Here is a 115,343-nt window from a genome sequence, read left to right as displayed (position 1 = left end):
GTTTCAGATACAGATAATCTGACCTGACAAATCCAATAACAAGGTTTCAGACCGTGAACGATTTCTCCGCCGCCCAGCGCAGCCGCGTGACCATGCTCGACGTTGCCGAACACGCCGGCGTCTCCAAGGCCAGCGTCTCGCGCTTCATCGGCGACGACCGCGCCTTGCTCTCCGACGCCATTGCCCAACGCATCGAGCAGGCGATTGCCGAACTCGGTTATCGTCCGAACCAGATGGCCCGAGGTTTGAAACGCGGCCGCACCCGCCTGATCGGCATGCTGGTGGCCGATATCCGCAACCCTTATTCGATCGCCGTGATGCACGGGGTGGAAACCGCCTGCCGCCGGCACGGCTACAGCCTCGTGGTGTGCAACACCGACCGCGATGACGAGCAGGAACGCCAGCACCTGGCGCTGTTGCGCTCGTACAACATCGAAGGGTTGATCGTGAACACCCTCGGTCATCACCGGGATGAGCTGGATGAGTTGAAACGGGAAATGCCGCTGGTGCTGGTAGACCGCAAGGTCGAGGGGCTCGACAGCGACATGGTCGGACTGAACAACCCGCAAGCCATCGAAATGGCACTCACGCATCTTGAGCAGCGCGGCTATCGCCATGTGCTGCTGGTGACCGAACCTCATGACGGCACCAGTTCGCGGATCGAGCGGGTCAGCAGTTTTCAGCAACAGATTGCCCAGCGCCAAGGCATAAATGGCTCGGTGCTGGAAACCGGCTCGAGCCTTGCGAACGACCTTCAAGCCTTTTTGAACACACCTGCTTCGGAACCTAAAGTCCTGTTCTGCGCCAATGGCGTGGCGGCGCTCGCCTGCACCCTGGCTCTGCGCGAGATTGGCTGCCGGTTGTTTGAGGATGTCGGGCTGATCGCGCTGGATGATCTGGATTGGTATCCGTTGGTGGGCAGCGGGATCACCGCCCTCGCCCAGCCGACACAAGAGATGGGTGCGCGGGCGTTTGAGTGTTTGCTCAAGCGGTTGCGTGGGGATGATGAAGCGGCACGGACACTGGATTTTGCGCCAGTACTGGTCGAGCGCGGCTCAACCCGTGGTTTATGTAGCGATTGATGTGGCCCCATCGCTGGCTTGCCAGCAATGGGGCCGAAAGAGCACTGCACAACCTGCTGATTTTTTTTGAACGAAAATGAAACCGGTTTCAGAGGTAGATAACAATGAATAAACCCGCCGTTTCCAGCGATTTCCCCAACCAAGGCTCGACCCATGTGTCATGCACGGATCAGGACTCTTTTACCCAAATGAATAAACCCGCCGTTGCCATCAGCCTTTCCAGCTACGGCGCCGACCTCGTTCGCCGTCGTGGTCAGGCTTCTTTCATCGAAGTGCTGGCCGCTTCGAGCGCCAACCGCATCGAATGGCGCGAAGAGCTGCTGACCAACGAAGTCGCCGAACAACTCGCCGCTGCCACGCAAGCCGAAGGCCTGCAGAGCATCTATTCCTCGCCCACCGAACTGTGGCTCGCCGGTCAATCGCGGCCCAATCCCGAACTCATCACCGCGCTGCGAAACGCCGAAGCATTTGGCTCGAAGTGGCTGAAGGTTTCCCTTGGTTTTTTCACCGACAACAACGACCTGCAGACATTGGCGCAAATCCTTGCGCAAAGCCCTGCGCAACTGCTGGTAGAGAATGACCAGACCCTGCACGGCGGGCGGATCGAGCCTTTCCAGCGTTTCTTCGCCGCCGTCGAGCAGCACAACCTGCCGATCAAGATGACCTTCGACATCGGCAACTGGCAGTGGCAAGACCAGTCCGCCACCAGCGCCGCTCGGCTGTTGGGCCGTCACGTCGGCTACGTGCATTGCAAAGCCGTGGCCCGCCGTACCGACGGCAAACTGGTGGCCGTGCCGCCCGCCGCCACTGACCTGCATCTGTGGGAACAACTGCTGCGGCACATGGCCCAAGGGGTCATGCGCGCCGCCGAATACCCGCTGCAGGGCGATGACCTGGTGCAACTCACCACCGAACACGTCGCCGCCCTCGCCCAGCTCGGCCAGTCCCGCCTGGAGCCTGCCCATGTCTGAGATCGATATCCTGTCGTTCGGCGAAACCATGGCCATGTTTGTTGCCGAACAGAGCGGTGATCTGGCCTGCGTCGAGCAGTTTCACAAACGGATTGCCGGGGCCGACAGCAACGTCGCCATCGGCTTGTCGCGGCTGGGCTTCAAGGTCGCGTGGCTGAGCCGGGTCGGTGCCGACTCGCTGGGACGATTTGTTGTCGAAACCCTGGCCCGCGAGGGGCTCGATTGCAGTCACGTTGAAGTCGACAACGCGCACCCGACCGGTTTCCAGCTCAAATCCCGCAACGATGACGGCAGCGATCCGACGGTCGAGTATTTCCGCCGTGGCTCGGCAGCCAGTCATCTGTCGCCGCTGTCGATTACCCCGATGCTGTTGAGTGCCCGGCACCTGCACGCCACCGGTATTCCTCCGGCGCTGTCCACGTCGGCGCGGGAAATGTCCCATGAACTGATGACCCGCATGCGCAACGCCGGGCGCAGCGTGTCGTTCGACCCCAACCTGCGCCCGAGCCTGTGGGCCAGCGAACGGGAGATGATCAGCGAGATCAACCGCCTCGCCGCCCTCGCCCACTGGGTGCTACCGGGGTTGAGCGAAGGTCGCTTGCTGACAGGGTTTGAAGATCCGGCGGACATCGCGGCGTTTTATCTCGATCAGGGTGCCGAAGCCGTGGCGATCAAGCTCGGGCCGCAAGGTGCGTATTACCGCACCCATCTGGATCAGGGATTTGTCGCCGGGGTGCCGGTCCAGACCGTGGTCGATACGGTGGGTGCCGGCGATGGTTTTGCGGTCGGGATGATCAGCGCCCTGCTGGAACACCAGAGTTTTGCCGAGGCCGTCAGACGCGCCAACTGGATTGGCAGTCGCGCGGTGCAGAGCCGCGGCGACATGGAGGGGTTGCCGACCCGATCCGAACTCATGACTGATCGTTCCCATGCTCCTGCGTGGGAATGCAGCCCGTGACGCTCTGCGTCATATGCAACGCGGAGCGTCCCCGGAGGCGCTCCCACGCAGAGCGTGGGTACGAGCAACAACCGATTCATTGAACCTGCTGCGACAAAAACAACAAGCTCAGGAGCAAGACCATGAAAACCGCAACCCTCGCCACCCGCCGCTGGTGGTACATCATGCCGATCGTGTTCATCACCTATAGCCTGGCGTATCTGGACCGCGCCAACTACGGGTTCGCCGCTGCTTCCGGGATGGCCGCCGACCTGATGATCACGCCGGGCCTGTCCTCGCTGCTCGGCGCACTGTTCTTCCTCGGTTACTTTTTCTTCCAGGTGCCCGGGGCGATCTACGCGCAAAAACACAGCGTGAAGAAGCTGATCTTCGTCAGCCTGATTCTCTGGGGCGGGCTCGCGACGCTGACCGGCGTGGTTTCCAACGCCTATTGGCTGATCGTCATTCGCTTCATGCTCGGTGTGGTCGAAGCGGCGGTGATGCCGGCGATGCTGGTCTATCTCTGCCACTGGTTCACCCGCGCCGAACGCTCGCGGGCCAACACCTTCCTGATCCTCGGCAACCCGGTGACCATGCTCTGGATGTCGGTGGTCTCGGGGTACTTGGTGGAGCACTTCAGCTGGCGCTGGATGTTCATCATTGAAGGCTTGCCGGCGGTGTTCTGGGCGTTTATCTGGTGGAGGCTGGCCGATGATCGTCCGGCTCAGGCCACGTGGCTCAACGATCAGGAAAAGCACGATCTGCAAAGCGCTCTTGCCGCCGAACAGGTCGGGATCAAAGCGGTAAAGAACTACGCCGAAGCCTTCCGTTCGCCGAAGGTGATCATCCTGGCGTTGCAGTTTTTCTGCTGGAGCATCGGCGTCTACGGCTTCGTGTTGTGGCTGCCGTCGATCCTCAAGGCCGGCGCGCAGATGGACATGATCGAGGCCGGCTGGCTGTCGGCGTTGCCTTATCTGGCGGCGGTGATCGGCATGTTGCTGGTGTCGTGGGGCTCGGACAAACTGCAAAAGCGCAAACGCTTCGTCTGGCCGCCACTGCTGATTGCGTCGGTGGCGTTCTACGGTTCCTACGCATTGGGCGCGGAACATTTCTGGTGGTCGTACACGCTGCTGGTGATTGCCGGCGCCTGCATGTACGCGCCTTATGGGCCGTTCTTCGCCATCGTCCCGGAGATCCTGCCGGCCAACGTTGCCGGCGGCGCCATGGCGCTGATCAACAGCATGGGCGCCCTCGGTTCGTTCGGCGGCTCGTATCTGGTCGGCTACCTGAACAGCTCCACCGGGTCGCCCGGCGCGTCTTACCTGCTGATGAGCGGCGCGCTGATGCTCTCGGTGGTGCTGACGATTTTTCTCAAGCCCGGCGCGAGCGACCGGGTGACGGCCAAGCGTGTCGCTCCGCGTCCGCAGCCGGCCCACTCCTGAATTGATAGAGAGATGACTGCGATGAAAAAGCAGGTTGTGTTGTACAAAAAACTGTCGCCGGCGCTGATGGCGCGCCTTGAAGAACAGGTCGATGTGACGCTGATCGACAGCCTTGATGCCGATGGCTTGATGAAACTGCGTGACGCCCTGCCCGGCGCTCACGGGTTGCTCGGCGCGAGCCTGAAACTGGACGCGGCGCTGCTCGATCTGGCGCCCAAGCTCGAAGCGATTTCCAGCGTCTCGGTGGGCGTCGACAACTACGACATCGACTACCTGACCCGGCGCAAAATCCTGCTGACCAACACCCCGGACGTGCTGACCGAAACCACCGCCGACACCGGTTTCGCGCTGATCCTCGCCACCGCCCGGCGCGTGGTGGAACTGGCGAACATGGTGCGCGGTGGTCACTGGCACCGCAGCATTGGCCCGGCGCATTTCGGCACCGATGTGCACGGCAAGACCCTGGGCATCATCGGCATGGGGCGCATTGGCGAGGCATTGGCGCAGCGCGGGCATTTCGGATTCGGGATGCCGGTGATCTATCACAGCCAGTCGCGCAAACCGGCGGTCGAGGCGCGCTTCGATGCGCAGTACCGCAGCCTGGAGGATCTGCTGCAGCAGGCGGATTTCATCTGCCTGACTTTGCCGCTGACGGCGCAGACTGAAGGTTTGATTGGCGCCGAACAATTTGCGTTGATGCGGCCGGACAGCATCTTCATCAACATTTCACGGGGCAAGGTGGTGGATGAGGCGGCGATGATCGACACCTTGCGCCATAACCGGATTCGCGCGGCGGGGCTGGATGTGTTCGAACGTGAGCCGCTGAATCATGATTCGCCGTTGTTGCAGCTCAATAATGTGGTGGCAACGCCGCACATGGGATCGGCGACCCACGAAACGCGCGAAGCCATGGCGCGGTGCGCGGTGGAGAATCTGTTGGCGGCCTTGGCCGGTGAAAAACCCGCCAACCTGGTGAATCCCTTCCCTTGATTGATCGCTCCCATGCTCCGCGTGGGAACGATCAGGCGTAACAGTCAGGCGCTGCGCACTTGCAGAAGCTGCGCAGCGCACAGGGCAATCCTTGAACAGGCATCCGCCAGCTTCACCCGATCCACCACCAACCCGATGCGAATATGCCCCGCTGCACTGGGCCCGAACGCTTCCCCTGCCAGCACCGAAACCCCATAGCCCTCCAACAGCCGCTCGGCAAAGTCCTGCGCCCCGATCCCGGTCTGGCGCACATCGACCATCACGAACATCCCGCCATCCGGTCTGATCGGGTACAACCCTGGACAGCCGCACAACCGCTCGCACACCAGATCCCGGCGCAAGCGGTATTCCTCGCGCATCTGCGTCACTTCCGGCAGGTCTTTCTCCAGCGCGATCTGCGCCGCTTTCTGCACGAAATCCGGCAGACCGAACAGCATGCTCAACGACAGATTCACCAGATGCTCGGCCAAGGGTTTCGGCCCGATCATCCAGCCGATCCGCCACCCGGTCATCGCATGGGATTTGGACAGGCTGTTGATCGTCGCGGTGCGCTCGGCCATGCCCGGCAGGCTCGCCGGGCTGATGTGCTCGCCTTCGTACAACAATTCGCTGTAGACCTCGTCGCTGATCAACCACAGGTCATGCCGAATGCACAGCGCCGCCAGCGCCTGCCAGATCAGCAGTGACAGGCTCGCACCGGAAGGATTGTTGGGACTGTTGAGCAACATGACCCGAGTCTTCTGAGTAATCCGCGCCGCGACATCCGCCGGATCGACGCGAAAACCGTTTTCCGGACGCACCGGCACGGGCACCACGGTTGCGCCGCAGGCACCGAACACGCCTTCATAAGTCACGTACATCGGTTCGGCGACGATCACTTCATCGCCCGGATCCAGCAGACATTGCGCCACCGAATACACCGCGCATTGCGCGCCGGGCAGCACGATCACATGTCCGGCATCGACATCCTGCCCGCTGCGCCGCCGATGGCGCTCGGCGATCAGCCTGCGCAGCTCCAGCCGGCCGCGCACGTCGGAATAATGCGTATCGCCTGCCAGCAGGCTGTCGATGGCGCCGTGGATGATCGGCAGCGGCGTATCGAAATCCGGATCACCCACCGACAGCAGCAACACATCAATCCCTTCGGCGCGCAGCTCCAGCGCTCGGTCGTGAATTCGCCAGGCCGCTGCTCCCTCCCCGGCGATTCGTTGGGTCAAGGCTGAATAGCGCATGTACGTCTCCTGATTGCGCGGTCTCCAGCCTTCACCCTAGGTCAAATCACGAAGCGCGCCACCATCGCATTCAAATCCACCGCCAGGCGCGACAGTTCGTGGGTCGCGGCGCTGGTCTGGTTGGCACCGGCGGCCGATTGCGTGGCCAGGTCTCGGATGTTGACCAGGTTGCGGTCGACCTCGCGGGACACCTGCGCCTGTTCTTCCGAGGCGCTGGCGATCACCAGGTTGCGCTCGTTGATCTGGTGAATCGATTGGGTGATCTGCTCCAGTGCAACGCCAGCGGCGCGGGCCATTTCCAGGGTGGTCTGGGTGCGCTGGTTGCTTTGCTGCATCGACGAAACCGCTTCGCCGGTGCCGTTCTGGATGCCGGCGACCATTTTTTCGATTTCCTGGGTCGATTGCGCGGTGCGATGGGCCAGGGCGCGAACCTCGTCCGCGACCACGGCGAAGCCACGCCCGGCTTCACCGGCACGCGCCGCTTCGATGGCAGCGTTGAGCGCCAGCAGGTTGGTCTGTTCGGCGATGGCGCGGATCACGTCCAGCACCTTGCCGATGTCGCGCCCCTGTTCGGCCAGGCCTTCGATCATCTGTGCGGTGTTCTGCACGTCGTGGGTCATGGTCTGGATCGCGTCGACGGTTTTCACCACCTGATCGCGACCTTCGCGGGCGGCGTGGGTCGACTGGTTCGAGGCTTCGGAGGTCGACACCGCGTTGCGCGCCACCTCTTCCACCGCCGCGGTCATTTCGTTGACGGCGGTGGCCGCCTGTTCGATTTCGTCGTTCTGCTGTTGCAGGCCACGGGACGCTTCTTCGGTCACGGCGCTCAGCTCTTCGGCGGCGGCGCCCAGTTGGGTGGCGGAGCCGGCGATCTGCTCGATGGTCTTGCGCAGGTTGGTCTGCATCGCGGCCAGGGCTTCAAGCAGGCGCGCCGGTTCGTCCTTGCCGTCGATTTCGATGACGCTGGTCAGGTTGCCGCCGGCGATGGTTTGCGCGGCCGCCACGGCACGGTTCAACGGCGTGACGATGCTGCGGGTCAGCAGCCAGGCCAACAGCACGGTCAACAACGCGGCAATCACCGCCACGGCGATGATGCCGCTGATAGCGCTGCTGTAATACTCGTCCGCGTGGGTCGAGGCGGTCTTTGCGTCAGCGGCATTGATCGCAATCAGCTGGTTGAGCTGCTCGCCCATCTTGTCGGTGCCGTCCTTGATTTTCGTGTTGATCAGGGTGCGCATCTCGTCGAGCCTGTCCTGGCGCGAAAGCTCCATCATCTGATTCTGTGCTTGCAGATAATTGTCGAGCGTCGTCGAGAACGTCTGGTACAGAGCGCGCTCTTGTTCGCCGGCCGGCAGTGCCGCATAGCCGGCCTGGGCAGCACGCACCTTGTCCACCAGCACGCCGATACGGGTCTGCGCTTCCTGCAACCCCGCCGGTTCGCGATTGACCAGAATGCGGAACGAGAGGATCCGCAGACGCAAAACGTTTTCCGTGACCACGGCGAGTTGGGTGACGCTCGGCAACTGCGTCGATTCCATCTCCAGCGACGCCTGACGGATGATCGACATGCGGTTGACGGCGAACACACCGAGCACGATCACCAGCAAGGCAATGAAGGCAAAACCGAGGAAAGCACGGGGCGCGATATTCAGATTACGCAAGGACATAGGAGGACTCTCGGATAATTGAAACTACGAGCGTCCCTGCCGTGATCACTGGCCCCTGGGCGGGCTTCAGTCCGGCGTCACTTTTTTGGAAAGTCTTGTGTGCGCCTGATTTCTATATCGGCCAGGCTTGAGGAAGTTTGCGCGCAAAGATGAAATATTTTTCACGGTGCTGCGGGTGTTTCAGCGATGAAACACCCGTTGTTTCAGATGATGACTGACAGGTCAGGCCGGAGTTGCCATACGCCATACGCGAGCAATATCCGCGGCACGTTCGCGCAGCAGGCGGGGGGCTTCGGCGCAGGCTTGTTCGAGGGACATCGGACCGCTGGTGACCGCGAATGCGGCGTCGATGCCGTGATCGTAGAGTGCCTGATAGCCCTCGCCCAAGGTGCCGGCGATGACGATCACCGGCACGCCATGTTGCTTGGCGATGCGCGCGACGCCGAACGGGGTTTTGCCGCGCAGGGTCTGGGCATCGAAGCGCCCTTCTCCGGTAATCACCAGATCCGCGCCCTTCACAGCGTCGGCCAGGCCGACCAGTTCCGCGACCACTTCGACACCGGCCTGGAACCGTGCACCGAGAAATGCCTTGGCGGCAAAGCCCAATCCGCCCGCAGCACCGCTGCCCGGCTCATCCCGCACATCCTTGCCCAGCGCTTGCGCGCAGCATTCGGCGAAATGAGCGAGGGCCTGATCCAGTTGTTGTACTTGCGCAGGGGATGCGCCCTTCTGCGGGCCGAAGATCGCCGAGGCGCCGTGGGGGCCGCACAGCGGATTGTTGACGTCGGCGGCGATGTCGAAACGCACTTGCGCCAGACGCGGGTCGAGTCCGCTTGGATCGAGTTGGGCGAGTTGCGCCAGCGCCAGACCGCCCGGCACCAGAGCTTGCCCTTGGGCATCCAGCAGTCTCACGCCCAACGCTTGCATGGCGCCGGCGCCGCCGTCGTTGGTGGCGCTGCCGCCAATGGCCAGAATCACCCGTTGCGCGCCGGCATCCAGCGCGGCGCGGATCAGCTCACCGGTGCCGAACGTGCTGCTGATACAGGCGTCACGCTGCCCCGGCGGCACCCGTTGCAAGCCGCTGGCTTCAGCCATTTCGATGATTGCGGTGTGGTTGTGCGGCAGCCAGCCCCACGCGGCTTCAACCGCTGCGCCCAACGGACCGCGCACGCGGGTGCGGCGCAGTTCGCCTTCGCACGCGGCGAGAATCGACTCCACCGTGCCTTCGCCACCGTCGGCCATCGGGCATTTGACCAAAGTCGCTTGCGGCCAGACTTGAGCCAGACCCAGCGCGATAGCTTCTGCAACGCCTTGGGCACTCAGGCTGTCCTTGAACGAATCGGGGGCGATGACGATTTTCATGCGAATTCTCCAGTTCCAATGCCCCTCATGCTGCCAGTCGCCTTGCCCGTTGACGCCTGTCCGCTGCACAAGTGGCGCAGGCGTTTATTGTTCATTTCGACAAATCGTCAATCTGCGGCAGCAATTGCACACCCAGATACAACGCCAGCATCCCGTCGAGCTTCAGCGGATCGACCCCGCTCAACTCGGCAATCCGCTCCATCCGGTAGCGCAGGCTGTTGCGGTGAATCCCCAAGGCATCGGCACAAGCCTGGCTCTGCCCGTCGTGATCGCACCAGCTGCGCAGGGTCGCGAGCAACTGGCCGTTGTTGTCCTTGGCGATCACCTTGCGCAACGGTTTGAGCAGTTCATCCAGCGCATCGTCGTTGCGATGGCGCCAGAGCATCACCGGCAAGCGGTAGCGATTAAGGGTCAGCAGCCGTGAATGCGGCAGTACTTCACGGCCATAAGCGAGCAGATCGCCGACCCGCCGGTAGCAACGGCGCAATCCAGTCAGCCCATCGGCCTGCCCGCCGACCGCAATGCGCAGGATGTTCCAGCCCAGACCATCGAGTTTTTCCAGCAGCCGATCATGCTCGACGTTCTGACTCGCCGGACGGCACCACAGCAGCGACGATTTTGCCGAGCTCACGCACCAACTGTCGGGATAGCGCGACATCAGCCAGGCACTCAGCGCCTCGGCGGTTTGCCCGGGCCCGTGCTCCAGGCCCAGCTCGAACAGATACGGTACCCGCGTCAGTTGCGGTTTGAGGCCGAGTTGCTGGGCCTCGTCGATCAACCTTGGCGAATCCCCCGCCTCGCTCAACAACAGCGCGAGCAAGTCATCGCAGCGCTGTCGCCGCCATTGCTGTTCGGATTGCTGGTTGCGCTGGCCGACCAGCATTTCAGCCGTCATGCGCACCAGCTCGGCGTAAGTGCGCAGTTGCTCCGGCTCACCGGTGATGCCAAGCACGCCGATCAAGCGCTGATCGAGCAGCAGGGGCAGATTGATCCCCGGCTGCACGCCCTTCAAATGCACCGCGGTCTGCGCGTCAATCTCCACCACTCGCCCGTTGGCCAGCACCAGTTGCGCGCCTTCGTGGCGGGTGTTGATCCGCTCCGGCTCGCCGCTGCCGAGGATCAGTCCCTGGCTGTCCATGACGTTGACGTTGTACGGCAAAATGGCCATGGCCCGGTCGACGATGTCCTGGGCGAGGTCGTGATCGAGTTCGAACATAGGGGCTGGAATCCTTGAAAACAGGCGCGGACGGTTGTTCACCCGCACAGGGTCTGGCAGCAAACCCTGTGCTCAGGCACAAAGACAATCCGGCCAAAGGTGGCCGAGACTCTCAGGGCGATCAACGTTACCCTTTGCATCGCAAAAAATCATAATAAAGAGAGAGCCGCCATGTCGCAGAGCGCCGCTGCCGCCCAGACCATCGCTGACGATAAAAATGCCGTCTACAAACGCATCACCCTGCGTTTGATCCCCTTCATCTTCATCTGCTACCTGTTCAACTACCTCGACCGGGTCAACGTTGGATTTGCCAAATTGCAGATGCTCGACGCGCTGAAATTCAGCGAAACCGTGTACGGCCTCGGTGCCGGTATCTTCTTCATCGGCTACGTACTGTGCGGCGTGCCGAGTAACCTGGCGCTGACCAAGTTCGGCCCCCGGCGCTGGATTGCGCTGATGATGATCACCTGGGGCACGCTGTCGACCTGCCTGCTGTTCGTCACCACGCCGACCCAGTTTTACACCCTGCGCCTGTTCACCGGCGCGGCCGAAGCCGGGTTCTTCCCCGGCGTTGTGCTCTACCTCTCACAGTGGTTCCCGACCTTTCGCCGTGGCCGGATCATGGCACTGTTCATGTCGGCGATCCCGGTGTCCGGCCTGCTCGGCAGCCCGTTTTCCGGCTGGATCCTCAATCACTTCGCCGCCGGCCAGGGTGGCCTCGCGGGCTGGCAGTGGATGTTTTTGCTGCAAGGCATTCCGACGGTTGTGTTGGGCGCACTCGCCTACTTCCTGCTCAGCGACAACTTCGCCAACGCCAAATGGCTGACCCCGTACGAGCGTTCGGTGCTGGAAGCCGACCAGGCCGAAGACCTGGCGAACAAACCGAAAACCACCTCCGATTCGCTGATCGCCGTGTTCAAGAACCCGGCCATCTGGGCCTTCGGCCTGATCTACTTCTGCATCCAGAGTGGTGTGTACGCGATCAACTTCTGGCTGCCGTCGATCATCAAGAACCTCGGCTTCAGCGACAACCTGGTGATTGGCTGGTTGAGTGCGATTCCTTACTTGCTGGCGGCGGTGTTTATGCTGATGGTCGGGCGTTCGGCAGACTTGCGTAAAGAACGTCGTTGGCATTTGGTGGTGCCGATGTTGATGGGCGCTGTCGGCCTGTTGATTGCGGTGAACTTCGCGGCGAATCCGGCGATTGCAATTCTCGGCCTGACCATCGCGACCATGGGGGCTTTGACCGGTCTGCCGATGTTCTGGCCGGTGCCGACTGCCATGTTGAGCGCGGGTGCTGCAGCGGGTGGGTTGGCGTTGATCAACTCGATGGGGCAGATGGCCGGGTTCCTCAGTCCTTATCTGGTGGGTTGGGTCAAGGACAGCACGGGCTCTACCGATGCGGCGCTTTATCTGCTGGCGGGTGTGATTGTTGGCGGGAGTCTGCTGGCGTTGCGGATGACGCGGACGTTGCGGGCTTAAGCATTAGGCGAGATACAGAAACGGCCCTTTTCGGGCCGTTTTTCGTTTGATCGTTCCCACGCTCTGCGTGGGAACGATCAGGCTACACAGGCGCTTCAGTCTTGAGTTCCAGATTATCCAGCGCCCGGTTCACCGCCAGTTCACCCAGCATGATCAGTTGCGCAATGCCCAGCAGTACATGCCGCTGCGAGCCGTCCACCAGCCCGGCGAAGTCGGTGGCCATCGTTTTGGCCGAGGTCAGGGTCTCGCACGCATCGGCCAGCAGTTCTTCGCTGTCGATGCCGGGGGCAATGAGGTAGCGGGCGTTGGGTTTGAGCAGCGGTTTTCTGGGGAGCAGCGGATTGAGGTAGTGATCGAGGGCGCGTTCGGCGGCTTCGTGGAATTTCTTGGAATCGAGGGTTTCGTAGGGCGAGGTGGTATCGGCTTCGGGTGGGTTGGGTGTTGGTTTGATCATGGTGAAACTCCTAAGGCACTTATTGGCGCCACCACACTCGCTACCAAACGATGGTGGTGGCCAGACGCAGGTTGGTAGACCGGGCCTTAGGAGAAACGGCGCACCCGAAGGTGCCCTGCGAATGACCACCATAAAACAGAGACAAAAGACTCTACAAAATGGAGCACTCTGCACTTAAAGACCCGGGCTACCAAACCCGATCGCTGTTATTCAGCGACGGGACAACGATAAAACCCGGCCCATAAGCGCACAAGCCGGCGGATTCTGGCGCAGTCGTAGGCAACGGCGCAAGGTTGTGTAGCCTGGGGTGCGTGTCTGGAAGTGTCCTTTAAACGCCACACTTAAACACCCCACTCCAGATCGTTCCCACGCTCCGCGTGGGAACGAGCATCACGCACTGCTTTTCGCATCCAGTTCCAAAACCACTCCCCCCGGCATCTGCACAAAAATCTGCCAGATCCCATCCTCCGGCACCTGCGCCACCTGATACGGCAACCCACTGCCCTGCACCCGCTGCAACACCACCGCTGCATCTTCATCGGTTCGAAACGCGATGTGGCTCAAAACAGCCTCTTCCAAAACGGGTTGCTCGATCACATGCACCAACGCCTCCTCACTCTGATACAACCAGCGCCCGGGAAACGGAAACGGCGGCCGGCGCCCCGGCGTCAATCCCAGCAAGGCATTGAAGGCCTCTTGAATCCGTTGCCCGTCCGGCGCATTGAATGCCATGTGATCGAAGTGCCAGGTCATAACAATCCACCTCCGTCGACGTCGATGATGCTGCCACTGATAAAGCCGTTCTCCATGACCAGCATAAACGCGGCGGCCAGGTCCTGCGGCGTGCCGACCCGGCCCACCGGCAGCGCCGCCGAGGTGCGGGCGAACATCGCGCGGCGCTGGCTTTCGTCCATGCCGGCGTAGGCTTCGGTGTCGGTCACGCCGGGGCTGATGACGTTGACCCGACGCGGCGCCAGCTCCTTGGCCAGTTGTTTGGCCAGTGATTCAAGCGCCGCATTCATCGTGGTCTTGATGAATTGCCCCGCGACGAATTTGCGCGACAACAAACCCGACGTCAGGGTGATGCTGCCCCGCTCGCTCAGGTACGGCAGCGCCGATTGAATCGCGCGCAAGGTGCCCCAGAATTTCACGTCGAACGCCTGCTGCGCCTGGAGCAGATCGCTGTCGGCCAGCGGCTTGGCGCTGACGCTCGGCCCGGCGGTGATCACCAGATGATCGAAGGCGCCAATGCGCTTGAACAGTTGAAGCAGCGAGGCCTCATCGGTGACATCGGCTGACTCGTGGCGGATACCTTCGTGAGTTTCGGACGTTTCAGCACGGCGCCCAACCGAATAAACGCGGGCGCCACGTTCCGCGGCGTTCGACGCCACAGCAGCGCCAATGCCGCTGCTGCCGCCGATGACCACTACAGTCTGGTTGTCGAATGGTTTCATGGGAGTGCTCCGGTGGGCTTGAGGAGATTGCATCTTCCCCCGTTGCCAATCGCAGAAAAATCCCGGTAAATCGGAAGGATCTTTAAAGGATTTTTACCAATGAGCTCGATTCTGGATCTTGAGATCTTCGTCCGCACCGCCGATTCCGGCAGCATTTCCGCCGCCGCCCGGGCGCTGGAGCTGACACCGGCCGCCGCCAGCATCGCGCTGAAACGTCTGGAAACCCGTCTCGGCATCCGACTCTTCGCCCGCTCGACCCGCAGCATGCGCCTGACCGAAGAAGGCCGGCGCTATCTGGAAAGCGTGCGTCTGGCATTGGCGACCCTGGCCGAGGGCGAACAGGCGCTGAAACAGCAGACCGAAGGCTTGAGCGGCGTGCTGCAACTGGCAGCGCCGTCGGACTTCGGGCGCAATGTGCTGCTGCCGTGGCTGGACGACTTCAAGCGCCAGCACCCGCACATTCAACTGCAATTGCTGCTCAACGACCGGCATGCGGATCTGTTTCGCGAGACGGTCGATGTGGCGCTGCGCTTCGGTGTGCCGAGTGATTCAACGCTGGTGGCGTTGCCGATTCTGCCGGACCATCGCCGCGTGGCCTGCGCCAGCCCCGACTATCTGGCGCGTCACGGCACACCGCAAAACCCTGCCGAATTGAGCGAGCACAGCGCCCTGCTCTACCTGCGCAACGGCAGGCCTTACAACACCTGGCGTTTCCATCGCGACGACGAAACGGTCGAGGTCGAAGTCCGCGGCGACTACCTCAGCGACGACGGCGAAGTGGCCCGCCGCTGGGCGCTCGCCGGGCACGGCATCGCCTACAAGGCCTGGCTCGACGTGGCCGAAGACGTGCGTGCCGGGCGGCTGGTGACGCTGTTCGATGACTGGCTGGGCGAGAGCGTGCCGTTCAATCTGCTGTGCCCGCATCGAGTGCAGGTGTCGGAACGGGTGAAGGTGTTGCAGGCTTTTCTGCGCGAACGCTGCGAAAGACTTTGTGACTGAAAAAGTTAAAAAGCACTGACAAAGCTGATGATGGTCCGGGATTATCAGGTTGACCGTTCAATCCATGGATTTCCAAGGATTGAACGGATACCAATAAAAATCGTACCGATTCACACATCCTTCGCGTGGCAGGTGTTAGATTTGCTTCAAGCACCATGACTCAAACGAAGCACTTGTTATAACTACTATCAAACGATTATCTGGATAGATTGCAGCACCAAACCTTCCATCAAAGTAGCAAGTCCAAACAAGACTGCTTCGAGCCGGGACCCGATAGACACGAAGTATGTCTCTTATAAAATCATAATTATACGTTGTCGCCCCCCCAAAAGAGTTCATCCAGTCAACCGATGCTTCGACACGAAGTGGCGTGGGACTTATATGCAGTTCATGCACGTTGGTGACAGCCGCCCGATAATTCACTGTCGTGCCTTCTGCATCCTCAACATAGATTGTGGCTGTATCGCTCTTGAGTCCTGTAACTTTACCATCCTGGGTCACGGGTACTGTGAGCGGGTGAGATGAGGCATATTTGTACGGTGGAACACCACCGCTCGGAACCCGAACACCCGTATTGCCAATCGAGTCCAACCCGGTTTTCGGCCATCCCGGAATCTTCACCGAAAACCCGTCCAGCATCATCATGGTCGGAACAATATAGAGCGCCAACCGCTCAATATCCCAAGGATCGGACTCAAGTCGATCCCCGGCTTTTTCCTTCACAGTAAAACGGTGTGATCCTACCGCTATCGATATGAACTTGCTTTGCCACTTGTAATTCGTTCCGACTGTGACTTCATCTTTGACCGCGCCCCCAACAAGAATTTGCAACACCAGCCCCTTCAAAGCAGACCCCGACAGCATGACTTTATTATCGGAAACAGTCCCGCCACTCGCCAATTCCTTGTTGAACGAGTTCTTTATCGAAGTAATTACGGGTTTCTGAATGACCAATGCCCGGGCATTTTTTGAGGTTGCAGTAACAATGCCTCCCCGGACCTGCTCATAAAGCACTTTGACCTTGCTATCGGCAATGACCTTGGCATTGGGAATCATCAAAAGTTGGGTAAAAGGAAGTCTTGTGACCGTAACCTCAGTATCATGTTCGACCACGCTCCCGGTACTTGGCGTCGCTGTGTACTTCACCTTTACTTTGTCGTTGATTTTCCAGACCGGATCAAAAACATGCACCTCGACCGTCAGATCCCGAGCGCCAAGCTTATTCCAGTCGATGGTGTCCGGATCGTCGTGGGGATCGTTCGGATCTTCGGCAAGGTTGGGGGCGGCCAAACGGGTGCCCTTCAGGTCAATCACCACACGGATCGGTTTCGACCAGGGCGAGGTCGGGTCCGCCCCGTTGGTGAGTTCGTCCTCGACCGTAAAGTAAAAGACGGATTGCAGACTGTCGCCAGCGGCTTCAAAAAAAGCTTGATCGAGCCGTATCCCGATGGCGGTCGGCTCGTCGGTGGGCGTGGGGGGCGCCTCATCCGGATGGACCACATGAGTTATTACATGGCCGTTGCAGTGCAGCGAGATTTTGTCGAATGGCCGGCAATACGGGTACTGGCAGTAAGCCTGAACACCCTGCGCCGCGCGGTCGGCATCGATGCCGTCGTCAATCACGTCTTGCGGCAGGATGAGTCGAAGCTCGGAATGCCCTTCATCCCCTTTGATCTTGTCTTCGATGCCTGGACGAATCTCGTTGTATTTGATGGTAATGGGCGGTTCATAAGTCTCCTCGCTACTGTCAAGGCGCCGGGCCGTGTAGTTCAGGGTATTCAGCCGATCGGGAAGCAGCAGATTGTGGGCAATGTACAGCGTGGTCGCAGACGTAGCGGACTCGGTCCGTTCACTGGTGATTTTGTCCACACCGTTCAGATTCAGAAACACCGTCATGTTGGGCTCCTGGCCCAGCAAGGCTGGAACAATCACCGTGGCCCCCAGAGGTTTCTCCTCATAAAAACGAATGGCAAGACCATAATCCGCACCCGCCACATTTTCCTTGCCGTCGGGCAACCGAGGCGCGTAGAGATTGACTTCGTCACCCGCAGTCAACCCTTGAACAATCGGTACAGTGGCCATGAGAACGCTCCTGATTTCACGAAAGGCGCCGGTATTTTTTGCTCGCACCGTCAGAGCAGATCAGGCGCTATTCACACGGAAATTGCCTACTGTCAGATCTGACAGTGGCGATGAGCGGTAGACGTTGCGCCAGATACTGCGGGGTTTCTGCTGGATAAATTCACTTTGCCGCGCCCGGCGCTTCTGGTATTTGATGAAGGCTTTCCCACCGACAAAAGGATTTCGGCATGAGCTATCGCACACTGGGTCACTCGGGGTTGCAGGTGTCCACCCTCACCCTCGGCACGATGATGTTCGGCGAGCAGACCAGCGCAGAGGATTCGCTGCGCATCATCGACAAGGCCTGGGATCAGGGCATCAATTTCATCGACACGGCTGACGTCTACACCAATGGCCGCTCGGAAGAGATCGTCGGCGAGGCCATCGCCCGTCATCGACATGAATGGGTGCTGGCGACCAAGGTCGGTTTCGGCCCGGTGGACGGCATGCCGAACCGCAGCGGCCTGAGCCGCAAGCACCTCTTCAATGGTCTGGAAGCCAGCCTGACCCGGCTCGGCACCGACTACCTCGACATCTATTACCTGCACCGCGAAGACCACAACACCCCGCTGGAGGTGACGATCTCGGCGATTGGCGATCTGATTCGCCAAGGCAAGATCCGCTATTGGGGCCTGTCGAACTATCGCGGCTGGCGGATTGCCGAGGTGATTCGCGTGGCGGACAAGCTCGGGGTCGATCGCCCGGTCATCAGCCAGCCGCTGTACAACATCGTCAACCGTCAGGCTGAAACCGAACAGATCACAGCTGCCCAGACTTACGGCCTCGGCGTGGTGCCTTACAGCCCGCTGGCCCGTGGCGTGCTCAGCGGCAAGTACGCACCGGACGTAACCCCGGACGCCAACAGCCGCGCCGGGCGTCAGGACAAGCGGATTCTGGAAACCGAATGGCGCGTGGAGTCGCTGCGCATTGCCCAGCAGATTCAGCAATACACGAAAGAGCGTGGGGTCGGAATTGTCGAGTTTGCGATTGCCTGGGTGCTGAACAATGGCGCGGTGACCTCGGCGATTGTCGGGCCGCGCACGGAAGAGCAGTGGGATGCTTACACCAAGGCGCAGACGGTGAAGATTACCGCGGAGGATGAAGCGTTTATCGATTCGCTGGTGACGCCGGGGCATGCGTCTACGCCGGGGTTTAATGACGTGAGCCATTTTGTGTCGGGGCGCAAGCTGCATCAGGCTTAAGCACCTATGCTTCGACCCAGGTCTCCGCTCTCACGGGACCTGGGTCGAATGTTGGAAATATTGATCACTCGGCCAATATTCAGCACAAAAACCACGTATCCTGCGCGCCTCGTTTGCCCATCACCCCCGCGAGGACAGTTTGTCTAAAGGCATTGCTCTATCGGTGACAGCATCGACGCTGTTTGCCGTCATGTATTACTACACCTCGTTGCTCACCCCATTGAGCGGCGTGGAGATATTCGGTTGGCGGATGTTGCTGACCGTGCCCTGCATGACCGTGTTCATGTTGTTGTCCGGCGAATGGCGGCGGGTGCTGGAGCTGCTGCGTCGGGTTCCTGCGCTCCCGAAGCTGATCGGTGGCCTGGTCCTCTCGTCAGCGTTGCTGGGTGTGCAGTTGTGGCTGTTCATGTGGGCGCCGCTCAACGGCTACAGCCTCGATGTGTCGCTGGGCTACTTCCTGTTGCCGCTGGCGATGGTGCTGACCGGACGCATCGCTTATGGCGAAAGCCTGTCGTACCTGCAAAAAGTCGCGGTGTTCTTTGCCAGCCTCGGCGTGTTGAACGAGTTGTATCAGGTTGGCGGATTTTCCTGGGCGACGCTGGTGGTCGTCGTCGGTTACCCGCTGTACTTTGTGCTGCGCAAATACCTGAAGTCGGACAACCTTGGCGGTTTGTGGGTCGACATGACGCTGATGCTGCCGGTGGCGTACTGGTTTGTGCGCGGCGGCGAACAGGGTTTCGGCGTGTTCGATCAATACCCGGCGCTGACGTGGCTGATTCCGCTGCTCGGCCTGATCAGTGCGTCGGCGCTGGTGGTGTACATCATTGCCAGTCGCCTGCTGCCGTTCAGCCTGTTCGGTTTGCTCAGTTACGTCGAGCCAGTATTGCTGCTCGGAGTGGCGCTGCTGCTCGGCGAGAGCATCAAACCCGGTGAGTGGCTGACCTACATCCCGATCTGGCTGGCAGTGGTGGTGCTGATGTTTGAAGGGTTCAAGCATCTGACGCGCCATCGGCGCCCGTAAGACGCCCAACAAAAAGCCCGGCCTGCAACGTTGCAGGCCGGGCTTTTTTACATCTGCAGATTACTCGGTAGCGAGCACGCCACGACGCACCTGATCACGCTCGATCGATTCGAACAGCGCCTTGAAGTTGCCTTCGCCGAAACCATCGTCACCCTTGCGCTGGATGAATTCGAAGAACACCGGACCCATCAGGGTTTCCGAGAAGATCTGCAGCAGCAGACGCTTGTCTTCTTTATCCGAAGCACCGTCGAGCAGGATGCCGCGCGACTGCAGTTGATCGACCGGCTCGCCGTGGTTCGGCAGACGGCCTTCGAGCATTTCGTAGTAGGTGTCCGGCGGCGCGGTCATGAAGCGCATGCCGATCTTTTTCAACTGATCCCAGGTCTTGACCAGGTCGTCGGTGAGGAAGGCTACGTGCTGGATACCCTCGCCGTTGAACTGCATCAGGAACTCTTCGATCTGCCCGGCGCCCTTCGACGATTCTTCGTTGAGCGGGATGCGGATCATGCCGTCCGGCGCGGTCATCGCTTTCGAGGTCAGGCCGGTGTATTCGCCCTTGATGTCGAAGTAACGGATCTCGCGGAAGTTGAACAGCTTCTCGTAGAAGTTCGCCCAGTAGGCCATGCGACCGCGATACACGTTGTGGGTCAGGTGGTCGATGATCTTCAGGCCGGCACCGACCGGATTGCGGTCAACGCCTTCAAGGAATACGAAGTCGATGTCATAGATCGAGCTGCCTTCGCCGAAACGGTCGATCAGGTACAGCGGCGCGCCGCCAATGCCTTTGATCGCCGGCAGGTTCAGTTCCATCGGGCCGGTTTCGATGTGGATCGGCTGGGCGCCGAGTTCCAGCGCGCGGTTGTAGGCCTTCTGCGAATCCTTGACCCGGAATGCCATGCCACACACCGACGGGCCGTGTTCGGCCGCGAAGTACGAGGCCACACTGTGCGGTTCGTTGTTGAGGATCAGGTTGATTGCGCCCTGGCGATACAGGTGCACGTTCTTGGAGCGGTGGGTCGCGACCTTGGTGAAGCCCATGATCTCGAAGATCGGCTCCAGGGTGCCGGGGGTCGGCGATGCGAACTCGATGAACTCGAAGCCCATCAGGCCCATAGGGTTTTCGTATAAATCTGCCATGGTAGGCGCCTCATCATTCTTATCAATTAACCAGAGTTATTTGTCAGTAATGCTGAGACCGGCGGGCGGCGCACAGGAGATGCCACGCACACTGCGGGCGAGGAAGTCACCGTAGATCAGTTGAAACCCGAATATCTTCATTGTCGACCCAAGGCTCTTGCGGGCGAGGCTTCTGCTGCCAGAAGACGATTATTATTGTATGCGTAACCGGATTCTACACAGCGTAAAACGGGTTGTCTGCCCTCTCTATAAAATCCGCTTTTTTCGGCCCGGTGCAAGGGCTTTGTTACACCGCCAGATGCCCCCGGAGTCAGCACACCGCCCAGGCACATGGCCAGCGTTCTTTCAGTTGGCGACACGGCTGAATTACCACCGAGCGGCGCAGGCGTCATTGGCCATCTATCATGGGCTCAGACCTTGGGCTCTGCGCGCACGCTTGGCCTGCAATCGAGAGCCCCACTCCATCGCGACAGGATGCGCTCATGCCACTGACCGTCAGGCCCCGCCGCAAGCGCAGTACCCGGATTATCGTGACACTGCTGTGTGGCATGCTGCCGATCGTACTCGGCAGCGTCATTCTCTATATGCAGGCCGGACGCGCCCTTCAACAGAGTTCGCAGCACACCGCCGATGAAGCCCTGCGCCAGTTCGAACTGATGCTCGACAACACTGCCCAGGCCGCCCGCGAATTGTTGCCTTTGGCCGGCCAGACCTGCGAGACCGTCAAACTGGCCTTGCGCGAACAAGTCACCCGGCGTCCGTTCGTACGCTCGACCAATCTGGTGTGGGACGACAATCTCTATTGCAGTTCGCTGTTCGGCGACTTCAAGGAAACCGTGAATCCGGGCGACTACGCAAAGGGCAAGTTGTGGCTCATGAACGGCAACCCGGTCACGCCCGAGAGCGCGCTGCTGGTGTATCGCCTGAGCGAGGGCCGCGGTGGTGCGCTGACCACACTGGACGGCTATCACCTGAGCAACATCCTGCGCCTGATCGGCCGGCACACGCTGTTGTTTCTGCAAGTCGGCAACAACTGGCTCAGCGCCGACGGCAAAGTGCATCAAGGCGCCCTGCCCGCGCTGCCGGTTGCACAAAGTACCTTGCACTCATCGCGCTATGCGTTCTCGGTAACAGCCGCTTTTCCGGCAGGAGAAACCTGGCGCTACATGAAAGAGGAGTATCCGCCGCTGTTCAGCCTGCTGATGTTCTTTGGTGCCGTATCGGGCGCGATCGGCTACACCTTGCAGAAGCGCTCGACGTCGCCCAGTCAGGAAATGCTTCGGGCATTGGAAGCCGGAGAGTTCATTCCGTACTTTCAACCGGTGGTGCACGGCGACAGCAAACGGTGGTCGGGCGCAGAAGTGCTGATGCGCTGGAACCATCCCAAGGAAGGGCTGGTGCGTCCGGACCTGTTCATACCGTTTGCCGAACATTCCGGGCTGATCGTGCCGATGACCCGCACCTTGATGCAGCAGACCGCTGCCATACTCGGGCCGCTGTCATCGACCTTCGAGGCGCCTTTCCACATTGGCATCAACATCACCGCCAGTCACTGCCGCGATTTTGAGCTGCTTGAGGATTGCCGTGAGTTTTTGTCAGCTTTTCAGCCTGGCAGCATCACTCTGGTCCTGGAGCTGACCGAACGCGAGCTGATCGAGCCGACCGCCATTACCCATCAACTGTTCGCACAGCTGCGCGCAATGGGCGTGAAGATCGCGATTGACGACTTTGGGACTGGCCATTCAAGCCTTGGCTACTTGAGAACCTTCAATGTGGACTTCCTCAAGATCGACCAGACATTCGTGGCCATGATCGATACAGACGCCCTGTCCCGGCACATTCTGGACACCATCATCGAACTCTCCACCAAACTGGATTTGGGCATTGTGGCCGAAGGTGTGGAAACGCAGGCCCAGTGTGATTATCTGGCCGCCCACCATGTCAACTTTCTGCAGGGCTACCTTTTCGGCAAGCCGATGCCGGCTGCAGACTTCATCGAAGCATTAACTCATCATTAACTTGGCGGGATAAATCCTGCGTCGCCGACAGCCCGCACCAAATTGATACAAAACAGCATTGTTGTTACATGAAGAAAAAGTCAGGATTTACTCTTGTCGAATTAACTACTACAATTTTTCTTACCTGTTGCAAGATGGGCAGGTGAGCCATTATCACCGAGTCGCTTCAAGGCTCTTGGCTTATAGCTTTGTTTGCGGTTGGTATCAGCCAAATACATTATTGGAGTAAAGATATTGTCCAGACTCGCTGAATTTCGTGCAGCTGAAAAGGCCCTTCAGGAACAGCTCAAGCAGCTGGAATCGCTGAAGAACGATGCCGGGCTCAAGAAAGAAATCGAATTCGAAGAAAAGCTCCAGGGGCTGATGAAAACCTACGGCAAAGGCCTGAAAGACATCATCGCCATTCTCGATCCGAACCCGGCGAAATCCGGTCTGCAACTGACCGCCGCACCTAAAACCCGCCGCGCTCGCGTGGTCAAGGTCTATCAGAACCCGCACACCGGTGAGCTGATCGAGACCAAGGGTGGCAACCACCGCGGCCTGAAGGCCTGGAAGGAACAATACGGTGCAGCCACCGTTGATTCCTGGTTGCGCGGTTAATCGCCCTCGCAAACATGAAAGCCCTGCATATGCAGGGCTTTTTTTTGGACAATATTTAACAAATGCAACGATTTTTCTGTCGATCAAGTTGAGTTTCAAAACCCTCTCGCACTGAAACTATGCTTCCGAATGTTGCCCCGTTACCCGGCGATTAACTTTATGCTTAATCAGTTCAGGTATCTAACGCCACGCCGGCCACGAACAGACGACTAAAATTTCAAGCTGTTTCGCACAGCCAATATGTCGTCGCCGCTGGCCTTATAAACCTTCGCCTGCCCGGCATACGAAAGTACGTACGCCTTATCCGCCTCTACCGCCGCAACCAATGTTTGTGACAACACATGACGGCCGTTTTCAGTCACCGTACAAGTGGTCTCAAGCGCGGCCAGCGAACCCAGCGTACTCGCATGAACCCTGTTGCAGACACTCTGATAACCGCTCTGGAAAAAGTCTTTCTGCACCGACTTGCGCATCTCCAGCAACACGCCTTGCAAGTTGACCTGATGACCACTTTCCACGTGGGTCATCATCAACTCCATCACCATCACCTGATTGCCATCGGCATCAGTCTTCACTGCGCGCTGACGGGAGACTTCAGGGGAGGTTTCGGGCAACGCCTCGACTTCCCAGCCGGCGGGCCAAGTGATGCTTGGCGCCTCGGCAAAGGCCGGCAAGGCCAGCAGGGAAAAACCCAGGAAAACGAACAGCGATTTGAACGGTCGGATCATTACCAGAGGCACTCGCGGATTAAGCCGTAAAGTCTGAGGCCGGCCCGCCCGCAGGGCAAGCCCGCGCTTTCGGTTTGGCGATGCCGCAAGGCATGCGTATCATTGCGCGCATTCACTCGCCCCAATTTGTTACGGAGGGCCCATGAGCCTGCAAGAACTGAACACCTTTCCTGGCGTCACTGCCACCCCGGACAGCGCAACCCGCAACTTCGTGTTCAACCACACCATGCTGCGCGTCAAAGACATCACCAAGTCGCTGGATTTCTACACCCGCGTACTGGGTTTCTCGCTGGTCGAGAAGCGTGATTTTCCGGAAGCGGAATTCAGCCTGTATTTCCTCGCCCTGGTCGACAAATCGCAGATCCCGGCCGACGCCGCTGCGCGCACCGAGTGGATGAAATCGATTCCCGGCATTCTGGAACTGACCCACAACCACGGCACCGAAAACGACGCGGACTTCGCCTACCACAACGGCAACACCGACCCGCGCGGTTTTGGTCATATCTGCATTTCGGTACCGGACATCGTTGCGGCGTGCGCACGCTTCGAAGAGCTGGGCTGCGACTTCCAGAAGCGCCTGACCGATGGCCGCATGAAGAGCCTGGCGTTCATCAAGGACCCGGATGGCTACTGGGTTGAAATCATCCAGCCGGCGCCGCTGTAAAGCTGAACCTGGGTAGAAAACACCCCGCAAAGAAAAAACCCCATCATTGCTGATGGGGTTTTTCTTTTTCAGGCCTTTGGCTTACGCCGGAGCCGAAGTGCGGATCAGATGATCGAAAGCGCTGAGGGAAGCCTTGGCACCCTCGCCCACCGCAATCACGATCTGCTTGTACGGCACGGTGGTCACGTCACCAGCGGCAAAGATGCCGGGGATCGAGGTTTCACCACGGTTGTCGACGATGATCTCGCCGCGCGGCGACAGCTCGATGGTGCCTTTGAGCCAATCGGTGTTGGGCAGCAGACCGATCTGCACGAAAATCCCTTCCAGCTCGACCGTGCGCAGCTCGTCAGTATTGCGATCCTTGTAGCGAAGGCCGTTGACCTTCTGTCCGTCGCCAGTGACTTCGGTGGTCAGCGCACTGGTGATCACAGTGACATTCGGCAGGCTGTGCAGCTTGCGTTGCAGTACGGCGTCGGCGCGCAACTGAACGTCGAACTCCAGCAGCGTTACGTGCGACACGATACCGGCCAGGTCGATGGCCGCTTCGACGCCGGAGTTCCCCCCGCCAATCACCGCCACACGCTTGCCTTTGAACAGCGGGCCGTCGCAGTGCGGGCAGTACGCCACGCCCTTGTTGCGGTATTCCTGTTCGCCCGGCACGTTCATTTCGCGCCAGCGCGCGCCGGTCGCCAGAATCACGCTCTTGGCCTTGAGGGTCGCGCCGCTGGCGAAGCGGACTTCATGCAGCTCGCCATTCTTGCCCGGGATCAGCTTGTCGGCGCGCTGCAGGTTCATGATGTCGACGTCGTACTGCTTGACGTGCTCTTCCAGCGCGGTCGCCAGTTTCGGGCCTTCGGTTTCCTGTACGGAAATGAAGTTCTCGATGGCCATGGTGTCCAGCACCTGACCGCCAAAGCGCTCGGCTGCAACACCGGTGCGAATGCCTTTACGTGCGGCGTAAATCGCCGCCGAAGCTCCGGCCGGGCCACCGCCGACCACCAGCACATCAAAGGCTTGCTTGGCGCTGATTTTCTCGGCCTGACGCTCGATGGCGCCGGTGTCGAGTTTGGCGAGGATTTCTTCCAGGCCCATGCGGCCCTGACCGAAGTTTTCGCCATTCAGGTAAATGCTTGGCACGGCCATGATCTTGCGATCGTTGACTTCGTCCTGGAACAGCGCGCCGTCGATGGCGACGTGGCGGATCTTCGGGTTCAGCACGGCCATCAGGTTCAGTGCCTGAACAACGTCCGGGCAATTCTGGCAGGACAGCGAGAAGTAAGTCTCGAAGTTGAACTCACCCTTGAGCGAGCGAATCTGTTCGATCACTTCGACACTGGCCTTCGAAGGGTGGCCGCCGACTTGCAGCAGGGCCAGCACCAGCGAGGTGAATTCATGGCCCATCGGGATGCCGGCGAAACGCAGGTTGATGTCGGCACCGGGGCGGTTGATCGAGAACGACGGTTTGCGCGCATCGTCGCCGCTGTCGATCAAGGTAATCTGATGCGAAAGACTGGCAACGTCTTTCAACAGGTCGAGCATTTCACGGGATTTCGCACCGTCGTCGAGTGAAGCAACGATCTCGATCGGCTGGGTGACCCGTTCCAGGTACGATTTCAACTGGGCTTTAAGATTGGCGTCCAACATACGGGCGATCTCCTGACTTTATTTGAGGCGAAAAAAAGCCCGAGCGAATCTCGCCCGGGCTTTTCTATTGGGCGGTGCAGCTTACTTAAGTAGGTGCGGAGTCCCGCCCTGCATTGCGTGTGTCACAGAGACTCAGATCTTGCCGACCAGGTCCAGGGACGGAGCCAGCGTGGCCTCGCCTTCTTTCCACTTGGCCGGGCAAACTTCGCCTGGGTGAGCAGCGACGTACTGAGCAGCCTTGATTTTGCGCAGCAGCTCGGAAGCGTCACGGCCAACGCCGCCATCGTTCAGTTCAACGATTTTGATCTGGCCTTCAGGGTTGATCACGAAGGTGCCACGATCCGCCAGGCCAGCTTCTTCGATCAGCACGTCGAAGTTGCGGGAGATGACGTGGGTCGGGTCGCCGATCATGGTGTATTCGATTTTGCCGATGGCTGGCGAAGTGTTGTGCCAGGCAGCGTGGGCAAAGTGAGTGTCGGTCGAAACGCTGTAGATCTCTACGCCCAGCTTCTGGAAGGCGGCGTAGTTGTCAGCCAGGTCTTCGAGCTCGGTTGGGCAAACGAAAGTGAAGTCGGCCGGGTAGAAGAACACTACGGACCATTTGCCTTTCAGGTCAGCGTCCGAGACTTGTACGAAGTCGCCGTTTTTGAATGCGGTAGCTTTGAACGGTTTTACTTGGCTGTTGATGATAGGCATTGATGACTCTCCGTCAGGGTTGTGAATTCGATGGGTGAATCCTACCCAGTCACTCGACGGATGGCTCATTGGCAAACCTGATGCTGCTGATTTGTTTTCGCTATTAGCTGAGAGTATTAATAGAAGAAAACGATCTCTACGGCGACAGCGGCTTATCCGTAATCCGGGCCATCCCGTGAAAGGGGCTCGCTTCAACATAGCGCATGGCGGACTTCATGTCCTTCCAGCCCACATAACTCATCAACGATTTGAGATCCCAGCCGCTTTGGTGGGCCCATGTTGCGAAACCGCGACGCAGGGAGTGGCTGGTGTAACGATCGGCGGAGATTCCTGCGCGCTCCAGGGCCTGGCGCAACAACGGGATCACACTGTTGGCGTGCAAGCCCTCCTCGCCGAGATTGCCCCAGCGATCGACGGCGCGAAACACCGGGCCCCGTACCAGCGCCGCTTCGGTGATCCATTCGATGTAAGCCTGCACCGGGCACAACTTCAGCAGCGCCGGGGCCTGATAGGTCTGCCCGAGGTTTTCCCGATCGCCCTTGCTGCGCGGCAGGTACAGGGTAATGCCGCTGCCGGCGTGCGCCTGCACATGCTCGATCTGCACCCGACACAGTTCATCGCTGCGAAAGCCACGCCAGAAGCCCAGCAGGATCAACGCGCGGTCGCGGCAGGCACGTAGCAGCAGCGGACGATCCAGTTTCTCCCGGGCGTCCTTCATTTCCTGTTCAAGCCAGGCAACGGTCTGCTCAAGATCGCGCAGCTGTAAAGGCTCGGCCTGTTTTTCCTGCGCGGGATGCAGGGCGCGGATGCCCTTGAACACTTTGCGCACCATTGGCGACTTGGTGGGATCGGCGAAGCCCTGACTGTTATGCCACTGCGCCAACGCCGACAGGCGCAACTTCAGCGTGTTGACCGACAGCACGCCGGCATGCGCCACCAGATACCGCGCGATGCTGTCCCCTGTCGCCGGCAGAAAACCGCCCCACACGGATTCGAAGTGCTCGATGGCCGCGCGATAACTGCGGCGGGTGTTGTCGCGGGTGGCGGCTTGCAGATAGCGATCGATGTCGCTCATGGGCTGATTCTCTCGTGGCGTACTGAAGGCTTGTCAGGTGAACGATTTTATGGGTTTCACATGGGGTAATACCAGTATATCCCGCCCGTTTATCGGTGCTTGTTTTACTTTATTTTCAACGTGGTACACTGCGTACTTTAGTGGCATGTACCACAGTACGAAATGGTAGGAGCAGATATGGCCCGTGGCGGCGTTAACAAAGCAGTCGTCCAGATCGCGCGCGCAGCGATCCTCGCCCGTGGCGAACACCCCAGCATCGACGCAGTACGCATCGAGCTGGGTAATACCGGTTCAAAAACCACGATTCATCGCTATCTGAAGGAACTCGATGACGGCAGCGAACCGGCCGATCTCTCGGCAGAACCCATCGATGACGAGCTGCTGGCGCTCGTCACGCGCCTTGCCCAACGCCTGAAAGAACAGGCGCAGGAGCCGATCGACCAGGCACGCGAGCAGTACGAACAACAGCGTCAGGCACTGGAAAGCGAGCTGAATCTGCTTCGTCAGGATCATGCGCAACTGGAGAAGAAACACGACATTCAGGGCGCCGCGCTGGCCAAGGAATCCGAAGCCCTGAGCGATACCCGCTCAATGCTGCAGACCGAACAGACCCGCAACGCCGGGCTGAATCAGGCACTGGCGGATTTTGAGCTGCGCCTGCAGGACAAGGACGAGCAGATCCGCTCACTGGAAGAGAAACACCTGCACGCCCGCGACGCGCTTGAGCACTACCGCAACGCCATCAAGGAACAGCGCGAGCAGGAGCAAAGCCGCCACGAAACTCAGATTCAGCAGTTGCAGATGGAGTTACGCCAGGCGCAGCAAAGCGCCCTGGTACGTCAGGACGAGATCACCCAGCTGCACCGCGACAACGAGCGCCTGCTGACTGAAAATCGCGGCACCGTACGCGAATTGAGCCTGATGCAGGATCAACTCAAACAAAGCAATCAGCGTCAGGATCAACTGCTGGAGCAAGCGTCTCGCGTCGACAGCGAACGCACCCTCCTTCAGGAACGTTTGCGTGTGGCACTGCTGGAAAGCCAGACGCTCAAGCAGAACGTCGACGAGCAGTCGCAACTCAATCAGTCACTGGAAAAGGAATTGACCACGGTTCAAGCCAGCTTGCGCCTGGCCACGGCCGTTGCGGCAGCGCCAGACGCAGCAGAACCGAAAAAGACTTAAGCGCCGACCGGCGTACGCATGGTGACAAACTCTTCGGCCGCCGTCGGGTGCACCCCGATGGTGTCGTCGAAGTCACGCTTGGTGGCGCCGGCCTTCAATGCGATTGCCAGGCCCTGCACGATCTCGCCGGCATCCGGCCCGACCATGTGACAGCCCAGGACCTTGTCGGTCTTGCCATCGACCACCAGCTTCATCAGCGTGCGCTCCTGGCAGTCAGTCAGGGTCAACTTCATCGGCCTGAAGCGGCTTTCGTAAATCACGACTTCGTGGCCCGCTTCCCGAGCCTCTTCTTCGGTCAGGCCGACGGTGCCGATATTCGGCAGACTGAACACGGCCGTCGGGATCATCTTGTAATCCACCGGACGATATTGCTCAGGCTTGAACAGACGCCGCGCCACCGCCATGCCTTCGGCCAGCGCCACCGGCGTCAACTGTACGCGACCGATGACATCGCCCAGCGCCAGGATTGATGGCTCGGTGGTTTGATATTCCTCGTCGACCTTGATGAAGCCTTTGTCGTCGAGCTGCACATCAGTGTTCTCCAGCCCCAGGTTGTCCAGCATCGGACGTCGGCCGGTGGCGTAGAACACACAATCCGCCTCCAGCACGCGACCATCCTTGAGTGTCGCTTTCAGGCTGCCATCGGGTTGCTTGTCGATACGGGCAATGTCGGCATTGAATTGCAGATCCAGACCGCGCTTGGTCAGTTCTTCTTTCAAATGGTTACGCACCGAACCGTCGAAACCACGGAGGAACAGATCCCCGCGATACAACAATGTCGTGTTGGCGCCCAGGCCATGGAAAATCCCGGCAAATTCAACAGCGATGTAGCCGCCACCGACGACCAGTACACGCTTGGGCAGTTCTTTGAGGAAGAACGCCTGGTTCGAGCTGATCGCATGCTCATGCCCCGGAATCTCAGGGATCTGTGGCCAGCCACCGGTGGCGATCAGAATATTCTTCGCGGTGTATCGCTCGCCATTGACCTCAACTTCGTGCGGGCCGACGATTTTCGCGTGGGCTTCATGCAGGGTCACGCCGCTGTTGACCAGCAGATTGCGATAAATGCCGTTCAGGCGATTGATCTCGCGATCCTTGTTGGCAATCAGCGTGGCCCAGTCGAAATCCGCCTCGCCCAAGCTCCAGCCAAAACCCGAGGACTGCTCGAAGTCTTCGGCGAAATGCGCCCCATACACCAACAGTTTTTTCGGTACGCAACCGACGTTCACGCAGGTCCCACCCAGATAACGGCTCTCGGCCACCGCCACTTTCGCACCGAACCCGGCAGCAAAACGCGCAGCCCGCACACCGCCGGAACCGGCACCAATCACATAAAGGTCAAAATCGTAGGCCATTTCTATCTCCTCGGCAGGCGATCAGCATACCCGTCGTCGTCCGTTGGGCAAGCGCTCCTGGCGATATGGGGGCGGAAAATGAAAAAGCCACCCGGAGGTGGCTTTTTCGTACAGGCAGGTCAGGCGCTATCAGTAAGCCTTGCCAGTCTTGTAGAAGTTCTCGAAGCAGAAGTTGGTTGCTTCGATGTAGCCTTCCGCACCACCGCAGTCGAAACGCTTGCCCTTGAACTTGTAGGCCATCACGCAGCCGTTCTGGGCTTGTTTCATCAGGGCGTCGGTGATCTGGATTTCACCACCTTTGCCTGGTTCGGTCTGTTCGATCAGATCGAAGATGTCCGGGGTCAGGATGTAACGGCCGATGATCGCCAGGTTCGATGGCGCGTCTTCCGGTTTTGGCTTCTCGACCATGCTGTGTACACGGTAGATGTCGTCGCGGATCATTTCGCCAGCGATCACGCCGTACTTGCTGGTTTCCTGCGGATCGACTTCCTGAATGGCAATGATCGAGCAGCGGAACTGCTTGTACAGCTTGACCATCTGGGTCAGTACGCCGTCACCTTCGAGGTTCACGCACAGGTCGTCTGCCAGCACCACAGCGAACGGTTCGTCACCGATCAATGGGCGACCGGTCAGGATCGCGTGACCCAGGCCTTTCATTTCGGTCTGACGGGTGTAGGAGAACGAGCACTCGTCCAACAGCTTGCGGATACCGACCAGGTATTTTTCCTTGTCGGTGCCCTTGATCTGGTTTTCCAGCTCATAGCTGATGTCGAAGTGGTCTTCCAGAGCGCGTTTGCCACGGCCGGTCACGATGGAGATTTCGTTCAGACCGGCATCCAGAGCTTCTTCGACGCCGTACTGGATCAGTGGCTTGTTTACCACCGGCAGCATTTCTTTGGGCATGGCCTTCGTCGCTGGGAGGAAGCGAGTACCGTAACCGGCTGCTGGGAACAAGCATTTCTTGATCATATAAGTCCTTGAAAGGGCTGTGTGTACGAGTTTCGGCGCAGTCTAATCAGGCGGCGTACACCTTACAATGCCCCGCACTGGCTAACCGATGTCAACATAGAGAAATAATCTGGCGGATAGTTCAATCCGCACACAGAGGCTGCGCAATCAGCGTAGCCCAAAGATCTCGAAACACCTCATCGACCTGCGCCCGTTCGCCGATTTACCGTTATCATGGCGCCTTTGAACCAGCCAACGAGGCCGCTAGATGTCCGCAGCAAAAATCATCAACGGGTACACCGTCGCCAAGGCGAAAGATGGCCAGTGGCATATCACTGCCGCCAACGGCGAAGATGTATCCGGCCCGTTGCCCACTGAAGCAATGGCGATTGAAGTGGCCGCGGTGCTTGATTACACGCCTGCCGCACCGAAGCGTCGCGGCAAGGATCAGGACTGATCGGCGACTGCAAATCCCGGCCCTGCCTTCGCGCAGGGCTTTTTTTGGGCTGCGCACAAAGAAGTGGCCAATCGCTATAACCTTTTCATGTCGGCGCTGTCATAGCGTCTAGCCCCCTCCCTCTCGAAGATGACATAGCCATGACCAACCGCCCCTTCATCCGTTTCGTGCCCCTGATTGCGCTCGCGGCCCTGACCGGCTGCGCTACTTCGCAGACCACTTACCTGAACAACGGTGAACAAGGCCTGAGCATCGACTGCTCCGGCGAGGCCAACTCCTGGGCCAGCTGTTATGAAAAGGCTGACGCGTCCTGCGCCGGAACCGGCTATCGCATCGTCGGGACCGACGGCACACCAGCGCCCAAGGAAAGCGACAAGACGCTGGGCGTCGACGTCGGCAACTACAAAAACCGTAGCGTGGTGGTGGTGTGTAAATAGCCTTACATGTGAATTTCGGCGAACTTGATCCCCAGCCCGCGCACGACTTCGATCAGGTCGTCGAGCCGGTTGAAGGATTCGACTTCGTCGTTATCGTCGACCAGAAAGTAGCTGCGACCGGCGCTTTTCTTGAAAAACACGATCCACTCCCCCGGATTCGCCGGGTTCTGGATCACATGGGTAGCCGCAATGAGTCCTTCCTTGTGTCGCTCCTGCACCTGCTCTCTCTTCATTCACCGCTCCAGAAATGACAATGCCGCCACAGCAACGCTGTGACGGCATCAATGCTGACTGTTGACAGTCTATCAGCCGGAAATACAGGCCGTGGCAGCTTTGCGCACATCCCATGGGCGCAGCGGCACATTGGACATCCGTTCGTGCAGCTTGATACTGCTGCCGCCGGAGCGATCCTCGATGTCAAACACCGCTGCCGGGCCCGATCCCAGCTTGCCCGGCACAATGACCCGAACCTCGTCCTTGTGCCGCTCTACCTGCAAGGCACCCCGGCTGTCGGCCAGTTTCTCGGACAGGCACTGTGCATATTCATGGGGTTTCTTGCCGGAAATGACGTTCATGGTCGGCAGCGTTTCATTGATTTGCGAAACGCTTGCGCAACCACCCATTGCCAATGCCAACGGCAGAATCACCACACCCCACTTCATACAAAACCTCCAATAAAGACCCTCCGACAGCACGAATACCGTTTTTCTCCGAGGCTCACTGCATTTAACCCACATCGAATCGTGAATATCTGTTTTTAATTGTCAAAGCGGTGCCCGACGGCCGGATAATAACCTGTCCGGGCTGATAAACTGCGCCAATCGACAATGCTATCGTTTTGATTTTGTAGAAAAAGCCCTTCTGGAGGCGCCCATGAAATTCATTCACCAGCGCGAGCACCTCAACGAGGACGACATCGTCGTCATTCAATGCTCGCAAACCTGCAACATCCGTCTGATGAACGACGCCAACTTCCGCAGCTTCAAGAATGGCGGGCGCCACACCTATCACGGCGGCGCTTTCGACACGTTCCCCGCCCGAATCACCGCGCCAAGCACCGGCTTCTGGAACATCACCATCGACACCGTCAGCCGACGGGCGATCAGCGTGACCCGCAAGCCAACCCTGACGCATTCGATCAAGATCATTCGCCGCTCGAGCTCCAAGCTCAGCTGAGCGGTTCCGCCCACGCACACAGGTAAGCATCAACGTGGCCCAAACGACCAAATACGTGATCAAGTACAAACTCAACGGCGAACGCCGCTTCGAGTTCGCCCAACTGGAAAACGGCACCCCGGAAGAAGCCAAGGCAGCGCTGGATGCCCTGCACGGCCAGAGCGACGATGTCATCAGCGACATCAGCGTCAGCAAGGCCCTGTAAGCCCCGGGTGACAATTAGACCGCAAGCGGCGGAGTGTTCCGGCCGGGTGGACGCCCCAGACTGATACCTGAATATGAGCCAAGGAATCAGCATGCCACCCTCACCCGCCTCCCCGCTCGATGCGCTCGACTGGATCGCCCTCGAGCAGCAACTGGACCTAGACGGTTGTGCCGTTCTCCGCACGCTGCTGCGCCCGGACACCTGTGATCGGTTGAGTGCGCTTTACCCACAAAGTGAACCGTTTCGATCCCGGGTCATCATGGCCCGTCACGGTTTCGGGCGCGGGGAATACAAATACCTGCGCTATCCGCTTCCATCGGTGGTGGAACGCCTGCGCAGCGCGCTCTATCCGCGACTCGTGCCTCTGGCCAACCGCTGGTATGAACGAATGGGATTGCCGGAGCGTTTTCCAGCGCGACACAGCGAATTTCTCGAGCGCTGCCACGCCGCCGGTCAACTGCGACCTACCCCGCTCTTGCTGCAATACGGTCCACAGGACTACAACTGTCTGCATCAGGACCTGTACGGCGAACATGTGTTCCCACTGCAAGTGGCGATTCTTCTGTCAGAACCTGGCGAAGATTTCACCGGCGGCGAGTTCGTCATGACCGAACAACGTCCGAGAATGCAATCGCGCCCGCTGGTGATGGACCTGAGAAAAGGCGACGCGCTGATCTTTGCTGTCAATCAGCGGCCGGTCAAAGGCGTGCGCAGTGATTATCGGGTGACCATGCGCCACGGCGTCAGCCGATTGCACAGCGGAAAACGGCATACTCTGGGCATCATTTTCCACGACGCGACCTGACGATCATGCAAACCACCTTCGATCTGTTCGCCGACACAGAATCCGAACAACCCCGGCGCGCCGAACAGATCGGCGAGCAATCCTGGGTGCTGCGCGGTTTCGCCCTGCCGCACATCGAGCAGTTGTTACCGGCCCTGGAAGCGATCATCGCCTGCGCCCCGTTGCGTCACATGATGACACCCGGAGGCTTCAGCATGTCGGTGGCCACCAGCAGTTGCGGCGCACTGGGCTGGATCACTGATCGCAGCGGTTACCGCTATTCATCCGAAGATCCAGTGAGCCATCGCCCCTGGCCGGCCATGCCCGAGGCTTTTCGAGAGCTGGCCCAGGCAGCGGCGAAACGCGCGGGATTTGCGGACTTCATGCCGGATTCCTGCCTGATCAATCGTTATGTCCCAGGCGCGAAGATGTCGTTGCATCAGGACAAAGACGAAAGTGCCTACGAAGCGCCGATCGTTTCGCTGTCATTGGGACTGCCCGCCACATTCCTGTTCGGCGGTTTCGCGCGCGGCGACAGGAGCCAGAAAATCTCGTTGTTGCACGGCGACATGGTGATCTGGGGCGGCGTCGATCGGTTGCGCTATCACGGTATCCTGCCGGTCAAGCCTGGCCGGCACCCGCGCTTGGGCGAACAGCGCTTCAACCTGACATTTCGCACCGCTGGATAATCCTGAAAAGTTTGACCGCAAGGGTCGGAGTGTTCCGGCTGGCGGCACTGGTTAACCTGACATTCAACAGGTCAACGGACTCTCCATCATGAAAACGCTTTCCATCTCGCTGAACACTGAAGACGATCCACGCTGGGCCGCTGTCCTGGCACGCGACGCTCGGGCGGACGGCCAGTTTGTCTACGCCGTGAAAACCACCGGCATCTATTGCCGCCCCAGTAGCCTGGCGCGCTTGCCGAAACCACAGAACGTCGAGTTCTTCGAGACCGCCGAAGAAGCCGAAGCCGCGGGATATCGCCCAAGCAGAAGAGTGAACAAGGATCAGACCGAAGTCGCAGCGCAGCATGCCGCCACCGTTGCGGCAGCCTGTCGTCAGATCGAGGCGTCGGACACCTTTCCGGCACTCAATGATCTCGCCAAAGCCGCCGGCCTGAGTGCCTTCCATTTTCACCGTATTTTCAAAACTGCGACAGGCCTGACTCCCAAGGGGTATGCCGCCGCGCATCGCTCGCGCCGGGTTCGTCAGCGTCTGGCAGACGGCGGCTCGGTGACCGATGCGCTGTACGACGCCGGTTTCAATTCCAACAGCCGCTTCTATGAGGCAGCCGATCGGGTACTGGGCATGAAACCCGGCGATTTCCGGGCCGCCGGGCAGAACAATGACATTCGGTTCGCCGTCGGCCAGTGCTCGCTCGGCGCCATTCTGGTGGCACAGAGCGCACGCGGGATCTGCGCGATTTTGCTGGGGGACGATCCGCACCAATTGGTCTGCGACCTGCAGGACCAGTTTCGCCGGGCCAACCTGATCGGCGCCGATGCCGAGTTCGAACAACTGATCGCTCGCGTCGTCGGCTTCATTGAGGCGCCCGCCATTGGACTGGATTTGCCACTGGACGTGCGCGGTACGGCGTTTCAGGAACGGGTGTGGCAGGCGCTGCGGGAAATACCGGTCGGCAGCACCGCCAGCTACGCGGACATCGCCCTGCGTATCGGCTCGCCAAAAGCCGTGCGCGCAGTCGCTCAGGCTTGCGGTGCCAACAGCCTCGCGGTGGCGATCCCCTGTCATCGCGTTGTGCGCAGTGACGGCAATCTGTCGGGCTACCGCTGGGGCGTGGAGCGCAAGCGCGAATTGCTCGAACGTGAAGGCAAAACCTGACAGTGATCAGCGATTCACATCCACCACCACCCGCCCTCGGAGCTGCCCCGCCAGCAACTTCGGTGCCGCGTCGATCGCTTCGCCGAGGCCGATCTCATGGCTGATCAGTGGCAACAGAGCAAAATCCAGGTCCTTCGCCAGACGATCCCAGGCCTCGATGCGGCGGGCCTTGGGCTGGGTCACGCTGTTGATTCCGGCCAGCGTCACGCCTCGCAAAATGAACGGCGCGACCGAGGCCGGAAAGTCCATGCCCTGAGCCAGACCGCACGCGGCCACGGTGCCTTCGGCCCGGGTGCTGGCGCAGGCATTGGCCAGCGTGTGGCTGCCAACCGAATCGATGACGCCCGCCCAGCGCTCTTTAGCCAGCGGCTTGCCGGGCAAGGACAGGGTGGCGCGATCAATGATTTCGCCAGCGCCCAGGTGCTTCAGGTATTCGTGTTCAGACACTCGACCGGTCGAAGCGACCACGCGGTAGCCAAGCTTGCTCAGCAACGCAATCGCAAAACTGCCAACGCCACCGTTGGCGCCCGTCACCAGCACTTCGCCCTGTTGCGGTGTCACGCCGTTGCGCTCCAGCGCCATGATGCACAGCATCGCCGTGTAGCCCGCCGTGCCGATGGCCATGGCTTGCGCAGCGGTGAATGCCTTGGGCAGCGGAATCAACCAGTCACCGTTCAGTCGCGCCTTCTGCGCCAGGCCGCCCCAGTGGTTTTCGCCGACGCCCCAGCCGTTGAGCAGCACCGCGTCGCCAACCTTGTAGTCCGGGTGTGAGCTGACTTCGACGGTGCCCGCCAGATCGATCCCCGGCACCATCGGAAACTTGCGCACCACCGGGCTGCTGCCGGTGATCGCCAGGCCGTCCTTGAAGTTCAGCGTGCTGTACGCGACATCCACTGTCACATCGCCCTGCGGCAACTGCTCGTCGCTGATTTCTTGCAGGTTGGCGCGATAACCGCTGTCGTCTTTGTCGATCAGAATACCTTTGAACATGACTGCCTCTTACCGGTGAAATTCAGGATGTCGAGGCATTGGAATAGCACATTGCAACATTTTGCCCCACTCGACCTTTAGCCAATCGGGCCCGAACACCGAGCCAGCGCCTGTTGTTCAAGCTACAAATCTGTGCTGGTCATGGGGGGTGGCTTTGCGTTAAAAAACCGGCTGCTACCGTCCCTGCCCTGTTTTGTCGTCGGAGAAGCTATTCCATGAGTCAATGGCCTGATACCCGCATTCTTGACCTGTTCGGCATCGAACTGCCGATCATCCAGGGCCCCATGGCCGGTGCCACGAATTCATCGATGGTCATCGCGACCTGTAACGCCGGTGGCCTCGGTTCAATGCCGGCGGCGATGCTGACCATCGAACAACTGCGCGAAGAACTGAAGACCATTCGCCAAGGCACGAACAAGCCGTTCAACGTCAACTTTTTCTGCCATCAACCTCCGGCCGCCGATGAGCAAAAGGCCCGTGACTGGAAAAAACTGCTGGAACCCTACTATCGCGAACTGGGTGTCGATTTCGATGCGCCAACGCCAGTATCCAATCGCGCGCCCTTCGATGCCGCTGCCTGCGAAGTGCTGGAAGAGTTTCGCCCTGAAGTGGTGAGCTTTCACTTTGGCCTGCCGGAAAAATCCTTGCTGGATCGGGTCAAGGCCACTGGTGCGAAAATCATCTCGTCGGCAACCACCGTCGACGAAGCGATCTGGCTCGAGCAGAACGGTTGCGACGCGATCATCGCCATGGGTTACGAGGCCGGCGGCCATCGCGGGATGTTTCTCAGCGAGGACCTGAGCAGTCAGGTCGGTACGTTTGCGCTGGTGCCGCAAGTGGTCGACGCGGTAAATGTACCGGTGATTGCAGCCGGTGCGATTGCCGATGCGCGCGGCGTGGCGGCCGCGTTCATGCTCGGCGCTTCGGCTGTTCAAGTCGGGACGGCGTATCTGTTTACCCCGGAAGCGAAAGTCAGCGCGTCGCACTACAAGGCCTTGCGCACCGCCAAGGAAAGCGAGACCGCGGTGACCAATCTGTTTACCGGGCGTCCGGCGCGGGGGATTCTCAATCGGGTGATGCGCGAACTGGGCCCGATGTCGGACAAGGCCCCGGCTTTTCCGCTGGCTGGCGGTGCCTTGATGCCGCTGCGTGCGAAGGGCGAAGCAGATTTCAGCAACCTCTGGGCCGGCCAGGCCTTCACGCTCGGCAAAGACCTCGGCAGCGCTGAACTGACCCGGCAACTGGCTGAAGGCGCACTGGCAAAACTGGCGCGATGATAAACCCCACCGGGTGAGGAACGCGGCGCCTCCACCCGGTTTCACAGCAGCGCTTCCTGTCTGGCGGCATTTCGCTATATATTTCGCTATATATTTCGCTATACAGCGTCTCATGCTCTCGCATCGGCGCAGTCTGCCTCTTCAATAACAACTGCCCACTGCACTTGCCACTCACGGAGCCGTTACATGATCAATCGTGTCTCACGTTTTGCCCCTGGCCTGCTCGCGGCATTCGCCATCGGTGCCGCTCAGGCCGACGAAGTGCAAGTCGCTGTCGCGGCCAACTTCACTGCACCGATCCAGGCGATTGCCGCGGATTTCGAAAAGGACACCGGGCACAAACTGGTCGCTGCATATGGCGCCACCGGTCAGTTCTACACCCAGATCAAAAACGGCGCGCCGTTCGAAGTATTCCTCGCGGCCGATGACACCACCCCTGAAAAACTCGAGAAAGAAGGCGACACCGTCAAGGGCTCGCGCTTCACCTACGCCATCGGCACGCTGGCGCTGTGGTCGGCCAAGGAAGGTTACGTCGATGCCAAAGGCGATGTTCTGAAGAAAAACCAGTACCAGCACCTGTCCATCGCCAACCCGAAAGCTGCACCTTATGGCCTGGCCGCCACTCAGGTGCTGGAAAAACTGCAACTGACCGACGCCACTAAAGCCAAGATCGTCGAAGGCCAGAACATCACTCAGGCCTACCAGTTCGTGTCCACCGGCAACGCCGAGCTGGGCTTCGTCGCCCTGTCGCAGATTTTCAAGGACGGCAAGGTCAGCGGCGGCTCGGCGTGGATCGTGCCGGCGAGCCTGCACGACCCGATCAAGCAAGACGCGGTGATCCTCAACAAGGGCAAGGGCAACGCCGCCGCCAAGGCGCTGGTTGATTATCTCAAAGGCCCGAAAGCCGCTGCGGTCATCAAGTCCTACGGTTATCAACTGTAAATGGCGCTGACGAGTGCCGATTTCGCGGCGATCTGGCTGACCCTGAAACTGGCGTCCCTGACCACCGTTATCCTGCTGGCCATCGGTACGCCGATTGCCCTGTGGTTGTCGCGCAGCCGTTCCTGGCTGCGCGGCCCCATCGGCGCGGTTGTCGCGCTGCCGCTGGTGCTGCCACCGACGGTCATCGGTTTTTATCTGCTGCTGGCGCTCGGCCCTAATGGCTTCATTGGCCATTTCACCCAGTGGCTGGGGCTCGGCACCTTGACGTTCAGCTTCACTGGCCTGGTGATCGGTTCGGTGCTCTATTCCATGCCGTTTGTGGTGCAGCCCTTGCAAAACGCCTTCTCCGCGATCGGCACTCGGCCACTGGAAGTGGCCGCGACATTGCGCGCCAATCCCTGGGACACCTTTTTCAGCGTGATCCTGCCTCTGGCTCGCCCCGGTTTCATCACTGCGGCAATCCTCGGTTTCGCCCACACCGTCGGCGAATTCGGCGTGGTGCTGATGATCGGCGGGAATATTCCCGACAAGACCCGGGTGGTTTCCGTACAAATCTACGACCACGTCGAAGCCATAGAATACGCGCAGGCGCACTGGCTGGCCGGGGCGATGCTGGTGTTTTCGTTTCTGGTGTTGCTGGCGCTGTATTCCAGCCGCAAGACCCGCGCGGGCTGGAGCTGATCGATGATTGATGCACGTCTGAAACTGACCTGGCCGGGCTTCAGCCTCGATGTTGACCTGCAACTGCCCGGGCGTGGCGTGACGGCACTGTTTGGTCAGTCCGGCTCGGGCAAGACCACCTGCCTGCGCTGCATCGCCGGGCTCGAACGCGCGCCGCAAGCTTTTATCCGCATCAATGACGAGGTCTGGCAGGACAGCGAAAAAGGCATTTTCGTACCGCCGCACAAACGCGCGCTCGGTTATGTGTTTCAAGAAGCCAGCCTGTTTGCGCACCTGTCGGTGCTGGCCAATCTGCAGTTCGGGCTCAAGCGCATCGCCAAGTCACAGCGCCGGGTCGACATGACCCAAGCCACCGAACTGCTGGGGATCGGCCATTTGCTGGATCGTCACCCGCAGCACTTGTCGGGCGGCGAGCGTCAGCGTGTCGGCATCGCCCGCGCATTGTTGACCAGCCCCACATTGCTGTTGATGGATGAGCCTTTGGCGGCCCTCGACAGTCAGCGCAAAAGGGAAATCCTGCCCTACCTGCAACGCCTGCATGACGAACTGGAAATCCCGGTGCTGTATGTCAGCCATGCTCAGGACGAAGTGGCCAGGCTCGCCGATCACCTGGTGCTGCTCAACGACGGCAAAGCGCTGGCCAGCGGCCCGATTGGCGAAACCCTGGCACGGCTCGATCTGCCGCTGGCCATGGACAATGACGCCGGAGTGATCATCGAAGGCCAGGTCAGCGGCTACGATGCCGACTATCAATTGCTCACCCTGCAACTGCCGGACTCGCCACTGAACATTCGCGTGACCCACGCGCCCATGACGACGGGTCAGAGCCTGCGTTGCAAGGTACACGCGCGCGACATCAGCCTGACCCTGCAAAACAGTGACTTCAGCAGCATCCTCAATCGCCTGCCGGTCACGGTCGTCAGCGAACAGCCGGCCGATAACGCCGCGCACGTGCTCATTCGCCTCGATGCCGGCGGGACACCCTTGTTGGCGCGCATCACTCGCTATTCACGGGATCAGCTTGGCGTGCATCCGGGCCAGTCATTGTGGGCCCAGATCAAGGCCGTCGCGGTGCTGGCGTAAACCCGCGGGCACGTCCGTCATGGTGTGCGGTCAATGGCTTTAACAGCCTGATTTGCCGCGAAGGAAGTCCGCCATGCCCGATACTGCGCTCACCGAAGTATTACCTTCGGACCTTCATTACGTCGATGACACGCAGCCCGGCATCACCCGCAAAAAGTTGCGCGGAAAATTCGCCTACTTCAATCCCGAAGGCCAGCACATCACCGATCCTGACGAGATCAAACGCATCAACGCACTGGCCGTTCCACCGGCCTACACCGACGTGTGGATTTGCGCCGACCCGCGCGGCCATCTGCAAGCCACCGGACGCGATGCCCGTGGGCGCAAGCAATATCGCTATCACCCACGCTGGCGCGAAGTGCGCGACGCCGACAAGTATTCGCGTCTGCGCGAATTCGGCCTGGCGCTGCCCAAGCTGCGCAAACAGCTGGAGGCACTGCTGGCATCGCCCGGATTCAGTCGCGACAAAGTCATGGCAACCGTTATCACACTGCTCGACGCCACGCTGATCCGCGTCGGCAATACGCAATACGCGCGGGACAATCGCTCCTACGGCCTGACCACCCTGCGCAGCCGGCATGTCGAGGTCAACGGCAGCGCGATCCTGTTCCAGTTTCGCGGCAAGAGCGGCATCGAACATCAGATCACAGTGAAGGACCGGCGCCTGGCGCGAATCATCAAGCGCTGCCTGGAAATTCCGGGGCAGAACCTGTTTCAGTATCTGGACGAAAATGGCGAGCGGCATACGGTCAGTTCTTCTGACGTCAACACCTACCTGCAAACCCTGACCGGCGCGGATTTCACCGCCAAGGATTATCGGACCTGGGCCGGCAGCGCCCTGGCGTTGGCGGTTCTGCGGGAGCTGCAATGGGAGTCCGAGGCCGAAGCCAAGCGGCATGTGGTCGAGATGGTGAAGGGTGTCGCCCGCCAACTGGGTAACACGCCGGCGGTCTGTCGAAAATGCTACATCCACCCGGCGGTGGTGGAACACTTCATGCTCGGCGCCCTGACCGAGTTGCCGAAACCGCGCATTCGCAAGGGCCTGCGCAAGGAAGAAGTCGCGCTGGCGCTGTTCCTTGAACGGATGGTCGAGCAGGCAGACGCGCCTTGAAGCCTGCGACCGTCTCGACTAGGCCACGCCCTCCTACCTCCCCAGGACGACCGCAGAAGTGAACAACCAAACCTTCAAAAATGTAATCGCGACACGCCGCTCATGGTGTTTGTCAGTGTTCACGACATTTTTTGGAGGTGGGCCTTGTGGCGAGCGAATCCTGCGCAGCTGTTGCTGCTGGATGAACCGACCCATCATCTGGTTCTGCCTTCGGTGGACGCATTCAAGCGGGCATTGCGGACATTTCCGGGCGCCATTGTCGTCGTTTCCCACGATCAGGACTTCCTTGAGGCGTTGAATCCGACTCACCACCTGCGCTGGCAGCGATCAGGCTGGCGACTGTACCCGACGAACTGACTTGTCTATTTTTTGCACGATTGTTCAGGCCTTCTATAGTTGATCTGGTAGGAATCAGCTGCGGTGACGCCATGGAAGACATATTCGTCGTGAAGCGCTGCAACAAGATCATCATCCACGGCCGGCGCGCCGGAGAAACGCTCCATGAGCCCGCCGAAGCGTTGGGCTGGTATCGCATCCGCGACACGCGAACCGGTGGTTTCATCGGCGATGGCTACGACCGGGAAGAAGACGCCCACAAGGAATGTCATCGGCTCAATGCCGCCAGCTCGCGAGTGTCCGCCGCCGAGTCGTCGGGCTGATAGCGGTCATTTACGGGTCTATACTCAAAATCAGCTGAAGGAGCAGCGCCCCAACGGCAGAAAGCTCGCCCCCAGCGGGCTTTTTGCTGCCACCGAGCGGATCAATGAACGGAGGTGCTCCATGTCCGAAAAAGAGTCCATCACCACTCTCCTTACCTTGCTCGAGGCCCGGGAGGCGCGTCTCGCGGCAGCCTGCAAAGAGATCGCCGACTGGGTCGATCATCAAGGCGGACACCCTACCGCCCTGCGCATCCGCGACCGGCTGAACGATATCGACAAGGACACCCCCCTGATTCGCAGTACTTTGTCGTCGCTCAAGCCTATTGATCGGCCGCTGCCACGCTTCAGGTAGGTCAACGATTCGCCTGCATGGAAGAACGCCCTTGGTCGTGGAAGGTCAAACCCTTTACACGTCACCAAGGAGACGTCTCATGGTCATTCATTTCAAAGTAGACGGGCATCTGGCCTGTGGGCACAAGGGCAACAACCTCTCCTCCAGCAGCGAACTCAATCGAGTGAAATGCCGCAGCTGCCGCAATACTGATGCGTACAAGGATGCCCGCAAAGATCAGCGCAATGCGGCGCGCCGCGCGAATCGCCACTCCAGAGCGGCCCACACGGCGTCCAACTGGCGTTCGGAATGGATCGAGCGGTTAACCGAAATGGCAGGGCTTCAGCGTTTGCCCAGAGGATTTAGCGGACAGGGGTTTGTCTGAACAAAAAAAGGGCCGATTGAATCGGCCCTTTTTGCTATTCGCTAAATACCCTTACGACCCGAGCCCGACGCTTACTTCGCTTGCATCACCTGGCAAACCCCATGGGCTTTGTTTTTGCCTGTATACGAAACATCAGGTGAGCCGTCGGGCATGATCGTCAGTGAGATAGTCACCCCGCTGCCTTTGGCCTCAAAGGCGTTATCGTTGAATTTCTTCAGCTTCCCTTCTTTGCCATTGATGTAAATAGGGCCACCCTTGTCTGCGTGGACCTCAATGTTTCCAGGGCATGTGGCGTTCAGCAGCGGGATCTGCGCTTGAGCCAGGCCTGAAGACATCAACAAAATGCCCAATAGCAGTCGCTTCATCATCAGTGTCCTTTGTTGGGTTGAGCGAGAAAGAAACACTAGCTCAATTCGTGCTCAATGCCGAACAGTCCGTATGAAACAGAAAGGAAAAAGTGTTGATTGCGAGGTGAAACGCCGAAAAGAGTTTTTCATTGCGGAAAAACAAAAGGGCTTGCATGAGGTATCTCATGCAAGCCCTTGATATTCATGGTGCCCGAAGCCGGAATCGAACCGGCACGCCCTTACGAGCGGGGGATTTTAAGTCCCATGCGTCTACCAGTTTCGCCATTCGGGCGGTAGCGCGGTGTTGCTTTACTCTGATCACGATTCACAGTCCCGACAGGAACTGCACGTCGGCGGCAGAGGGGGAAATATATACATCACTTCCCGGTGAAGCAAGTTTGCAGTTGCCGTTTCAAAGACTAAATCTTTCCGTGCAACGCAAATAAAAAAGCTCCGTAAATCATGGATCTACGGAGCTTGTTTAGAGTGGAGGCCGAGGTCGGAATCGAACCGGCGTAGGCGGATTTGCAATCCGCTGCATAACCATTTTGCTACTCGGCCTCAAAACATTTGCTGTCAGTAGCGCAACAACAAACGCTGTACAAACTGGAGCGGGAAACGAGACTCGAACTCGCGACCCCGACCTTGGCAAGGTCGTGCTCTACCAACTGAGCTATTCCCGCTTGGTGTGGCGCATTCTATAGATTCCAGATGCCCCGTCAACCCTTTGATTCAAAAAAGTTTTATTTCTTTTCAACATCGGTCTTCAGATGTGGCCAGGCAGCGCGAAGGTATTGAACCATCGACCACAGGGTCAGGCCTGCAGAGACCATCAGCAACGCATAACCGGTGAGAACCCAGAAACTGAAAGCCTTGGGGTTCGCCAGGAGGATTACCAGTGCAAGCATCTGCGCAGCCGTTTTCCACTTGCCCAGATTAGATACGGCAACATGAGCCCGGGCACCAAGTTCAGCCATCCACTCACGCAATGCAGAAACTACGATCTCGCGACCAATGATGACAGCCGCCGGCAGTGTGAGCCAAAGGTTGCCATGCTCTTGCACCAGCAACACCAGGGCAACAGCAACCATCAATTTGTCAGCGACAGGATCCAGAAACGCACCAAACGGCGTGCTTTGCTCCAGGCGTCGCGCGAGATAGCCGTCCAGCCAGTCCGTTGCCGCCGCAAAGGCGAATACCGAACTTGAGGCCAGATAGCTCCATTGGTAAGGCAGATAGAACAGCAGAATGAAGATCGGGATGAGCAGGACGCGGAGAACGGTAATCAGATTAGGGATATTCATCGGCACAACTGGCTACGAGGTGAATGGGCATTCTACTCACTATGCAGGTTTGCATAAATCGACTCTGCTAGCTTTTTGCTGATCCCCGGTGCTTTGGCGATCTCTTCGATGCTTGCACGAGACAGCTCCTGCAATCCACCAAAATGTTTCAACAAATCCCGACGCCGGGTCGGCCCTACGCCCGCTACACCCTCCAGCGTTGACGTACGGCGGGTCTTGCCGCGCCGTGCGCGGTGGCCGGTGATCGCAAAGCGGTGGGCCTCGTCACGAATCTGCTGGATCAGATGCAGTGCCGGCGAGTCCCCCCGCAAGGTAAACTCGTTTGCCGCATCATTCAGATACAAAGTCTCGAACCCCGCCTTGCGCGTGGCCCCCTTCGCGACCCCCAGCAGAATAAGATCCGGAACAGCCAGCTCGTTGAGCACATCACGCGCCATCGATAACTGCCCCTTGCCGCCGTCCACCAACAGGATGTCCGGCAACTTGCCCTCGCCCTCCTTCAGCTTGCTGAAGCGTCGGGTCAGGGCCTGATGCATGGCGGCGTAATCATCGCCCGCGGTCACGCCTTCGATGTTATAGCGGCGATAATCCGATTTGATCGCGCCTTCCGGGCCGAACACTACGCAGGAAGCCACCGTGGCCTCACCGCTGGAGTGGCTGATGTCATAGCATTCGAGCCGCTGCGGCGGTTCATCGAGGTTCAACACTTCAGCCAGTGCTTCAAAACGTGCGGCGACGTGTTGACGGTTGGCCAGCCTTGCGCCAAGTGCCTGTTCGGCATTGGTCACGGCCAATTGCTGCCAGCGCGCCCGCGTACCGCGCACCCGATGGCTGATGGTCAGCTCGCGTCCGCGCAGCGTGTGAATGGCCTCGATCAAGGCAGGAAAGTCTTCGTGCACGACATTGACGATCAACTCGCTCGGCAAGTCGCGCTCCGGACTGCTGATGAAGTATTGCCCCAGAAACGCAGCCATGACTTCGGCTACGTCTTCTTCGATCCCGACCTGGGGGAAGAAATTCTTGCTGCCAAGCACTCGCCCTCCCCGCACGCTGATCAGGTGGACACAGGCACCGCCCGGGTTGACGAACGCGGCGATCACATCGATATCACCCGTTCCGCCTTCCATGCTCTGCTGATCCTGCACTCGCCGCAGCAAGGCAATCTGGTCGCGCAGTTCGGCGGCACGCTCGAATTCGAGATTGATCGCAGCCTCTTCCATGGCCGTCGACAATTCATTGGTCAGCGCATGACTGCGCCCTTCGAGGAACATCACCGAGTGACGCACATCCTCGGCGTATACCTCAGGCTCGACCAGCCCGACACAAGGCGCCTTGCAACGTTTGATCTGATATTGCAGGCATGGCCGGGTCCGGTTTTTGTAGTAGCTGTCCTCGCACTGACGCACGAAGAACGTCTTCTGCAGAAGGCTGAGACTTTCGCGAATCGCCCCGGCACTCGGGTAGGGACCAAAATATTTACCCTTGGCCTTTTTAGCCCCGCGATGAATGCTCAGACGCGGGAATTGCCCGTCAGACAAGAAGACATAGGGATAGGATTTATCGTCGCGCAACAGGATGTTGTACGGCGGCCGCCACTCCTTGATCAGCGTTTGCTCAAGCAGCAACGCCTCTGTCTCGTTGGACGTGATGGTGGTTTCGACCTGAGCGATACGCCCGACCAGAGCCGCGGTTTTCGGCGCCAGGCCGGTCTTGCGAAAGTAACTGGCCAGGCGCTTCTTGAGGTTCTTGGCCTTGCCTACGTACAACAGACGCGCATCGCTGTCGAACATGCGATACACGCCGGGGCGCCCGCTGACGGTCGATAAAAAGGCGCCCGAATCGAATACTTCAGTCATGGTCAGAGGCTGGCATCAACCATGCCGTGACGGACCGCCAGAAGCGTCAGTTCGACATCGCTGCTGATCGAGAGCTTCTCGAAAATGCGGTAACGGTAGGTATTCACGGTTTTCGGCGACAGGCATAACTTGTCGGAAATGATCTGAACCTTCTGACAGCCGACAATCATCAACGCAATCTGGATCTCCCGTTCCGACAACGCATCGAACGGTGAGTCGTTGGTCGGCTGAAAGGACTTGATTGCCAATTGCTGGGCAATCTGCGGACTGATATAGCGCTGACCGGCAAACACCAGGCGAATGGCCTGAACCATTTCCGGCAACCCGGCGCCCTTGGTCAGATACCCCGCCGCACCGGCCTGCAACAAACGTGTAGGAAACGGATCTTCCTCACACACGGTGACCGCGACCACTTTGATGTCGGGATGGCTTCGCAACAGTTTGCGCGTGGCTTCGAGGCCACCGATGCCCGGCATCTTGACGTCCATCAGCACCACGTCGGGCTTCAACTCACGAGCCTTGATGAGGGATTCTTCCCCGGACTCGGCCTGACCTACCACCTGCAAGCCATCGATATCGGCCAGCATCCGTGTAATGCCTGTACGAACGAGATCGTGGTCGTCGACCACTAGCACCCTAATCAAGCAGACACCTCGCGATATGGTCTTATTGGGATGCCGGACACCTTAGCAAAAAGTGCGTGGCAGACCTAGCGGCAAGCGACATATAAAAAGTTTCAATTCTTCATCGAGGGCTTGCCAGCCGTGGGTTTCAGAGCACAGGTGTACTGAAATCGAGCTGCATTCGCAGGAAATACTCGTCCTCGCCCTGCACAAACATTCCCTTTCTTCGATACAGATTTTGCGCCGGATTGTTTTTGAACACCGTCAGGCGCAACGCCGGGCGTCGCTCCAGTCGAGCCATCGCAACAACCTGATCGATCGCCCAGGATCCCGCACCCTGGCCTTGAGCGCTTTCGACGATCTGCAATTCGCGGATATACAAGGCCCGAGCATCACGGCTCAGACTGAAATAACCCAACAATTCGTCTTCACGCAGGATCAACCAGTTTTCGCGCCCGGCCCAAGCGACATCGAACGCCTCGTCCTGCCACAGCAAGTCATAGTGAATGTAGTAACGGAGCATGTTTCGGCAAGTCAGCTCTCGCACAAACGACAGGTCGGCAGACGTTGCCTGACGCAATTTAAAGCCCATCTCTGCCTCGATCTTCTTCAAATCCATGCTCTTCTCTGAAAGCAGGTTCACAAAGCAGAGTGTGTCACACCCTGGCGAGCGCTCAACCCATAGAGCCCCACCTGCCACTCCGATAGCATTTTCTGATTGCTGACGCGCAGCAGCCTCTAGTAAGCTCGGCGCATTCATCGGAGACAGCTCATGTTCAACACCCTTTCACAGCTTCGTACCGCCGGCGCCCCGCGCTCGGTTGCGGCTGCCCGGGTGAACGGCGCCTGTGCTGCTCCAGCAAGCTTTTATTTTGGGTATTGGTTTAGCCACTGGCGCGCCTGATACCCACACGGCGCCCATTTGAACGGGTCGCCTACCAGAGATTTCTCAACCCCCGGTCGGCCTCCCGACCGGGGGTTTTGTTTTTTCAGGCCCGATTTTTTCTCAGCAACACACCAGACACTTTGAGGACTCATTCAATGAACTACGCCACTTATTACCGTTACGACAGTTTTACCGCCTGGCGATTTACCAACCTCCGCTCGGGACAACCTGCCGCCTCCGATCGGTCACCCACAGGTGGCAAGCCAACACACGTAGCCAATCCGGCCAATTGTCGAACACCCCAGCAGGGCTGAATGAGCGGGAAGCCCCCGCCATCCGCCCAGGAATACCGAATATGAACTCGTCCGTTTCTGCTCTGCCACTGTCCACCCTGAACCCTGCCAACGAAGCACTGACCCTGCGGCTGCCAAGTTCGCTGCAACTCAAGCAGCAACTGCCGCTCAGCAATGCACTGAGCAATCAAATCATTGCCCACCGCCAGGCCGTCCGAGCGATTCTCAATGGTGAAGATCAACGCCTCTTGGTGATCGTCGGCCCCTGCTCGATACACGACCCCGAGTCCGCACTTGAATACGCCGGGAAACTCGCACAATTGGCCAGCGAAGTCCGTCAGGACATGTTGCTTGTCATGCGCGCCTACGTTGAAAAGCCGCGCACCACCGTAGGCTGGAAAGGCCTGGCCTACGACCCTCATCTCGACGGCAGCGACGACATGGCTGCAGGCCTGACACTATCGCGCGAACTGATGCTGGAAATGATCCGCCTCGGGCTGCCGGTTGCCACTGAACTGCTGCAACCCATGGCCGCCGGATACTTCGATGACTTGCTGAGCTGGGTCGCCATTGGTGCCCGCACCACTGAATCACAGATCCATCGGGAAATGGCCAGCGGGCTTGGCATGCCGGTCGGCTTCAAGAATGGAACCGATGGTGGTGTCGCCATTGCAGTCGATGCGATGCGTTCGGCAGCTCATCCTCATCGCCATTTCGGCGTGGACAGCCAGGGCCATCCGGCAATCATCCCGACTCTCGGCAACCCGGATACGCATCTGGTGTTGCGGGGCGGACATCAGGGCCCGAACTATGACCGTGAAAGCGTTGCCAGGATAAACAGCGAATTGAACCGACTGAAAATCCCGAGCCGGATAATGGTCGACTGTAGCCACGCCAACAGCGGCAAGGATCCGCTTCGCCAGCCCGACGTGTTCAATCATGTGCTGGAGCAGCGCTTGCAAGGCGACCGTTCGCTGATCGGCATGATGCTTGAATCGCACCTGTTCGAAGGATGCCAACCCCTGAGCGAGTCGCTTCGCTACGGCGTTTCGGTTACCGATGGCTGCCTCGGGTTCGAGGCTACGAAACAATTGTTGCTGGACGCCACACACCGTCTGCGAAAACAGACATCGGCCTGATGATGAGCACCGCCCTTCGCCGAGTTTCAATGGAGGGCGGGCTACTTCGGCATCGATGGGTCAAGCCTGAACACGCACCAGGGTCACCCCGGATTCCTGACTGACATCATCCAGCCGCTCAACCGAGTAGGACAACCGTACAACAGTGTTCGCATGCTCGCGCCAGAACCGGTAAGGCACGATGAAGACCAAAGGCTGCATGGCCATCCCTTCGATGATTTCCCGGTCGTCCCTATGGAAGAACGATTCGCCGTCGCACTTGAGATAAACCAGCTCGCCCTCCTCCACCTGCGCATCACTTATCATCACGCTGATGCCATCGGCAGCGTCCTGCATATCAAGCACGCCGTCCTCCGCTTCAAGCACCCGGGGTGCCGGTAGCTCGCCTCGTGTCAACGGAGCGATGCTGACCCGCGTAACGCCTGACTCACGAACGGCTCCGCTTTTCTGCTCGACACGGTAGCGGACCGACACCTCGCCGCCTGAATGCGGGGCGATGAATTCGGGCGCGACACCGAACACGAGGGGCTGACCGACAGCAAAGAATTCAACGATCAGGTTGTCTCGAAACGACGCCTGCGGTGAAGGCCCCTGCCAGATCAACTCCACCCGGTCGCCTGGCCCCATCCCGGCATAGGGTTGAAGGATGGCGGTCGTTCCGTCGGGTACGCGAGCCGGATCGAGGCAGCCTCGGACGGCATCCTCAACGAGGACCGGTAACAGACTGTAGCGGACGTCTCCGACGTCCAGTTGTATGCGCGACGAAGAGACAGGCGCCGATCTGGAGACACTGTTCAATGTCCAGAAAACCTCCAGCGTGCCCCCGTCCAGCGCGGCAATGTGGACGTCCCGCACGATCAGAACGATGTCTTTGCCCACCTGCCTTTCACTGACAGATCTCGCAACCTCGTGGCGATACGGCAAGCCTTCCATATCGAGACCATGCCAGCTCAGTACGACCCTGTCCCCGCATGCCATTTCAGGCCAGGGCGCAATCCGCACGACAACCTTGCTCAATGACGGGTCAACGACAGCGCCGACTATCGAGTCCAGTGTGGGCGCCGGCAACGGCAAAGCCCCTGCGCCCTCCCGACACAGTCGGAACGACTGAAGGCTGTCATCTCCCCTCCATGTGTCCTTTTCTTGCAGGTCTTGCAGGACCGTTGCTTGTACATCATTCATCAGTCGCCTCTCCATTCCCTGGAAATGACACGTCGCCTGAGCGCTGCGTCGAAGAGCCTCTATTTAAACCGCTTAACCCTCAATCGGATGTCAGCTCCTCACCGCTCAAGCCATGGCCAAACGCACTAAAGGAAGTAGGCAAAAAGGGGGAAAGTACTTTCGATGAGGTGGGAGCTGTCTGAATGTTCCGAAGTGGAGTTCATGCAGAAGTGAACATTCATACACGCATTGATCCAGTTTCCAACACATGATGGCGATTCTTCAGGCATCCCAAGGCGCACGACTGTTTTAGAGTGACACGCAGAAAACATCGACGATCATCTGCGATCAAGGACGAAAAATGCTACTAAATGCGACAACCAATCATCCCATTCTTTTGGTGCATGGCCTGTTCGGATTCGAGCGCATTGGCCCGTTCGAACTGTTCCACGACGTCAAGCAGGCGCTCAAGGCTGCCGGCGCGCAGGTGTTTGTGCCTCATCTGTCGGCCATCCATGACAATGAAATTCGCGGGGAGCAACTGCTCTTGCAAATCGACACGGTGCTGAGAGGCACAGGCGCGACCAAAGTCAACCTGATCGGTCACAGTCAAGGCGCACTCGCAGCACGCTATGCTGCAGCGCTAGCCCCACACAACGTTGCATCCGTTACGTCGGTCAGCGGGCCAAATCACGGTTCGGAACTGGCGGACTTTCTGCGCAAGGCGCTGGTACCTGGAAGACTGCCGGAGGTCGTGGCACAGAATGTAGCGACCCGGTTCGCCGATTTTCTGTCCCTGCTCAGCGGGCAGAAGGCATTGCCGCACCGCGCACTGGCGGCGCTGGGGGCCTTGACGACGGAGGGCGTCGGCAACTTCAATGACAAATACCCGCAGGGTCTGCCCGAGGTCTGGGGCGGTCACGGTGCAGAATGGGTCAATGGCGTTCGCTATTTTTCGTGGAGCGGTGTCGTGCCGCAATTCGAAGGGCCGTCGCTCGACCCTGTCCAGAGCATCTGTCGCGCCCTCTCGGAATACTTTATTACAGAGCTCGCCCAGAACGACGGACTGGTCGGACGCTTCAGCTCTCACCTGGGCACCGTGATCCGCTCAGACTACTCCCTCGATCATTTGCACACTCTGCGGCGATCCAGCGGACAACCTGCCATGGCTGACGACGCCATAAGTCTCTATGTCGAGCATGCCTTGCGCCTTCAGGCCGCTGATCTGTAGATGTCACATCAGACGAGCGAACGGAACTTTGCCGAGAAATCGGCCACTGAATCCGGTAGGCTCCCCCCTTTACTGATTTGATTGGAGAGTGTTCCCATGGCTAAAGCCACTGCCCGCCACATCCTGGTTTCCAGCGAAGCCAAGTGCAACGAACTCAAGGCCCAGATCGAAGGTGGCGCCGATTTCGCCGAAGTGGCCAAGGCCAACTCCACCTGCCCGTCCAGCCGTCAGGGCGGCGATCTGGGTTCGTTCGGCCCTGGCCAGATGGTCAAGGAATTCGACACCGTGGTATTCAGCGCGCCGATCAACGTCGTGCAAGGCCCGGTCAAGACCCAGTTTGGCTACCACCTGCTGGAAGTCACCAGCCGTCAGGACTGATCCCTGCCCGACCTGCTGCGCAACGGCCCGCCTGATGGCGGGCCGTTTTGTTTCGGTTACACCACACCGCTGGCGAACCGCGCGCCGCTCGCGTACAAATTGCGCTTATCGATTACCCGGCTTTAAGGCTGACAATGCGACTGGCTTTCCCGACTTTGATGTTCACTGCCGTGACCCTGCTGCTTGGGATCACTGGTGTGGACGCCGCACCGCAGCACGCGATGACCGTCTATGGCGAACCGGCAAAGTACCCGCCCGGTTTCAGTCACTTCGATTACACCAACGCCCAGGCTCCCAAGGGCGGGACGATGCGCCGCTCGGCCATCGAGATCGGCCACTTCGACCATGTCCTGCCGTACATCGACAAAGGCATCGGCGTCAGCCAGATCGACGGCTTGCTGTATTCCCCGCTGGCCCAGCGCTCGCTCGACGAGCCCTACACCGTATACGGTCTGGTGGCGCAGAAAATGGAACGCTCGGATGACGGCCTGTCCCTGCGCTTCTTCATCAACCCCAAGGCCCGCTTCGCCGATGGCAAACCGATCACCGCCGAAGACGTGCGTTATACCCATGATTTGCTGATGACCCAGGGCAGCCTGCGTTATCGCACCCAGTTCGCAGACGTCAAAGGCGTCGAAGTGGAAGCCCCGCTTACCGTACGCTTCGATTTCAAAAACAACGAAAACCGCACCCTGCCGCTGGACATCGCGACCCTGCCGGTATTTCCCGAACATTGGTGGAAGACCCGGGACTTCGCCGGCGGTGGCGGCTATGAACCGCCGCTGGGCAGCGGTCCGTATCGGGTGGGCAAAGTCGACTCAGGGCGCAGCATCACCTTTGAACGCAATCCCGACTGGTGGGGCAAGGACCTGCCGGTCAGCCGCGGCCTGTACAACTTCGACCATTTCAGCATCGAGTACTTTGGCGACACCGACGTCGCCCGCCAGGTCCTGCGCGGTGGCGCCTACGACTACAACCGTGAATTCTCCGCCACCGGCTATTCCATCGGTTATGACAGCCCGGCCCTGAGCGACGGTCGCCTGCAAAAGGCTCACTTGGCCACCGAAGCGCCGCAGTCGGCACAAGGCTTTGTGTTCAACCTGCAAAAGCCGATGTTCCAGGATCGCCGGGTACGCCAGGCGCTGGCCATGCTCTGGGATTTCGAATGGAGCAACCGGCAGATGATGCGCAACATGTACATCCGCCAGCAGAGTTACTTCTCCAACACTGATCTCGCCGCCCGACGGCTGCCGGATGCTGCCGAACTGAAGATACTCGAGCCCTTGCGCGGACAGATTCCCGACGAGGTGTTCACCCAGGTCTTCGAAGCGCCGAAAACCGATGGCAGCGGCATTATCCGCGACAAGCAACTGCAAGCGCTGGAGCTGCTGGAACAGGCCGGCTGGAAACCCGATGGCGACCAGTTGGTCAACGCCCAGGGCGAGCCGTTGAGCTTCACCTTCCTGGTCAGCCAGAACGGCATGGATCGCCTGCTGCTGCCGTACAAGCGCACCCTGAAACAGATCGGCATCAACCTCGACATCCGCCGCATCGACGCCTCGCAGTACGTCAACCGCCTGATGAGCCGCGACTACGACATGATCGTCACCGGTTACCCAGTCACCACGTCACCCGGCGCTGAACTGTTGAACTACTTCGGTTCCGCATCGGCCAACGACCCCGGTGCCAACAATTACATGGTGCTGAAGAACCCGGCGGTCGACACCTTGATCAACGGTCTGATCCGCGCCTCGACCCAGGCCGACATGCTGCGTTACGCCCATGCACTGGATCGGGTACTGCAATGGAACTACTACTGGATTCCCAACTATTACCCGCCGGGCACGTCGACCGTGTGGTGGAACCGCTTCGGCATTCCCACTGTGCAGGCAAGCAATGACGAAGCGATCGAGAGCTGGTGGGAAATCAGCCGTACGCCGCTGACCAACCAGCAAATGACGGCCGAGAAAATCAGCCGTGGCAGACCCGGAGGGCCGCACTGATGTGGGCTTACATACTGCGGCGCCTGCTGCTGATCATCCCGACGCTGGTGATTATTCTGCTGGTCAACTTCGTGATCATCCAGGCCGCGCCGGGTGGTCCGGTGGAACAGGCCATCGCCCACTTGCAAGGCATCGGCGGCGCCGGTGTCGGCGGCGGTGCGAGCGAGACCATGAGCGGCACCTCCCGCGCCAGTCGCGGCCTCGATCCGCAGCTGATCAAGGACATCGAAAAGCAGTACGGTTTCGACAAGCCGGCCCATGAACGCCTGTGGCTGATGCTCAAGAATTACGCGCAGCTGGACTTCGGCAAGAGTTTCTTTCGGGGCGCTACAGTCACCGACCTGATCCTGCAAAAAATGCCGGTCACCCTTTCCCTCGGGCTGTGGGCGACGTTGATCACTTATCTGGTGTCGATCCCGCTGGGCATTCGCAAGGCCGTGCACCACGGCAGCCATTTCGATATCTGGAGCAGCACGGCGATCATCATTGGCTACGCCATGCCGGCATTCCTGTTCGCGATGTTCCTGATCGTGGTGTTCGCCGGCGGCACATCGCTGAACTGGTTTCCGGTACGCGGGCTGGTGTCCGACAACTTCGAATCCCTGTCGACGCTGGGCAAGATCACCGACTACTTCTGGCACCTGGTGTTGCCGGTCACGGCGCTGGTGATCGGGGGTTTCGCCACCCTGACCATCCTCACCAAGAACTCGTTCCTCAATGAAATCACCCGGCAATACGTGGTCACCGCGCGCGCCAAAGGCCTGAGCGAAAACCGGGTGCTCTATGGACACGTGTTCCGTAACGCGATGCTGCTGGTGGTGTCGGGCATTCCCCAGGCGTTCATCAGCGTATTCTTCGCCGGTTCATTGCTGATCGAGGTGATCTTCTCCCTCGACGGCCTGGGGCGCATGAGTTACGAAGCGGCGGTGTCCCGTGACTATCCGGTGGTGTTCGGCTCGCTGTTCATCTTCACCCTGTTTGGCCTCCTGATAAAACTGATCGGCGACCTGTGCTACACCCTGGTCGACCCGCGTATCGACTTCGCCGCGAGGAATGCCTGATGTTCAAGCTCTCGCCTCTGGGCCGTCGCCGTTTCGAACGCTTCAAGAAAAACCGCCGGGGCTGGTGGTCACTGTGGCTGTTCATCGGCCTGTTCCTGCTCAGCCTCGGCGGCGAACTGATCGCCAACGACAAACCGTTGATGGTCAGCTATCAGGGCCAATGGTACTTCCCGGTGTTCAAGCGCCACACCGAACAGGAGTTCGGCGGGCAACTGCCGTTCCAGGCCGATTACCGCAGCGACTATGTGCAGAAGCTGATCCGCAAGGACGGTGGCTGGCTGCTGTTTCCGCCAATCCCGTTCAGTGACGACACCCCGAACTACGACCTCGACAAACCGGCTCCGAGCCCGCCGACTTCGGTCAACTGGCTGGGCACCGACGATCAGGCGCGCGACGTGCTGGCTCGAGTGATTTTCGGCGCACGGGTGTCGATCCTGTTCGCCCTGATGCTGACCTTCGTCAGTGCCCTGATCGGCATCGCGGCCGGTGCCCTGCAGGGCTATTACGGGGGCTGGGTCGATCTGTTGGGCCAGCGCTTGCTGGAAGTCTGGTCGGGGTTGCCGGTGCTTTACCTGCTGATCATCCTGTCAGGCTTCGTCGAGCCGAACTTCTGGTGGCTGCTGGGGATCATGGCGCTGTTTTCCTGGCTGGCGCTGGTGGACGTGGTACGCGCCGAGTTTCTGCGCGGGCGCAACCTCGAGTACGTCAAGGCTGCGCGAGCCCTGGGCTTGAGCGATCGCAAAGTGATTGTCCGGCACATCCTGCCCAACGCGATGAACGCGACACTGAGCTACCTGCCCTTCATTCTGACCGGGGCGATTTCCACTCTGACCGCACTGGATTTCCTCGGCTTCGGCATGCCCGCCGGCAGCGCGTCGCTGGGCGAGCTGATCGGTCAGGGCAAGCAGAACCTGCAGGCGCCGTGGCTCGGCTTGACCGCGTTTTTCACTTTGGCGCTGATTCTTTCCCTCTTGGTATTCATCGGCGAAGCGTTGCGCGATGCCTTTGACCCGCGTTCATGAACGGATCCTTGATATGTCTGACAACCTGATCGAAATCCGTGATCTCAGCGTCGCCTTCCATGGCCAGACCGTGGTGCGCAACCTGTGCCTGGACATCCGCCCCGGCGAATGCCTGGCACTGGTCGGCGAATCGGGTTCGGGCAAGTCGGTGACCGCCCACTCGATCCTGCAACTGCTCCCTGAGTGCGATGCCCGGACCACCGGCAGCATCCGTTACCGCGGCGAAGAACTGGTCGGCGCCGAACCCAAGACCCTGCGCGACCTGCGGGGCAACCGCATCGCCATGATTTTCCAGGAGCCGATGACCTCGCTCAATCCGTTGCACACGATTGAAAAGCAGATCGGCGAAACCCTGTTGCTGCACCGAGGCCTCGGCGGCAAAGAGGCTCAGGCGCGGATCCTCGAACTGCTCGAACTGGTCGGTATTCAGAAGCCCAAAGAACGGCTGAAGGCTTATCCGCATCAACTGTCCGGCGGCCAGCGGCAAAGGGTGATGATCGCCATGGCGCTGGCCTGCGAACCTGAACTGCTGATCGCCGACGAGCCCACCACGGCCCTCGATGTGACCGTACAGCGCAAGATCCTGTTATTGCTCAAGTCCCTGCAACGGCGCCTGGGCATGTCGCTGCTGCTGATCAGCCATGATCTCAATCTGGTGCGTAGCATCGCCCAACGTGTATGTGTGATGAAGGCCGGGGAAATCGTCGAGCAGGCGCCGTGCGAAACCCTGTTCACCGAACCGAAACACCCTTACAGCTGCGTGCTGCTCAACGCCGAACCGGAAGGCGAAGCGCTCCCGCGTGACGAACGCGAAAATGTGCTCGAAGTCGCTGACCTGCGGGTTGATTTCACGGTCGGCGGCGGGTTGTTCCAGCGCAAGCAATACCTGCGTGCGGTGGACGGTATCAGCCTGAACATCCAGCGCGGCAAGACGCTGGGCATCGTCGGCGAGTCCGGTTCGGGCAAGTCGACGCTCGGCCAGGCGATCCTGCGCCTGCTCGACTCCAGGGGCAGCATTCGCTTCCAGGGCACGGCGCTCGACGGCCTCGACCAGAAACAAATGCGACCATGGCGCCGGCAGATGCAGGTGGTGTTCCAGGACCCGTTCGGCAGCCTCAGCCCACGCATGTCAGTGGCGCAAATCATCAGCGAGGGACTGGAAGTGCATTGCCAGTCCACCGCCGACGAGTGCGACGATCAGGTGATCCGCGTGCTCAAGGAAGTCGGGCTCGACCCGGAAAGCCGCCATCGCTATCCCCACGAGTTTTCCGGTGGCCAGCGGCAACGCATTGCCATCGCCCGGGCGCTGGTGCTCAAACCGGCGCTGATCCTGCTCGACGAGCCGACGTCGGCACTGGACCGCACGGTGCAGAAACAGGTGGTCGCCCTGCTCCGCCAGCTTCAGGAAAAACACGGCCTGACCTACCTGTTCATCAGTCACGACCTGGCCGTGGTACGCGCACTCGCACACGACATGATCGTGATCAAGGACGGCAAGGTGGTCGAAAGCGGCGCCAGCCATGACGTGTTCGATTCACCGCAGCATCCCTATACCAAAGAGCTGTTGGCCGCGGCGCATCCGGGATAGGCATAATCGCGCCACCTGACTTCCGCCGATGGACGCCGCCATGAACACCACCGAAAGCCTCAAGGATTACCAACGAGTTCGCACGCTGGCGATCCGTTCGTTGTTCGAGATCATCGAGCAATCCAGTGAAGGCACGGTGATTGTCGACCGCGATGCAAACATCGTCTGGATGAACGAGCGCTACGCCCGGCGTTTTGGTCTGGAGTCTGCGGCCGGGGCCATCGGCAAGCCTTGCGAAAGCGTGATCCCTGGCAGCCTGCTGCGCGAAGTGGTGCGCACCGGTCGACCGATTCTGCTGGACATGCAGGACACCCCGAAAGAACCGCTGGTGGTCATGCGCCTGCCGATCCATGACGACGCCGGATCAGTGATCGGCGCCATCGGTTTTGCCCTGTTCGACGAACTGCGCACGCTGTCGCCGATGCTCAAACGCTACCTGAGCATGCAGGAAGAACTGGCCTCGACCCGTTCGCTGCTGCGCGCAAGGCAGACCAAGTACAACTTCGCCCACTTCATCGGCACCAGCGCTGCCAGCCTGGAAGTCAAACGCCGTGCCCGTCGCAGCGCCAGTGCCGAGTCGCCGGTTCTGTTGCTGGGCGAAACCGGCAGCGGCAAGGAATTGCTGGCGCAGGCCATCCACGGCGCTTCGCCCCGGGCGCACAAGGCGTTCGTCAGCATCAACAGCGCGGCGATTCCGGAAGCATTGCTCGAAGCCGAGTTCTTCGGCACCGCCCCGGGCGCCTTCACCGGCGCCGACCGCAAGGGCCGCACCGGCAAGTTGCAGATCGCTCAGGGCGGGACCTTGTTTCTCGACGAGATCGGCGACATGCCGCTGCCGCTGCAAAGCAAATTGCTGCGTGTATTGCAGGAAAAGGAGTTTGAACCCGTCGGCTCCAACGACGTGATCCAAAGTGATGTGCGGGTGATTGCTGCGACTTCGACGGATCTGGAGGCGGCGATCAAGCGCGGCGAGTTCCGCGCCGACTTGTACTACCGCCTCAACGTCCTGCCGATTCAGGTGCCGCCGCTGCGGGAACGGCTGGACGATCTGCCGGCGCTCAGTGAGGCGATTCTCGAAGAGTTGCGCAGCCAGCATGAACTGAATCGCGAAGCGCTGGAGCTGCTGGGGCAGCATGCCTGGCCGGGGAATATCCGCGAGCTGCGCAATGTGCTGGAGCGGGCGGCATTGCTCAGTGATGACTTGATACTCACAGCGGATGACATTCGTGCCGCGATTGGCACGTTTACACCGGTTGAGCGAGCACTGGCGCCTTTGTCAGAGCCGACAACCAGCGAGACCTTCAGCCAGGCCCGTGAGCGGTTTGATCGACAGTTGATTCAATCCACCCTTGCGCAATGCGGGGGCAAGGTGACTGAGGCGGCCGCGCGGCTGGGGCTTGGGCGCTCGACGCTTTACAAGAAAATGATTGCTCTCGGAATCGCAGAGTCTCAATAAAGAGACATCATTCTCCATAGAGGGACAACATCAAAAGCGTCGCGGGCAAGCCCGCTCCCACAGAGGAATTCGCTCAACTGTGGGAGCGGGCTTGCCCGCGAAAGCGTCCTCTCAGTCATAGAAGTCTCCAAACCGAGACAAAACCCCAGAGACCGCCGCCAAAAATCAAACTAACTCCTTTTATTTCAACAACTTAATTAGCTGGCACAGTTCTCGCTATAGCCTCGGCCACACCCGTTTCACCCACAAAAATAACAATCGAAGGAGCACACCATGAGTGTGATCATCGCCTTGGCAGCCCTCGCGCTGCTGATGCTCGCGGCCTACCGTGGCTACAGCGTTATCCTTTTTGCCCCGATCGCCGCCCTCGGCGCTGTCCTGCTCACCGACCCGTCCGCCGTCGCCCCTGCGTTCACCGGGGTGTTCATGGAGAAAATGGTCGGTTTCATCAAACTCTACTTTCCCGTGTTCCTGCTCGGCGCCGTGTTCGGCAAGCTGATCGAGTTGTCGGGTTTCTCCCGCTCGATTGTCGCGGCAGCGATTCGCTTGCTCGGTACCCGCCAGGCGATGTTGGTGATCGTGCTGGTCTGCGCCCTCCTCACCTACGGCGGCGTTTCGCTGTTCGTGGTGGTGTTTGCGGTCTATCCGTTTGCCGCGGAAATGTTCCGTCAGAGCAACATCCCCAAGCGCCTGATTCCGGCGACCATCGCCCTCGGCGCGTTCTCGTTCACCATGGACGCCCTGCCCGGCACGCCGCAGATCCAGAACATCATCCCCAGCACCTTCTTCAACACCACCGCGTGGGCGGCGCCGTGGCTGGGTGTGATCGGCACGATTTTCGTGTTCTGCGCCGGCATGCTGTTCTTGCAGCGCCAACGCAACAAGGCGCAGCGCGCCGGTGAAGGCTACGGCACCGAACTGCGCAACGAACCGGAAACCGCCGAGGACCTGAAACTGCCGAACCCGTGGATCGCTCTTTCGCCGCTGCTGGCGGTGGGCATCATGAACCTGCTGTTCACCCAGTGGATTCCGCAGTGGTACGGCAAGACTCACAGCCTCGCGCTGCCGGGCATGGCCGCGCCGGTCACCACCGAAATCGCCAAGCTCACGGCGATCTGGGCGGTGCAAGCGGCGTTGCTGGTGGGCATCCTGATGGTGCTGGCCTTCGGCTTTCAGGCGATCCGCAGCAAACTCGCCGAGGGCAGTAAAAGCGCAGTCAGCGGTGCGCTGCTGGCGGCGATGAACACCGCGTCGGAATACGGTTTCGGCGCGGTCATCGCCTCATTGCCGGGTTTTCTGGTGCTGGCCGACTGGCTCAAAAGCATTCCCAATCCGCTGGTCAACGAAGCGATCACCGTGACGCTGCTGGCCGGTATCACCGGTTCCGCCTCGGGTGGCATGAGCATCGCGCTCGCGGCAATGTCCGAGCAGTTCATCAGCGCCGCCCACGCCGCCAATATTCCGCTGGAGGTCATGCACCGGGTGGCCGCCATGGCCAGCGGCGGCATGGACACCCTGCCGCACAACGGCGCGGTGATTACCCTGCTCGCCGTCACTGGCCTGACTCACCGTGAGGCCTACAAGGACATTTTCTGTATTACGCTGATCAAGACCCTGGCGGTTTTCGTGGTGATCGGCACTTTCTACGCCACTGGCATTGTGTGAGGTATTGATGACGACTCTCTCCGGCAAGACCGCACTGGTTACCGGCTCCACCAGCGGCATCGGGCTTGGCATTGCGCTGACGCTGGCCAAGGCTGGCGCCAACCTGATCCTCAACGGTTTTGGCGATGCCTCCAAGGTGATTGCCGAAGTCGCGCAGTTCGGCGGCAAGGTCGGCCATCACCCGGCGGACGTCAGCGACCCGGCGCAGATCGCCGACATGATCGCCTACGCCGAGCGCGAGTTCGGCGGCGTGGACATTCTGGTCAACAACGCCGGCATCCAGCACGTCGCGGCGGTTGAAGAGTTTCCGGTGGAACGCTGGGATTCGATCATCGCGATCAACCTGTCGTCGGTGTTTCACAGCACTCGCCTGAGTTTGCCGGGCATGCGCGCCAAGGGCTGGGGGCGGATCGTCAACATCGCCTCGGTGCACGGCCTGGTCGGCTCCACCGGCAAAGCCGCGTATGTGGCGGCCAAGCATGGGGTGATCGGCCTGACCAAGGTGGTTGGCCTGGAGACCGCTGCCAGCAACGTCACCTGCAACGCCATCTGCCCGGGCTGGGTACTGACGCCGCTGGTGCAGAAGCAGATCGACGATCGCGCGGCCAAGGGCGTCGATCCACAGCAGGCGCAACACGACCTGTTGGCCGAGAAACAACCGTCGCTGGCGTTCGTCACGCCCGCGCATCTGGGTGAACTGGTGCTGTTTCTGTGCAGCGAGGCCGGCAGCCAGGTACGTGGCGCCGCCTGGAACATCGATGGCGGGTGGCTGGCGCAATAAGCTTGCAACTGATCGCTCCCACGCGGTCGTGGGAGCTTTCTGACCAACAATAAGAGGCAAACCATGTCCGACATCCTCTGGCAGCCCGATGCCAAACGCATTGCCCGGTCCCGCATGGACGGCTTTCGACGCTTCATCAATCAGCGCCATCACCTGAAGCTCGACGACTATCCGGCCCTGCACCAATGGTCCATCGACCAGCGCGAAGCGTTCTGGCAGGCGATCGTCGATTTCTTCGATATCCGTTTTCACACACAACCCGACGCCGTTTTGCGCGACGGCCTGAAAATGCCGGGCGCGGAGTGGTTTCCCGGCGCCACCTTGAATTTCGCCGAACACTTGCTGACTCGACGCGACGATGCCATCGCCGTCATCGCTATCGGCGAAAACGGCCAGCGTGAGCTGCTGACCTGGGCCGAGCTGGCCCAGCAAGTCGCCGGGTTCCAGGCCAGCCTGCAAGCAGCCGGCGTCGTCCTCGGCGACCGGGTTGCGGCCTGTATGCCCAACACCTGGCAAACCCTGGTGGCGATGCTCGCGACCACCAGTCTCGGCGCAATCTGGTCGTGTTCCTCGCCCGACTTCGGCACCCACGGGGTGATCGACCGTTTCGGCCAGATCGAACCGAAAGTGCTGATCACCTGCGCCGGTTACCGCTATGCCGGTAAAGAGATCGACCAGACCGTCAAGATCAACGAAATCCTCGAACAACTGCCGTCCTTGCAACAGCTGATCATCGTGCCTTACGCGCGCCCCCATGCCCACGCCACGGATTACCGGACACCCGCCAGCGTCACGCTGTGGGACGACTTCTACGAACCGGGCGAGGAGCCGCACTTCGTCCCGGTGCCGTTCGACCATCCGTTGTACGTGCTGTATTCCAGCGGCACCACCGGCGTGCCGAAGTGCATCGTTCACAGCACCGGCGGCGTGTTGCTGCAACACGCCAAGGAACACGGGTTGCATGTCGACCTGGGCCCCGGCGACCGGTTGTTCTACTACACCACCTGCGGCTGGATGATGTGGAACTGGCTGGTCTCGGCACTGGCGGTCGGCAGCGCGGTGGTGTTGTACGACGGTTCACCGTTCTACCCGGACAACCAGCGATTGCTGGAGCTGCTCGACGACGAACAGGTCAGCGTGTTCGGCACCAGCCCGAAATTCCTCGCCACCCTGGAAAGCAGCGGCATCAAGCCCCGTGAAAGCCACGACTTGAGCCACCTGAAAACCCTGCTTTGCACCGGTTCCGCGCTGTCGCCGCAGAGTTATGACTTCGTCTATCGCGACTTCAAACCGGACGTCTGCCTGTCCTCGATGTCCGGCGGTACGGACATCGTGTCCTGCTTCGTCAACGGCAATCCGATGACGCCGGTACGCCGCGGCGAAATCATGGGCAAGAGTCTGGCCATGGCGGTGGAAGTGTGGAACGACGCCGGGCAACCGGTGATTGGCGAAAAAGGCGAACTGGTGTGTACCCGCCCCTTCCCGGCGATGCCCATCGGACTCTGGAACGATCCCGATGGCGAGAAGCTGCGCAAATCCTATTTCAGCCAGTTCCCCGGCGTCTGGGCCCAGGGTGACTACGCTGAGCAACTGCCCCACGGCGGGATGCTGATCCACGGCCGCTCCGATGCCGTGCTCAACCCCGGCGGCGTACGCATCGGCACGGCGGAAATCTACCGTCAGGTGGAAAAAGTCCCGGAGGTGCTGGACAGCGTCGCCATCGGTCAGCAGTGGCAGGATGACGTGCGCGTGGTGCTGTTCGTACGCCTCAAGGAAGGCGTAGCGCTGGATGAGGCGCTGCAACAGCAGATCCGCCAGGTGATCCGCGCCAACACCACGCCTCGGCATGTGCCGGCGAAGATCGTCGCGGTCACCGACATTCCGCGCACCATCAGCGGCAAAGTGGTGGAGCTGGCTGTGCGTAATGTGGTGCACGGTGAACCAGTGAAAAACACCGATGCGCTGGCCAATCCGCAAGCGCTTGAGCAGTTTCGCAATCGGGTCGAACTTTGCGACTGAAACCTGTCAGTCCATCAGTCCCCACTCGCCGGTCGATGGCGGTGGGGACGGCAGGGTATCGACGTGCAGCTTCAGGCGCAGACGCAGGTTGTTCACCGAATCTGCATTTTTCAGGGCCTCATCTTCATCGATCACCCCTTCTGCCACCAACGCGAACAGTGCACCGTCAAAGGTCTGCATGCCCAGCTCCGCCGACTTTTCCATGATGGTTTTCAACTCACCAAAATCATTGCGCCGGATCAGGTCGGCAATGGTCGGCGTACCGAGCATCACCTCGGCGGCAGCCCGTCGCTGACCGTCCCGGGTTCGCACCAGACGCTGCGAGACGAACGTCTTGAGATGATTGCCCAAGGCATGCAATAGCTGCGGCCGACGCTCTTCGGGAAAGAAATTGATGATCCGGTCCAGCGCCTGATTGGCGTTGTTGGCGTGCAATGTCGACAGGACCAGATGCCCGGTTTCGGCGAAGGCCAGCGCATGCTCCATGGTCTCGCGGTCACGGATCTCGCCGATCAGCACCACGTCCGGGGCCTGGCGCAGGGTGTTCTTGAGCGCAGCGTGAAAGCTGCGGGTATCGACCCCGACTTCGCGCTGGTTGATGATCGACTTTTTGTGGCGATGGATGTATTCCACCGGGTCTTCAATGGTGATGATGTGTCCGCTGCTGTGGCGATTACGATGGTCGATCAGTGCCGCCAGCGACGTGGACTTTCCCGAGTCGGTGGCGCCGACGAACAGGATCAGGCCTTGCTTCAACATCACCGATTCGAGCAGCACCGACGGCAGCTTCAGGTCTTCGAACCGGGGAATGTCGAGTTTGACGTTGCGGATCACGATCGACACGTCGTTGCGTTGTTTGAAAATATTGACCCGGAAGCGGCCGATCCCGGTGCGGGAAATCGCCAGGTTCATTTCCAGGTCCCGGTCGAACTCCCGGCGTTGTTCGGCGTCCATCAGGGAGGCGGCAATACTGGCCACCTCACCGGGCTTGAAGGGCTGCTCGCTCAACGGTGTCAGCACCCCATCGAACCGCGCGCTGGGGGGCGCGCCCGTGGACAGGAACAGATCCGAACCGTGACGGCTCGCCAGTTGTTTGAGCAGTGCGTCGATTTCCATGGCCAAAAGCACCTGCGAAGCTTTCAATGAACATAAGGCCGTGTCTGGTGACGCGACGGGCCTTACAGCGTCTACCGCACTAGGATAGTAGACGCCGCCTCACCGACTGACGCCCAGGATTGATGTGATGAACGCTGTACCGAACACCAACGACGCCCAGGCATTGATTGCCCGCACCGACTGGAGCCGCAGCCCGCTGGGCGCGCCCGGCACCTGGCCACAGAGCCTGCGCACCGCGGTGGACATCGTGATTCACTCGCCAATGCCGATGCTGCTGTTATGGGGTCCGCAACTGACCCAGATCTACAACGACGGTTTCGCGTTGCTGGCCGGCAACAAGCATCCACATGCTTTCGGACAACCGGCGCACCTGATATGGCCGGAACTTCGAGACTTTACCGACCCGATTTACAGCGCCGTCCTACAAGGACAGGTACGAACCTACAGCGAACGTCGCTTCACCCTGCAACGGGACGGCAAGGAGTCCGACTTCTGGCTTGACCTGACCTACAGCCCGATCCGCGACGAAAGCGCGCAAGTGGCCGGCATTCTGGTCACCGCCATCGAAACCAACGAGCGCCGACGAATTGCCCTGGAACTGCAGCAGCGCTCCGAAGACAGCCTCAAGGCCCAGCGTCAAAGCGAAGAACGCCTGCAACTGGCACTGGCGGCCACCGATGCAGTTGGTACCTGGGATTGGGACATCGGCGAAGACCGCTTTATTGCCGACGCGCATTTCGCCCAGTTGCATGGGGTCGATCCGGCGCTGGCCGGTCAGTTACCCATCAGCGAGTATCTGCAGGGCGTGCACCCCGAAGACCGCGCGATGATCGCCCGCAGTATCAAGCATTGCATCACCCACGGTACCGAATACGCCGAGGAATACCGCCTGCTGCAAGCCAATGGCGAGCTGCGCTGGGTGTTCGCCCGTGGGCGTTGCTATAAGGATCATCATGGCCGGCCGGTGCGTTTTCTCGGCGCTGCGCTGGATCTGACTGAACGCAAACACACCGAACAGGCGCTGCGGCAAAGTCAGACCGAGCTGCAACTGATCATCAACGCCATGCCGATCCTGATCAGCTATGTCGACCACGAAGAACGCTTTCGCCTGAACAACGCTGCGTATCTGGACTGGTTCGGTTTGACCCCCCAGGAGCTGTACGGCCGCACGATTCGCGACGTGATCGGCGAAGAGGCCTATTTCCTGCGGGCGCCTTACATCGCCGAAGCCCTGGCCGGTCGCCCCTGCTCGTTCAGCCTGTACACGCCGCACCGTGACGGCAGTCAGCGGCATGCCCTGATGAACTACTTGCCGCGCCACGGCGCGGACGGCGCGGTGAACGGTTTCTACATCTTCGTGATCGACGAGACTGAACGTAAAAAAACCGAAGAAGCCCTGCGCAACCTCAACGAAACCCTTGAGGAACGGGTGAGTGCGCGCACCGAACAACTGGCCAAGGCCAACCAGCGTTTGCAGAACGAGATGTTCGAACGCGAGCGTGCCGAAGACGCCCTGCGTCACGCGCAGAAAATGGAAGCGGTCGGCCAGCTCACCGGTGGCATCGCCCATGACTTCAACAACATGCTCACCGGCATCATCGGCAGCCTCGACCTGATGCAACGTTACATCGCCAGTGGTCGCACCGATGAGATCGGCCGCTTCACTGACGCCGCAGTGTCTTCGGCCAACCGTGCAGCCGCGCTGACCCACCGTCTGCTGGCCTTCTCCCGGCGCCAGTCGCTGGATCGCAAGACCCTCGACGTCAACGAGCTGGTCCGTTCGCTGGAGGACCTGATCCGTCGAACCAAGGGTGATCCGATCGAACTCACGCTGCGTCTGGCCGACAACGTATGGCCGGTCAGCACTGACGTCAGTCAGCTGGAAAACGCCCTGCTCAACCTGGTGATCAACGCCCGCGACGCCATGCCCGACGGTGGTGAGCTGCTGATCGAAACGGCCAACGTCTACCTCGACGGCAGCGACATCACCACCCTCGAGCCGGTCAAGGCCGGTGATTATCTGATGCTGGCGGTGAGCGACAACGGTACCGGCATGACACCTTCGGTGCGTTCGAAGGCGTTCGATCCGTTCTTTACGACCAAACCCATCGGGCAAGGCACCGGGCTCGGGTTATCGATGATTTATGGCTTTGCCCAGCAATCGGGTGGACACGTCAGCCTCGACAGCCTGCCTGGCCAGGGCACCTGTGTGCGGCTGTACTTGCCGCGCCTCCATGCGCCGGAACCTGAGCAGCCATTGGTGGAAACGGTCAGCGAGACGCCCACCCCTGCGACCGGTGAAACGGTAGTGGTGGTCGAAGACGATCCGGCGGTGCGCATGCTGGTGATGGACCTGCTCAAGGAGCTGGGTTATCGCGCCCATGAGGCCGAAGACGCCAAGAGTGCCCTGCCGTTGCTGGAGTCCGACCTGCGGGTTGACCTGCTGGTGACCGACGTCGGCCTGCCGGGCATGAATGGCCGACAAATGGCGGAGATCGCCCGCCAGCACCGTCCGGGGCTCAAAGTGTTGTTCATGACCGGTTACGCGCAGAAGGCCGCCGAGCGCCAAGGCTTCCTCGAGGACGGCATGGACATGGTCGCCAAGCCGTTTTCCATCGAGCAACTGGCCGGCAAGATCCGCACGATGATCAGCCAAACCCCGTGACTTGAGGCATAATCCGCGCCCCGCCGTCACCCCGTTACAGGTATTGCACGATGAAAGCCCAAGCCCGCCACATTCTGGTGAAAACCGCCGAAGAGGCTGAAAAACTCAAACAACGCATCGCCAACGGTGAAGCGTTCGACGTGCTGGCGAAGAAGTTTTCGACCTGCCCGTCCGGCAAGCGCGGCGGCGATCTGGGGGAGGTACGGCCGGGGCAAATGGTCGGTGCGATCGACGCGGTGATTTTCAAGAAACCGCTGCGCACCGTGCATGGGCCGATCAAGAGCAAATTTGGCTATCACCTGGTGCAGATGTTTTACCGCGACTGATCCAGCGCCCTGAAGGCGCGAGTTTCGGCAGCGCCTTCAGGGATCGGAATCAATCCTTGGGGATCAGCGCACCAGGCACTTGAATGACCTGACTCGCCAACCGGTGCCCCGCCTCCGCCGCCTGCGCCGGGCTTGCGCCGGACAAACGACTGGCCAGATACGCCGCACTGAACGAATCCCCTGCCGCCGTGGTGTCCACCACCTTCTCGACCTTCTGCGCCGGCACTTCAAACGCTTCCCCGTCGCAACGGATCAGACAGGCTTCGGCGCCGCGTTTGAGCACCACTTCCGACGTGCCGATCTGCGCGTACGCCTCAAACACCGCATCACAGTCTTCGAAATGGAACAGCGCCTGCTCGTCGTCCACCGTCAGCAACGCCAGATCGACATGGGGCAGGACGCTGCGATAGGCCGCCCGCGCCTCCTCCACTGAAGGCCACAGGCGTGGACGATAGTTGTTGTCGAAGACGATTCGCGCATCACGCTGACGGGCTTCGATCAAGGTCTCGATCAGCTTTTCCCGACCCTGTGCACCAAGTACCGCCAGCGTGATACCGCTGAAATACAGCACGTCGTAATCCGGTAGCGCCGCCAGAATCGGCGCAGCCGCCGGCGTGGTGAAGCAGTCGCGCACGGCGGCTTCGTTGCGCCAGTAAAGGAAGCGGCGCTCCCCGGCAGCGTCGGTCTGGATGCAATACAAACCCGGCAATCGACCGGGCAGGCGCTGGACCAGATCCAGGCCAATGTTTTCATCGGCCCAGCTGCGGCACATCGCATCACTGAAGTTATCGTCCCCCAGCGCCGTGACGTAATCGACCTGCGCCTTGTCGCCCATGGCGCGGGACAAATACACCGCCGTGTTCAACGTGTCACCGCCAAAGCTCTGCTGCAGACTGCCATCGGCACGTTGCTGGAGTTCGATCATGCATTCGCCGATCAAGGCGATGCGCGGGGTGTTCGGACCCAAAGGACTGAGCGCGCTCATCAGAAACAGGTTTCCATGGTTTCGATCACCGACAGTTGCTCGTCCACCAGCAGCCCCACGCGCCACTTGTCGAAGGTCAGGCACGGGTGCGAAGTGCCAAAGGAAATGATGTCGCCCACGCGCAACTCCACGCCCGGCGCCACGGTCATGAACGCGTGCTGGTCCATCACCGCCGTCACCTTGCAGGCGCCAACATCATCGCCCACCGCCGGCAGCACACCGGCCTTGTAACGCAGCAACGGCACCGGCATCCCGGCATCGAACGCCACGTCACGCTTGCCCAGGGCAATCACCGCAAACCCTGGCTCCGGCATCGATTGCACGTGGGCCCAGACTTCCAGCGCCGGGCGCAAGCCTTCGTGCAGGTCGCTGCGACGGTCGAGCACGCAGCACTGCGCTTCTTTGTAGATACCATGGTCGTGCGCCACATAACTGCCAGGACGCAACACGCTGAGGAAACGCCCGCCAGCGTTCTGCGCTTCGAACGATTCGGCAATCAGGTCGTACCACGCCGAACCCGACGCAGTGATGATCGGCTTGGCAATGGCGAACGCGCCGCTGTCCTGCAACTGCACGGCCAGGCGTACCAGCGAGGCGGCGAATTCACGGATGCCGGTGACGGCGTGATCGCCATGGATCACGCCTTCGTAACCTTCGATACCAGTCAGAGCCAGCGCCGGTTGTGCGCCGATGGCCTTGGCCAGTTCGATGACTTCCTGCTCGCTGCGGCAACCGCAACGGCCGCCGACCACGCCGTATTCGATCATCACGTTCAGGCGCACACCGCGCGACGCGAAGTAAGCGCCCAGATCGGCGACGTTGTCCGGGTGATCGACCATGCAATAGAAATCGAAGCCCGAATCGGCCGCCAACAGGTCGGCAATCAACGCCATGTTTGGCGTACCGACCAGTTGGTTGGCCATCAACACCCGGCGCACGCCTTGGGCATAGGCGGCGCGGGTCTGGGTGGCGCTGGCCAGGGTGATGCCCCACGCGCCGGCGTCGAGCTGACGACGAAACAGCGCCGGGGTCATGCTGGTCTTGCCGTGGGGCGCGAGTTCGGCGCCGCTGTCGCTGACGAACTTCTGCATCCAGCGGATGTTGTGCTCCAGCGCTTCGCGGTGCAGCACCAGCGCCGGCAGGCTGATGTCACGCACCAGTTGCGCGCCGAGAGCGGCGTCACCCTTTTCCACGGCAGCAGTGTTGTTGGCAGTCGTCATGGTCGAACTCCTCACAGTCGCGCCCGCAGGCAGGCGCGGTTATTCGTTGATTCGCCGGGCGAGGCTGTTGGCGCTCTCGATCAAGACCCGGCGATAGTCGTTGTAATGGGTCTTGGCATCGGCGCGCGGGGCGACGATGCACAGGGTGCAGATGGCCACGCCAGTCGGGTCTTTGACCGGGGCGGCGAAGCAGTGGGTGAAGGTGTCGGCGACACTGTCGAAGGAGAAGAAACCGTCAATGCCGGCCTGACGGATTTCCGCCAGGAAGGTCTCCATCGGCAGGCGTTCGCCATCCGGCAGGATGAAGTCGTCGGGGTCGATCAAATCGCTGATCTGCTGGTCACTCAAGTGCGCCAGCAGCAAACGTCCGGACGCCGTCCACGGGATCGGCGCGTTCTCGCCGATATCGGAAGAAATGCGGAAATGCCGCTCGCCCTCCTTCATCAGCGCCACCGTGTATTTGCGCCCGTTGAGCAGACACATCTGCGCGGTTTCCCGGGTCTGGCTGACGATCTCCTGCAGCGCGTGATCGGCCTCGCGACTGAGGTCGAAGTGACGCAAATGCGCCTGGCCGAGGAAGTACAACTGACGACCGAGATAGACGTGACCGTCCTTGCCCACCGGCTCCAGGATCCGCCGCTCGAGCAACGACGCCACCAGTTCGTAGACCGTGGATTTCGGGCTGCCGATGCCGTTGGCGATGTCGTTCGGGCGCAGTGGCTGGCCGATTTCCTTGAGGAAATCGAGGATATCGAACGCCCGGTCCAGACCGCGTGCCCGGCGCTTGATGGTGTCTTCGGTCATTTCAGTGGTTCCCCATTCAAAGTGCCGGGAGTTTATCGCGAAAGATCGTTCCCATGCTCCGGGTGGGAATGCTGCCAGGGACGCTCTGCGTCCTTTGGAACGCGGAGCGTTCCTTGAGGCATTCCCACGCAGAGCGTGGGAACGATCCGCGTGCTGATCAGGCCTTTTTCTTGTAGGCAATGCAGTCGATCTCGACCTTGCAGTCGACCATCATGCTCGCCTGCACACAGGCCCGGGCCGGTGCGTGTTCAGGCTTGAAGTATTCGCCGAAGACCTTGTTGAAACTGGTGAAGTCCCGCGGATCGTCCAGCCACACGCCGGCACGCACCACATCTTCCAGGCCATAACCGGCCTCTTCGAGAATCGCGATCAGGTTCTTCATGGTCTGGTGCGTCTGCTCGACGATGCCGCCCACAATGATCTCGCCATCCACCGCCGGCACCTGCCCGGAAACGTGCAGCCAGCCATCGGCCTCGACGGCGCGGGCGAATGGGCGCGGCTGGCCGCCAGCGGCGGTGCTGCCGGTGCCGTAACGAGTAATGCTCATGGGTGTTTCTCCTGATTGAAAAAGTGAAAAGTCAGAACCGCGTGCTTTTGAGAAATTCCGCCAGCCGCGGCGATTGAGGACGCTCGAACAGTTCCTTGGGAGGCCCCTGCTCTTCGATACGCCCCTGATTCATGAAAACGATCTTGTCCGAGACCTCGAAGGCGAAACGCATTTCGTGGGTCACCAGCAACATGGTCATGCCGTCCTCGGCCAGGCCCTTGATGACGTTCAGCACTTCACCGACCAATTCCGGGTCGAGGGCCGAGGTGACTTCGTCAAACAGCATCAGGCTCGGGTTCATCGCAATCGCCCGGGCAATTGCCACGCGCTGCTGCTGACCGCCGGACAACTGGCCGGGAAAGTGATTGCGCCGCTCCAGCAGGCCGACCCGCTCCAGCCATTTTTCGGCCAGGGCCACGGCCTCGTCCTTGTGCATCTTTTTCACCTTGAGCAGGCCGAGCGTGACGTTCTGCAGCGCGGTGAGGTGCGGGAACAGGTTGAATTGCTGAAACGCCATGCCGGTCATCGCCCGATGGCGCGCGATGACTTTTTCCGGATGGCGCACGCGTTTGCCGTTGAGTTCGTCGTAGCCGATGGATTCGCCGTCGAGCAGGATCTGCCCGCCCTGGAATTCCTCGAGCATGTTCACGCAGCGCAGCAGCGTGGTCTTGCCCGAGCCGCTGGAGCCGATCAGCGTCACCACGTTGCCGCGCTGCATGCTCAGGTCGACGCCCTTGAGCACTTCGACTGCGCCGTATTGCTTGTGCAAACCACGGATGTCCAGCAGCGGCTGACCGTTCTGGACGTTGGAAACTTGAGCTTGAGTCATGGCAGGGCCACCCGCTTTTCAATGTGCCGGCCGAGTAATTCGATGCCGTAGTTGATGACGAAGAACAGAAAACCGGCGAACAGGTAAAACTCCAGGGTCATGAACGTCCGGGCGATGATCTGCTGGGTGCTGAGCAACAGTTCGGCCACACCGATCACCGACAGCAAAGTGGAAGCCTTGACGATTTCCGTGGACGAGTTGACCCAGGTCGGCAGGATCTGCCGCAGTGCCTGCGGCAACAGCACATAGCCGAGGGACTGATAGAACGTCAGGCCGATGGCCTTGCCGGCTTCCATCTGCCCGCGTGGCAAGGCTTGCAGCGCGCCGCGCACGATTTCGGCCACATGAGAGCCGCAAAACAGCGTCAGCCCAAGTGCACCGGCCTGAAATGCGCTGATTTGCCAGCCGAGCGCCGGCGCCATGTAGAAGCAGGCCAGCACCAGCACGAACACCGGGGTGCCGCGAATCAGGTCGACATAAAAGCGGAACGGTGCGCGCATCCAGAACTTGCCGTAGGTCAGCACCAACCCGGCAAATACGCCGATGACCGTGCCGAACAGAATGGCCAGCGCCGACACTTGCACGCTGGTGAGAAAGCCTTGCCACAAGGCTTCGCGGGCAATCCACAACTCATGCAACCAACTGGGGGATTGGTACATCGCAGCCTCCTATCGGCGGATCGCCAGACGCTGCTCGAGGTAACGCAGCAGCATGGCAATGAGGTAACAGGCCGCGACATACAACGCCGTGGTCACCAGCCAGGTTTCGATCACCCGGTAGCTTTCGACATTGATCTTGCGCGCGTAATAGGTCAGCTCCGGCACCGCGATCGCGGCGGCCAGCGAGGTGTCCTTGAACAGAGAAATGAAGTTGTTCGACAGCGCCGGCAGCACGTTGCGCAACATCACCGGCACAGTGACGTAGGCCTTCACCTGCCACTCGCCCAGACCGATGGCCAGCCCCGCTTCGCGCTGGCCTTTCGGGATACTCAACAAGCCGCCGCGGAACACTTCGGTCAGGTAGGCCCCGGCATACAGCGAGAGCGTGATGATGAACGACGGGATCTTGTCCAGCCGGATCCCCAGGCTCGGCAACGCAAAGTAGATCAACAGAATCAACACCAGAATCGGCGTGTTACGGATCACCGTCACATACACCGATGCCAGCACCCGCAAGGCGCGATGCCTGGACAGCAAGGCAAACGCCATCAGCAGGCCGATCACGCAGCCGATGGCGATCGACACCAGCGCCAGTTCGAGGCCAAGTCCTAGCCCCGCCAGCAAGGTGTCGAAATCGCGCCACACGGCGGCAAAGTTCAACTGATAGTTCATGGTCGACAGTACCTTGAGCAGGGCGCGTCAGGGCGCCCCACTCTCACGGGATCATTTGAATTCGACAGGGAAACCGATGGCGGGCGATGGCAGGTCGACGCCGAACCATTGCTTGAACGACGCGGCGTAGGTCGGGAACTCAACGCCGGTCATGGCTTCATGCAGGGTAGTGTTGACGAAGTTCAGCCAGTCCTGATCGCCACGTTTGACGGCGCAGGCATAGGTCTGCGGGCTCCAGGCGTAAGTCGGGCTGCGATAGCGGCCCGGATTCTGCACCATGAGGTATTTGACCGAAGACTGGTCGGTGGCGGCAGCATCGGCACGACCGGAGTTCACCGCCTGATACATCAGATCGACGCTGTCGTACTGATCAACCTTGGCCTTGGGCAGTGCCTGATGCACCAGTTCCTCGGCATATACGTTTTGCAGCACGGCGACGGTCACGCTATCGCCACCGGCCTGCAGGTCTTCGATTTCCTTGTACTTGCTGTTGTTCGGCAGCAGCAGACCGACGCCTTCGCGGTAGTACGGCAGGGTGAACGCCACTTGTTGTGCACGGCTGGCGGTGACGGTGATGAACTGGCAGCTCATGTCGACCTTGTCGGTCAGCAGGTTGGGAATCCGCGCATCGGAGGACTGCACCACGAACTCGACCTTGGTCGGGTCGTTGAACAGCCCTTTGGCCACCATCCGGGCGATGTCGATATCAAAGCCCTGCAACTTGCCGTCCGCGCCCTGGAAATGCCACGGCGCATTGGTGCTGCCGGTGCCCACAATCAGTTTTCCACGGGCCAGGACGCTGTCCAGCTTGCTGTCGGCCGCCTGGGCCGTACCCAAAACAGCGGACGAAGCCGCGAGAACAAAAACACACGCTTTGAACAAGGATGGTCGGCGATGCATGGCAAGCACTCCAGAAAGTTGTTTATTCCGTTATACCGGAACTCGGTTTGTTACTACGGAATAGACAGCAGAAAGTGTGCCACAGGATTCGCGGGGAATCTGCAATGGATTGAATTTTGTTTTGAATCAAAGGGATGGAAGTAACGTGCGAAAGGGTGTGACGAAAATTGTTTTCGCACTTCGCTACTTTGCGCCACACATGGCGGGTATCCGGGCCACATGCTGGTGCGCAATGCACGATTGGGCACAGGTTGCACCTGTCAACTCTGACAGTTGCGGCAGCGATCGCGGCTCCCTACTTCAAGGCCGGATGGGACAACGTCCCATCCGGCAGCTTTTCGTTATTTCTCAGAAAGAGCCAGGTATTAGTGAGGCTATCAGGCCTCACGCACCAGCAACACCCGCGTCACGCGACGTTCTTCGACTGCCATCACGGTCATGCCCCAGCCTTCATGCTCCAGTCGATCGCCCTTCATCGGCAGGCGATCCAGCAGGCTCATCACCAGCCCGGCGAGGGTCTGGTAATCCTCGGTCGGCTCCGCGCGAAAACCGGTGTGCTCGCGGATACGGGTCAGGTTCAACGCGCCGTTGACGATGAACCCGCCCTGCTCCTCGACCACATCGGGGCCGGCGATTTCGCTGGCGTCCGGCAGTTCACCGGCAATCGACTCGAGAATGTCGGTCATGGTCAACACACCGACAAAGTCACCGAACTCATTCACCACAAAGGCAATGTGGGTCGAAGCCGCACGCATTTGTTCCAGTGCGTTGAGGATCGAATAACTGTCCAGCAGATTGACGGTCTTGCGCGCCAGGTGTTCAAGGTTCGGCTCGTTGCCGGCCAGATATTCCTTGAGCAATTCCTTCTTGTGCACGAAGCCCAGCGGCTCATCCACCGCGCCGTTACGAATCAGCGGCAAACGCGAGTAGGACGAATGCATCAATCGCGTGCGAATAGTCTCAGCGTCGTCGGCCAGATCAATGTGATCGACATCGGCGCGCACGGTCATCAGGGCGCGGATCGGGCGCTCGGCCAATTGCAGCACGCCGCTGATCATCACCCGCTCACGACGGTCGAACAGCTCCGCGCTCGGCGCCTCACCGCTGTCCAGCAAGTCGGAAATCTCCTCGCCGACTTCTTCCACCGCCAGTTTGCGCCCCCCCAACAGACGCATCACCGCATGGGCCGTGCGCTCGCGCATCGGGCGCAAGCCCTGCATCGAGCGTTTGCGACGAGCGCGGGCGATCTGGTTGAAGATCTCGATCAGGATCGAGAAACCAATCGCGGCATACAGATAACCTTTCGGAATGTGGAAGCCCAGGCCTTCGGCCGTCAGGGCAAAACCGATCATCATCAGGAAGCCCAGACACAGCATGATCACCGTCGGGTGGGCGTTGACGAAGCGCGTCAGCGGCTTGCTGGCAACGATCATGACACCGATGGACACAACCACCGCGATCATCATTACCGCCAATTCATCGACCATGCCCACAGCCGTAATCACCGCGTCCAGGGAGAACACCGCGTCGAGCACGACGATCTGCGCCACGATCGGCCAGAACAGGGCATAAGCCGTATTGGTCGAACGCTCGCCGATGTGGCCTTCCAGTCGCTCGTGCAACTCCATGGTTGCCTTGAACAACAGGAACACACCACCGAACAGCATGATCAGGTCACGGCCGGAGAAACTCTTGTCGAACACCTCGAACAACGGCTGCGTGAGGGTGACCAGCCAGGAAATACTCGCCAGCAGGCCAAGGCGCATGATCAACGCCAGGCTCAAGCCGATGATCCGCGCGCGGTCGCGCTGATGGGGCGGCAGTTTGTCCGCCAGGATCGCGATGAACACCAGGTTGTCGATACCCAGTACCAGTTCCAGCACAATCAGTGTCAACAAACCCAGCCATGCCGTGGGATCGGCTAACCATTCCATAATCTGTCTCTGTCTCTCTTCAGTGAATTCAGGCTGCCGGGCACGGCAAGGCGCGGCGCGAAAGCCCGAAGGCTGCGCCATCAACGATAGTCGGTAGTCGGAAGACCGGATGCTGCGAGTGCGTCAAGACCGCGCCGTGGCGCGAGGGGAACGGGGTTCTTTGAATAGAACTGGGAGGCTCCGAGAGGGTGTTCATGCAAATCCTGAATGAAAAAAGGCCTTGAAGCGTACAGGCTCAGATGACTTTTCCCACAGCTGGAAATCATTTCAAAATCTGTACGCCGCCAGCTTATCGCCGCCCCGTCAGCATCGGCAACCAACGGATGTGTAAGGGCTAACGCCCGGCAAACCGCAGGCGAGACAACTGGCGCAGATCGCCCTCGACGTAGTAATCATTGGTCCAGCGGTCATCCGCCGCCAACGGCTGCACCTGTTTCAACGCGAGCTTCTTCGCGAAGTAGCGAAAACGGTAATGCTCGTAGAAACGCAACAGTTCCAGGCCATAGCGATCCGCCAGGTCGGTGTCGCCGCGAATGATCAGGTAGTTCTCGTCATTGCCGTTGCTGGCCGAGGCGCTGAGGTTATGGCTGCCGCTGATGATGGTCGGGCTGTCGCTGGTGAAGTCGGTAACCACCGCTTTGGTGTGCACCAGCAGGTTGCCTTTCTGCCCTTTCATGTTCTCCCGCAACCAACCTTCCAGCCCGGTGTTGAGCAATGCGGTGGCGGCGAATTCGGCGGTTCGGTCGGCGTGAAACCCGGTGATACGGCTGGCGGTGTTTTGCAGGCCGTAACGCAGGATGTCGTCGTGGGGCTGGCCGAGCAACGCGTTGAGAATCGCGTCAGGCAAGGCGAATGCGGTAACGAACAGCAGGTCTTTTTTCGCCCCCTCGATGATATCGACGAACTCCCGCAGATCCGTGCCGCCGGTGCGCGGCGAAAATCCGGCAAACAGGGGCTGCGCCGGATTCATCGGATTCTGTTGGGTGATCCAGTCGCGGGTGGCGCCGACGTCCGCCGGCTCGGCCCAGATCTGTTCGAAGGTTTTCAGATAACTCGCGCTGACCGCCGCATCGTCGAGCACATGCACCACGTTGGCCTGGCGGTACACGCCATTGGCGGTGAAGTTGGTACTGCCGCACAGCACCGCTTGCGGCTGACGCTCGCCGCCTCCGTCGAGTCGGCTGAGGACGATGAACTTGTTATGGAAAATATTGTGGGTGACCCGACCGCGCTTGCTGGTCGCCGGCAGTTTCTCAAGGCTTGCTTCGTTGATTGCCGTGTCTTCGTCGTCGGGCCGGGCGTGATACAGCACGCGCACCTGAACACCTCGATCGAATGCCGCGTTCACCGTGTCGATGAGGGTTTGCAACTGGTATTCGTAGATCGCGATATCCAGCGCCCACTGACCGTCCACTGCACGCTCGATAAACCCTTGCAGGCGCCCGAGCAGACCGTTCTCCAGCCACTGACGCGCGGCATCGGGCCAGGCTTCGATGGGCAGTTTTTTGTTGGCGCTGATCTGCGCGTCGAGATCGGGGAATTTGCGCTGAAACGCCTGACTGGCAGCCACAGCGCGGTTGAAGATGACACTCTGATTGGCAGGATGCCCGTCGTCGGAGCGGATCGTCAGCGCCAGCGCTTCGCCCAGTTTCGGCGCATCCGGCGTGCCATACGCCAGGTGCACGCGGTAGTGAATCGTCATGCCCGGATTGACCGCGTAATCGGCCCAGCGAAATTTCTGCAACGGCGCCTTGTCGCTCGGCGTGGCGTGGAACTGCGCGAACGTATGGGCCTTGCCGGGAAAGGTCAGGCTGTTGAACAGGAACAGCCACGGTTTGTCGCCCTGCTGCTTCTCGATGGCAAACCCCAGCAGGCCTTTGCGCCGGGGTTCTGCGAGGTCCATGGCCAACAGCACGCCGTTGGTGCCGGCGTAGGCCTTGACGCGAAAATCGTCCTGCGGGTTGGCGACCAGTACGCGCATGATTCACTCCTTGTGATTGGGCCTCACTGCAGCATAGCCCTCAGAGCGACAACAACTCGTCGATATGCCGGTAATCCGCTTCCAGCGCTGTCGCCATTTGCCTCGCACGTCCCAGACGGATCGGTCCGCGCTCGATATCGATCAGCAGGCCCGGACACGCCAGCGCTGGCAGTTGCCCACAGTCTTTCAAGCGACCATCGGTGATCACCAGCAACCGTTGCTGTTCGGCGGGGAAACGCTTGCGCCGCACCGCCAGCCAATGCCCGGCTTCGGTCACCGCCGCCAACAGAGGCGTGCCGCCTCCGGCGCCCAATCCATCGAGCCACGCGCGCAACCCGCTGGAGGCCTTCAACCCTTGCACCTGCCATTTCGGCGCCGCGCCACTGGCGGTCAACAACGCAAGGCGCGCGCGCTGTCGGTAAGCGTCATCGAACAATTGAGCGAGCACACCCTTGGCATCGCTCAGCGCCTGATGACGACGGGTCGAGGCCGAGGCATCGACGATCACCAGCCACAGTTCATGGGGCGTGCGGGTGCGCAGTTGAAACAGCAGATCCGCCCGGGTTTTCGGGCGGCCATTGAGCAAGGTTGCGGGCCAGTTCACCGAGCCACTGCGAGCCGCGTGACGCTTGCCCTGGCGGCCGTTATCGAGGCGTCCGGCGCGGGGTCTGGCATTCGCCCCCGCGTCGGATCGGGGGCGAATGCCTAAGGCTTTTTTGGCCAGACCGGGACTTCGCGGCGTGCGCCGGTGGCGAGGGCCGGCGCCGGCATTTCGCCCCACTGTCCCTGCCCTTCGCTCGGCTCGGCGTCAGTGCCGGACGGCGATTGCGCCGGTGGCTGTGCGGGGGATGAAGACTGTTCGCGGCGACGATGACGCAAGGCAAATTCAGCGACGGCATCGATGTCCTGCTCGGCGATGGTTTCGGCACCGCGCCACGCCGCATGTGCCCGCGCCGCACGCAGCCAGACCAGATCGGCGCGTAAACCGTCGACACCTGCCGCGAAGCAACGCTCGGTGATCTGCGCCAGCGCCGCGTCATCCAGCGGGATGCCCGATAACACCTTGCGAGCGTGCTCGCAGCGCTCGCGCAGGGTTTGCTGCTCAGCCTCCCACTGTGCACAGAACGCCTGCGGATCGCTGTCGAAATCCAGCCGACGACGAATGATCTGACCCCGTTCGGTCGGCGCCGTGTGACCGCCCAGTGCGACGTTCAAACCAAAGCGATCCAGCAATTGCGGACGCAACTCACCCTCTTCCGGGTTCATCGTGCCGATCAATACGAACTTCGCCGAATGCCGGTGAGAAATGCCGTCGCGCTCGATCAGGTTGGTACCGCTGGCGGCGACATCGAGCAGCAGGTCCACCAGATGATCCGGCAGCAGGTTCACTTCATCGACATACAACACGCCGCCGTCCGCCTTGGCCAGCACACCCGGAGAAAACTGCGCACGACCATCACTCAATGCCGCATCCAGATCCAGCGTGCCGACCAGCCGCTCTTCCGTCGCTCCCAACGGCAAGGTGACGAACTGACCGCTGGCCAACAGATCCGCCAGCCCCCGGGCGAGCGTGGACTTGGCCATGCCCCGCGGGCCTTCGATCAGCACGCCGCCGATCTTCGGATCGATGGCCGTCAGGTACAGCGCCAGTTTCAAATCATCGGCGCCAACCACGGCGGAGAGCGGGAAATGCGGGGTATCGGTCATGTTCAGTCTCAGCTCTCTTCTTCTATGTCCAGCAGCAGGTTTTCCAGCGCCTCTTTGTAAACGCCCGGTTCCTGCCACATTCCGCGCTGCTGCGCTTCGAGCATGCGTTCGGTCATGTCGCGCAGTGCGTGGGGATTGTGCTCGCGCACGAACTCGCGGGTGGCCGGATCCAGCAAATACGCGTCGGCCAGCAGCGCGTACTGGTGATCGTCGATCAGTTGCGTGGTGGCGTCGAAAGCAAACAGGTTATCGACCGTCGCCGCCAGTTCGAACGCGCCTTTATAGCCGTGACGCTTGACCCCGTCGATCCATTTCGGATTCGCCGCCCTTGAGCGAATCACCCGGTTCAGCTCTTCTTTCAGGGTGCGGATCTTGGGCAGGTCCGGCTGACTGTGATCGCCGTGATAACTGGCCGCTGCTTCGCCGCGCAGGCTTTCCACGGCAGCCAGCATGCCGCCCTGGAACTGGTAGTAATCGTTGGAATCGAGCAGGTCGTGCTCGCGGTTATCCTGGTTTTGCAGCACCGCCTGCACCTGGCTCAGGCGCTGGACGAATTGCTCGCGGGCGGCAGTGCCTTCGTCGGAGCCACCGTAAGCGTACGCGCCCCAGTTTAGGTAGACCTCGGCCAGATCCTCGCGGGTTTGCCACAGCCGACCATCGATGGCGCCCTGCACGCCCGCACCATAAGCGCCGGGTTTGGCGCCGAAGATCCGCCAGCCAGCCTGACGCCGGGCGGCGTCGTCATCCAGCCCCGACTGACGCAGCGCCTCACGTTCGACACGCACCTTGGCGGCCAGTGGATTGAGATCGTCCGGCTCGTCCAGCTCCGCCACGGCTTGTACGGCAGCGTCGAACAAGCGGATCAGGTTGGCGAACGCATCGCGGAAAAATCCGGAGACCCGCAGCGTGACATCGACCCGAGGGCGGTCGAGCAGGCTCAGCGGCAGAATCTCGAAATCATCGACCCGCTGACTGCCGGTGGCCCACACCGGGCGCACGCCCATCAGCGCCATGGCCTGGGCAATGTCATCGCCGCCGGTACGCATGGTCGCGGTGCCCCACACCGACAGGCCGAGCTGGCGCAGGTGATCGCCGTGATCTTGCAAATGTCGCTCGAGAATCAGGGTCGCGGACTGGAAACCGATCCGCCAAGCAGTGGTGGTCGGCAGATTGCGCACGTCCACCGAATAGAAATTGCGCCCGGTGGGCAGTACGTCCAGGCGACCGCGACTCGGTGCGCCACTCGGGCCGGCCGGGACGAAACGGCCGTTCAGGGCGTCGAGCAGGCCATGCATTTCGGCCGGGCCGCAGGCATCGAGGCGTGGGGCGATCACTTCGCGCAAGGCGCTGATGATCGCCTGCACATCTGACCAGCCTGCAGCGTCCAGTTGCACCACATCACCCGCCAGCGACTGCTCGATCAGATGCCCCGCGAACCGTTCCAGACGTTCGCGGGTATCCCCTGCCGTGCGCCAGGCTTCATCGCTCAGCGATTGCAGTTCCACCGGGCGCGGGCCGGTCCAGGGATCAGCCAGTGCACAATCCAGCGGATCGAATCCCAACTGAAACGCCTTGGCCAACGCCCGCAACAGACTCGACTGAGCCCCTTTGCCATCGCCGCGCGGAATCCGCAGCAGCGCCAGCAAGGTGTCGATGCGCAAACGCCCGGTCGGCGACTCGCCGAAAATGTGCAAACCATCGCGGATCTGCGATTCCTTCAGATCACACAGGTAGGTGTCCAGACGCGGCAGCCAGATCGCTGCATCGGCCTCGCTGTCGAGGGCTTCGTCAAGTTGCAGTTCGCGATCGATCTGCGTGTCACGCACCAGTTGCAAAATGTCGCGCTGCAACTCCCGGGCGCGGCGCGGATCAAGCAATTGCGCTTCGTAATACTCGTCGGCCAACAGCTCCAGATTGCGCAACGGACCGTAGGTTTCGGCGCGGGTCAGCGGCGGCATCAGATGGTCGATGATCACCGCCTGGGTGCGACGCTTGGCCTGGGCGCCCTCGCCCGGGTCGTTGACGATAAACGGATAGATGTTCGGCAGCGGCCCGAGCAGTGCATCCGGCCAGCAGTTTTCCGACAGGCCCACGCCTTTGCCCGGCAGCCATTCGAGATTGCCGTGCTTGCCGACGTGGATCACACCGTGAGCGCCGTAGGTCTGGCGCAACCAGAAATAGAAGGCGAGGTACGCGTGCGGCGGCACCAGATCCGGGTCGTGATACACCGCACTCGGATCGACCTGATAACCCCGCGCCGGTTGAATGCCGACGAAGGTCAGGCCAAACCGCAGGCCGGCGATCATCATTCGCCCGTCACGGCACATCGGGTCATTCTGCGGCGAACCCCAACGCTCCAGCACCGCTGCGCGATTGGCTTGCGGCAACGCGCTAAACATCGCCAGGTAATCGTTCATCGCCAGGCTCTGCTGGCACGGGCGCTGGTCGAGGGTGTCGAGGTCATTGCTGACGCCGCCGAGCAATTGCTGGATCAGTTCGGTGCCGCTGTCCGGCAGTTCGGCCGGTAGCGGATAACCTTCGGCCTGCAACGCTCGCAGGATATTCAGCGCGGCAGCCGGCGTGTCTAGGCCGACGCCATTGCCGATGCGTCCGTCCCGGGTCGGGTAGTTGGCAAGAATCAGTGCGATGCGCTTTTCAGCGTTCGGCACCCGCGCCAGACCGACCCAGCGGCGCGCCAGTTCGGCCACAAAATCCATTCGTTCAGGCTGGGCGCGATAACACACCACGTCGGACTGACTGCGCTCGCTGCGCCAGGCCAGATCCTTGAAGCTGATCGGCCGGCTGATGATCCGGCCGTCCAGCTCCGGCAAGGCAATGTGCATCGCCAGATCCCGCGGACCGAGGCCTTGCTCGCTTTCGCGCCAACCGGGCTCGTTGTCCTGGGCGCAGATCGCCTGGATCACCGGAATGTTGCGCCGGAACGGCCGCAGATGCGGCGCTTCCGGGCTGGATTGGGCGAAACCGGTGGTGTTCAGAATCACCGCGACCTCGACCTCATCCAGCCAGTCCTCGACCACCGACAGGCAGCCGGGTTCTTTCAAACTGGCCACGGCAATTGGCAGCGGATTGAGTCCGGCCGCCTGAAGCCGTTGGCAGAACACGTCGATAAACGCCGTATTCGCCGCTTGCAAATGCGAGCGATAAAACAACACCGCCGCGACCGGTTGACCGGGCAGCCAGTCGGCTTGCCAGTCACCCAGTGCGGCGGTGTTTTTGTTCGGGTGGTAAATCGCCGTGCGCGGCAGCGTTTGCGGCTCGCCCCACACGTAATCCCGCGCCAGCCAGCGACTGGCCAGGCAGCGGAAGAAATCCAGCGCATTGCCCAGGCCGCCCTGACGCAGAAACTGCCAGAGCCGGTCGCGATCCTCGGCGTCCACGGTGCTCAGGTCGCTGAGCTCCGGGTCGGGACGGTCATCGCCCGGCACCAGAATCACCTGCACGCCACGTTCGGACAACTCGACCAGCCGCTCGACGCCATACCGCCAATAAGCGATGCCGCCGTGCAGCGAGATCAGAATGACCCTGGCGTGGCGCAGCACCTCATCGACATACAGGTCGACCGACGCATGGTTCTGCACCTGCATCGGGTTGGCCAGCCGCACGCTCGGGTAATCCTCGGGCAATTGCTGCGCGGCTTCGGCGAGCAAGGCAAGGCTGGAGTCGCCGCTGCACAGGATCACCAGCTCGGCGGGGGTCTGTCCAAGGTCGGCAATGTTGTCATCCGACACGAAACCGCCGGGCTGGGTCCTGAGCAGGTGCATGGCTTAAACGCTGAGCGCGGCGCGCAGTTGCGCTTCGAGCTGCGCGGCGTCCAGTGCCTGACCGATCAGCACCAGACGCGTCACACGCGCCTCATCAGCGCCCCACTGACGGTCGAAGTGCTTGTCAAAACGCGTGCCCACGCCCTGAATCAGCAGCCGCATCGGCTTGTTCGGGATCGCCGCGAAACCTTTGACCCGCAGGATGCCGTGCTGAACGACCAGTTGCGTCAGTGCGTCGAGCAGCAGGCTCTCATCGGCTTGCGGCAGTTCGATGGAGATCGAATCAAAGGCGTCGTGATCGTGGTCATCGTGATCGTCATCGCCTTCACCGTGGTGGTGATCGTGATGGCTGTGACGGCTGTCGATGTGTTCTTCGGAACCGGCACCCAGCCCAATCAACACGTCCAACGGCAGGCGACCGTTGCTGGCTTCGACGATTTTTACCGCTGGCGGCAGCTCTTCAGCGACTTCCAGACGCACGCGAGTGAGGTCTTCCGCGCTGGTCTGGTCGGCCTTGTTGAGAATCACAAGATCGGCGCTGGCCAATTGGTCGGCGAACAGTTCGTGCAGCGGCGATTCGTGGTCCAGGTTCGGATCGAGTTTGCGCTGGGCGTCGACCTGATCCGGGAACGCAGCGAAGGTGCCAGCGGCCACGGCCGGGCTGTCGACTACGGTGATCACCGCGTCAACGGTGCAGGCGTTGCGGATTTCCGGCCACTGGAAGGCTTGCACCAAAGGTTTTGGCAGGGCCAGGCCCGAGGTTTCGATCAGGATGTGGTCAAGGTCGCCGCGACGGGCCACCAGTTCGCGCATCACCGGGAAGAACTCTTCCTGAACCGTGCAGCACAGACAACCGTTGGCCAGTTCGTAGACGCGGCCGGTGGCTTCTTCTTCGGTGCAGCCGATGGTGCACTGCTTGAGGATTTCACCGTCGATGCCCAGCTCGCCGAACTCGTTGACGATCACCGCGATGCGGCGGCCCTGGGCGTTGTCGAGCATGTGCCGCAGCAAGGTGGTTTTGCCCGAGCCGAGGAAGCCGGTGACGATGGTGACGGGGAGTTTGGCCAGTGTTTTCATCGGATGCCCTTTGGCAAGGTGGCGGGCATACGGGACGAGACCGGCAACGCGGGTGCGTGCCTGGAGAGTTCGCCACCGGATCACCCCGCCCGGTTGAAAGTGAGAATCTGTGACGAGGCAGGTCTCCTGGCTGACGATGTTCGGGCCTTGGCCCGGTATTCGCTGCGCCTTCCCGCTGGCTCTGGATGGAGTTGGCAGTGGCGTGGCAGCGAACAGCACCGTTCACAGTTGCGGGGGCAGCCGCGGCTTGGACCGCGTTCCCTTCTTAGCTTCGGCGTGGGCCGAAGAACCTCGAAAGCGCAAGGCTACGCATGCGCGCAAGGCGGGTCAACGTCTGCAGCAATGTCGTTATATGGACATCGTTCTTTAATATATTGATCGAAAACAGTTCTCAATTAAAAAATTAGTTGTAGGCAATCTCTTACATATCATCTAACCACCAAACTGCCCATCACGACGCTCGACCTCGGAATAGAGCGCTCGAACTCTCCAATTACATATCTTTACAAAAACCAAATTGATAAATTAAAACAAGATATGAAACATGAAGATTCAAAGGACGCTGCACTCTACAAGAAAGGAATTCTTGCATGCCTGATTACTATCAGTATTCAACGCTCTCTATTCCTGCCCATCTGACTTACGTGCCTGCAACATGAGCGCCGACAATGCATTGCGGCAATCTGATGGCACCGTACTGCAGGAACTGTCGCAACTACTGCGTCATTGCCACTACGCGCACAGTTACCAATATCCGGCGGTCCAGGTCGGGTTGTTGGGGCACGATGTGTGTCAGGCGTTCAACGCGACGTGGGAGCATTTGCTCCCCGATGCCTACCTGAGCGCGGAGAACGGCATTCGCCAGCGGCGCATCTGCAAGTTCGAATACCGCCAACGGGAGCGCCAGTGGACGCCGCTGCAAGACTGCCATTTCTTTCAAGCCCAGGCCCACAACCCGCTGCTGGGTGGCGTCCAGCGCACCTACAGCCGCAGCGAGTCAACGTTTATCGAGTCTCCGGTCCTGCAAACCGTGCTCGCCGCCGACCTGGCGCTGATGGATCTGACGGTCGGCCCGCGCGACTGGCTGGTGACCTGTCACCAGTTCCGTATCCTCTGCGATCGGCGTAATGCCGGTCACGCCACACCCGAGGGCCGCCATCGCGACGGACACGATTTTGTCTTTCAACATCTGATTCAACGCCAGTGCGTCAGCGGCGGCGAAAGTCGGATATTCAATGAAAGTGGCAACTGTGTATTCAAAGCAACTTTGACGGATTACATGGAAACAGCCGTATTGAATGACCGAATACTTCTGCACGAAGTTTCCCCACTGCAAACATCAAGCATTAATTCGAATCGCGGCAGCCGCGACATGTTGATAATCGATTTCGACCTGGCGGACTACTAATGAACTCTTTGACGCATGCACTTTCAGCCAACCCACCCGGCACACATGACTTTATTATTGAACAGTTCCAACAGGCCTGTGCTCGACGAGTTTCAACCTTGTCGTTGACCGCCAACGAAAACATATTGTCCGAGACCGCGCGCACGCTCGGACAGAACCGTTTTTACGAGCGTTATTTATTCAACGCACAAGCCATCGACGGTCAACGTTATGCCGCCCAATTCAATGGCATGCACGTTGAGCACTTCCCGGAAGTCGAAGCCTTGAAGACGCTGGCGACCCAGGCTGTGCAGGCGATGTTCAACGCTCCATTCGTCGAGTATCGGGTGCTGTCCGGCGTGCACTGTACGCTGAGCGTGCTGACCGCGCTGACCGAGCCGGGCGATGCCATTCTGTCGCTGGCGCCGGAAAGCGGCGGGCATTTTGCGACCGGGCCGCTGGTGCAGAAAATCGGCAGGCGCAGCGCATTTTTCACGCTGACGGCGGACGGACAAATCGATCTCGAAGCTGTCGATCAGACACTTCAGGCACTCGGTACACCACCGGCAGCCGTGCTGCTCGATCACGGCCTGACCACTCGGGCAATCGCTATCGAGCCATTGCGTACGTTGCTGAACCGCCGTGGTCTGGAGCGGACACTGATTATTTACGATGCATCGCACACCCTGGGCCTGATCGCCGGACAGGCGTTTCCCAACCCGCTTGACGAAGGCGCGGACATTCTTCAAGGCAATACCCACAAATCCCTGGCAGGTCCGCACCGGGCACTGATCGTCTGCCGAAGCGCCGACCTGGCCTGGCGGATTGAACAGACGCTCAGCAGCGGCCTGGTCTCTTCGCCCAACCTGCCCGGCCTGCTGCAATTGTTCGTCAGCCTGGTGGAAACCCGGCACTACGGACAGGCCTATGCCCAGCGCATGTGCGCCAACACCCGCCAACTGCACGATGCCCTGAAAGGCTTGCCGGGCTGGACGCTACACCCCACCGACACGCACCTGCTCTTGCTTGAAGGGCCCCTGGCGCGGCAAGCGGCGCAAGAACTCAATGAACTGGGCATCCGGGTCAACAACAAACAAGTTCATGGCCGCGATTGCCTGCGCTTCGGCCTTCAGGAAATCACTCGCCTGGGGATCAGCAGCGAGGACCTGGATGCCTTGGCGCACATTATCCGCAATGTCTTGAGCGGCGGTGCGAACGGCGTGGACCGGATCCGTCTGTCGCACATTTGCCAGCGCCTGAACCGAATCCATTACAGCTTCGACCCGGAGGTTTGCCGATGAAAGCGAGCGCCTGCCTGATCATCGGCAACATCCGCGAAGGTGAATACGAAGGCCTGATTGCCGAGGGCATTACTCCGCTGTTGATCGCCGACAGCCGTAAAACCAGCAAGATCGCTGACGCGACAAGAATCTCGCCAGTGGCACAGTACGATTTCTCCAGAGGACTGACGGCGGATCTGATCGGATTGACGCAACGCCTGCTCGATGAACACGGGTTCACCAGCGTGCTGAATTTCCGCGAAGGCTATGTTGCTGTCACAGCCCGCCTGTGCGCGGCGCTGCCAGCGCTGGCTCACTTGCACCGCAACGTGGAAAACACTCTGGACAAGGTGTTGCAGCGCCAACACTTCCAGCAGTCGGACAACCCTGACCTGCACGTGATGTCCCGCGAAGTACGAATCGACGACCTGCTGGCACACTCCGGTGAACTGCCCTACCCGTTCATTCTGAAACCCGCGAACCTCTACAGCAGCCTGTTCGTTCGCTGCATCCACACTCACCACGATCTGCTCGACTATGCCCGCCACGAATGGCCGGCGCTGCAGCGTTATGTGGCCGGAAAAAGCCGCGAAACCGAGCAGTTGTTGCTGGAAGAGTTCCTCCAGGGCTCCAACCACTCCATCGACTGCGCAATCGCTGCGGATGGCTCGATCCGCAGTTTTCCGATTGTCGACGTGATTGCCGGTGTCGATATCGGGCGGGATGACTTCCACCATTTCGCCCGCTACACGCCATCGCTGCTGGAACCCGATGCCGACCTGAAAGAACGCTGCCACCGACTGGCCCATGACGCCGTCAAGGCACTGGGACTCAGAGGCACGTTCGCCCATGTCGAGTTCATTCTCACCGCCAGCGGGCCGAAGATCCTCGAAGTCGGCGCGCGCCCCGGTGGCAGCCGGATTCACGTGATTCGCCACGCCTGGGGGTTGCACCTGGACGTCTGCTACCACCGGACACTGTCCGCTGAAATGCAGCCTCTGCCCGGCCGAGCCCCCGTTGCGTTCGGCATCGCCACACCGTTCGCCCGCACCGACCGGTTCTATGACGGACTGCACCACGCCGAGCGCATCGAGCGCCTGCCGGGATTCCAGCGTCGGTACGCCTACGTCAACCCGGGCGATGCCATCGGACCGGTGAGCAACGGTTTCCAGAACTACCTGTACCTCGAGTTCAAGCAACCCGATACCGCCAGCCTGCGCGAATCCTTGCTGGCCGTCGCCGACATCGATGTCTACGGCGAAGTCCCCGGCGCGACGGGGATCCGACACATTTTGCTCATCGGCGGTCGCGATTCGGGAATGGACTGGGATACACAACGGCAGTTTCGCTTTACCCTCGTCCAACAGCCGGGTGACTTGTCTGACTATCAGCGCAAGCATGCAACGCCGGTACTGACGCCGGACATCGCAGAACTGGACACTTACAGCGAAACCATCGAGCGACTGCACCGCCAGCACCCGTTCGATGCCGTGGTTTCGTTTTCGGAACTGGGCCTGTTGCCGGCGTCCCGGCTGGGCGAACAACTGGGCATCGCCCACAACAGCCTGGGCAGCGTCGAAGTCAGCCGCGACAAGCTGCTGTTTCGCCAGTTGTTGCAGGGCAGCCGCTACGAATTGCCGGCCGCCGCCGTCAACAGTCGCGAAGAGGTTCGTGCCTTCGTGCTCCGTCACGGCCCGGCCATTGTCAAACCCGTCAACGGCTCCGGCAGCCAGGGCGTCTACGCCATCGACCGGCCAGAGGATGTCGCGCAACTGCCGCTTGAGGGCCGCAATCTGATCGAGGCCTTCGCCAGCGGCGAGGAATACAGTGTCGAATCCTTGAGCCTGGATGGCCGGCACCGAATTCTCGGCATCACCCGCAAACATACCAGCGGTGCGCCGGGGTATGTCGAAACCGGCCACGACTTTCCCGCCGGGCTCGAAGATGACAGCCGCGTGCAGATCGAAGAAGCCGTGCTGTGGCTGCTCGAACGCATGGGCAACCGCTGGGGCCCGGCTCACACCGAGATCAAGCTCGACGGTTCACGCCTGCACTTCATCGAGACCCAGACTCGCTTCGGCGGCGACCAGATCTGGGAAATGGTCTGGAAAACCACCGGCGTGCATCTGGCGGCCAGCACCATCGCCGCAATGACTGGCTCTACACCGCCGGAAATCGAGAAGCCCTACGTGAAAATGGCGATTCGCTACGTTGAAGCGGACCACGCCACCGACCCGAAACCGCTGCAGACGCATCTGCTGCAACAGCCGTTTGCGCTGCGCGCGATCCTCAACCATGACAAGTTCGGCCGGCCCATCCGCCGCTCTGCAGATCGTCACGGCTACGTGCTGCTGGGCTGTCGCGATGCGGACGACCAGGCAGCCTTCAACGCTGCGATTTCCCACCCACGGTTCACTACCCAAGGACAGGCGCAATGACCACGAATGAAACGCTGTACCGTATCGATGGCCCGATCAGTCCGGATTTTCCGCTGATCTCCTTCTCCACCAATGTCTACGACAACCCGGCGGACATCCTCGGCTCGATCACCGACCTGGCCCGACATTTCAAGGCCGTGGAGTTCGAAATCGGCGAAGACGCCGAACAGGTCTTCTGGTCACTCAGCGCCGAGGAACGTGTCAATCTGGCCCGGCAGATCCGCCGTTTCACTGAGCAGAATGGCATCACCCTGACCGTGCATGCCGGCTGGTGGGGACGCCAGTACAACCTGTGCTCCCCGGATCTGGCCGAACGCGCCCAAGCCGTCGACTGCCTGAGCGCCGCCGTGGATTTTTCCCGTGAGGCGGGTGCCACCAGCGTCACCTTTCACCCCGGCTACAAGGATCAGCTGGAAAATGGCGAGTTGCTGGACAACCTGATCAACGCGATCAATCAGGTCAGCACACGCTGCAACACCGATGGCATTGCCTTGTGCCTGGAAAACATGGGCGGACAGCGGCCGAAGTTCCCGGTATTCACGGTCGAGGAACACCTGCGCTTCCACCAGGAAACCGGATGCTTCGTGACCATCGACGTGACGCACCTGTGTTCGCTGCTGCCGTATGGCGAAAGCCTGTTCGAAGCCATCGCCGGTCTGGCGCCGATCACTCGGCACCTGCACATTGCCGATCTCAACGATACGCACCACCAGCATCTGCCGATCGGCGAAGGCAACCTGCGCCTGAGCGATGTGCTCAATCGTTTCGCGGTCAACGGCTATCGCGGGGTCGCGGTGGTGGAAGAGTTCATTCCGCGTTTCTCCACCGAGTACTACCTGGAGAAGGCCCTGGCCTACAAGGAGGGGGTCGAGGAACTGCTCGCCGGCACGCGGCAACGCACCCATGCCGGTTGATTCCGCACTGGCAAAACCAGCGTCGCACAACGAGATAGCGACCGGCATTCGCGATGCGCTGCCGTTCGTGTTCTCGCTGTTGCTGACCTTCACCCTGATCGGCATGCTCGGGCGTCGCCATGGCCTGGACTTGCCGGCCATGGTGGTGTTCAGCGGTACGGTGATGGCCTCGCCGTTGCAACTGACGCTGCTGGAAACGCCCGCGCATCTGCTGAACGCCTTTGGTGTGCTGGTCTCTGCACTGAGCATCAACCTGCGCTTTCTGGTTTTCACGCTGAGCCTCAAATCCAGCCTTGAAGGGCCGATCAAGGCGTTCGTTCCGGCGCTGGCGGTGATGGCCAATGCTGCATTCACGCTAATGTCGATCCGCAAGGAACAGCAACCGATCAGTCGTGCGTACGCCAACACCGTGTGTTTTTTGCTGTACGCCGCCGCCCTGCTCGGCACCATCGCCGGCTATTGCTTTGCGAGCCTGGCCGACAACGCCGTGATGGATCACGTCAGCGTGGTGATCGCCGTCTTCATCAGCGCCTCGCTTGGCAAGATGGCCCGCGAGCGTCACAGCTTCCACGCGCAATGGATCGCCGGCCTGGCCACCGCCGTCAGCTTGCTGTCGCTGGGCGAAGTGAGCCTGCTGCTGGTCCTGGCGGTCACAGTCCTGACGAGTTATGCCTATGACCGAACCTAGTACTTTCTGGCTGTATGTGCTGATCTGCGCGCTGGTGTCCGCGATTTGCCGGCTGCTGCCGCTGGCGGTCGATGTCGAGCGGCTGTCCGGCGGTGCCCGCAGCTTCATCGGTCGCCTCGGCAAGTACACGTCGGTGGCGATGCTGGTCAGCCTGCTGGCCGGGTCACTCTATCCGCTGACCAAGCAGCACGCAGCCGCCATGCAGTGGGTCGTGCCGGTTACGCTGGCCTGGCTGCTGAGCCTGACGCCAATCAAGTCCTACTATGCGTTTCTGATCGCCTTGGCGGTGTACGTGGCACTCGCGACGCTTTAGCCGTCGATTGACGCGAATCCCCCGCCCATGGTCTCCTACACAACTTGTTACGGGTGCCCTTCACAGGGTGAAACGGGAAACCGGTGAATCATGTGCTTTACTCTCAAGCCATGTCAGTCCGGTGCTGCCCCCGCAACGGTAAGCGAGCGAAGCGTCAGATCCACTGTGCCCACGGGCATGGGAAGGTGACGCTTGCAGGTTGGCCTGACGCCAACCCCTCGTGAGCCCGGAGACCGGCCCGCAACACACAGTGCGCATCCTTGCGCCACTGAACATAACAAACCCGCGGTGGGCGGGCGCTGTTCGAACCTCTGCGTGCCCGGCCGCAGGGGCTTTCATGCGCTCTATTCACCCGCTGACACTCCAGAGGGAAGCGCCATGTCGATCATCAGCAGCACCGGCAGCAATTCGGACAAGATCTCCAGCACCACCACCCTGAGCCAACGCCTGACCGCCGCCGTCTGCGCGTCGATCCTCGGCGCCTGCCTGGTGTATTTCGCCGGTTTTTCGCACATCGAAGCGGTACACAACGCCGCTCACGATACCCGCCACAGCGCCGCGTTCCCGTGCCACTGAGACCTGACGACATGATCAAGCGTATTGCGCAGACCGCAGGTTTCACGGGCCTTCTGGCCGCCCTGCTTCTGACATTGCTGCAAAGCTTCTGGGTATCGCCGCTGATTCTTCAGGCAGAAACCTACGAAAAGGCCGAACCGGTTGCCGAAGCTCACGAACACGCCGCCGGCACCGCCGCCCACACTCACGATGCCGAGGCCTGGGAGCCGGAAGACGGCTGGCAGCGCGTGGTGTCCACCACTGGCGGCAATCTGGTGGTTGCCGTGGGTTTTGCCCTGATGCTGGCCGGCCTGTACACCCTGCGTGCACCGACCAAAACGTCACAAGGCCTGCTCTGGGGCTTGGCCGGTTACGCAACCTTCGTGCTCGCGCCGACGATGGGCCTGCCGCCTGAGCTGCCGGGGACTGCCGCCGCGGATCTGGCCTCGCGTCAAATGTGGTGGATCGGCACTGCCGCCTCCACCGCTGTCGGCCTGGCCTTGATCGCATTCAGCCGCCACTGGCTGATGAAGATCCTCGGCGTGGCAATCCTTGCCGTGCCGCACGTGATCGGCGCGCCGCAACCGCAAGTGCATTCGATGCTCGCTCCGGAGGCCCTTGAAGCTCAGTTCAAAATCGCTTCGCAGCTGACCAACGTCGCGTTCTGGCTGGCCCTGGGTCTGATCAGCGCCTGGTTGTTCCGCCGCAAAAGCGAAGGTCAGTATCCCGCATGACCGATGACAGCGCAGTGCCGACTTTCGTGGTCGGCCTGGGCTGCCAGCGCGGCTGCCCGGCCAGCACGCTGCGCGCATTGCTTGACCAGGCGTTGCAGGCGCACCGGATTGATCTTGAAAAGATCAAGGCGCTGGCCAGCATCGACCTCAAACGCGATGAACCCGGTTTGCAGGAACTCGCCGCCCAACTGGCACTACCGTTGCTGTATTTCAGCAGTGAAGAACTGGCCAGTTATCAGCAACGCTTGAGTCACCACTCACAGATCGCCTTCGAACGCACCGGCTGCTACGGCGTGGCGGAAAGTGCCGCGCTGGCGCTCGCCGAACAATTGATCAGCGGCCCGGCAAAACTGCTGATATCCCGGCAAAAATACGCCCAGGCAACTCTGGCATTGGCCGGCGCGGCGTAAATTCCCGATAATTCGCGCTTTCGATCATGAGCATTCTTCATCTGAAGAGTCGGTGAAGCACCGCCCTGCCCCTTTTCTACAGGATCCAACGATGACCGTTTACTTCATCGGCGCCGGCCCCGGCGACCCGGAATTGATCACTGTCAAAGGCCAGCGGCTGATCCGCAGTTGCCCGGTGATCATCTACGCAGGTTCGCTGGTGCCGACGGCAGTGCTGGAAGGTCATTGCGCTGAAACCGTGGTCAACAGCGCCGAGCTGCACCTGGAACAGATCATCGACCTGATCAAGACCGCCCACGCCAAGGGCCAGGATGTGGCGCGGGTGCATTCCGGCGATCCAAGCCTGTACGGCGCCATTGGCGAGCAGATTCGTTATCTGCGCGAGCTGGATATCCCGTTCGAGATCATTCCCGGCGTGACCGCCACCGCCGCGTGCGCCGCGCTGTTGGGCGCTGAACTGACGCTGCCGGACATCTCGCAAAGCGTGATTCTGACCCGTTATGCGGACAAGACCGCGATGCCTGCCGGCGAGGAACTGGGCAGTCTGGCGCAGCACGGGGCGACCATGGCGATTCATTTGGGGGTCAATCATCTGGAGAAGATCCTCGCCGAGCTGCTGCCGCATTACGGCGCAGATTGCCCGATCGCGGTGATTCACCGGGCGACGTGGCCGGATCAGGACTGGGCGGTCGGGACGCTGGAGGATATTGCCGAGAAGGTGGCGGCCAAGGGGTTTCGGCGTACGGCGTTGATTCTGGTTGGCCGGGTATTGGGCAGCGATCATTTCAGTGAGTCGTCGCTGTATCGCGCGGGGCATGCGCACCTTTACCGCCCATGACGGGCTTGCCCGCGAAGGCGTCATTGAATTTCACGCACAAAAAACGGCGCTCACGGGGCGCCGTTTTTCATGCCGCAGCGAACACCTTAGTAGTAGGCGTTTTCTTTCTGCGTGTGGTCGGTCACGTCGCGAACGCCCTTGAGCTCCGGAATACGCTCAAGCAAGGTGCGCTCGATGCCTTCCTTCAACGTCACGTCCGCCTGGCCGCAGCCCTGGCAACCGCCGCCGAACTGCAGCACGGCAATGCCGTCTTCAACCACATCGATCAGGCTGACCTGACCGCCGTGGCTGGCCAGCCCCGGGTTGATTTCGGTTTGCAGGTAATAGTTGATGCGCTCGTTGATCGGGCTGTCGGCGTTGACCATCGGGACTTTGGCGTTCGGCGCCTTGATGGTCAACTGGCCGCCCATGCGGTCGGTGGCGTAGTCGACGACGGCATCATCGAGAAACGCTTCGCTGAACGAGTCGATGTAGGCAGTGAAGCTTTTCAGCCCCAACGCCGTGTCTTCAGGTTTCTCTTCGCCCGGCTTGCAGTAGGCGATGCAGGTTTCGGCGTACTGGGTGCCAGGTTGGGTGATGAAAACGCGGATGCCGATGCCCGGGGTGTTCTGCTTGGAGAGCAGATCGGCCAGGTAATCGTGGGCGGCGTCGGTAATGGTAATAGCGGTCATGGAGACTCCTCGCAGGCTTGGGGCGGAGTTTACGCCAATCGGCGCGCGGCACAAAGTCCTAGTATTTACGTAGGAATAGTTCGCAAATCGGCTAAGCGCCAGGTTCGCCGTCAATCCGTGCCTTAAGCCACTGATAACTGCGTTTTTCGACCCATTCGTAGCTCAGCCACGAACCGATACCAATGGCCAGCACACAGATAACAAACATCAAATACGGGTTGATCCCATAACGGCGGGCCAGATAACCACCCGCCGACAGCACCAGCACGTGCATCAGATACACCGAGTACGAACAGTCGCCCAGCAGCTTGAGCAGCCTGTTGCGCTCGACGTAGCGCTCCAGCGCCATGCTGGCCATGACCAGCACCGCACTGGGCACGCCCCAATTCAGCAACCGGGGCTGCGGCGCCAGGTGATAGATCGCCATTAACGCCGCAGCGATTCCCAGCAATGGCAGCCAGAGCGCCGGTCCAATCCAGCCGCGGCGATAGAGCATGCCGATACCGATCCCCAGCAGGAACTCATAAACGATGTTCGAGCGATAAAACTCGCTGACCCAGCCAAATCCGGTCCAGGCCTGACACACCGCAAACAGCAGCGCCGCGACCACCAGCAAGCGCACCTGCAGCCGGAACAACAGCGCCCAGGCGAATAACACGTAGAACAGCATTTCGTAATTCAGGGTCCAGCCGACATTCAGGGTCGGATAGATCCCGTAACCACCGGGGTTCTCGGTCGGAATAAACAGCAACGACAGGAGCAGATGCCCCCAGTCCACCGCCTGGTCTGGCAGCAGCGGCCGGGCGAACACCACCAGCAACGCCATCAGCACGGTATAGAGCCAATACGCCGGAACGATCCGACACAGTCGATACAGCACAAACCGCGCCGGCGGCAGCGCCTTGCCTTCGGTGGACAGGAAAATCACCAGCCCGCTGATCACGAAAAAGATATCGACGCCCACGGCGCCCCTGTCGATGAACAGCTGCCCTATCGGCCCCCGCGCTTCGAAGTCGAAGAAAATCTGCATGAAGTGATGGCAGACCACCGCCCACGCAGCGAGCGCTCGCAGGGCCTGCACTGAAATCAACATCGATGGCGCTCCCGTCCAGCATTTAGGGAGCACCACCGCTCCCACGATGGATTACGGTGCCCCTAAGGGTTCGGACAGCAGGCCGATCTCGAAAGATCAAAGATTCTCGTACCGGTTCATATCCAGCACGCCCTCTTCCACCGGATCGGTTTCGTGGATGTACTGACTCAAGTCGTGGAAATAGAACCAGAACTGCGGATGGCTGCGACGAATACCCCAGCGTTCGACGATTTTCTCGAACTGCGCCGCGTCCTTTGCGCCTTCCATGGCATCGACAAATGCCGGCACCTGATCCGCCGGGATGTTGAACATGAAATTCGGGTAGCTGCTGAGTACGCCCGGATAGATCGTCAGCGTGTCCAGCCCCGGTTGATAGCGCAGGGATTCACCGAGCAGGAACGCCACGTTGCTGTGGGCACGGTTGCGCAGCAGGCTGTAGACCTCGCGTTTACCACTGCGGGTTTCGACCCGAAGCATGGTGGCTTCCGGCAATTGATCGATCACTTTCAGGCCCGCCGCCGGGCGCGAAGTCAGGCGGCTCAGCGCCTGTTCGGCGTTTTGCAGCGCCGGGTCGATGTTCGGGCGCGAGCAATAGGCGTCTTCGCAGCGGTTGATCGGATCCGGGCGCGCGTTGAGCTCACCGTAGCGCGCCAGCAACTGCAGCGCGAAATCCCGTTTCGGGTCTTTCTCGTCGAGTTTCAGTGCGCTCGGTTTGTCATCGTCGATGGCTTCGTAATCGAGCCACATCTTGAACTGGCCGCTGCTCTGGTACCAATCGTCGAGGTAGCCTTCACGGGAATCGGCAGGCATCAGGCGCAGGAAATTCTGTTCGGCACCGTTGCGGATCAGGTCGAAATACAAGCGTGTTTGCGCCTGATGGGAGACGTTGCCGAACACATCGAAATTCACCGCCAACTGGTAATAGGTGCGCTCCAGCAGCGGATAGTCAAACAGCCACATCGTCTGCGGCACCTCGCCGATCAGGCCTTTGGTCACCGAAGCACTGTCAAAGTGACGGAAGATGCTGAGCAAGGCGTTGTCGTTGCCGGCCCACAGGGTCGACCAGCTCGGCGCCGGCAGGTCGGCGTAGCTGTCACGGCGCAGCGCCTCGTATTGGTTGCGCTTGTTGCGGTAGTTGTGCCACAGGCTAAGGACGCTGCCGACGTCGTCGTTCTGCCCCGGCATGGCCAGCAACGGCGTGGCCTGGCCGCGATAGTTAGGGTCGGTGATGTACAGGTCGTGTTCGGGAGCCTGGAACAACGCCCAGAAGTTGTCGCGGATCACGTCAGTCGCGATCTGCCCACGGCACACCGGGCCACGAATGAACGTGCGTACGAAGTATTCGGCGTTATCGAGCATGAACTGATAACGCGCCTGTGCCGGGATCGCTTCGAAGGTCGCGAACGGGTTGGCCCGGCTCTGCGGCCCGTAGCCCGGCAAGGCGTTGACCTGCCAGTTACCGTTATAGAACAGGCTCTTGACCCGCGCCATTTTCGCCGCGCTCAGCGGATAGGTGATGTGGGTCTTGTGCACGATCACGCCCTGCACCGGCCACAGGCGGTAATACACCTGAGTGCCCGGATCGTCGTTCGGACGACGCGTGGCGATCAGATCGATCGGCTGACCGGTCGGCGTGCGCGAACGCACCCACTGGAAGTAATGCCCCGGCTCGCCGTCCTTGAAATAGATGTGCGCCAAAAACCAGTGTTCGAACAACCAGCGCCCGACCAGACTTTCCCGCGCGCCAGGCTGGTTGAGCAGGTTTTCCCACTGGACGATCTGCATCGCCTCCTTGGCGCTTGGCGCCAGGCCTTGTTCGTCGATAGGCGCGCCGGATGCCAGCCAGCGCTGCAGCGTCTGATATTGCTGATCGGTCAGCCCGGTCACCGCCAGCGGCATGCCCTCTTTCGGATGGGCGCCGGCATAGCCGTCGAATTCGGCGGGCATCGCGCACAGGTTCTCGCGGTTGAGGCCCAGCACGATGTCTTCCGGCAGCTTGGCGTTAGGTGTCAGTGGCGTTTTGTGCCCCAGCTCCAGCATGCGCGCCATCAGCGCCGCCTGACTGCCCTGCGCGTCAAGCACCGAATAGAAGTCTTTCTGCTGCCAGGCACGTTTGCCGAAGGCGTCATAGAACAGTCGCGTGGTCGGCGCCGCCTGGGTGCGCTCGCCATCGTAGACCGGCATCTTGCTCGCGCCCCGCGCTGCGCCTTCACCGCTGCCCAGATTGAGCTGACAGGCAGAGTCGTAACACGCATGGCAGGCCACGCACTTCTCGGTGAAGATCGGTTGAATATCACGGATATAAGAAATCGCGGGTTGCTGCGCAGCGGCGCCCCAGCTTAAAAACAGCAAAAAAATGCTGATGACGCGGTACGACATGTCCCTGACCCTGATCCTGAAGAAAAACGCCGCGATTCTACCGTTATGACGCCCGTACCAACATGAGCGATATTCATGCAAAAGTGCCACATGCTCTAAAACCGCACAGGTTTGTTATGATCCCGGCCCTTCGTCATGGTCTTTTTCGAGTAGCCCCAATGTCCGATCGCAGCGTCCGCCTTCAAGCTCTCAAGCAAGCTCTCAAAGAGCGCATCCTGATACTCGACGGCGGCATGGGCACGATGATCCAGAGCTACAAGCTCGAGGAGCAGGATTATCGCGGCAAACGCTTCGCCGACTGGCCGAGCGACGTCAAGGGCAACAACGACCTGTTGGTGCTGACCCGCCCGGACGTGATCGGCGGCATCGAGAAAGCCTACCTGGATGCCGGTGCCGACATCCTCGAGACCAACACCTTCAACGCCACGCAGATTTCCATGGCCGACTACGGCATGGAAGCACTGGTCTACGAAATCAACGTAGAAGGCGCCCGTCTGGCGCGCAAGGTTGCCGACGCGAAAACCCTCGAGACCCCGGACAAGCCGCGTTTCGTCGCCGGCGTACTGGGCCCGACCAGCCGCACCTGCTCGTTGTCGCCGGACGTCAACAACCCGGGCTATCGCAACGTCACCTTCGATGAACTGGTGGAGAACTACACCGAGGCCTCCAAAGGCCTGATCGAAGGCGGCGCCGACCTGATCCTGATCGAAACCATCTTCGACACCCTCAACGCCAAAGCCGCGATCTTCGCCGTGCAAGGCGTGTTCGAAGAACTGGGCTTCGAGTTGCCGATCATGATTTCCGGCACCATCACCGACGCCTCCGGCCGCACCTTGTCGGGCCAGACCACTGAAGCGTTCTGGAACTCCGTGGCCCACGCCAAACCGATTTCGGTCGGCCTGAACTGCGCACTCGGTGCCCGCGAACTGCGTCCGTACCTGGAAGAGCTGTCGGACAAGGCCAGCACCCACGTTTCGGCACACCCGAATGCCGGCCTGCCGAACGAATTCGGCGAGTACGACGAACTGCCGGTGGACACCGCCAAGGTCATCGAAGAATTCGCCCAGAGCGGTTTCCTCAACATCGTCGGCGGTTGCTGCGGCACCACGCCGGGCCACATCGAAGCCATCGCCAAAGCCGTCGCCGGTTACGCGCCACGGCAGATTCCGGACATTCCCAAGGCTTGCCGCCTGTCGGGTCTGGAGCCATTCACCATTGATCGCAGCTCGCTGTTCGTCAACGTCGGCGAGCGGACCAACATCACCGGTTCCGCGAAATTCGCCCGTCTGATCCGTGAAGACAACTACACCGAAGCCCTGGAAGTCGCCCTGCAGCAGGTCGAAGCCGGCGCCCAGGTGATCGACATCAACATGGACGAAGGGATGCTCGATTCGAAGAAGGCCATGGTGACCTTCCTCAATCTGATTGCCGGCGAGCCGGACATTTCCCGCGTACCGATCATGATCGACTCCTCGAAATGGGACGTGATCGAAGCCGGCCTCAAGTGCATTCAGGGCAAGGGCATCGTCAACTCGATCAGCATGAAAGAAGGCGTCGAGCAGTTCATCCACCACGCCAAACTGTGCAAGCGCTACGGCGCGGCAGTTGTAGTGATGGCGTTCGACGAAGCCGGCCAGGCGGACACTGAAGCGCGCAAGAAAGAAATCTGCAAACGCTCCTACGACATTCTGGTCAACGAAGTCGGCTTCCCGCCGGAAGACATCATCTTCGACCCGAACATCTTCGCCGTGGCCACGGGCATCGAAGAACACAACAACTACGCTGTGGACTTCATCAACGCCTGTGCCTACATCCGTGACGAACTGCCGTATGCCCTGAGCTCCGGCGGCGTGTCCAACGTGTCGTTCTCGTTCCGCGGCAACAACCCGGTGCGTGAGGCGATTCACTCGGTGTTCCTGCTGTACGCGATCCGCGCCGGCCTGACCATGGGCATCGTCAACGCCGGTCAGCTGGAGATCTACGACCAGATCCCGCAGGAACTGCGTGACGCCGTCGAAGACGTGATCCTCAACCGCACCCCGGAAGGCACCGACGCCCTCCTCGCCATCGCCGACAAGTACAAGGGCGACGGCAGCGTCAAGGAAGCCGAGACCGAAGAATGGCGCGGCTGGGACGTCAACAAGCGTCTGGAGCATGCGCTGGTCAAGGGCATCACCACCCACATCGTCGAAGACACCGAAGAATCCCGTCAGTCCTTCGCGCGCCCGATCGAAGTGATCGAAGGCCCGCTGATGTCCGGCATGAACATCGTCGGTGACCTGTTCGGCGCCGGCAAAATGTTCCTGCCGCAAGTGGTGAAATCCGCCCGCGTGATGAAACAGGCCGTGGCCCACCTGATTCCGTTCATCGAACTGGAAAAAGGCGACAAGCCGGAAGCCAAGGGCAAGATCCTGATGGCCACGGTGAAAGGCGACGTGCACGACATCGGCAAAAACATCGTCGGCGTGGTGCTCGGTTGCAACGGCTATGACATCGTCGACCTTGGCGTGATGGTGCCGGCCGAGAAGATCCTGCAGGTGGCCAAGGAACAGAAGTGCGACATCATCGGCCTGTCCGGCCTGATCACCCCGTCGCTGGATGAAATGGTCCACGTGGCCCGCGAGATGCAGCGCCAGGACTTCCACCTGCCGCTGATGATCGGCGGCGCGACCACCTCCAAGGCGCACACGGCGGTGAAGATCGAGCCCAAATACAGCAACGACGCGGTGGTCTACGTGACCGACGCTTCCCGCGCCGTGGGCGTGGCGACGCAGTTGCTGTCCAAGGAACTGAAGGCCGGGTTCGTCCAGAAGACCCGCGAAGAGTACATCGACGTCCGCGAGCGCACCGCCAACCGCAGCGCCCGCACCGAACGCCTGAGCTACGCCGCCGCGATCGCCAAGAAGCCGCAGTTCGACTGGGCCTCTTACACCCCGGTCAAACCAACCTTCACCGGCACCCGCGTGCTGGACAATATCGACCTCAACGTCCTGGCCGAATACATCGACTGGACGCCGTTCTTCATCTCCTGGGACCTGGCCGGCAAGTTCCCGCGCATCCTCGAAGACGAAGTGGTCGGTGAGGCAGCGACCTCGCTGTACAAGGACGCCCGCGAGATGCTGGCCAAACTGATCGACGAGAAGCTGATCAGCGCTCGTGCGGTGTTCGGCTTCTGGCCGGCCAATCAGGTGCACGACGACGATATCGAGTTGTACGGCGATGACGGCAAGCCAATGGCCCGCCTGCATCACCTGCGTCAGCAGATCATCAAGACCGACGGCAAGCCGAACTTCTCGCTCGCCGACTTCGTCGCGCCGAAGGACAGCGAAGTGACCGATTACGTTGGTGGTTTCATCACCACCGCCGGGATCGGCGCCGAAGAAGTGGCCAAGGCTTATCAGGACGCGGGCGACGACTACAACTCGATCATGGTCAAAGCACTGGCCGACCGTCTGGCCGAGGCCTGCGCCGAGTGGCTGCACCAGCAGGTGCGTAAAGAGCACTGGGGTTACGCCAAGGATGAAGCCCTCGACAACGAAGCGCTGATCAAAGAGCAATACTCCGGCATCCGCCCGGCCCCGGGCTACCCGGCGTGCCCGGATCACACCGAGAAGGCCACGCTGTTCGCCCTGCTCGACCCTGAAGCCCGGGAAATGCGTGCCGGCCGCAGTGGCGTGTTCCTCACCGAGCACTACGCGATGTTCCCGGCGGCAGCGGTCAGCGGCTGGTACTTCGCCCATCCGCAGGCGCAGTACTTCGCCGTGGGCAAGGTCGACAAGGATCAGGTGCAGAGCTACACCTCGCGCAAAGGCCAGGAACTGAGCCTGACCGAACGCTGGCTGGCGCCGAACCTGGGTTACGACAACTAAGCAAAAGCACGAGCTAAAGATCGCAGCCTGCCCCGCAGCCTGCGATCTTTTTTTATGGGTTGACTATGCTTGTCTGACACACACGGCAGACGAGGGATTTATGGACGATCCAGTCGACAACAAGCCACCGACCTTCTGGCAGATGCTGCACAGCGTCATGGCGGCGGCGTTCGGGGTGCAGAGCGGCAAGAACCGGGCAAGGGACTTCACCCACGGCAAGCCCAGCCACTTCATCTTTCTGGGCATCGCGTTCACGGCGGTGTTCGCCCTGACGCTGTTCGGCATCGTGCAACTGGTGGTGCACCTGGCGGGCGTCTGACGGCGTCAGTGCATCAGGGTCTGCAGATTGAACGGGTAGCGGTACGAGACCGGACGCCCCTTCGCCGAGAACTTGCGAAAGTGCACGCCGTAGTTCGGCGAAGCGCCCATGGCAAGGATTCGGCGGGCATGGTCCCTGTCGATCAGTTGCAACAACGGAATCTGCCGGTCACGACCGCCATACTGATCCAGATCGACGCCTTGCGCGTGATCATGCAGCTCGACAAGCGCCCAGCCGCCCAGAGTGAAATGGCCGCCGAGCAACGCGCTCAGGCGCCCGTCGACTACCGCCTGCAAAGCTTCAGGCGAGGTGTTGACCGCGCTGAACAGCACGTCCTTGCCCGGCACCTTCCCGACTTCCGAAACGGCGCGCATCGCACCGAAGGCCATTTCATCGTTGGCCGCCCACACCAACGAAACGTTGGGATAGCGGGCCAGCAATTGCCTGGCCTGCTCGTAGGCCCGTTGCTGCGTCCAGCCACCGTAGACCAGTTGTCGCAAACGCACCTGAGGGTGCTCGGCCAGCGCTCGCAGCATGCCCTTTTCGCGCAACTGCGCCGAAGGCGTGATTTTCAGACCGGAGAAGGCCAGCAGATCAATGCTTTCACCGGGCGCCACGGCTGGATGCAAACGAATCAATTCCTTCATCATCAGATAGCCGCCCTCTTCATCGTTGGGCACCAGGCTGCCGATGCGATCGGCGCGATCTGCCATCAGCGCCTCTTGGTTGGGCGTGAGTGCCGAGTTGACGATAAAGAGCTTCACGCCGCTGCCATTGGCCATGCGCAGGATCTGCGGCGCCACGTACTGCTCGTTGACGAACACCAGATAATCCGGGCGATCTGGCCCCTGCAGGGCCAGTCGCGCCTGCGCCAGGGTCAGTTCGGGCTGGCGCTGGGCGTAGAGGATGCGCAGGTCCACGCCCAGATCCCGGGCGGCGGCCTGCATGAACTGCGAGTAGCTGAGCCAGAACGTTTCCTGGGTCGAGCCCGGGTTCAGGAACAGCACCGACTCCGCACGCGCGCAGGTACCGAAAACCGCGCCGCACAGGAGCAGGCTGAGTTGGAAAAACTTGAACATGAATCATCCGGGCCCAAGGAAAAATGGCCGCGCATTATAGCCACTGATCACCTGGCCATTGGCGCTTGATCCCGCCTTTTGTCCGACAATCGTCGCAAGCGGGGCCCGGAAGAGTCGTTTTACTGATGGCTGACCCAGAACACCGCCGTTCCAACGACCAGAATGATCAGGAACAGAATCGCCCAGGCATCGACGCTGCTATCGCTTTTCCTTGCTTTGGTTGGGTTGCTCATTGCATCGCCTCTTGTCGGTTTTATCGGTGATTGCAGAAAGACTCGACCACAGTTAAGACGATGATTGTCCGCACGACAAATGTGGGTTAGCTGACAGTCATTCTCGTTAGGCGATTTGGTTCTTTACATATACTCAAACATCACTTTTGCGCATAACTGCAAACGGGTATATTGCCCCGGCTCCACTAGGGAGTGCGCGGCCGTGCGCGCGTAATTGCCGAGGCACCATCGGACTCCAGCAAGCGAAAACGCAGCGTTTTCCGAGTAGCCCAAAGCCTGAGAACAGGACTTATATGTACGTATACGACGAGTACGATCAGCGGATCATCGAGGACCGCGTCAAGCAGTTCCGTGATCAGACCCGACGCTATCTGGCAGGTGAGCTGAGCGAAGAAGAATTCCGCCCCCTGCGCCTGCAAAATGGCCTGTACATCCAGCGTTTCGCGCCGATGTTGCGAGTGGCGGTGCCTTACGGCCAACTGACCTCGCGTCAGGTGCGCATGATGGCCAAGATCGCCCGCGACTATGACAAGGGCTACGCCCACATCAGTACCCGCCAGAACGTGCAGTTCAACTGGCCGGCGGTCGAAGACATCCCGGACATCCTCGCCGAACTGGCCACCGTGCAGATGCACGCGATCCAGACCAGCGGCAACTGCCTGCGCAACGTCACCACCGACCAGTTCGCCGGTGTTGCGTTCGATGAGCTGATCGACCCGCGTCCGTGGTGCGAAATCGTTCGTCAGTGGACAACCTTCCACCCGGAATTCGCCTACCTGCCGCGCAAATTCAAGATCGCTGTCAACGGCTCGACCTCCGACCGTGCGGCCATCGAAGTCCACGACATCGGCCTTGAGCCGGTGCACAACGCCGCTGGCGAACTCGGCTTCCGCGTGCTGGTCGGCGGCGGTCTGGGACGTACCCCGGTGGTTGGCGCCTTCATCAACGAATTCCTGCCATGGCAGGACCTGCTGAGCTACCTCGACGCGATTCTGCGGGTCTACAACCGCTACGGTCGTCGTGACAACAAATACAAGGCGCGGATCAAGATCCTCGTCAAGGCGCTGACTCCCGAAGTCTTTGCCCAGAAAGTCGATGCCGAAATGGAACACCTGCGCGGCGGCCAGACCACCCTGACCGAAGCCGAAGTCCATCGCGTCGCCAAGCACTTCGTCGACCCGGACTACAAGGCGCTGGAAAACCAGACCGCCGAACTGGCCGCCCTCGACAAAGAGCATCCGGGCTTCGCCCGCTGGCGCACCCGCAACACCCTGGCGCACAAGATACCGGGCTACGTGGCCGTGACCCTGTCCCTGAAGCCGACCGGCGTTGCACCGGGCGACATCACCGACAAGCAGCTCGACGCCGTCGCCGACCTGGCCGACCGCTACAGCTTCGGTCAATTGCGCACCTCCCACGAGCAGAACATCATTCTGGCCGACGTCGAGCAGAGCCAGTTGTTCACCCTGTGGGGCGAGTTGCGCGAGCAAGGTTTTGCGACGCCGAACATCGGCCTGCTGACCGACATCATCTGCTGCCCTGGCGGTGATTTCTGCTCCCTGGCCAACGCCAAGTCGATCCCGATCGCCGAATCGATCCAGCGCCGTTTCGACGACCTGGACTACCTGTTCGACATCGGTGAACTGGACCTGAACATCTCCGGTTGCATGAACGCCTGCGGTCACCACCACGTCGGCCACATCGGCATTCTGGGTGTGGACAAGAAAGGTGAAGAGTTCTACCAGGTCTCCCTCGGCGGCAGCGCCAGCCGTGACGCCAGCCTGGGCAAGATCCTCGGCCCTTCTTTCGCCCAGGAAGACATGCCGGATGTGATCTCCAAGCTGATCGACGTGTACGTGGAACAACGCACCGAAGACGAGCGTTTCATCGACACCTACCAGCGTATTGGCATCGACCTCTTCAAGGAACGCGTCTATGCAGCGAATCATTAAGAACAACGAGGTTGTCGACGAAACCTGGCACCTGCTGCCCAAGGATTTCAATATCGACGAAATCAGCAACTGCGACGATCTGATCGTCCCCCTGCAGCTGTGGCGTGAACACGCCCGCATGCTCAAGGCCCGCGACGGCGGTCTGGGTGTATGGCTGGATGCCGACGAAGAAGCCGAGGAAATCGGTGACGACGTCAATGAGTTCCAGGTGATTGCCCTGAACTTCCCGGCGTTCACCGACGGCCGCAATTACTCCAACGCCCGCCTGCTGCGTGACCGTTACGGTTTCAAAGGCGAATTACGGGCAATTGGCGACGTGTTGCGTGACCAGTTGTTCTATATGCGTCGTTGCGGTTTCGATGCCTTTGCCTTGCGCGCGGACAAAGACCCGTACGCTGCGCTGGAAAGCCTCAAGGACTTCTCGGTGACCTATCAGGCCGCCACTGACGAACCGCTGCCGCTGTTCCGTCGCCGCTGACCGCCTGCCCCGGCCCCTTGTCGAAGGGGCCGGCGCTCCTTGTTCAGACCGACTTCATTCCCAATCTGTTAGGCCCTGACGTAACCGGCAAGGGCAGCCCCGGATGGCGTGCCAGTGCCGCATCGGTCAGTTGCTTGCGTAACTCCAGGCTTTCATTTCTGAAGTTGTCGTGGATTGTCGTCATTTGCTGTGCGGCGGCTTCGCGAGACAGACTGACCTGCGACTCCAACAGGGCAAAAGCCCGTGCACTGCGATCCAGAATCTCGGCGAACGCATCCCGACGACTCGTCAACAAATACTCGGCCCAGAATTCCTGCCGACTGATCGAGTCGGACAATCGCGAGGAGTTTTCGGCCTTGACCACCTCCAGATACGCCTTGTCGATCTGCTCGTCGGTGACCTCGGCATCCAGCCGCACATTCAGCTCGGTGGGTTGCGCAGGCAGTTGCAGACGTCCTGCCAGTCGTACCCGGTAAATCAGACTGATATCCTGCGCCTGGATCAGGCTCAACGACTCTGTCCGGGCGCGACGCGCGTTTTCCCGCACGACCTGGCTTTCCAGTTCCTGCAATCGAAACAATCCGCGCAACAGACGAACAAGATCGCCCTCAAGCGTCGCACTACCGGTACGCGCGACCGCCGCGGCCCTGTAACACAGCACCCTGACCTCCAGGTCGCTGAACAGCAAGGACACATTGGCGGCACTCGCGCGCCCTTCTCTGGCCATGCGAAAGAGCACGCGACGCAGCCGATCGTCTTCACAGGCGGCCTCCAGCACATCCCAGACCCGCTGGCCAAGCTGAGCGCGGACACGGAAATAGTCAGCCGTCCCCCGCAATTGCATGAGCATGTCGAAAAATGCCCGTGAGCCTGGATTGGCCGACAGCGACAACAAGACTTCGGTTGCCCGACTTATCTGCACGGAAGACAGACCTCTGATCCAGCCACCACCTTGCACATCAGGCTCCGGCCGCTGCGCGGCGAGGTATTCGGGAGTGATGACCCCCAGGCTGATACCTTGCGCTCGCTGATAATCGGCAATGGCCTGCAGGCTGTTCGCGGACAACGGATTGCCATCAATGTGGGTGCCACGATTGAGCACTGCACGCGACTTGAACACGGACGCCGGAACTTCCACGATTTTGTTGTTGCGCAGATCCAGGGTTTCCAGGTGAGTCAGCCCATCGATACCCGCCGGCCACTGAGTGATGCCCGTGTCGTGCAGGTCCAGATGGCGCAAGTTGCGCATCGCACTGACCACGGGTACCTGACCCAACGCCTTGTTCAGGCTCAGGTCCAGTGAACGCAAATGCGCTTTGCTGCCAAGCGCCTGTGCAGATTGTTCGTTCAAGAGAATCTGGTTGTTGCTCAGATCAAGCCCCGTGAGACCCGGCATGTCCGCAACCGCCTGGGGAATGCGCGTCAGCTCGTTGCCAGACAGATCCAGCACTCGCAAACGGGTAAAGTTGCGCAGGAAGGCATTTAACCCGGCGCTGGCACCTACGCCATTCATGCGCAATGCCGTCACATGCGCGAAGTCACCAATGATCACGGGAAGGTCACCCAGTGGCGCCGCATCGAAGGTCAGGCTGTAAAGCCCCTCAGCGGAATGTCCCGGCGTACGGGTTTCCTTGCGCCACGCTCGCAGAATGGCCTGTGCCGCCCGGTTTTTACTGCGGGACGACACCTTGAGCCTCACGCCTTCGCGATCGTGGTACCAGGTATCGCGCTGAATCCAGCGTTCCAGCGTCCCCAGGATTGTCCGGTATTCCTCTCGCATGACCTCAAGGGTTCTGATGGCCAATACATCGTCAACGTTCAGTGTCGAAACAAATCGATCAATCTGCATTGAGGGCGAGGGGTAGAGTTCGAGAGCGCGTCGAATCAGCACTGGCGATTTGTTTGGCACCAAACCTTGAACGGGCATGGCGTACGCGACGTGTTGCTCGGCCTGTCGATCCGCCAGCCCCATCGGCGATCGATAGTCGTCGCGCAAAGCCTCGACACCCAGCACTTTTGCGAATGCCTCGCGTCGTTGCAGTGCCAACGCGGTGATTTTTGCTCTCAAGCCCGTTCCGTCCGGATCCGCATCAACGCCGAGGGCTTTGCGCGCGTGTTCAGGAAGGCTTTGCCACAAGGTCTGGAAGAAATTCGCCCGCGTACGTTCAGGTTGGCTGGAAACGACATGACTACTTGAATCCAGACCCTGATAGCGTTCGGCATACGCTTCGAGCAATACCTGATGCTCGGCGCCATCGGGACCTGCAATGGCTCGCTGATCGGCATACACAGCCCAATCAAGTATCTCGATCAACACATCGCCGGGCCAGCCAGGCAAACGCGTCAACGTATCGAGCACCAGCATATCCGCATCACGGCCGCTCGCCGCGTCCAGGTACAAGCCCTCGTATGCCCGGTTCAGGCGCTGGATCTGCCGATAGCGCCGCGCCTCTTCCGCCAGACGCAGCGGAACGGTATCGGCATCAAGCTGCTCCCATTCATGCGCGTCGGCATGATAGGCCAACTCGTCAGCGACACTGGCCGACAGCCCGGGGAATGCCTTGATGATAGGCTCCCCCCTGGATAACTCGCAGACATCGGTGCGCCGAAACAACCGGTCCATCATCGCCATGCGCATGCGCGGCGCCAGGGCGGCAATATGTTTGCCAAGCAGCGCGCTTTGATTCTTCGGTTCCACGGTGGTCGAGCCCAGCAAGTGTGAACGTTCACCGTCGTTCAGTGCTGCCAGCAGCGGTGGGTAAAACTGCCCGTTGCTCAGCAGGTCTTCATTGATTTTCACCTCGCGGGCACCCTTGGTTCCGCCATAGCGCATCACTTCGTTAGCGGTGATGTCCGTCACGACAATCGCCATGTCCCGCGGCCAGCGCGCTGTCTCCGTCAGCAAGTACAACTGCAGATCCGCATCGGCCTGCGGCGCAGTGGCAGGAGCAGCCATCTGCTTCATGAACGCCGTGACTTCGGCATCCGCGCGAAAACGTCTGACCGTATCCGTCAGGGCCGCCATTGGCTTGCCGCGTTCGACAAATAGCTGGCGCATGGCGGTCTCGTCGATATTGCTGGCCGCGATGATCTGCAGGGCGCGAGCATCCGGAATCTTCGCTTCCTGAAATCCCAGACGACGGAACAGCGTCAACGCACTCCATTCGTGAGGCAGTTCCGAATCGTGCCGCCAGGCACCCGCTCCATTGGTCTCAAGCACGGGGGAATAACGTTTGGGTAAAACGGGATTGTGTACCTCCCATAGACGTGTGCCACTCACCGGACGTACCGCGTAAGCGTCAGGGCCCAGGGACACATAGCCTTCGTTTCCACGCCAGACCAGACCTTGCGCGTCGGTAGACAGACTGCTCGGCAGAGACTTGTGCTGACGATAAGCGCTCATGTCCGGATTCCATAGCCGATACGACCGCGCATCGACCCGTACACGGCGCAGGCCCTTAATGAAATTCGACGAGCGTACCACTCGATAAGCCTTGCCTGCGGCAACCCCGCCGGCAGCAAAACCCGCCATGAGAATCAGATTTTCGAGAGTATCGAACAGACAGTCAGCGGCATGCTCCTGGTCGCCATGGGCCCAACTGTCGATACCTTCGTAGATCTCGCCAAGCAACTGCAGACCGGCGACGGCACACATGACTTGCCCCAAAAGCGGTACGAAGGAAATAACGAACAGCGCCGTATTCAGCCCAATGGCCTTATACGTATCCAGCCGCGCCAGCCGGGTTTTTTCGTCTTCGTCATCCGTGGGCACCACCAGAAGACGAGTGTCAGCCCTGACCTGCGCCGCACGGTGTTGAAAAATCGCCAGAAACAGGTCCTGTTTTGCATCGCCTTCAAGATCGATGCCTGTCAGATGCAGATAAGTTGCAGATACGGGGAGTTGACCCGATCGGGCTTTCAACAGCCGTAAATCCAGCCCGGTGAGGAACAGCGAACGATCCTTCATCGAAATGAAGCGCAAGAAAAAATTGCGAAATTCGGGATTGCGCAAGCGCCCGCTCAACTCGAATTCGAAATTCTGAAACGACACGTATTCTTTCAATGGGTGAACAGGATCGCCAGGGATATAGATTACGCAACGATAATCGTCGTCCGCATGCTCGCTGACCGGGCCGATGAACATGGGACCTCTGAGTGTCACGCCGAGCATCTCGAGATTTTGATATCCGAGTGCGTTGTTACCAAGCTTGATCAGCGATGCCTTGTCTCGCACCGACTCGAGCATCTGGAAGACTTCGAGACTGATGTGGCCGCGCAGCCGGGCGATATGCCGATCCACATCAAACTGATCTTTTGAATACGCTACAGAGGTTTCCTGCAAACTTGCGACTTGATCGTCGCCACCAAAAAGCGCTTCAACATGTTTTTGATATTGTTTACCAAGGTCAAGATAGCGACACAACCTGGCAAACTCGTGAGGTTGCATCGTTAATACCTGATTGGCGCGCCCCGTCACCCGTTTCGGAATGTATAAAAGAGACCTCTCGTGATAATTACTGGCCAGGGTTTCAGACAGTTCGAAGTTTTCGCAAGCTGCCGTCAGCAGGTCCCGATCAATCGGCAACACCAGTTTCCTGTGCAGCCCCAGCAAGCTTGATGTAGAACGCACATGCTGAAAAATGGCCCCTTCAACTTCAAAGGGCTCGCCCAGTTTCTCAGCCATCGCACTGGCCAGCAGTGGCGTGCAGAAGCTGTGCGGGGATTTCAACGTGCGCAGTTGCTCCAGCGCGAAATGACGCGACCTGAAACTGTTTTTCAGACTTTCATAGAGTTCATTCCGGGCAGGCTCTGAAGCTTTAAGCAACCAGGAAGGCATCTGTTTTTTATACAACCCAAAGAAGACACCCTGTTGAGCCGGTGTCATGACGGGCAAACTTGACTTGGTTCTTTCAACATCCATGTTTAACAACTTTTTCCTGAAGTGGACAATCAGAATAAAGTCGAAATGTCGTTCAATACAGTACGATTAGTTGATGGTTTCCCCACCCAAAAAATCAAAATTATCAAAGTTTAATACATCTATATACCGCACTGTCCGCGGATGAAAAATGCAGCACGCTCGCGGGATGAAAACCCCACGAGCGTGCGCAATGCCTACCAGAAGCGTTGCTGGGTCAAGCGGCTCCACCAGTTCAGCAAAACACGATCCACCGAACCGCTGGCCGCCATGCCGATGCGTTCCTGCAGACTTTTGCGCTCGGCGTAATGCAGATGATAAACCTCGGACTGTTTGGCGCGCTCGGCCAGGTATTCGTCACTGGTCTTGAGTTCATCGACCAGTTGCTTGTCCAGTGCTGCGATGCCCAGCCAGACCTCACCGGTGGCGACCTCGTCGATTGCCAACTGTGGGCGATAACGGGCGACGAAGTTCTTGAACAGCTGGTGGGTGATGTCCAGGTCTTCCTGGAATTTCTCCCGGCCTTTCTCGGTGTTTTCACCGAAGACGGTCAGCGTGCGTTTGTACTCGCCAGCGGTCAGCACTTCAAAATCGATGTCATGCTTTTTCAGCAGGCGGTTGACGTTGGGCAACTGCGCCACCACACCAATCGAACCGAGGATGGCGAACGGCGCACTGATGATCTTCTCGCCGATGCAGGCCATCATGTAGCCGCCGCTGGCCGCGACCTTGTCGATGCACACTGTCAACGGCACACCGGCTTCACGAACGCGTGCCAGTTGCGACGAAGCCAGACCGTAGCTGTGTACCATGCCGCCGCCGCTTTCCAGACGCAGGACCACTTCGTCTTTCGGTGTGGCCAGGGTCAGCAGCGCGGTGATTTCGTGGCGCAGGCTTTCGGTGGCCGAGGCCTTGATGTCGCCGTCGAAGTCCAGCACAAACACACGTGGTTTCGCGTCGGGTTTCTTCTTCTGTTTCTTCTCGGATTTGGCCTGGCCCTTGCGCAAGGCCTTGAGCTGATCCTTGTCGAGCAGGGTCTGCTCCAGGCGTTCACGCAGGCCTTTATAGAAATCGTTGAGCTTGCTGACCTGCAACTGGCCCGCGGATTTGCGCCGGCCCTTGCTGCGCAACGCAGCAAAACTGGCCAGCACCACCAGAATGGCGATGACCAGCGTTACGGTCTTGGCCAGAAAACTGGCGTATTCAGTCAAAAACTCCACAGTCACTCCTTCAAACGATGCGTGGTCGTGAACACACGCGGGAATTGGCTCCAGCATACCCATGCACCAGTCCGTCGGCCAGCCGTGAAACCTCTGGCAACAAGGCTGGAACGGGCATTTCAAACAAGCGTATGTTTTTTCATTGACAGCTCACCGTCATCCCCATAACCTCGCCACAACCTTCAACGTACCGGGATGACGCGGACGTGGGCAGCATCTACTTGATTCGACATGGCCAGGCCTCCTTCGGTGCAGACGACTATGACGTCCTGTCGCCGACCGGTGTACGCCAGGCAGAAATCCTCGGCCGCCACCTCGCCGAACTCGGAATCAGCTTCGACCGCTGCCTGTCGGGCGACTTGCGTCGCCAGCAACATACGGCCAACAGCGCGCTGGAACAGTTCGCTGCGGTCGGCCTGCCGGTTCCCGCTCTGGAGATCGATTCGGCCTTCAACGAGTTCGATGCCGACGCCGTGATCCGCGCCCTGCTCCCGGCCATGTTGCCGGAAGAGCCCGAAGCCCTGGACATCCTGCGCAACGCTGCGCAAAACCGTGGCGAGTTCCAGCGCATCTTCGCCTTGATCATCGAACGCTGGCTGGCCGGCACTTACGACACACCTGGCCTGGAAAGCTGGCTGGGTTTCGTCGAGCGGGTCCAGGCCGGGCTGCACCGAATCCTCGAACAAGCCGACAACACCCAGAAAATCGCGGTGTTCACCTCCGGTGGCACGATCACCGCCCTGCTCCACCTCATCACTCAAATGCCTGCCCGGCAGGCCTTTGAACTGAACTGGCAAATCGTCAACACCTCGCTCAACCAGCTGAAGTTCCGCGGTCGCGAGGTGGCGCTGGCTTCCTTCAACAGTCATGCACACCTGCAGCTGCTGAAGGCCCCGGAACTCATCACGTTTCGCTGAGTCCGGATTACTGTGACCCTGCTGTAATCAACCAAAAAGGATCGAACCATGACCTCCGTAGCTGATGCCGTAAAAGCAATGCAAGCCAAGTTCAACCCAGCCGCCGCTGCCGGTCTGGATCTGGTCTTCGGTTTCAACATCACTGACGAAGACAAGCAATACGCCCTGATCGTCAAAGACGGCACCTGCGACATCCAGGAAGGTGAAAACCCGGATGCCAACTGCACGCTGGTGCTGGACAGCGAAACCCTCAAAGGTATCGTCAGCGGCGAAACCGACGGCATGCAGGCTTTCATGGGCGGCAAGCTGCGCGTTGAAGGCGACATGATGCTGTCGATGAAACTGTCCGAGCTGTTCCCTGCGTAAGACCGCGGCTCCGATATTGCGGAGCCTGTCTGAAAAAAATCCCGTACTTGTAACGGGATTTTTTTTTAAGATTTGAAAAGATCGGGTCGCTCAGTGCCCAAGCCGCTCAACCTCGCCTGCACCGTACGATCCAGCGCCGAGGTTGGCTCATCGAGCAGAATCAGATCCGGCTTCAGAACCAACGCCGTTACCCGCCGGAAAACCCGTGGGAATAACAATGGCGCGTCGCCGGG

102 protein-coding genes, 3 tRNA genes, 2 pseudogenes and 2 riboswitches (1 of these 109 only partly in view) are annotated in these 115,343 nt (G+C 60.2%); of the genes and pseudogenes, 58 read left to right on the top strand and 49 right to left on the bottom strand.

The genetic code is table 11. The features are described from left to right. Window positions 1-53: 53 nt before the first annotated feature. The 5 genes from L6D81_RS11195 to L6D81_RS11175 all read left to right on the top strand — a co-directional run bounded on the left by L6D81_RS11195 (window position 54) and on the right by L6D81_RS11175 (window position 5,422). Window positions 54-1,082: a LacI family DNA-binding transcriptional regulator gene (locus L6D81_RS11195; RefSeq protein ID WP_276574208.1), complete on the top strand. Its 1,029-nt coding sequence runs from the start codon at window positions 54-56 to the stop codon at window positions 1,080-1,082. A 188-nt stretch (window positions 1,083-1,270) separates the two neighbouring features. Then, window positions 1,271-2,053 (top strand): sugar phosphate isomerase/epimerase family protein, encoded by a 783-nt coding sequence (locus L6D81_RS11190; protein ID WP_236179149.1) that lies wholly within the window; start codon window positions 1,271-1,273, stop codon window positions 2,051-2,053. Next, window positions 2,046-3,011 (top strand): sugar kinase, encoded by a 966-nt coding sequence (locus tag L6D81_RS11185; RefSeq protein WP_236179141.1) that lies wholly within the window; start codon window positions 2,046-2,048, stop codon window positions 3,009-3,011. The genes L6D81_RS11190 and L6D81_RS11185 overlap by 8 nt, the downstream gene beginning before the upstream one ends. A gap of 122 nt (window positions 3,012-3,133) precedes the next feature. After that, window positions 3,134-4,432, top strand: coding sequence for an MFS transporter (locus L6D81_RS11180; protein ID WP_236179139.1), 1,299 nt, complete (start codon window positions 3,134-3,136; stop codon window positions 4,430-4,432). A gap of 21 nt (window positions 4,433-4,453) precedes the next feature. Beyond that, window positions 4,454-5,422, top strand: coding sequence for a 2-hydroxyacid dehydrogenase (locus L6D81_RS11175; protein ID WP_236179132.1), 969 nt, complete (start codon window positions 4,454-4,456; stop codon window positions 5,420-5,422). A 44-nt stretch (window positions 5,423-5,466) separates the two neighbouring features. On the opposite strand, the gene L6D81_RS11170 is transcribed toward L6D81_RS11175, so the two are convergent. The 4 genes from L6D81_RS11170 to L6D81_RS11155 all read right to left on the bottom strand — a co-directional run bounded on the left by L6D81_RS11170 (window position 5,467) and on the right by L6D81_RS11155 (window position 10,899). Further along, window positions 5,467-6,654, bottom strand: a complete 1,188-nt coding sequence (locus L6D81_RS11170; RefSeq protein ID WP_236179130.1) for a pyridoxal phosphate-dependent aminotransferase — start codon at window positions 6,652-6,654, stop codon at window positions 5,467-5,469. A 41-nt stretch (window positions 6,655-6,695) separates the two neighbouring features. Further along, a complete protein-coding gene (locus L6D81_RS11165; protein WP_236179128.1) occupies window positions 6,696-8,321 on the bottom strand; it encodes a methyl-accepting chemotaxis protein in 1,626 nt (541 codons plus the stop codon). A 222-nt stretch (window positions 8,322-8,543) separates the two neighbouring features. Beyond that, the gene (locus L6D81_RS11160; protein WP_236179126.1) at window positions 8,544-9,683 is read right to left on the bottom strand and encodes a glycerate kinase; all 1,140 of its coding nucleotides are present in this window, start codon (window positions 9,681-9,683) and stop codon (window positions 8,544-8,546) included. 91 nt (window positions 9,684-9,774) lie between these two features. Continuing rightward, window positions 9,775-10,899 (bottom strand): sugar diacid recognition domain-containing protein, encoded by a 1,125-nt coding sequence (locus L6D81_RS11155; RefSeq protein ID WP_236179124.1) that lies wholly within the window; start codon window positions 10,897-10,899, stop codon window positions 9,775-9,777. A gap of 171 nt (window positions 10,900-11,070) precedes the next feature. Here L6D81_RS11155 and L6D81_RS11150 point away from each other — a divergent pair, with 171 nt between their 5' ends. Further along, the gene (locus L6D81_RS11150; RefSeq protein WP_236179122.1) at window positions 11,071-12,381 is read left to right on the top strand and encodes an MFS transporter; all 1,311 of its coding nucleotides are present in this window, start codon (window positions 11,071-11,073) and stop codon (window positions 12,379-12,381) included. Between the two features lie 82 nt (window positions 12,382-12,463). Here the strand turns inward: L6D81_RS11150 and L6D81_RS11145 are convergent, their stop codons facing one another. The 3 genes from L6D81_RS11145 to L6D81_RS11135 form a co-directional block, all read right to left on the bottom strand. Next, window positions 12,464-12,835 carry a DUF6124 family protein gene (locus L6D81_RS11145; protein ID WP_236179102.1) on the bottom strand — a complete coding sequence of 124 codons (372 nt, stop codon included), beginning with the start codon at window positions 12,833-12,835 and terminating at the stop codon, window positions 12,464-12,466. Window positions 12,836-13,225: 390 nt separating this feature from the next. Continuing rightward, entirely contained in the window at window positions 13,226-13,588 is a 363-nt protein-coding gene (locus tag L6D81_RS11140) for a VOC family protein (protein ID WP_236179100.1), read from the bottom strand. Next, window positions 13,585-14,289, bottom strand: coding sequence for an SDR family oxidoreductase (locus L6D81_RS11135; protein ID WP_236179092.1), 705 nt, complete (start codon window positions 14,287-14,289; stop codon window positions 13,585-13,587). Before L6D81_RS11135 ends, L6D81_RS11140 begins: the two co-directional genes overlap by 4 nt. 99 nt (window positions 14,290-14,388) lie before the next feature. Between L6D81_RS11135 and L6D81_RS11130 the strand changes: the two genes are divergently transcribed. Beyond that, the gene (locus tag L6D81_RS11130; protein WP_236179085.1) at window positions 14,389-15,288 is read left to right on the top strand and encodes a LysR family transcriptional regulator; all 900 of its coding nucleotides are present in this window, start codon (window positions 14,389-14,391) and stop codon (window positions 15,286-15,288) included. 135 nt (window positions 15,289-15,423) lie between these two features. Here L6D81_RS11130 and L6D81_RS11125 read toward each other — a convergent pair whose 3' ends face one another. Then, the gene (locus tag L6D81_RS11125) at window positions 15,424-17,370 is read right to left on the bottom strand and encodes a hypothetical protein (protein ID WP_236179083.1); all 1,947 of its coding nucleotides are present in this window, start codon (window positions 17,368-17,370) and stop codon (window positions 15,424-15,426) included. Between the two features lie 227 nt (window positions 17,371-17,597). On the opposite strand from L6D81_RS11125, the gene L6D81_RS11120 reads away from it, so the two are divergent. Together L6D81_RS11120 and rarD are read left to right on the top strand one after the other, a co-directional pair. Then, window positions 17,598-18,611: an aldo/keto reductase gene (locus L6D81_RS11120; protein ID WP_236179082.1), complete on the top strand. Its 1,014-nt coding sequence runs from the start codon at window positions 17,598-17,600 to the stop codon at window positions 18,609-18,611. A gap of 139 nt (window positions 18,612-18,750) precedes the next feature. Further along, complete coding sequence (gene rarD, locus L6D81_RS11115; RefSeq protein ID WP_236179081.1) at window positions 18,751-19,632, top strand: EamA family transporter RarD; 882 nt, start codon at window positions 18,751-18,753, stop codon at window positions 19,630-19,632. Window positions 19,633-19,692: 60 nt separating this feature from the next. Here rarD and hppD read toward each other — a convergent pair whose 3' ends face one another. After that, on the bottom strand, window positions 19,693-20,769 hold the full coding sequence (hppD, locus tag L6D81_RS11110) for a 4-hydroxyphenylpyruvate dioxygenase (RefSeq protein WP_007958955.1): 1,077 nt from the start codon (window positions 20,767-20,769) through the stop codon (window positions 19,693-19,695). Between the two features lie 482 nt (window positions 20,770-21,251). On the opposite strand from hppD, the gene L6D81_RS11105 reads away from it, so the two are divergent. Together L6D81_RS11105 and L6D81_RS11100 are read left to right on the top strand one after the other, a co-directional pair. Further along, window positions 21,252-22,787: an EAL domain-containing protein gene (locus tag L6D81_RS11105; protein WP_236179080.1), complete on the top strand. Its 1,536-nt coding sequence runs from the start codon at window positions 21,252-21,254 to the stop codon at window positions 22,785-22,787. Window positions 22,788-23,021: 234 nt separating this feature from the next. Continuing rightward, window positions 23,022-23,387 (top strand): histone-like nucleoid-structuring protein, MvaT/MvaU family, encoded by a 366-nt coding sequence (locus L6D81_RS11100; protein WP_064381416.1) that lies wholly within the window; start codon window positions 23,022-23,024, stop codon window positions 23,385-23,387. Window positions 23,388-23,596: 209 nt separating this feature from the next. Here L6D81_RS11100 and L6D81_RS11095 read toward each other — a convergent pair whose 3' ends face one another. Beyond that, complete coding sequence (locus L6D81_RS11095) at window positions 23,597-24,115, bottom strand: DUF4946 domain-containing protein (RefSeq protein ID WP_236179079.1); 519 nt, start codon at window positions 24,113-24,115, stop codon at window positions 23,597-23,599. A 142-nt stretch (window positions 24,116-24,257) separates the two neighbouring features. Between L6D81_RS11095 and gloA the strand changes: the two genes are divergently transcribed. After that, window positions 24,258-24,779 carry a lactoylglutathione lyase gene (gloA, locus tag L6D81_RS11090; RefSeq protein WP_065260490.1) on the top strand — a complete coding sequence of 174 codons (522 nt, stop codon included), beginning with the start codon at window positions 24,258-24,260 and terminating at the stop codon, window positions 24,777-24,779. 81 nt (window positions 24,780-24,860) lie between these two features. Here gloA and ahpF read toward each other — a convergent pair whose 3' ends face one another. From ahpF to L6D81_RS11075, 3 genes are all read right to left on the bottom strand, one after another. Continuing rightward, on the bottom strand, window positions 24,861-26,423 hold the full coding sequence (gene ahpF, locus L6D81_RS11085; protein WP_236179078.1) for an alkyl hydroperoxide reductase subunit F: 1,563 nt from the start codon (window positions 26,421-26,423) through the stop codon (window positions 24,861-24,863). Between the two features lie 132 nt (window positions 26,424-26,555). Next, window positions 26,556-27,119 (bottom strand): alkyl hydroperoxide reductase subunit C, encoded by a 564-nt coding sequence (ahpC, locus tag L6D81_RS11080; RefSeq protein ID WP_003224621.1) that lies wholly within the window; start codon window positions 27,117-27,119, stop codon window positions 26,556-26,558. A 136-nt stretch (window positions 27,120-27,255) separates the two neighbouring features. After that, window positions 27,256-28,194, bottom strand: a complete 939-nt coding sequence (locus tag L6D81_RS11075; protein WP_236179077.1) for a site-specific integrase — start codon at window positions 28,192-28,194, stop codon at window positions 27,256-27,258. Window positions 28,195-28,371: 177 nt separating this feature from the next. Between L6D81_RS11075 and L6D81_RS11070 the strand changes: the two genes are divergently transcribed. After that, window positions 28,372-29,376: a DNA-binding protein gene (locus L6D81_RS11070; RefSeq protein WP_236179076.1), complete on the top strand. Its 1,005-nt coding sequence runs from the start codon at window positions 28,372-28,374 to the stop codon at window positions 29,374-29,376. Here the strand turns inward: L6D81_RS11070 and gorA are convergent. Beyond that, entirely contained in the window at window positions 29,373-30,731 is a 1,359-nt protein-coding gene (gene gorA, locus L6D81_RS11065; protein WP_236179075.1) for a glutathione-disulfide reductase, read from the bottom strand. The genes L6D81_RS11070 and gorA overlap by 4 nt on opposite strands. A 129-nt stretch (window positions 30,732-30,860) precedes the next feature. After that, window positions 30,861-31,700: a UTP--glucose-1-phosphate uridylyltransferase GalU gene (galU, locus tag L6D81_RS11060; protein WP_007958937.1), complete on the bottom strand. Its 840-nt coding sequence runs from the start codon at window positions 31,698-31,700 to the stop codon at window positions 30,861-30,863. 247 nt (window positions 31,701-31,947) lie between these two features. Here galU and L6D81_RS11055 point away from each other — a divergent pair, with 247 nt between their 5' ends. Together L6D81_RS11055 and L6D81_RS11050 are read left to right on the top strand one after the other, a co-directional pair. Beyond that, window positions 31,948-32,136, top strand: coding sequence for a hypothetical protein (locus L6D81_RS11055; RefSeq protein ID WP_041475286.1), 189 nt, complete (start codon window positions 31,948-31,950; stop codon window positions 32,134-32,136). Window positions 32,137-32,276: 140 nt separating this feature from the next. Beyond that, complete coding sequence (locus L6D81_RS11050; protein WP_236179074.1) at window positions 32,277-32,573, top strand: hypothetical protein; 297 nt, start codon at window positions 32,277-32,279, stop codon at window positions 32,571-32,573. A gap of 2 nt (window positions 32,574-32,575) precedes the next feature. Here L6D81_RS11050 and L6D81_RS11045 read toward each other — a convergent pair whose 3' ends face one another. Together L6D81_RS11045 and L6D81_RS11040 are read right to left on the bottom strand one after the other, a co-directional pair. Next, a complete protein-coding gene (locus L6D81_RS11045) occupies window positions 32,576-32,806 on the bottom strand; it encodes a hypothetical protein (protein ID WP_236179073.1) in 231 nt (76 codons plus the stop codon). Window positions 32,807-32,878: 72 nt separating this feature from the next. Next, entirely contained in the window at window positions 32,879-33,235 is a 357-nt protein-coding gene (locus L6D81_RS11040; protein WP_236179072.1) for a hypothetical protein, read from the bottom strand. Between the two features lie 211 nt (window positions 33,236-33,446). Here L6D81_RS11040 and L6D81_RS11035 point away from each other — a divergent pair, with 211 nt between their 5' ends. The 5 genes from L6D81_RS11035 (at window position 33,447) to ada (ending at window position 36,583) form a co-directional block, all read left to right on the top strand. Then, window positions 33,447-33,749, top strand: coding sequence for a DUF1883 domain-containing protein (locus tag L6D81_RS11035; protein WP_039768744.1), 303 nt, complete (start codon window positions 33,447-33,449; stop codon window positions 33,747-33,749). Between the two features lie 34 nt (window positions 33,750-33,783). Continuing rightward, complete coding sequence (locus L6D81_RS11030; RefSeq protein ID WP_007958927.1) at window positions 33,784-33,954, top strand: hypothetical protein; 171 nt, start codon at window positions 33,784-33,786, stop codon at window positions 33,952-33,954. Window positions 33,955-34,045: 91 nt separating this feature from the next. Beyond that, window positions 34,046-34,759: a 2OG-Fe(II) oxygenase gene (locus tag L6D81_RS11025; protein WP_236179071.1), complete on the top strand. Its 714-nt coding sequence runs from the start codon at window positions 34,046-34,048 to the stop codon at window positions 34,757-34,759. Window positions 34,760-34,764: 5 nt separating this feature from the next. Further along, window positions 34,765-35,427, top strand: coding sequence for a DNA oxidative demethylase AlkB (gene alkB / locus L6D81_RS11020; RefSeq protein ID WP_236179070.1), 663 nt, complete (start codon window positions 34,765-34,767; stop codon window positions 35,425-35,427). Between the two features lie 88 nt (window positions 35,428-35,515). Continuing rightward, on the top strand, window positions 35,516-36,583 hold the full coding sequence (gene ada / locus L6D81_RS11015) for a bifunctional DNA-binding transcriptional regulator/O6-methylguanine-DNA methyltransferase Ada (RefSeq protein ID WP_236179069.1): 1,068 nt from the start codon (window positions 35,516-35,518) through the stop codon (window positions 36,581-36,583). 6 nt (window positions 36,584-36,589) lie between these two features. On the opposite strand, the gene acuI is transcribed toward ada, so the two are convergent. Then, window positions 36,590-37,573 carry an acrylyl-CoA reductase (NADPH) gene (acuI, locus tag L6D81_RS11010; protein ID WP_236179068.1) on the bottom strand — a complete coding sequence of 328 codons (984 nt, stop codon included), beginning with the start codon at window positions 37,571-37,573 and terminating at the stop codon, window positions 36,590-36,592. A gap of 215 nt (window positions 37,574-37,788) precedes the next feature. On the opposite strand from acuI, the gene L6D81_RS11005 reads away from it, so the two are divergent. The 9 genes and pseudogenes from L6D81_RS11005 (at window position 37,789) to L6D81_RS10965 (ending at window position 44,042) form a co-directional block, all read left to right on the top strand. Continuing rightward, window positions 37,789-38,850 (top strand): NAD(P)H-dependent flavin oxidoreductase, encoded by a 1,062-nt coding sequence (locus tag L6D81_RS11005; protein ID WP_236179067.1) that lies wholly within the window; start codon window positions 37,789-37,791, stop codon window positions 38,848-38,850. A gap of 186 nt (window positions 38,851-39,036) precedes the next feature. Beyond that, window positions 39,037-39,792, top strand: a complete 756-nt coding sequence (modA, locus tag L6D81_RS11000) for a molybdate ABC transporter substrate-binding protein (protein ID WP_236179066.1) — start codon at window positions 39,037-39,039, stop codon at window positions 39,790-39,792. Continuing rightward, window positions 39,793-40,473, top strand: coding sequence for a molybdate ABC transporter permease subunit (gene modB, locus L6D81_RS10995; protein ID WP_236179065.1), 681 nt, complete (start codon window positions 39,793-39,795; stop codon window positions 40,471-40,473). A gap of 3 nt (window positions 40,474-40,476) precedes the next feature. Then, a complete protein-coding gene (gene modC / locus L6D81_RS10990; RefSeq protein WP_236179064.1) occupies window positions 40,477-41,556 on the top strand; it encodes a molybdenum ABC transporter ATP-binding protein in 1,080 nt (359 codons plus the stop codon). Window positions 41,557-41,629: 73 nt separating this feature from the next. Then, window positions 41,630-42,667: a DNA topoisomerase IB gene (locus L6D81_RS10985; RefSeq protein WP_236179063.1), complete on the top strand. Its 1,038-nt coding sequence runs from the start codon at window positions 41,630-41,632 to the stop codon at window positions 42,665-42,667. A gap of 141 nt (window positions 42,668-42,808) precedes the next feature. Continuing rightward, window positions 42,809-43,024 (top strand): annotated as a pseudogene (locus L6D81_RS10980) (ABC transporter ATP-binding protein); the annotation flags it as partial. Window positions 43,025-43,095: 71 nt separating this feature from the next. Beyond that, window positions 43,096-43,326, top strand: a complete 231-nt coding sequence (locus tag L6D81_RS10975) for a hypothetical protein (RefSeq protein ID WP_236179062.1) — start codon at window positions 43,096-43,098, stop codon at window positions 43,324-43,326. A 121-nt stretch (window positions 43,327-43,447) separates the two neighbouring features. Continuing rightward, on the top strand, window positions 43,448-43,678 hold the full coding sequence (locus L6D81_RS10970; RefSeq protein ID WP_039768768.1) for a hypothetical protein: 231 nt from the start codon (window positions 43,448-43,450) through the stop codon (window positions 43,676-43,678). Between the two features lie 79 nt (window positions 43,679-43,757). After that, window positions 43,758-44,042, top strand: a complete 285-nt coding sequence (locus L6D81_RS10965) for a hypothetical protein (protein ID WP_236179061.1) — start codon at window positions 43,758-43,760, stop codon at window positions 44,040-44,042. Window positions 44,043-44,113: 71 nt separating this feature from the next. Here the strand turns inward: L6D81_RS10965 and L6D81_RS10960 are convergent, their stop codons facing one another. From L6D81_RS10960 to L6D81_RS10925, 8 genes are all read right to left on the bottom strand, one after another. Then, a complete protein-coding gene (locus L6D81_RS10960) occupies window positions 44,114-44,407 on the bottom strand; it encodes a hypothetical protein (RefSeq protein WP_236179060.1) in 294 nt (97 codons plus the stop codon). Window positions 44,408-44,594: 187 nt separating this feature from the next. Beyond that, a tRNA-Leu gene (locus tag L6D81_RS10955) sits at window positions 44,595-44,681 on the bottom strand. Between the two features lie 195 nt (window positions 44,682-44,876). Continuing rightward, a tRNA-Cys gene (locus tag L6D81_RS10950) sits at window positions 44,877-44,950 on the bottom strand. A gap of 46 nt (window positions 44,951-44,996) precedes the next feature. After that, a tRNA-Gly gene (locus tag L6D81_RS10945) sits at window positions 44,997-45,072 on the bottom strand. A 60-nt stretch (window positions 45,073-45,132) separates the two neighbouring features. After that, window positions 45,133-45,693 (bottom strand): CDP-diacylglycerol--glycerol-3-phosphate 3-phosphatidyltransferase, encoded by a 561-nt coding sequence (gene pgsA / locus L6D81_RS10940; protein ID WP_236179059.1) that lies wholly within the window; start codon window positions 45,691-45,693, stop codon window positions 45,133-45,135. A 32-nt stretch (window positions 45,694-45,725) separates the two neighbouring features. Beyond that, a complete protein-coding gene (gene uvrC, locus L6D81_RS10935) occupies window positions 45,726-47,549 on the bottom strand; it encodes an excinuclease ABC subunit UvrC (protein WP_236179058.1) in 1,824 nt (607 codons plus the stop codon). 2 nt (window positions 47,550-47,551) lie between these two features. Beyond that, a complete protein-coding gene (gacA, locus tag L6D81_RS10930) occupies window positions 47,552-48,193 on the bottom strand; it encodes a response regulator transcription factor GacA (RefSeq protein ID WP_032829778.1) in 642 nt (213 codons plus the stop codon). A 127-nt stretch (window positions 48,194-48,320) separates the two neighbouring features. Continuing rightward, window positions 48,321-48,764 (bottom strand): GNAT family N-acetyltransferase, encoded by a 444-nt coding sequence (locus L6D81_RS10925; RefSeq protein ID WP_236179659.1) that lies wholly within the window; start codon window positions 48,762-48,764, stop codon window positions 48,321-48,323. A gap of 649 nt (window positions 48,765-49,413) precedes the next feature. On the opposite strand from L6D81_RS10925, the gene L6D81_RS10920 reads away from it, so the two are divergent. Continuing rightward, entirely contained in the window at window positions 49,414-50,490 is a 1,077-nt protein-coding gene (locus L6D81_RS10920; protein WP_236179057.1) for a 3-deoxy-7-phosphoheptulonate synthase, read from the top strand. Between the two features lie 60 nt (window positions 50,491-50,550). On the opposite strand, the gene L6D81_RS10915 is transcribed toward L6D81_RS10920, so the two are convergent. Then, complete coding sequence (locus L6D81_RS10915) at window positions 50,551-51,672, bottom strand: hypothetical protein (RefSeq protein ID WP_236179056.1); 1,122 nt, start codon at window positions 51,670-51,672, stop codon at window positions 50,551-50,553. A gap of 340 nt (window positions 51,673-52,012) precedes the next feature. Here L6D81_RS10915 and L6D81_RS10910 point away from each other — a divergent pair, with 340 nt between their 5' ends. The 10 genes from L6D81_RS10910 (at window position 52,013) to L6D81_RS10865 (ending at window position 64,855) form a co-directional block, all read left to right on the top strand. Beyond that, window positions 52,013-52,882, top strand: coding sequence for an esterase/lipase family protein (locus L6D81_RS10910; RefSeq protein ID WP_236179055.1), 870 nt, complete (start codon window positions 52,013-52,015; stop codon window positions 52,880-52,882). 96 nt (window positions 52,883-52,978) lie between these two features. Continuing rightward, entirely contained in the window at window positions 52,979-53,260 is a 282-nt protein-coding gene (locus L6D81_RS10905) for a peptidylprolyl isomerase (protein WP_007952068.1), read from the top strand. 134 nt (window positions 53,261-53,394) lie between these two features. After that, the gene (locus tag L6D81_RS10900) at window positions 53,395-55,263 is read left to right on the top strand and encodes an extracellular solute-binding protein (RefSeq protein WP_236179054.1); all 1,869 of its coding nucleotides are present in this window, start codon (window positions 53,395-53,397) and stop codon (window positions 55,261-55,263) included. Then, complete coding sequence (locus L6D81_RS10895; RefSeq protein ID WP_236179053.1) at window positions 55,263-56,324, top strand: microcin C ABC transporter permease YejB; 1,062 nt, start codon at window positions 55,263-55,265, stop codon at window positions 56,322-56,324. The genes L6D81_RS10900 and L6D81_RS10895 overlap by 1 nt, the downstream gene beginning before the upstream one ends. Next, window positions 56,324-57,346 carry an ABC transporter permease gene (locus L6D81_RS10890; protein WP_236179052.1) on the top strand — a complete coding sequence of 341 codons (1,023 nt, stop codon included), beginning with the start codon at window positions 56,324-56,326 and terminating at the stop codon, window positions 57,344-57,346. Before L6D81_RS10895 ends, L6D81_RS10890 begins: the two co-directional genes overlap by 1 nt. Before the next feature lie 13 nt (window positions 57,347-57,359). Further along, window positions 57,360-58,934 carry an ABC transporter ATP-binding protein gene (locus L6D81_RS10885; RefSeq protein WP_236179051.1) on the top strand — a complete coding sequence of 525 codons (1,575 nt, stop codon included), beginning with the start codon at window positions 57,360-57,362 and terminating at the stop codon, window positions 58,932-58,934. A gap of 40 nt (window positions 58,935-58,974) precedes the next feature. Then, a complete protein-coding gene (locus L6D81_RS10880; protein WP_236179050.1) occupies window positions 58,975-60,390 on the top strand; it encodes a sigma-54 interaction domain-containing protein in 1,416 nt (471 codons plus the stop codon). A 273-nt stretch (window positions 60,391-60,663) separates the two neighbouring features. Continuing rightward, window positions 60,664-62,055 carry a GntP family permease gene (locus tag L6D81_RS10875; RefSeq protein WP_236179049.1) on the top strand — a complete coding sequence of 464 codons (1,392 nt, stop codon included), beginning with the start codon at window positions 60,664-60,666 and terminating at the stop codon, window positions 62,053-62,055. Between the two features lie 7 nt (window positions 62,056-62,062). Next, the gene (gene hbdH, locus L6D81_RS10870) at window positions 62,063-62,836 is read left to right on the top strand and encodes a 3-hydroxybutyrate dehydrogenase (RefSeq protein WP_236179048.1); all 774 of its coding nucleotides are present in this window, start codon (window positions 62,063-62,065) and stop codon (window positions 62,834-62,836) included. A 63-nt stretch (window positions 62,837-62,899) separates the two neighbouring features. Further along, window positions 62,900-64,855 carry an acetoacetate--CoA ligase gene (locus L6D81_RS10865; protein ID WP_236179047.1) on the top strand — a complete coding sequence of 652 codons (1,956 nt, stop codon included), beginning with the start codon at window positions 62,900-62,902 and terminating at the stop codon, window positions 64,853-64,855. A gap of 6 nt (window positions 64,856-64,861) precedes the next feature. On the opposite strand, the gene L6D81_RS10860 is transcribed toward L6D81_RS10865, so the two are convergent. Continuing rightward, window positions 64,862-65,971, bottom strand: a complete 1,110-nt coding sequence (locus L6D81_RS10860; protein WP_236179046.1) for a PilT/PilU family type 4a pilus ATPase — start codon at window positions 65,969-65,971, stop codon at window positions 64,862-64,864. 127 nt (window positions 65,972-66,098) lie between these two features. Here L6D81_RS10860 and L6D81_RS10855 point away from each other — a divergent pair, with 127 nt between their 5' ends. Together L6D81_RS10855 and L6D81_RS10850 are read left to right on the top strand one after the other, a co-directional pair. Beyond that, complete coding sequence (locus L6D81_RS10855; protein ID WP_236179045.1) at window positions 66,099-68,636, top strand: PAS domain-containing hybrid sensor histidine kinase/response regulator; 2,538 nt, start codon at window positions 66,099-66,101, stop codon at window positions 68,634-68,636. Between the two features lie 50 nt (window positions 68,637-68,686). Further along, window positions 68,687-68,962, top strand: a complete 276-nt coding sequence (locus L6D81_RS10850) for a peptidylprolyl isomerase (RefSeq protein WP_236179044.1) — start codon at window positions 68,687-68,689, stop codon at window positions 68,960-68,962. 49 nt (window positions 68,963-69,011) lie between these two features. Here the strand turns inward: L6D81_RS10850 and kdgK are convergent, their stop codons facing one another. The 14 genes from kdgK to cobW all read right to left on the bottom strand — a co-directional run bounded on the left by kdgK (window position 69,012) and on the right by cobW (window position 86,059). Further along, window positions 69,012-69,947: a 2-dehydro-3-deoxygluconokinase gene (gene kdgK, locus L6D81_RS10845; protein WP_236179043.1), complete on the bottom strand. Its 936-nt coding sequence runs from the start codon at window positions 69,945-69,947 to the stop codon at window positions 69,012-69,014. Further along, the gene (locus L6D81_RS10840; protein WP_236179042.1) at window positions 69,947-71,167 is read right to left on the bottom strand and encodes an amino acid deaminase; all 1,221 of its coding nucleotides are present in this window, start codon (window positions 71,165-71,167) and stop codon (window positions 69,947-69,949) included. The genes kdgK and L6D81_RS10840 overlap by 1 nt, the downstream gene beginning before the upstream one ends. 39 nt (window positions 71,168-71,206) lie before the next feature. Then, window positions 71,207-71,971 carry an IclR family transcriptional regulator gene (locus L6D81_RS10835; RefSeq protein ID WP_236179041.1) on the bottom strand — a complete coding sequence of 255 codons (765 nt, stop codon included), beginning with the start codon at window positions 71,969-71,971 and terminating at the stop codon, window positions 71,207-71,209. 157 nt (window positions 71,972-72,128) lie between these two features. Further along, complete coding sequence (locus L6D81_RS10830) at window positions 72,129-72,518, bottom strand: RidA family protein (RefSeq protein ID WP_039768794.1); 390 nt, start codon at window positions 72,516-72,518, stop codon at window positions 72,129-72,131. 31 nt (window positions 72,519-72,549) lie between these two features. Beyond that, window positions 72,550-73,347 (bottom strand): amino acid ABC transporter ATP-binding protein, encoded by a 798-nt coding sequence (locus L6D81_RS10825; RefSeq protein WP_011334480.1) that lies wholly within the window; start codon window positions 73,345-73,347, stop codon window positions 72,550-72,552. Continuing rightward, window positions 73,344-74,006, bottom strand: a complete 663-nt coding sequence (locus L6D81_RS10820; RefSeq protein WP_011334481.1) for an amino acid ABC transporter permease — start codon at window positions 74,004-74,006, stop codon at window positions 73,344-73,346. The genes L6D81_RS10825 and L6D81_RS10820 overlap by 4 nt, the downstream gene beginning before the upstream one ends. Before the next feature lie 9 nt (window positions 74,007-74,015). Further along, entirely contained in the window at window positions 74,016-74,678 is a 663-nt protein-coding gene (locus L6D81_RS10815) for an amino acid ABC transporter permease (RefSeq protein ID WP_007960243.1), read from the bottom strand. A gap of 51 nt (window positions 74,679-74,729) precedes the next feature. Then, window positions 74,730-75,578: a transporter substrate-binding domain-containing protein gene (locus tag L6D81_RS10810; protein ID WP_236179040.1), complete on the bottom strand. Its 849-nt coding sequence runs from the start codon at window positions 75,576-75,578 to the stop codon at window positions 74,730-74,732. Between the two features lie 377 nt (window positions 75,579-75,955). Further along, the gene (locus tag L6D81_RS10805; protein WP_236179039.1) at window positions 75,956-77,512 is read right to left on the bottom strand and encodes a TerC family protein; all 1,557 of its coding nucleotides are present in this window, start codon (window positions 77,510-77,512) and stop codon (window positions 75,956-75,958) included. Window positions 77,513-77,846: 334 nt separating this feature from the next. Further along, entirely contained in the window at window positions 77,847-79,493 is a 1,647-nt protein-coding gene (locus L6D81_RS10800; protein WP_236179038.1) for a phospholipase D-like domain-containing protein, read from the bottom strand. Between the two features lie 40 nt (window positions 79,494-79,533). Continuing rightward, complete coding sequence (locus L6D81_RS10795) at window positions 79,534-80,274, bottom strand: vWA domain-containing protein (RefSeq protein WP_373874298.1); 741 nt, start codon at window positions 80,272-80,274, stop codon at window positions 79,534-79,536. Continuing rightward, the gene (locus tag L6D81_RS10790) at window positions 80,199-81,200 is read right to left on the bottom strand and encodes a magnesium chelatase ATPase subunit I (protein ID WP_236179037.1); all 1,002 of its coding nucleotides are present in this window, start codon (window positions 81,198-81,200) and stop codon (window positions 80,199-80,201) included. The genes L6D81_RS10795 and L6D81_RS10790 overlap by 76 nt, the downstream gene beginning before the upstream one ends. 8 nt (window positions 81,201-81,208) lie before the next feature. Continuing rightward, a complete protein-coding gene (cobN, locus tag L6D81_RS10785; RefSeq protein ID WP_236179036.1) occupies window positions 81,209-84,982 on the bottom strand; it encodes a cobaltochelatase subunit CobN in 3,774 nt (1,257 codons plus the stop codon). 3 nt (window positions 84,983-84,985) lie between these two features. Continuing rightward, on the bottom strand, window positions 84,986-86,059 hold the full coding sequence (gene cobW / locus L6D81_RS10780) for a cobalamin biosynthesis protein CobW (RefSeq protein WP_276574207.1): 1,074 nt from the start codon (window positions 86,057-86,059) through the stop codon (window positions 84,986-84,988). A gap of 99 nt (window positions 86,060-86,158) precedes the next feature. After that, window positions 86,159-86,368, bottom strand: a riboswitch (cobalamin riboswitch). A gap of 346 nt (window positions 86,369-86,714) precedes the next feature. Here cobW and L6D81_RS10775 point away from each other — a divergent pair. The 10 genes from L6D81_RS10775 (at window position 86,715) to cobM (ending at window position 95,616) form a co-directional block, all read left to right on the top strand. Further along, window positions 86,715-87,467, top strand: a complete 753-nt coding sequence (locus tag L6D81_RS10775; RefSeq protein WP_236179035.1) for a 2OG-Fe dioxygenase family protein — start codon at window positions 86,715-86,717, stop codon at window positions 87,465-87,467. After that, entirely contained in the window at window positions 87,467-88,747 is a 1,281-nt protein-coding gene (locus L6D81_RS10770) for a hypothetical protein (protein WP_236179034.1), read from the top strand. Before L6D81_RS10775 ends, L6D81_RS10770 begins: the two co-directional genes overlap by 1 nt. Beyond that, the gene (locus L6D81_RS10765; protein ID WP_236179033.1) at window positions 88,744-91,164 is read left to right on the top strand and encodes an ATP-grasp domain-containing protein; all 2,421 of its coding nucleotides are present in this window, start codon (window positions 88,744-88,746) and stop codon (window positions 91,162-91,164) included. Before L6D81_RS10770 ends, L6D81_RS10765 begins: the two co-directional genes overlap by 4 nt. Beyond that, window positions 91,161-92,078, top strand: coding sequence for a sugar phosphate isomerase/epimerase family protein (locus tag L6D81_RS10760; protein ID WP_236179032.1), 918 nt, complete (start codon window positions 91,161-91,163; stop codon window positions 92,076-92,078). The genes L6D81_RS10765 and L6D81_RS10760 overlap by 4 nt, the downstream gene beginning before the upstream one ends. Next, window positions 92,068-92,766, top strand: coding sequence for an AzlC family ABC transporter permease (locus L6D81_RS10755; RefSeq protein WP_236179031.1), 699 nt, complete (start codon window positions 92,068-92,070; stop codon window positions 92,764-92,766). Before L6D81_RS10760 ends, L6D81_RS10755 begins: the two co-directional genes overlap by 11 nt. Beyond that, a complete protein-coding gene (locus tag L6D81_RS10750; protein WP_236179030.1) occupies window positions 92,753-93,079 on the top strand; it encodes a hypothetical protein in 327 nt (108 codons plus the stop codon). The genes L6D81_RS10755 and L6D81_RS10750 overlap by 14 nt, the downstream gene beginning before the upstream one ends. A 34-nt stretch (window positions 93,080-93,113) precedes the next feature. Further along, a riboswitch (cobalamin riboswitch) is annotated at window positions 93,114-93,335 on the top strand. Window positions 93,336-93,457: 122 nt separating this feature from the next. Beyond that, the gene (locus L6D81_RS10745; RefSeq protein WP_007959524.1) at window positions 93,458-93,655 is read left to right on the top strand and encodes a CbtB domain-containing protein; all 198 of its coding nucleotides are present in this window, start codon (window positions 93,458-93,460) and stop codon (window positions 93,653-93,655) included. Window positions 93,656-93,666: 11 nt separating this feature from the next. Then, window positions 93,667-94,368 (top strand): CbtA family protein, encoded by a 702-nt coding sequence (locus L6D81_RS10740; RefSeq protein ID WP_236179029.1) that lies wholly within the window; start codon window positions 93,667-93,669, stop codon window positions 94,366-94,368. Further along, entirely contained in the window at window positions 94,365-94,778 is a 414-nt protein-coding gene (locus L6D81_RS10735) for a cobalamin biosynthesis protein (RefSeq protein ID WP_236179028.1), read from the top strand. Before L6D81_RS10740 ends, L6D81_RS10735 begins: the two co-directional genes overlap by 4 nt. A 91-nt stretch (window positions 94,779-94,869) precedes the next feature. After that, entirely contained in the window at window positions 94,870-95,616 is a 747-nt protein-coding gene (cobM, locus tag L6D81_RS10730) for a precorrin-4 C(11)-methyltransferase (protein WP_236179027.1), read from the top strand. Between the two features lie 86 nt (window positions 95,617-95,702). Here cobM and nfuA read toward each other — a convergent pair whose 3' ends face one another. The 3 genes from nfuA to L6D81_RS10715 all read right to left on the bottom strand — a co-directional run bounded on the left by nfuA (window position 95,703) and on the right by L6D81_RS10715 (window position 99,759). After that, window positions 95,703-96,287, bottom strand: coding sequence for a Fe-S biogenesis protein NfuA (gene nfuA, locus L6D81_RS10725; protein ID WP_007959519.1), 585 nt, complete (start codon window positions 96,285-96,287; stop codon window positions 95,703-95,705). A gap of 91 nt (window positions 96,288-96,378) precedes the next feature. After that, window positions 96,379-97,380, bottom strand: coding sequence for an acyltransferase family protein (locus L6D81_RS10720; protein WP_236179026.1), 1,002 nt, complete (start codon window positions 97,378-97,380; stop codon window positions 96,379-96,381). A gap of 96 nt (window positions 97,381-97,476) precedes the next feature. After that, window positions 97,477-99,759, bottom strand: a complete 2,283-nt coding sequence (locus tag L6D81_RS10715; protein WP_236179025.1) for a fatty acid cis/trans isomerase — start codon at window positions 99,757-99,759, stop codon at window positions 97,477-97,479. A 158-nt stretch (window positions 99,760-99,917) separates the two neighbouring features. Here L6D81_RS10715 and metH point away from each other — a divergent pair, with 158 nt between their 5' ends. Next, window positions 99,918-103,628: a methionine synthase gene (metH, locus tag L6D81_RS10710; protein WP_236179024.1), complete on the top strand. Its 3,711-nt coding sequence runs from the start codon at window positions 99,918-99,920 to the stop codon at window positions 103,626-103,628. A gap of 100 nt (window positions 103,629-103,728) precedes the next feature. Continuing rightward, on the top strand, window positions 103,729-103,947 hold the full coding sequence (locus tag L6D81_RS10705) for a DUF2970 domain-containing protein (protein WP_007959515.1): 219 nt from the start codon (window positions 103,729-103,731) through the stop codon (window positions 103,945-103,947). 5 nt (window positions 103,948-103,952) lie between these two features. On the opposite strand, the gene L6D81_RS10700 is transcribed toward L6D81_RS10705, so the two are convergent. Then, entirely contained in the window at window positions 103,953-105,026 is a 1,074-nt protein-coding gene (locus tag L6D81_RS10700; RefSeq protein ID WP_236179023.1) for an ABC transporter substrate-binding protein, read from the bottom strand. Between the two features lie 526 nt (window positions 105,027-105,552). On the opposite strand from L6D81_RS10700, the gene L6D81_RS10695 reads away from it, so the two are divergent. Next, window positions 105,553-107,211: a nitrite/sulfite reductase gene (locus L6D81_RS10695; protein ID WP_236179022.1), complete on the top strand. Its 1,659-nt coding sequence runs from the start codon at window positions 105,553-105,555 to the stop codon at window positions 107,209-107,211. Continuing rightward, window positions 107,195-107,689 (top strand): DUF934 domain-containing protein, encoded by a 495-nt coding sequence (locus tag L6D81_RS10690; protein ID WP_236179021.1) that lies wholly within the window; start codon window positions 107,195-107,197, stop codon window positions 107,687-107,689. The genes L6D81_RS10695 and L6D81_RS10690 overlap by 17 nt, the downstream gene beginning before the upstream one ends. Before the next feature lie 43 nt (window positions 107,690-107,732). On the opposite strand, the gene L6D81_RS10685 is transcribed toward L6D81_RS10690, so the two are convergent. Both L6D81_RS10685 and sohB read right to left on the bottom strand, forming a co-directional pair. Then, a complete protein-coding gene (locus tag L6D81_RS10685; protein ID WP_236179020.1) occupies window positions 107,733-112,610 on the bottom strand; it encodes a dermonecrotic toxin domain-containing protein in 4,878 nt (1,625 codons plus the stop codon). A 194-nt stretch (window positions 112,611-112,804) separates the two neighbouring features. Continuing rightward, window positions 112,805-113,827: a protease SohB gene (gene sohB / locus L6D81_RS10680; RefSeq protein ID WP_236179019.1), complete on the bottom strand. Its 1,023-nt coding sequence runs from the start codon at window positions 113,825-113,827 to the stop codon at window positions 112,805-112,807. Between the two features lie 206 nt (window positions 113,828-114,033). On the opposite strand from sohB, the gene L6D81_RS10675 reads away from it, so the two are divergent. Both L6D81_RS10675 and L6D81_RS10670 read left to right on the top strand, forming a co-directional pair. Then, on the top strand, window positions 114,034-114,744 hold the full coding sequence (locus tag L6D81_RS10675; RefSeq protein ID WP_236179018.1) for a histidine phosphatase family protein: 711 nt from the start codon (window positions 114,034-114,036) through the stop codon (window positions 114,742-114,744). Window positions 114,745-114,792: 48 nt separating this feature from the next. Beyond that, window positions 114,793-115,110, top strand: coding sequence for an SCP2 sterol-binding domain-containing protein (locus L6D81_RS10670; RefSeq protein WP_007959502.1), 318 nt, complete (start codon window positions 114,793-114,795; stop codon window positions 115,108-115,110). 98 nt (window positions 115,111-115,208) lie between these two features. On the opposite strand, the pseudogene L6D81_RS10665 reads toward L6D81_RS10670, so the two are convergent. Continuing rightward, window positions 115,209-115,343, bottom strand: a pseudogene (locus tag L6D81_RS10665) (microcin ABC transporter ATP-binding protein) (its annotated part continues 141 nt past the right edge of the window); the annotation flags it as partial.

Origin of the sequence: Pseudomonas sputi (assembly GCF_021603585.1) — a bacterium.
Classification (GTDB): Bacteria; Pseudomonadota; Gammaproteobacteria; order Pseudomonadales; family Pseudomonadaceae; genus Aquipseudomonas; species Aquipseudomonas sputi.
Note: the sequence above shows the minus strand (reverse complement) of the source record. Positions and strands in the feature narration are given on the sequence as shown.

Coding starts and splice junctions, on each gene's coding strand:
- L6D81_RS11190 (WP_236179149.1), top strand. CDS start 1,271: ATGAATAAACCCGCCGTTGCCATCAGCCTTTCCAGCTACGGCGCCGAC.
- L6D81_RS11185 (WP_236179141.1), top strand. CDS start 2,046: ATGTCTGAGATCGATATCCTGTCGTTCGGCGAAACCATGGCCATGTTT.
- L6D81_RS11180 (WP_236179139.1), top strand. CDS start 3,134: ATGAAAACCGCAACCCTCGCCACCCGCCGCTGGTGGTACATCATGCCG.
- L6D81_RS11175 (WP_236179132.1), top strand. CDS start 4,454: ATGAAAAAGCAGGTTGTGTTGTACAAAAAACTGTCGCCGGCGCTGATG.
- L6D81_RS11170 (WP_236179130.1), bottom strand. CDS start 6,654: ATGCGCTATTCAGCCTTGACCCAACGAATCGCCGGGGAGGGAGCAGCG.
- L6D81_RS11165 (WP_236179128.1), bottom strand. CDS start 8,321: ATGTCCTTGCGTAATCTGAATATCGCGCCCCGTGCTTTCCTCGGTTTT.
- L6D81_RS11160 (WP_236179126.1), bottom strand. CDS start 9,683: ATGAAAATCGTCATCGCCCCCGATTCGTTCAAGGACAGCCTGAGTGCC.
- L6D81_RS11155 (WP_236179124.1), bottom strand. CDS start 10,899: ATGTTCGAACTCGATCACGACCTCGCCCAGGACATCGTCGACCGGGCC.
- L6D81_RS11150 (WP_236179122.1), top strand. CDS start 11,071: ATGTCGCAGAGCGCCGCTGCCGCCCAGACCATCGCTGACGATAAAAAT.
- L6D81_RS11145 (WP_236179102.1), bottom strand. CDS start 12,835: ATGATCAAACCAACACCCAACCCACCCGAAGCCGATACCACCTCGCCC.
- L6D81_RS11140 (WP_236179100.1), bottom strand. CDS start 13,588: ATGACCTGGCACTTCGATCACATGGCATTCAATGCGCCGGACGGGCAA.
- L6D81_RS11135 (WP_236179092.1), bottom strand. CDS start 14,289: ATGAAACCATTCGACAACCAGACTGTAGTGGTCATCGGCGGCAGCAGC.
- L6D81_RS11130 (WP_236179085.1), top strand. CDS start 14,389: ATGAGCTCGATTCTGGATCTTGAGATCTTCGTCCGCACCGCCGATTCC.
- L6D81_RS11125 (WP_236179083.1), bottom strand. CDS start 17,370: ATGGCCACTGTACCGATTGTTCAAGGGTTGACTGCGGGTGACGAAGTC.
- L6D81_RS11120 (WP_236179082.1), top strand. CDS start 17,598: ATGAGCTATCGCACACTGGGTCACTCGGGGTTGCAGGTGTCCACCCTC.
- hppD (WP_007958955.1), bottom strand. CDS start 20,769: ATGGCAGATTTATACGAAAACCCTATGGGCCTGATGGGCTTCGAGTTC.
- L6D81_RS11105 (WP_236179080.1), top strand. CDS start 21,252: ATGCCACTGACCGTCAGGCCCCGCCGCAAGCGCAGTACCCGGATTATC.
- L6D81_RS11095 (WP_236179079.1), bottom strand. CDS start 24,115: ATGATCCGACCGTTCAAATCGCTGTTCGTTTTCCTGGGTTTTTCCCTG.
- gloA (WP_065260490.1), top strand. CDS start 24,258: ATGAGCCTGCAAGAACTGAACACCTTTCCTGGCGTCACTGCCACCCCG.
- ahpF (WP_236179078.1), bottom strand. CDS start 26,423: ATGTTGGACGCCAATCTTAAAGCCCAGTTGAAATCGTACCTGGAACGG.
- ahpC (WP_003224621.1), bottom strand. CDS start 27,119: ATGCCTATCATCAACAGCCAAGTAAAACCGTTCAAAGCTACCGCATTC.
- L6D81_RS11075 (WP_236179077.1), bottom strand. CDS start 28,194: ATGAGCGACATCGATCGCTATCTGCAAGCCGCCACCCGCGACAACACC.
- L6D81_RS11070 (WP_236179076.1), top strand. CDS start 28,372: ATGGCCCGTGGCGGCGTTAACAAAGCAGTCGTCCAGATCGCGCGCGCA.
- gorA (WP_236179075.1), bottom strand. CDS start 30,731: ATGGCCTACGATTTTGACCTTTATGTGATTGGTGCCGGTTCCGGCGGT.
- galU (WP_007958937.1), bottom strand. CDS start 31,700: ATGATCAAGAAATGCTTGTTCCCAGCAGCCGGTTACGGTACTCGCTTC.
- L6D81_RS11055 (WP_041475286.1), top strand. CDS start 31,948: ATGTCCGCAGCAAAAATCATCAACGGGTACACCGTCGCCAAGGCGAAA.
- L6D81_RS11050 (WP_236179074.1), top strand. CDS start 32,277: ATGACCAACCGCCCCTTCATCCGTTTCGTGCCCCTGATTGCGCTCGCG.
- L6D81_RS11045 (WP_236179073.1), bottom strand. CDS start 32,806: ATGAAGAGAGAGCAGGTGCAGGAGCGACACAAGGAAGGACTCATTGCG.
- L6D81_RS11040 (WP_236179072.1), bottom strand. CDS start 33,235: ATGAAGTGGGGTGTGGTGATTCTGCCGTTGGCATTGGCAATGGGTGGT.
- L6D81_RS11035 (WP_039768744.1), top strand. CDS start 33,447: ATGAAATTCATTCACCAGCGCGAGCACCTCAACGAGGACGACATCGTC.
- L6D81_RS11025 (WP_236179071.1), top strand. CDS start 34,046: ATGCCACCCTCACCCGCCTCCCCGCTCGATGCGCTCGACTGGATCGCC.
- alkB (WP_236179070.1), top strand. CDS start 34,765: ATGCAAACCACCTTCGATCTGTTCGCCGACACAGAATCCGAACAACCC.
- ada (WP_236179069.1), top strand. CDS start 35,516: ATGAAAACGCTTTCCATCTCGCTGAACACTGAAGACGATCCACGCTGG.
- acuI (WP_236179068.1), bottom strand. CDS start 37,573: ATGTTCAAAGGTATTCTGATCGACAAAGACGACAGCGGTTATCGCGCC.
- L6D81_RS11005 (WP_236179067.1), top strand. CDS start 37,789: ATGAGTCAATGGCCTGATACCCGCATTCTTGACCTGTTCGGCATCGAA.
- modA (WP_236179066.1), top strand. CDS start 39,037: ATGATCAATCGTGTCTCACGTTTTGCCCCTGGCCTGCTCGCGGCATTC.
- modB (WP_236179065.1), top strand. CDS start 39,793: ATGGCGCTGACGAGTGCCGATTTCGCGGCGATCTGGCTGACCCTGAAA.
- modC (WP_236179064.1), top strand. CDS start 40,477: ATGATTGATGCACGTCTGAAACTGACCTGGCCGGGCTTCAGCCTCGAT.
- L6D81_RS10985 (WP_236179063.1), top strand. CDS start 41,630: ATGCCCGATACTGCGCTCACCGAAGTATTACCTTCGGACCTTCATTAC.
- L6D81_RS10975 (WP_236179062.1), top strand. CDS start 43,096: ATGGAAGACATATTCGTCGTGAAGCGCTGCAACAAGATCATCATCCAC.
- L6D81_RS10970 (WP_039768768.1), top strand. CDS start 43,448: ATGTCCGAAAAAGAGTCCATCACCACTCTCCTTACCTTGCTCGAGGCC.
- L6D81_RS10965 (WP_236179061.1), top strand. CDS start 43,758: ATGGTCATTCATTTCAAAGTAGACGGGCATCTGGCCTGTGGGCACAAG.
- L6D81_RS10960 (WP_236179060.1), bottom strand. CDS start 44,407: ATGAAGCGACTGCTATTGGGCATTTTGTTGATGTCTTCAGGCCTGGCT.
- pgsA (WP_236179059.1), bottom strand. CDS start 45,693: ATGAATATCCCTAATCTGATTACCGTTCTCCGCGTCCTGCTCATCCCG.
- uvrC (WP_236179058.1), bottom strand. CDS start 47,549: ATGACTGAAGTATTCGATTCGGGCGCCTTTTTATCGACCGTCAGCGGG.
- L6D81_RS10925 (WP_236179659.1), bottom strand. CDS start 48,764: ATGGGCTTTAAATTGCGTCAGGCAACGTCTGCCGACCTGTCGTTTGTG.
- L6D81_RS10920 (WP_236179057.1), top strand. CDS start 49,414: ATGAACTCGTCCGTTTCTGCTCTGCCACTGTCCACCCTGAACCCTGCC.
- L6D81_RS10915 (WP_236179056.1), bottom strand. CDS start 51,672: ATGAATGATGTACAAGCAACGGTCCTGCAAGACCTGCAAGAAAAGGAC.
- L6D81_RS10910 (WP_236179055.1), top strand. CDS start 52,013: ATGCTACTAAATGCGACAACCAATCATCCCATTCTTTTGGTGCATGGC.
- L6D81_RS10905 (WP_007952068.1), top strand. CDS start 52,979: ATGGCTAAAGCCACTGCCCGCCACATCCTGGTTTCCAGCGAAGCCAAG.
- L6D81_RS10900 (WP_236179054.1), top strand. CDS start 53,395: ATGCGACTGGCTTTCCCGACTTTGATGTTCACTGCCGTGACCCTGCTG.
- L6D81_RS10895 (WP_236179053.1), top strand. CDS start 55,263: ATGTGGGCTTACATACTGCGGCGCCTGCTGCTGATCATCCCGACGCTG.
- L6D81_RS10890 (WP_236179052.1), top strand. CDS start 56,324: ATGTTCAAGCTCTCGCCTCTGGGCCGTCGCCGTTTCGAACGCTTCAAG.
- L6D81_RS10885 (WP_236179051.1), top strand. CDS start 57,360: ATGTCTGACAACCTGATCGAAATCCGTGATCTCAGCGTCGCCTTCCAT.
- L6D81_RS10880 (WP_236179050.1), top strand. CDS start 58,975: ATGAACACCACCGAAAGCCTCAAGGATTACCAACGAGTTCGCACGCTG.
- L6D81_RS10875 (WP_236179049.1), top strand. CDS start 60,664: ATGAGTGTGATCATCGCCTTGGCAGCCCTCGCGCTGCTGATGCTCGCG.
- hbdH (WP_236179048.1), top strand. CDS start 62,063: ATGACGACTCTCTCCGGCAAGACCGCACTGGTTACCGGCTCCACCAGC.
- L6D81_RS10865 (WP_236179047.1), top strand. CDS start 62,900: ATGTCCGACATCCTCTGGCAGCCCGATGCCAAACGCATTGCCCGGTCC.
- L6D81_RS10860 (WP_236179046.1), bottom strand. CDS start 65,971: ATGGAAATCGACGCACTGCTCAAACAACTGGCGAGCCGTCACGGTTCG.
- L6D81_RS10855 (WP_236179045.1), top strand. CDS start 66,099: ATGAACGCTGTACCGAACACCAACGACGCCCAGGCATTGATTGCCCGC.
- L6D81_RS10850 (WP_236179044.1), top strand. CDS start 68,687: ATGAAAGCCCAAGCCCGCCACATTCTGGTGAAAACCGCCGAAGAGGCT.
- kdgK (WP_236179043.1), bottom strand. CDS start 69,947: ATGAGCGCGCTCAGTCCTTTGGGTCCGAACACCCCGCGCATCGCCTTG.
- L6D81_RS10840 (WP_236179042.1), bottom strand. CDS start 71,167: ATGACGACTGCCAACAACACTGCTGCCGTGGAAAAGGGTGACGCCGCT.
- L6D81_RS10835 (WP_236179041.1), bottom strand. CDS start 71,971: ATGACCGAAGACACCATCAAGCGCCGGGCACGCGGTCTGGACCGGGCG.
- L6D81_RS10830 (WP_039768794.1), bottom strand. CDS start 72,518: ATGAGCATTACTCGTTACGGCACCGGCAGCACCGCCGCTGGCGGCCAG.
- L6D81_RS10825 (WP_011334480.1), bottom strand. CDS start 73,347: ATGACTCAAGCTCAAGTTTCCAACGTCCAGAACGGTCAGCCGCTGCTG.
- L6D81_RS10820 (WP_011334481.1), bottom strand. CDS start 74,006: ATGTACCAATCCCCCAGTTGGTTGCATGAGTTGTGGATTGCCCGCGAA.
- L6D81_RS10815 (WP_007960243.1), bottom strand. CDS start 74,678: ATGAACTATCAGTTGAACTTTGCCGCCGTGTGGCGCGATTTCGACACC.
- L6D81_RS10810 (WP_236179040.1), bottom strand. CDS start 75,578: ATGCATCGCCGACCATCCTTGTTCAAAGCGTGTGTTTTTGTTCTCGCG.
- L6D81_RS10805 (WP_236179039.1), bottom strand. CDS start 77,512: ATGGAATGGTTAGCCGATCCCACGGCATGGCTGGGTTTGTTGACACTG.
- L6D81_RS10800 (WP_236179038.1), bottom strand. CDS start 79,493: ATGCGCGTACTGGTCGCCAACCCGCAGGACGATTTTCGCGTCAAGGCC.
- L6D81_RS10790 (WP_236179037.1), bottom strand. CDS start 81,200: ATGACCGATACCCCGCATTTCCCGCTCTCCGCCGTGGTTGGCGCCGAT.
- cobN (WP_236179036.1), bottom strand. CDS start 84,982: ATGCACCTGCTCAGGACCCAGCCCGGCGGTTTCGTGTCGGATGACAAC.
- cobW (WP_276574207.1), bottom strand. CDS start 86,059: ATGAAAACACTGGCCAAACTCCCCGTCACCATCGTCACCGGCTTCCTC.
- L6D81_RS10775 (WP_236179035.1), top strand. CDS start 86,715: ATGAGCGCCGACAATGCATTGCGGCAATCTGATGGCACCGTACTGCAG.
- L6D81_RS10770 (WP_236179034.1), top strand. CDS start 87,467: ATGAACTCTTTGACGCATGCACTTTCAGCCAACCCACCCGGCACACAT.
- L6D81_RS10765 (WP_236179033.1), top strand. CDS start 88,744: ATGAAAGCGAGCGCCTGCCTGATCATCGGCAACATCCGCGAAGGTGAA.
- L6D81_RS10760 (WP_236179032.1), top strand. CDS start 91,161: ATGACCACGAATGAAACGCTGTACCGTATCGATGGCCCGATCAGTCCG.
- L6D81_RS10755 (WP_236179031.1), top strand. CDS start 92,068: ATGCCGGTTGATTCCGCACTGGCAAAACCAGCGTCGCACAACGAGATA.
- L6D81_RS10750 (WP_236179030.1), top strand. CDS start 92,753: ATGACCGAACCTAGTACTTTCTGGCTGTATGTGCTGATCTGCGCGCTG.
- L6D81_RS10745 (WP_007959524.1), top strand. CDS start 93,458: ATGTCGATCATCAGCAGCACCGGCAGCAATTCGGACAAGATCTCCAGC.
- L6D81_RS10740 (WP_236179029.1), top strand. CDS start 93,667: ATGATCAAGCGTATTGCGCAGACCGCAGGTTTCACGGGCCTTCTGGCC.
- L6D81_RS10735 (WP_236179028.1), top strand. CDS start 94,365: ATGACCGATGACAGCGCAGTGCCGACTTTCGTGGTCGGCCTGGGCTGC.
- cobM (WP_236179027.1), top strand. CDS start 94,870: ATGACCGTTTACTTCATCGGCGCCGGCCCCGGCGACCCGGAATTGATC.
- nfuA (WP_007959519.1), bottom strand. CDS start 96,287: ATGACCGCTATTACCATTACCGACGCCGCCCACGATTACCTGGCCGAT.
- L6D81_RS10720 (WP_236179026.1), bottom strand. CDS start 97,380: ATGTTGATTTCAGTGCAGGCCCTGCGAGCGCTCGCTGCGTGGGCGGTG.
- L6D81_RS10715 (WP_236179025.1), bottom strand. CDS start 99,759: ATGTCGTACCGCGTCATCAGCATTTTTTTGCTGTTTTTAAGCTGGGGC.
- metH (WP_236179024.1), top strand. CDS start 99,918: ATGTCCGATCGCAGCGTCCGCCTTCAAGCTCTCAAGCAAGCTCTCAAA.
- L6D81_RS10705 (WP_007959515.1), top strand. CDS start 103,729: ATGGACGATCCAGTCGACAACAAGCCACCGACCTTCTGGCAGATGCTG.
- L6D81_RS10700 (WP_236179023.1), bottom strand. CDS start 105,026: ATGTTCAAGTTTTTCCAACTCAGCCTGCTCCTGTGCGGCGCGGTTTTC.
- L6D81_RS10695 (WP_236179022.1), top strand. CDS start 105,553: ATGTACGTATACGACGAGTACGATCAGCGGATCATCGAGGACCGCGTC.
- L6D81_RS10690 (WP_236179021.1), top strand. CDS start 107,195: ATGCAGCGAATCATTAAGAACAACGAGGTTGTCGACGAAACCTGGCAC.
- L6D81_RS10685 (WP_236179020.1), bottom strand. CDS start 112,610: ATGGATGTTGAAAGAACCAAGTCAAGTTTGCCCGTCATGACACCGGCT.
- L6D81_RS10670 (WP_007959502.1), top strand. CDS start 114,793: ATGACCTCCGTAGCTGATGCCGTAAAAGCAATGCAAGCCAAGTTCAAC.